This window comes from Tessaracoccus massiliensis, from assembly GCF_000826065.2.
In the GTDB taxonomy this organism is placed as follows: Bacteria; Actinomycetota; Actinomycetes; order Propionibacteriales; family Propionibacteriaceae; genus Arachnia; species Arachnia massiliensis_A.
In genome coordinates this window covers 115344-229813 of the sequence record NZ_LN623540.1, presented here as the reverse complement: position 1 = coordinate 229813, position 114470 = coordinate 115344, and the positions used below count along the sequence as shown (strand labels likewise).

Here is a 114470-nt window from a genome sequence, read left to right as displayed (position 1 = left end):
CCCCCCAGCCCTGACGACGGCGGGCCGGCCGGATTGGGTGGAGGTTGCACGTTCCATTTACTCTGGAATGTGCCGATCCTTCGCGGACCGGCCAACAGACGAGGGTGAGAAGGACGCATGGCCAAGACCAAGAAGAAGCCGCAGCGCACGCAGAAGTCGCGCGCCCGGAAGATCTGGGGCCGCATCGGCATCACGGCCCTGGTGCTGTTCATCATCGCCGGCCTGGGCGGCATCGGCGGGTTCCTGTACCTCTACAACACCACGGACCTGCCGGACCCGAACGCGGATTTCACCACCAACACGACGTTCCTCTACTACCAGGACGGCAACAACCAGTTGGGCTCGCTCGCGGTACAGAACCGCGTCACCATCCCCTACGACCAGATGCCGCAGGTGATGAAGGACGCGGCGATCGCAGCGGAGAACCGCAGCTTCTGGGAGGACCCGGGCTTCTCCGTGACCGGCATGCTGCGCGGCGCCTGGTCCATCCTGCGCGGCGGTGAGGTGCAGGGCGGCTCCACCATCACCCAGCAGTACATCAAGATCCTCTATCTCGATTCGTCGCGCACGATGCAGCGCAAGGTGCGCGAACTGTTCCTCGCCACGAAGATGGGCCGCGAGATGCCCAAGGAGGAGATCCTCGAGGGCTACCTCAACACCATCTACTTCGGCCGCGGCGCCTACGGCATCCAGGCCGCCGCCAAGTCCTACTTCCTGAAGGACTCGAAGGACCTCACCGTCGGCGAGGCCGCCGCCCTCGCAGCCATCCTCAACAACCCGGCCGGCTTCAACCCGTCCGGCGGGGAAGAGCACCGCCAGAGGCTGCTGGGCCGCTACCAGTACGTGCTTGACGGCATGCTCGAGATGGGCGCCATTTCGCAGGCCGAACACACCGCGGCCCGCCCCCAGCTACCGGAGTTCCCTGAGGTGCCCGTCAACAACCGCTACGGCGGGCCGAAGGGCTTCCTCATCAAGATGGTGGAGGACGAGCTGGCCGCCAAGGGCTTCTCCGAGGGTGAGATCCAAGGCGGCGGCCTGAAGATCGTCACCACGCTCAGCAAGCCCATGCAGGAGGCCGCCATCCAGGAGGCCCAGAAGTACACGGCCCAGGCGGCGGAGGATTCCGCTGAGGGCGCGGACCCGTCGCAGCTGCACGTGGCGATCACTTCGGTCGACACCGTCACCGGCGGCATCCTCTCCCTCTACGGCGGCGCGGATTTCGTGACCAACTCGCGCAACTGGGCAGACACGAAGCGCCCCGCCGCGTCCACGTTCAAGCCCTTCGCCACCATCGCGGGCCTGCGCAACGGCTTCTCGCTGCGCTCCGTGTTCAACGGCAACACGTTCACGCCCCGCGGCGACACTCAGACCGTCAACAACCAGGCCAACCAGCAGTACGGCCGTGTCACGCTCCGCAAGGCCACCGCGGATTCCATCAACACCGCCTTCGTGGACCTCACGCAGCAGATGGACAACGGCCGCGACGAGGTGATCAAGGCCGCCAACGACGCCGGCGCCCCCACCGGCCCCGCATGGGAGGAATCCGGCAACCGCGTCGCGCTCGGCTTCGGCGAGGTCACCCCGCTCGACATGGCCAACTCGTACGCCACCCTCGCCAACTCCGGCAAGCGCAACGAGACGCACATCGTCAAGCAGGTCCTCGACCGCGACGGCAACGTCGTCTACGAGGCGGAGCCGCCCAACGAGCAGACCATCGACGCCAACGTGGCCGCCAACGTGACCGATTCGCTGACCTCCGTGGTGCAGGAGGGCACCGGCCGCCGCGCGCAGGAGCTGGGCCGCCCCGTCGCGGGCAAGACCGGCACCAACGGCATCGACGAGTCGATCACCTCAGCCTGGTTCGTGGGCTACACCAAGCAGATCTCGACGGCGGTGCTCTACGTCGCCGGCGAGGGCGGCAACGCGGACCTGCGCCCCTACAAGCGGCCGCAGGACCGCACGTTCTACGGCTCCAGCTACCCGCTGATGACGTGGGTGGACTACATGATCCGCGCCAGCGAGGGCATGGAGGTGCTCGAGTTCGACGAGCCGGAGGAGATCAAGGCGGATAGGGGCGAGACCACCAACGTCTCGCAGCGTCCCGCGCGCGACGGCGACGAGCAGCCGGCCAGCGCCCCCACCGGGGCTCCCACCGAGACGCCGACGGTGCCCGGCCACTCAGGCACCCCCGCCGACGCAGGCCCCACCCACGCAGGCTCCGCCAGCCGAGGTGGAGCCGGCACCGCAGCCGCCCACTCAGGCGCCACCGCCGGACAATCCCGCTGAGCAGGACGGCGACACGACCCGATCCGTTCAGGGCTAACAGCTACAGTGAGCGCGTGAAGAACGCGCTGCTGCCAGGTCTCGGTGGCCCCATGGGTCGCCACGCCAACCCGCGCGGCATCTGGTTCAACCCGTTGCCGTGGGCCTTCCTGCTCGCCACCGTGGTGTTCCTGGTGCTGTTCGTACGCCACGTGCCGTGCGTGCAGACCACGCCGCACCAGGACATCGACATGTACCTGAGGGTGTGTTACTCGGACATCCAGACCACATTCCTGGGGCAGGGCTTCGGGCGGAGTGAGTCGCCGCTGGGCACGGACAAGATGCTGTTCGCCCCGCTGATCGCCGCGGCGATCATGGTTACCCGCAAGGCCTCCGTCGTGCTCTTCGACGCGCCCATCAGCCGCAGCGCCTCGGTGGCCAACGAGGTCGACGCCAGCGTCACCTTCTTCGCCATCACCGCCTTGGGCCTGTTCGTCTGCTTCCTGATCTGGGTGGCGTGCATGGCATGGATCGGTCGCCGTCGGCCCGGGCGCACATCGTGGGACGCGTTGCTGGTGGCCGCCTCCCCGGTGGTGCTGGCGGTGGGCCTGGTCAACTGGACGCTGGTGCCCATCGCGTTCACCGCGCTCGGCCTGGTGCAGGTGGCCCGCGGGCGGCTCCTGGAGGCCGGCATCGTGCTGGGCCTGGCGGCCTGCGCCGGCACCATGCCGATCGGTGTGGTGCTCGCGGTGGTGGTCGCCGTCGCGCTGAGGGCCGGCTGGCGCAAGGCGCTGCTGTTCATCGTGCCCGCCGTCGTCACGTTCTTCGCCGTGCACCTGCCGTTGCTGATGCGCAACTTCGACCTGGTGTACCGCTACTACCACGGCGAGATCAACACCGAGACCGGCTACGGCTCCCTCTGGTACGTGCTGCAGTTGATGTTCGGGCTGAAACTGCGAGCCACCGGCTCGATCATGTTCGTGGTGCTGCTGTTCGCGCTGGGCGTGTTCATCGCCTACCTGTTCGTCACGGGCAAGCGCCCCCGGGTGGGGTCGATGGTGGCCGTGGTGATCCTCGCGACGGTGGTGCTGGGCGCCGCCTACACGCCCCAGACGGCGCTGTGGGTGCTGTTCGCCGTGGTGCTCGCCCGCCCGTTCAAGCCCGAGATCATCGCCGTGTCGATCACCGGGCTGTTCTACTACGTCGCCATCTGGGGCTGGCTCGGCGGTTGGCTGACCACCACCCAGAACGGGCCGTACATGCTGTACTGGCTGGCGATCATCCTGCACGTGCTCGTGGAGTTGTGGCTCCTCACGGAGACGGTGGCCGACATCGTGCGCCCCGCCCGCGACGCAGTGCGCAGCCCCGCGATATCGGACCCCATCTGGGAAGGCTCCGACGACGGGGTCGCCGTTGCGCCCACCCCGTCGCGCGCGCTGCCGGAGGACGACCCGTCGCTGGCCGGCTACGAGCGACCCACCCCCGCTGCTCCCTGAGCTGAGGCGCCAGCTCAGGAGCCTTCGGGCCAGTCGTCGGGCGAGTCCTTGCCGCCCTCGATGACCTCGCCCTCGTCCTTCAGATCAGCCACGGAATCCTCGGGTCGGTAGCCCAGTTCCACCATCGTGTTGGTGAGGTCCCAGCGGCGGTTGGGGTTGTCCGAGATCGCGTAGTACAGCCCGTAGGTCACATCCTCGGCCTCGATGGCCCGGCGGAAGACGCGTTCGGTGTCGTCCTCGCTCAACCACATGGCGTGCAGCAGTTCCACGTCCGCCTCGAGCGGATCCTCCGTGGCCCAGCCGATGCGCAGGGAGATGAACTCGATGCCGAACTTGTCGTGGTAGTAGCGGCCCAGCGCCTCGCCGAAGACCTTCGAGACGCCGTACAGCGAATCGGGGCGGGGGAGATGGTGCGGGTAGACGGGCCACTGCTCGTCGCGGTCATACATGCCCATTGCGTGGTTGGAGGAGGCGAACACGAAGCGCTTGACGCCTGCGTCGCGGGCGGCCTCCAGCACGTTGCGCAAGCCGATGATGTTGGGGGTGAGCACGTCGTCCCACGTGGCCTCGGGGGACGCCTCGCCGGCCAGGTGGAGGACCACCTCGACGCCGTCCATGAGGGCACGCACCTCGTCGTAGTCTTCGAGGTCTGCCTTCTTCAGCCGCTTGGCCTGCTCGTCGTTGGCGGGCGTGCGGCCCTGGGAGACCACGTCGTAATCGTCCATCAGGCGCTCTTCGAGGAGCAGCCCGATGCCGCCGGTGGCGCCGGTGATCAGGATCTTTCGCTTCTTGTCAGCCATGACTCCATCGTGTCATGCCCGGTCCCTGAGCGTGCCCTTCGTCGCTCGCAGAGCTCGCGCTCAGGGACCAGTTACGTCCAGAACAGCTCGTCCGGGGTGACGGTGGTCATGCGGGTGGTGACGGGGATCTCGTCGCCCACCTTCGCCAGCGGGTACTCGCCGGGGACGAAGATCATCGACGAGTGCATGTGCGGCGGCTCCGCGAACGAGCGCTTCTTCCCACCGATCTGGTACGGCGACAGCGTGCGGCCGACGGCGTCAAGGAGCCCCTGCGCGACGGTGACCCCGCGCTGCTTCAGCGAGCGTTGCGGCACGGGCGCCGCCATCGCGACGCCGTGGGCGGTGCCGCCGGAGACCACCACGATCCAGCCGTCCTTCGGCGCGGGCACCCCGTGGTAGCCGAGCGGCGCGCCCTTCTCGATGCGGTGCACGTCCAGCACGCCGGCGGTGGTCCGGTAGGCCTGCTTGTCGCCCAGCCACAGCCGCGTGCCGGCCCGCAGGTACGTCGGCACCCCGACGGAGGCGGTGAAGGTGCGGTAGTCGTCCACGCTCAGGTGGGAGACCCACGCCGGCCCGGTGCGGGTGGCGATGCCAGCTTGTGCCAACGTCGTCGCCTCGGCGAGCGATCCGCTGGCGGGCAGGTGGATGGCCCAGCCCTCGAACCAGAGGTTGCCGAACGATTCGGCCGTCAACTGGCGGGGATCCAGGCCGTGGCGGTGCATCGAGGTTTCGATCTCGACGATGACCCGGGCCTCAGGGTGCGTCTGGGTGAGCGAACGGAGGTCCTCCGGGCGGGAGACGGTGGTGATCACCTTGGGATCGTTCAGCAGCGCGGTGGCCGCCGCGTCGAACGGGCGCCAGGGGTTGAGCACGACGATGTCGTCCTCCCAGCCGCCGGCGCGCACGACGGCGACCTCCTGCGCGATGCCGACGGCGAGCGTCTGCGCGTCGAGTCGCTGCGCCTCGGCTGCGAGGGTCTCCAGGCCGAAGCCGTAGCCGTTGCCCTTCGCGACGGGCACCAGCCCGGCGACCTGCCGGTTGAACGAATCCAGGTGGTCGCGCCACCGGTGGGCGTCGATGTGCAGCGTCAGCGTCATGTCATCGCCTCTTCAGGTACTGGTTGAACGCCCAGTGGATGGGCTTGTTGATCGCGTAATCCCACTCGCCGAGGTAGGCCACGGCCTCGCCGCCGGTGCCCACCTTGAACTGGATCAGCCCGATCTCCGGGTGGTCCGCGCCCACGCCCTCGACGATGCCGCGCATGTCGTAGATCGCGCAGCCCGCCTCGTTGGCGTCGCGGATCATCTGCCACTGCACCGCGTTGGAGCCGCGCACGTCGCGCTTCTGAGTGGTGGAGGCGCCGTAGGAGTACCAGGCGTGGTCGCCGACGGTGACCATGGTGGTGGCGGCCACCAGGTCCCCCTCGTGCTCGGCGAGGTACACCTTCATCCGGCCCTCATGCTCGGCGTTGAGCGCGTCCCACATGAGCTCGAAGTACTGCAGGTTGCGGCCGGTGAAGCCGTCGCGCTCAGCGGTCTCCAGGTAGATGCGGTGGAACGCCGCGAGATCCGCGCGGGTGCCGGTGCGCACCTCGACGCCCTCCTTGGCGGCCTTCTTGATGTTGCGGCGCCACTGTTGGTTCATGCCCTTGAGCAACTCGTCGTCGCTCTTCTGCGTGCCGTCCTCGTTGCGCAGCGGGAGGTGGAAGTTGAACTTCGGCTGCCCGGCGGCGAACCCCTCGCCCTTCTCGTCGGTGACCCAGCCACCATGGATCAGGGCGTTGCGCACCCGGGTGCCCACCAGCGTCGTCTCGTCGGGCGTCTGCTGGGACAGCAGCGTGACGTTCTCGTCGGCCACCGCGTCCTTGATGGTCTTGGCCTCCCAGCGACGGTGGGTCAGCCACGGCCCGATCCGTACCGCGAACGCCTTGCGTCGCTTCGCGTGGGCCGCCAGCGCCTTGAGGTGCTGGCCCACGTCGTCTCGCGCCCAATCCAGCACGGGACCCTCGGGCAGGTAGGCGAGGTACCGCTTCACCTTCGGCAACTGGCGGTACAGGATCAGCCCGACCCCCGTCAGTTCCCCGTCGGCGTAGAACCCGACGGATTCGGAGCGCCACTCCGGCTTCACCTTCCCCCAGGCGGGCGTTTGGAGGAACGACGCCGAACCTCGCGCCTCGATGAAGGCGAGGTGCTCCTCGGCTGAGATGTCACGACACTCGATGCTCACGCCTCTCAGGCTACCCAACCCCGCTGCCGGACGAGCCACCGACGGGCGGCGCAACCGTCTAGGATCGCGGGCATGCCCGACGTCCGTGCCCTGTTCGCGCGCGCCGTCGACGTGTATCTCGGGTCGAAGGTGGCGCGTGGCGTCGCGTTGCTGCTGCTGGGCGGCAGGGCGTTCCTCGACGGCGTCCCGCTGTACGACGGCACGTTTGAGGTGCTCATCGGGGAACGGTTCGCCTTCACCTACCCGCCCATCGCCGCGCCCATCTGTCGGTGGGACGCGTCCGGTGGCAGGGCTCGCTGATCGGGCCGGCGCATGGGTGGCGGCTCAGCGGCCCACTTCGAGCAGCGCCTGGGGGATCTCGCCGGGCAACTCCCGGGAGAGGAAGCCGTAGGGCCCGTACTTCGACGCGAGGCGGTCGCCGATCGAGCCGTGCAGGTAGGAGCCCCACACCGCCGCCTGCACCGGATCCGCCCCCCGGGCGCAGAGGCCCAGGATGATGCCGGCCTTGACGTCGCCGGAACCGCTGACGCCCAGGCCGGGGCCGCCACCCTCGCCGCGCCAGAGGTCGCCGTCGGGGGTGGCGATCCAGGTGGTGCTGGCGCCGGAGGTGACCACCACGCCGGTGGCTTTGGCGAGCTTGCGCACGTACTTGGCCTCGTCGGCCTCCACGGTCTCCTCGTCCTCGCCGAGGATGATGGACAACTCGGTGAGGTTGGGGGAGATCACGCAGCGGCCTGCGAAATCCTGCAGCCGCGACGGGTCCTGGGTCGCCCATGCGAGGGCCAGGGCGTCGAGCACCAGCACCGAGTCGACGTGCGGCACGCACGCGGCCACGAGCGACGCGGCGCCGTCGGGATCGAGGAGGCCGGGGCCGATCAGGGTCGCGTCCGCCTGCGGGCAGAACTCGGCTGCGTGGTTGGAGGCCGAGGCGTCAAGGTCGCCCTGGGCGGTCACGGGCCCGCCCTGCACGAGGGCTTCGGGGATCTCGATGGCGATGGGGACCGCCACCGGCTCCGGCGCCACCAGTTGCGCCTTGCCAGCGCCGGCGCGGAGGGCCGCCTCGGCCGAGAGCATGATCGCGCCGGGGTTCTGCACGCTGCCGCCCACGAGGACGGCGCGGCCGCGGGCCTCCTTGTTGCCGGCGATCTCGGGTAGCGGCCAGTCGCGCAGCACCGCGGGCGTGATGACGGTGCCGCCGGGCTCCGTGGCGGCCATCAGTTGTCCTCCTCCGCGTGGCTGTCCTCGTGGGTGACGCGGGCGTCGTCGGATTCCTCCACCGCGGAGGTGTCCTCGCTGCGCACCAGGGTGAGCGCGCCGTCGGTCATCCGGTAGCGGGTCATCGAGCAGTTCGCGACGGGCTCCTCCTTCTGCAGGGCGAGCACCCTCTCCTCGTTGAGGCCCTCGAGCACATAGCGGAACGCGAGGATGACGGCCTCGTGGCAGAACAGCCACACGCGCTCGCCGCGGAAGCGTTCCTGCAGTTCCAGCACGATGCTGCGCACGCGGAGGATCACGTCGGTCCAGCTCTCGCCGCCTGGCGGGCGGTAGTAGAACTTGCCGAGGCGGTCGCGTCGCGCGGACTCCTCCGGGTGGTCGGCGGCGATGCCGTACCAGGTGACGCCGTCGAAGATCCCCAGTTCGCGCTCGCGGATGCGCTCGTCGATGACCACCTCGAGATCAAGGGACTTCAGCGCGCGCTCCGCCGTCGACCTGGCGCGCCGGTACGGCGAGCTCACCACGACGGTGGGCCGCTCGTCGTCCGGCATCTGCGCGAGGTGCTCCCCGAGGGCGTCCGCCTGGCGTTGGCCCTCGTCGGACAGCTCGATGTCGGCGTCGCGGGTCTCCAGCTCCAGGCGGTGGGCCTTGGCGGCGATGGCCTCGCGGTCCGCGACGTTGCCCATGGATTCGCCGTGTCTGACCAGGACGAGTTCGGCGAGCCCACGGGGGTCGCCTTCGGTTGCCAGGGGTTGGTTGTTCACGGGGCCTCCTCTGCACGTTTTCCTCCGACGATAAGGGCAAACGCAAGCCGAGGGGCGGGTTCGCCGCGCCTCCACCCACCTGGCTCGCCGTCGATGCCGTGAGCAATTGGATAGGGTCACGTGCGCGACACGCCGACAAAACGCCTCATTCGGTCCGTGACCCTATCCAATTGCTCACGGTGGCATGGCCGGGCCGGGGCAAGTAGTGTCGTGGGCATGGCAAACATGAATGAGAAGCCCGAAGTCGACTTCCCCGGCGGCGACGCCCCCACCGACCTGGTCATCCAGGACATCACGGAGGGCACCGGCGCGGAGGCGGCAGCCGGCGACGTCGCGCACGTGCACTACGTGGGCGTGACCTTCAGCGGTGGCGAGGAGTTCGACTCCTCCTGGAACCGTGGCGAACCCCTGTCCTTCAAGCTCGGCGTCGGCCAGGTCATCCAGGGCTGGGACCAGGGCATCCAGGGCATGAAGATCGGCGGCCGCCGCCAGCTGGTCATCCCCGCGCACCTCGCCTACGGCGACCGCGGCGCCGGCGGCGTGATCGCCCCCGGCGAGACCCTGATCTTCGTCTGCGACCTCGTCGGCCTGAACTGAGGGCACCCTCTCTGAGATTTGGCGGGAGGATTCTCGCGTAAGCCCTCCATATAGCGGCTTGCGCCCGAATCCTCCCGCGAATTTATTCGGATGCCAGCGATAGGCTCGAGGCATGAAACCGCGCCCCGCCCCCTCGCAGGCCGAACGCATCATCGCCGAGGTGATGTTCCTCGTGGGCATCCTCGCCCTCTGTGAGATCCTGGTGCGCGGCCTCGGCTTCAACCGCCTGCTGATCACGGTGACGCTGCTGGTGGTGGCCTACCTCATCCGCGGCGGGATCACCCTCTTCAAACGGTGGGGCAGAGCCGACGACGTCCCGCCCGAGCCTGAAGGCTGAGCCTCAGTCCTCCACCAGCTCGCCGTCGCGGAAGACCTCCTTCGTCAGGATCTTCCCCGTGTCGATCTCGACGGCGAACTTGGCGATGTTGTCATCGCCGTCGTCCCACATCATGAACAGGTACGGCTCCGTGCGCACGAAATCATCCGGGAGGTTGGTGGTGCGCACGTCCACCCACTTGGCGTCCTCCGTGGGGAGTCCAGCCTCCTCGGACGCCACCTGCATGGCTGCGGCGAGGTTGCCGGCGTCGATCTTCTCGACCCGGAAGCGGATGTCCTGTGGCGCATCTGAGGAGGGCGGGTCGAAGCACAGCCCCAGCGAGACGTAGTTGGTGTCCAGCTCCCCGAGCTTCCGGCGGATGAAGCCTTCGCACTCGCCCTCGGCGCCCTCGCCAGTTCTGGTGTGGATGGTGACATCGCGCTCGGTGCTGTCATCCCACTTGAGGCCCGTCACAGAACCCCCGGTCAGGAGCACCGTCTCATCGAGCACGGTCTGGATGCCCTCTTCGCTGTCCCAGCGCTCGATGGGCCGGAACTCGTAGTCGCCGATCGTCGTCGACACGTGGCGGGCGGAGCAGGAGACCTCGACGAGGGTGTCGCGCCGGAGCGCGGTGGCCTTGATCCGCTTGCCGTCGCAACGCTCGGGATGGGCGTCCATGATGGCCTCCACGTCCCAGGAGCCCGGCACGCGGGGGTAGCCCATCGAATCCGCACTGATCATTGCCTGCCCGCGCGCATCGCGAACCTGGCCGTCGACGTACTCGTAGCCCCGCGTCGCGCCGCGGTGGAACACCCTCGCGGAGATCTCACGCTCGTCGTCGTAGCCGCCGATGGCTATCGCGATGATGTCATGCGACGAGGCCGCCGCGATCTCCTCCAACGCCTCCGTCACATCCGACGGCGACATGCTGCACGCCGACAACGCCAACGCCGCCGCCAGCGCTACGGGTGTGAACTTCAGCTTCATCCGGGCCTCCTACCCCGAGGGTAACGGAAGCGGAGACCACGAGATCCGGCCCCCAAGGAGGAGGGACCCGGATCTCTGCACGGGGGTTACGGGGCGTCGACCGCGACGGGCATCGGCGTGGTGCCGAGCTTCACGTCGTCAAGGCTCTCACCGATCCGCATGCCGTAGAAGGAGCGCCACACGAAGTACAGCGACACCAGGAAGAACACCGCTGCCAGTACCCAGGTGAGCACGTGGCCGCCCTGCGCGTTGAGGGAGACCGCGAGTTCCACCGCCAGCAGACCGAACAGGGTGGTGAACTTGATCACCGGGTTCAGCGCGACCGACGAGGTGTCCTTGTAGGGATCGCCGACGGTGTCGCCCACGATGGTGGCATCGTGCAGCGGGGTGCCCTTGGCGTCGAGGTCGACCTCCACCAGTTTCTTCGCGTTGTCCCAGGCGCCGCCTGCGTTGGCCATGAAGATGGCCTGGTACAGGCCGAAGAGGGCCATGGAGATGAGGTAGCCGATGAAGAAGAACGGCTCCGCGAACGCGAAGGCGAGGGTGGCGAAGAACACGCCGAGGAAGATGTTGAACATGCCCTTCTGTGCGTACTGCGTGCAGATCTGCACCACCTTCGACGAGTCCTCGTCGCTGGCGCGGGTCACGCCGTCGAGCTTGATGTTGTCGCCGATGTACTCCACCGCCCGGTAGGCGCCGGTGGTGACCGCCTGGATGGAGGCGCCGGTGAACCAGTAGATGACGGCGCCACCGACGAGCAGACCCAGCAGGAACGGGGCGTGCAGGAGCGACAGGTTGGCGATCGCCTCGGAGTTCTCCAGGCCGTCGGTGAGACCCATCATGATCGAGAAGATCATGGTGGTCGCGCCCACGACGGCGGTGCCGATGAGCACCGGCTTGGCTGTCGCCTTGAATGTGTTGCCCGCGCCGTCGTTGTCCTCGAGGAGGTGCTTGGCCCGCTCGAAGTCCGGCTTGTGGCCGAACTCGACGGCGAACTCCTCAGCGGCCTTCGGGTCCTCCTCGACGGTGGACAGTTCGAAGACGGACTGGGCGTTGTCGGTGACCGGGCCGTAGGAGTCGACGGCGATGGTCACCGGGCCCATACCCAGGAAGCCGAACGCCACCAGGCCGAAGGCGAACACTGCGGGGGCGAGCATGATGTCGCCGAGGCCCAGCGTGGAGATGCCGTAGGAGATGCCCATCAGCGCGGCGATGGCCAGGCCCAGCCAGTAGGCCGAGAAGTTGCCCGAGACCAGGCCGGAGAGGATGCCCAACGAGGGGCCGCCCTTGTTGGCGGAAATGACCACTTCCTGCGTGTGCTTGGCGCTGGTGGAGGTGAACACCTTGACCAGCTCAGGGATGAGCGCGCCGGCGAGCGTGCCGCAGCTGACGATGAGCGACAGCTTCCACCACAGCCCGCCGTCGAGCCCACCGATCAGCAGGAACGAGGTGACGAACGTGGTGGCGATGCACACGGCCGAGGTGATCCACACCAGGGTGGTGAGCGGGGCCTCGAAGTCCATGGCGTCGGCGTTGCCGTAGCGGGCCTTCGTTATGGCGTGGTTGACGTAGTAGGAGATGCCGGAGGCCACCACCATGACGGCGCGGATGACGAACAGCCACACCAGCAGCGTGACCTGCATGGACACCTCGGGCACGCCGATCAGGACGAACGTGATCAGCGCGACGCCGGTGACGCCGTAGGTTTCGAAACCGTCGGCGGAGGGGCCGACGGAGTCGCCGGCGTTGTCGCCCGTGCAATCTGCGATCACGCCGGGGTTGCGGGCGTCGTCTTCCTTGATCTTGAAGACGATCTTCATCAGGTCCGCGCCGATGTCGGCGATCTTGGTGAAGATGCCGCCGGCGATGCGTAGCGCGGAGGCGCCCAGGGACTCGCCGATGGCGAAGCCGATGAAGCAGGCGCCGGCGATCTCGCCCGGTAGGAACACCATGATGATCAGCATCATCGCCAGTTCGACGGAGATCAGCACCATGCCGATGCTCATGCCGGAGCGCAGCGGGATGTCGTGGCACGGGTACGGCTTCCCGCCGATGGCCGCGTGCGCGGTGCGGGCGTTGGAGAGCGTGTTGACGCGGATGCCGTACCAGGCCACGCCGTAGGAGCCGGCCATGCCGATCAACGAGAATGCGATGACGATGGCCGTCCTGCCCGCGCCGAAGCCGACGAGGAACAGGTAGTAGAAGATGATGATCGCCGCGATGAAGCCCCACAGCAGCAGGAGGAACTTGCCCTGCTGCTTCAGGTAGGCCTTGCACGTGGTGTAGATGAGTTCGGAGATCTCCCGCATCGCCGCGTGGGCGGGCATGCGCTTGAGCTGGGTGTAGGTCATCAGGCCGAAGCCGAGGCCCAGCGCGCACACGATGAGGCCGAGGCCAAGCAGCACGCTGCCGGGCATCCCCAGGAACTCGACGCTGCCGAGATCCGGTAGCTGCAGGTTCGCCTCGCCGCCGATGTGTGGCTCCTCGCCGGGCGGAGCCGTGTCGCCCGTACAGGCGGTGATGCCCAGCGCTGTGAGTCCTGCGATGCCCAGTGCGGCCCAACGGGCCCGCCTCATTCCCTTGCGGGAAAGTGTGGTTGTCATAGTGACCTTCTTCTGCCTTGAAACAGGTCGTGACGTTGTCGTCGGCAACATACTACTGACGGTAGTAAGAGGCATTGAGGTGACCCCGGGGGATCGCTCACCCAACCTGTTTACGCCCCTCGTCCGGGGGCCTCGCCGACCTCCGGTGAGGCAGAGGCAAGTTGTGCAGGAACTCCGCTGCACAACTTGCCCCTGCCTGGTGGGTGGAAGCCGCCGGGTGGCGGTCACCGATGACAACTGGTCAGTCGTCTTCTACCGCTGATTGGGTGCGGCGGCTCAATAATGTGTGGGGTGAGCGCCCGTATCTGGGCGCTCACCCCACACGTTGATGCTCAGGCCTGCTCGTCGAGCTGCTGGAGCGCCGCTTCCCAGCGCTCGGTCAGCGACTCGGGCGCGTAACCGTCCTCGGGCAGCTCGTGGGTGAGGTCGAGTTCGGTCTCGCCGCCGAGGTCTTTCATCTTCAGGTCGACGAGGGAGCGCGGGGCGCCGTCCTCTGCGTGCCACGAGAAGCGGATCTGTTCCTTGGGGTGGAAGGTTCGGGTGACGCCGCATGGCCCGTCGGTGAAGACCCAGTCATCCCCCTTCTGCCCCAGTCGGCCGCCCTTGCCCAGCAACGGCTCGGCGCCGCCCTGTTTCATGAGAGCGTCCCAGACTTTGTCGAGCGGTTTGGCGACCCTGCGGGTCACCCTCACGCTCTTGGTTTCCGCCGTGTCCTCCACAACAGCATCCATTGTGTGATGCACCTCCTGGGTACTACGGGCAACTTCTCTGGTGCCCTGGTAACCCAGCCTAGCCCCGTCCCCACACCGACGGGCGAAGGGGCCCGGAAACGGCGGATTCGGCGATCAACGCGCCCAGCGGACCGCACAGAACAGGGCTGCCACGACGATGAGCCCAGCGCTGATGAGGATCCCGATGCCGAGCGTCGACGTGAACAGTGCCCCGCTCTTCAGTTGCACCACCACTGGCACGAGCGCGGTGAGAAGGCCGAGGAGAATCGCGCCGCGTAGAGTGGGACCATGTCAGCAGAGCCGCTGGAGATCCACATCATCGCCGATTCGACGGGGGAGAGCGCCGCGCGCATCGCCCGGGCCGCCATCACCCAGTTCCCGTCGCGCCAGTTCCGCATGGTGCGCCACCGCAAGATGAACACGACGGCGTCGCTGCTGGGCGCGCTCGAAGAGGTGCGCGAGAGTGCCGTCGCGGGCCCGGTCGCTGTGTTGTTCACGCTGGTCAACGAGGAACTCTCCGACATGGTCAAGGCTTTCTGCAAGGACCTCGACGTGCCCTACGCGGATCTGATGACCCCTGCCATGCACGCCCTGGAGGTCATCACCGGCATCGCGGCGGACCAGGTACCCATGCGCCCGCCCGGCGTCGAGGCGGAGTACTTCGTCCGCATGTCCGCCATCGATTTCGCCGTGCGCAACGACGACGGCTCGCTGCCCGCGGCGCTGCGGGAATGCGACATCTGCCTCGTGGGGCCCTCCCGCTCCGGCAAGACGCCGCTGTCGATATACCTGGGCTACCTCGGCTACAAGGCGGTCAACGTGCCGCTCGTGCCGGGCATCGCGCCGCCGAAGGAGATCTGGGAGCTCGACACGTGGCGCATCGTCGGCCTCACCATGGATGCCGAGCGGCTCCTGAAGATCCGCGGCGAGCGCGTCCGCGGCATGGGCGGCTTCGGCACCAAGGACGGCTACGCGGATCTGGTCAAGATCTACGACGAGCTCGACGAGATCGCCAAGGTGCAGCGCAAGATGGGCTGCCCCATCATCGACACCACCGGCGTCGCCATCGAGGAGGCCGCCTCCCGCATCATCGAGCTGGTCGACGACCGCGCCCGCAAAGTGGGTCAGCGGCTGCGTCGCCCGCCCGGCGTCGTCCGCGCCTCGGGAGACTGGAGCCCATCGCACAGTTAGGTATCTGTACCCACCTCTAGTGGCACCCTCACTGTCTAATCTGCTCATTGAGGAGGCGACATGACGGATCCAGAGATCACCAAGCTGTTCAGCCGCATCGCCGATGCCGTCGGCGACACCGGCCCTGTCGACTGGGAGGCGCGCCCAGACCGGGAGGTCACCTACATCCAGCCGCCGGGCAATGTGGAGATCACGCTGCGCGGTTTCACGGCGACCGCCGTACACCTGGACACCGTGTGGTTCCGCGAGGCGACGCAGGATGAGGTCAGCGCCGAGGTGCGCAAGGCCATCACTGGTGCGTTGGCCGCGCTCGTCGACGCCGAGGTGGCCGCTGCGATGGACACCGATTACGAGGCTGGCGACGTCCACACCAAGCTCATCCACCTGTCCCAAGAGGCTGGTGATCTGTTCGACGGCCGCCTACGGTCGCTCGGAGGGATGGCATGAACGACATCGAGTTCAACCCCGACACTTGGGACAAGAGCGGAGCCGCCGTCAGTGAGGAGGCCGCAGCCTTCGCCACCTCGGCATCCGCCACGCTCGGCGGCATGAGCACCGATGCGCTCGGCTGCAACGGCAACGGCACTCTGATGGACGCCGCCTTTGCGATCCTGTTCCCCGCCGCGCTGGGCGCCTTCTCCGAGACGGCGCAGGGTCTCACGGCAGGCTTCGAGAACATCGGGCTCGCCATGCAGGACATGGGCGACGCCTACCGCGGCATCGAGACCCTCAACGAGGAAGACGCCAGGAAGGTGGGGTTCTGATGGCGATGATGCTGCCCGGCTGGCTGGGTGAGGCGCTCAACTACCTAGGCTTCAACTGGCCGCTGTCCAACGAGGACGTACTCACCCTCTGGGGCGGCGAGTTCCGCACCCTGGCCGCCGAGGGCCGCACGCTCGAGACCGAGATCTCTCAGGCTGTCACCCACATCACCAGCCACAACCACGGCCCCACCGCAGACGCGTTCGTCGGTTGTGTGCGCGACGGCGACTCCAACCTCGAGGCCCTGCGCAGCTTCATCCAGGCCTGCGACATTGCGGCAGGGGTGTGCGACGTGTGCTCGGGCATCGTGATCACGCTCAAGGGCGTCTTCATCGCCCAGCTCATCATCATGGCCGCGTCACTGGCCTCCGGCCCCGGGGCGTTGATCGTCCGTGAGATCGTGCGCCGGGCCATCAACGCCGGCATTGAGGTGGCCGCTGACCAGATCCTCGAGGAGGCACTCTGATGGCGAAGCGTCCAAGCAAGGCGGCCCAAGGGATCATGGCCAAGGCGATGCGCAAGCTGAAGTGGGTCGACGAGCCGTTCGAGCGGGTCGGCAACGTCCGGAAGTTGAAGAGCGACGCCATCTACGAGGCTGGCAAAAAGGGCACGAAGATCAAGTACGTCTATACCACCGACGCAGCCGGGCGCATCAAATCCGCCCACGCCCGCCCCCTGCAGCTTCCTCCCAAGACCCCCCGCGCCCATCACAACCCGAAGACCCCGGATAAACTGCCCGGCGATCACGCCGGCCACCTGTTCGCCGACATGTTCGGCGGATCCGGCAGGCTCGACAATCTCGTCTCCCAGTCCAGTGACGTCAACCTCAAGAAGATGGGCGCGCTGGAGAGAGACTGGAAAAAGAGGCTCGAGGCCGGCGAGAAGTTCGACGTCGACATCAAGATCAACTACGGCAAGGACGGCCGGCCCACGTCGTTCGTGGTTAATGAAACACTTGCTGACGGAACGATCGTCAAGCACCAGTTCCGCAACAGATAGAGGGAGACGATGTCGGATTTCAGAGAGGCCTTCGAGGCCGCCGCGCCTCAGTTCATCGCTGCGGCGTGGGACTACACGGACCGGTCAGAGGCCGTCGAGAAGCTGTGGGTCTATGTCACGGAGGAGGACGACGTGAGCGTCGCCGTCGCCTTCTACCGGGTGGCCGGTGAGGTGCACACCGCCCACGAGGTGGGACAGGCCATCCCCGCCGTCGATTCGTCCCCGGCCGGGCAGAATGAACTGCTCGACAACCTGCTCGACGTGCTCAACGAAATGTTCGACGCCGTCGAGGAGGACCAGTTCCCCACCCGGATGGTGCTCAGCTTCGACACGGGGACCCAGGAGATGAACGCCGAGTTCTCCTACGAGCCCCTCCAGCCAGGCGTGCCAGAGGACGAACTGGTCCCCGACGCGAAGCTCGCCGACCGCTGGCTTGAGCGACTCCGCTCCACCGGCGAGGACTCCGCAGAGCTCTGACCCGTGTGCGACCTCACCGCGCCACGGGCCTGGGCCGCCAAGGCGAGCAGCTCCGGGCCGCCGTCGCGTTCGCCGAGCGGGGCGGGCGCGGCGCATACGGGGCACCGGTCCTGGCCGCGGAGTGTAGCGCCGGCAATCCCCGGCTGTTGAGCCCGCAACCGCTCACCGCGGATTGACACTCGACCCCCTCGCCCACGCGCGGGTGGGGTGGCTACTACTCTTGGAGGCAGCGGGGGGCCAACGACGGTCCCCCAGGGTGTTGTCAAAGGAGATATCCCCACATGAGCGAGGATCGTTACATTTACGACCTGTCGGAGGGCGACGCGTCCATGCGCAGCCTGCTCGGCGGTAAGGGCGCCAATATCGCCGAGATGGCGAAGGCCGGCCTCCCTGTCCCAGACCTGTTCACCGTCACCACGACGGCGTGCGTCGAGGCGATGAACAACAACGGCGAGTGGCCCGCGTCGCTCGAGGGTGAGGTGGCCGAAGCCACGAAGCGGCTCGAGGAGCGCACCGGCCGCAAGCTGGGCGCCTCCGAGAAGCCGCTGTTGCTCTCGGTGCGGTCGGGTGCCGTGCACTCCATGCCGGGCATGATGGACACCGTCCTCAACCTGGGCATCTCCGACGACTCGGTCAAGGCACTCGCGGAGGAATCCGGCAACGAGCGCTTCGCGTGGGACTCCTACCGCCGCTTCATCCAGATGTACGGCGAGGTCGTCGAGGGCGTACCTGCCCACCTCTACGAGGACGCGCTGAGCGCGCTGAAGCACGAGCGGGGCGTCGAGGAGGACACCGACCTCACGGCCGAGGACCTCAAGGGCCTGGTGGCCACGTACAAGGAGATCTCCAACGAGGAACTCGGCGGCGAGTGGACCTCAGATCCGCACGAGCAGCTCAACCGCGCCATCAACGCGGTGTTCAAGTCCTGGGGCAACCCGCGCGCCGAGGTGTACCGCCGGGCGCACAACATCCCCGCGTCGCTGGGCACGGCCGTCAACATCCAGCAGATGGTCTTCGGCAACATGGGCGACACGTCGGCCACCGGCGTGTGCTTCACCCGCAACCCGTCCACCGGTGAGAACGCCGTCTACGGCGAGTTCCTGGTCAACGCGCAGGGCGAGGACGTCGTCGCGGGCATCCGCACCCCGCGGCCCCTCGACGAGATGAAGGACGTCCTGCCCGAGGCCTACCAGCAGCTCGTCGACACCATGCACGCCATGGAACTGCACTACAAGGACATGCAGGACATGGAGTTCACCGTCGAGAACGGCAAGCTCTACATGCTGCAGACCCGCAACGGTAAGCGCACCGCAGCCGCCGCGTTGAAGATCGCCTCGGATCAGGTCAAGGAGGGCGTGATCACGCAGGAGGAGGCGCTGATGCGCATCGAGCCGGGCCAGCTGGATCAGCTGCTCCACCCGGCCATCCCGCCGGACCACGGCAAGGAGGTCATCGCGCAGGGCCTGCCCGCCTCACCGGGCGCCGCCGTCGGTGGTGTGTGCTTCGACGCCGACACTGCCGCCCAGCTGGGCGGCAAGGGCGAGGCCGTGGTGCTGGTGCGCTACGAGACCACGCCCGATGACATCCACGGCGTGATCGTCGCCCAGGGCATCCTCACCGCCCACGGCGGCATGACCTCGCACGCCGCCGTCGTGGCGCGCGGCATGGGCAAACCGTGCGTGGCCGGCGCGCAGGGCATCAAGATCGACACCGAAAACAAGACCCTCACCATCGGCGAGCGCGTCATCAAGGAGGGCGAGGTCATCACCCTCGACGGCTCCGAGGGCAAGGTCTACGGCGAGGCGCTCGACCTCATCCCGCCGCAGATCAACGAGGACTTCCTCAACGTGGTGCAGTGGGCCGACGGGGTTCGCCGCCTCGGCGTGCGCGCCAACGCCGACAACTTCGAGGACGCCTCTAAGGCCCGCGAGCTGGGTGCCGAGGGCATCGGCCTGTGCCGCACCGAGCACATGTTCATGGCGCAGGACCGCCTCCCTGCCGTGCGCAAGATGATCCTCGCGGAGACCCCCGAGCAGCGCGCCGCCGCCCTCGAGGAGATCCTGCCCATGCAGCAGTCTGATTTCGAGGGGGTGTTCACCGCGATGAAGGGCCTGCCCGTCACGGTGCGCCTGCTCGATCCGCCACTGCACGAGTTCCTGCCCAACCTCACCGAGCAGTCGCTGCTGGTGCAGCGTCTGGAGCTGGAGGGCGGTAACGCCGAGGAGCTCGGCGAGGCCCGCGAGACGCTGGCGCAGGTCAAGCGACTGCACGAGCTGAACCCCATGCTCGGCACCCGCGGCTGCCGCCTGGCGATGCTGTACCCCGAGATCCCGGACATGCAGGCCCGCGCCATCATCCGCGCCGCGCTGGCGGTCAAGGAGCGCGAGGGTGAGACGGTGGGCGTGGAGATCATGATCCCGCTGGTGGCGCTCGAGCAGGAGATCGAGACGCAGCGCGGGATCGTCGTCGCGGCGGTCGAGGACGAGCTGGCCAAGGCCGGTGCGCAGCTCGACTACACCGTCGGCACCATGATCGAGCTGCCCCGCGCGGCGCTGATCGCCGACAGGATCGCTCAGCACGCGGACTTCTTCTCTTTCGGCACCAACGACCTCACGCAGACCGCCATCGGAATCTCGCGCGACGACGCGGAGAACGGCTTTCTCACGCAGTACGTCATGGACCGCGTGCTGGAGCGCAACCCGTTCGAGACCATCGACGTGGAGGGCGTGGGCCAGTTGGTGGAGATCGGCGTGGAGAAGGGTCGCGGCGCCAAGCCGAAGCTGAAGGTGGGCGTGTGCGGCGAGCACGGTGGCGACCCGGATTCGGTGGCGTTCTTCAACAAGGTGGGCCTCGACTACGTGAGCTGCTCGCCGTTCCGCGTGCCGATCGCCCGGTTCGCGGCCGCGAAGGCGGTGCTGCAGTAGAAGTAGCCGCTGGTTGAGCCCGCGAGCTCTGCGAGCGGTGTCGAAACCCCCAAGCGCACAGGTCACCCGATCCTGCGCTTGGGGGTTTCCCGTTCGCACCGGGGTCTGTGCGGCCGGGTACCTGAGTGCCATCCGCTCTGACTGGGCGTCGCCCTACACTGGAAGCCAACTTCAGGAGGTGGGTCGGTGACCAACGAGCAGAGCCCGGCGGCGGAGCCGCAGCCCCAGCCATACGTCGAGCCCAAGGGGCCCGAGTTCGGCGGGCCAGGCTACGAGGAGGACAACCTGCCCGTCCCTGAGCCGGAGCCTGATCCCGCGCCGGCCCCCGTCGCGCCCTACGAACCGCCCGCGGCCGCGCCGCTGCCGGTGGTGCCACCCACCCCGCAGCCCCTCGCCCAGGAGCCCCCTGCATATGGCTACGGGGGCCCCAACTACCACCCGATGCCCTACTACCAGGGCTATGGCCCTCAGATGCTGCAGCCGGAGCACCCGTCGTCGACGACGGTGGCGGTGCTCGGCATCATGGGCATCTTCCTCGGGGTGCTCTCCCCGGTGGCCTGGATCATGGGGCACAACGCCAAGAAATCCGTCGAGCGGGGCGCGCCCTACCGCTGGGGTGGTCTGGGCCAGACCGGGTACGTGCTGGGCATCGTCTTCACCGTGTTGCAGGCCGCGTTCTGGGCCTTGATCTTCTTCGTCGCGCTGGCCGGCTGAGGCGCCCCAGACCCGCCGACGCGTGGACCATCGACGGTTCTGACCCTCCGATGCCCCACAATGGCAGGTGCATCGTCACGTGAAAGGAACGAGCCCATGTCTCAGCCGGAGTACGGGTCCCCGCAGGGCCGCCCTGAACCGCAGCAGTCCCCGGCCTACGGCCAGTCGCCCGAGTACGGGCAGACCCCGCCGCCCCCGCCGCCCAGCTATGGCCAGGAGCAGGGGTACGGCCAGCCCGGCTACGGCCAGCAGCCCGGCTACGGCCAGCAGCCCGGTTACGGTCAGCCGGCCTACGGTCAGCCCGCCTATGGTTACGGCCAGCAGGAACACCCCCAGGCCCAGACCGTGTTCATCCTGGGCATCATCGGCATCGTCGCCGGCATCTGCGCGTTCATCGCGTGGTACCTCGGCGGCCAGGCCAAGAAGGAGATCGAGGCCGGCGCGCCGTACGCGTTCGACGGCAAGCTGAAGACCGGCTACACGCTGGGCAAGGTCTTCTCGATCATCTACATCGTGTTCACTGCGCTGTACGTCCTGCTCATGATCCTCGGCGTGTTCGCCGCTGTGGTGTCCGGCTAGTCCGCGCCCACAACCCCAGCGCACGACGACGGCGCGGCCACTGCGGTGGCCGCGCCGTCGTCGCATCTCAGCCTCGGATGGCGTGAGGCAGGTGCAAGTTGTGCATCAACTCCGCTGCACAACTTGCACCTGCTTGGCGAGGCGTCAGTCGTCGCCCTCGTCGACGACGACCTCGGGGGCGCGCTTGAGGTGCACGACGGCGGCGAGCAGCCCGCCCCAGAGCGTGAGGACGGAGACGGTGAGCATGGTGATGGCGATGGGTGTCATTTCTGCATGATCTCCTCGTACCTGGTGTCGAGCCCGTCCTCGTCGATGCTCTGGCGGGTACCGCGCCTCCACGGTGTGAAGGCCAGGAGGGCGGATACGACGATCAGGGAGCCGGCCATACCCCAGCCGAAGATGCCGAGCATGCCCAACGGGTAGCCCGCGTAGGGCGTGGTGATGTGCTTGATGAACTCGCTGACCAGGATGTACCCCAGCACCACCGGCACGACGGCGCCGACGAGCACCAGCCACGCCCGGCCGAACTTCAGCGTGGAGACCCTGTCGAGGTGGCGTTGGAGCAGTGGCAGCTTGCGCAGCACCCAGGCCACGGCGATGACCATCGCGAACGCGCCTAGCAGGATGCCGAACTTGTTGATGAACTCGTCGGTGATGTCCAGGAAGAACAGCCCCGTCGTGGTGGACAGCAGCACCATGGACGCCGTCGCCATCGGCAGACCGACGGCGAGAGTGGCCTTCCCGCGGGAGAGTCCCAGCTTCTCCTGGATGGCGGCGGTGCACACCTCCACGATGGAGATCATCGACGTGAAACCCGCGAAGACCAGGGACGCGAAGAACAGCGCGCCCAGCAGCGGGCCGACGGGGGTCGACGAAACGATGCTGGGGAAGGCGATGAACGCCAGGCCGATGCCGTCGGAAGCCACCTCGTCGATGGCCCTGCCGTTCGCGGCGGCCATGAAGCCCAGCACGGAGAACACGCCGATGCCGGCCAGCAGTTCGAACGACGAGTTCGCGAAGCCCACCACCAGGCCGGAGCCGGTCAGGTTGGTGCGTCGGCGCAGGTACGACGAGTAGGTGATCATGATGCCGAAGCCCACCGACAGCGAGAAGAAGATCTGGCCGTAGGCCGCGGCCCACACCCCCGGAGCCGCGAGCCTGCCCCAGTCGGGCGTGAAGAAGGCGTTGAGGCCGTCCACCGCGCCGGGCAGGGTCAGCGACTGCGCCACCAGAATCAGGAACATCACCAACAGCAGCGGGATCATCACGATGTTGGCGCGGGAGATGCCTTTGCGCACACCCAGCCCGATGACCACGAGCGTCAGGATCCAGACGATCAGCATGGGCACAGCCACCTGGGGCACGAAGTCGAACCCGATGTGTGGGGTCTCCGCGCGCTGCAGGAACTCGCCCATCAGGAAGGCCTCGGGGTCGTCGCCCCAGGCCTCGGTGAAGCTGAAGATGAAGTACATCGACGCCCACGCCAGGATGGCGGCGTAGTAGACGGCGATGACGAAGCACACCAGCACCTGCCACCAGCCGAGCATCTCGGTCCACTTCCTGCCGGCGCGGCGCAGCGCCAGCGGGGGAGAGGCGCGGTACCGGTGGCCCAGCGCGTAGTCGAGGAACAGCAGCGGGATGCCTGCACTGAGCAGCGCCACGAGGTAGGGGATGAGGAAGGCGCCGCCGCCGTTGGTGTAGGCGACGTAGGGGAAGCGCCAGATGTTGCCGAGGCCGACGGCGGAGCCGATGGCGGCCAGGATGAACACGTTGCGCGAGTTGAACAGTTCGCGGCGCGACACCGTCGGATCTGATGGCTGACTGTATCTGGAGTCGCTCATGGTTGCTCCTCGGGAGAGTGCTGTGCGCGTAGCGTATAAGCGACAACCACGAGCTGAGCCGGGTGTTCACGGAAACGCCGTGATGCCACGACGGCGGGTCCCTGTGCGTGGCACTGGGCGGGCGGCGTGACCGGGGAGCGTGAGACACTCGTAGGAGTCCCAGCCTGGAGGCCTGAATGACCGACGTCCCCCCGTACCGCCCCTACGACTTCGCCGATCCGTCGGCGCAGCAGCGCCCGCCGTCGTACGGGCAGCCGCAGTTCCAGCAGACCCCGTACGGGCAGCAGATGGCGCCCCAGCAGGGTCCGTACCAGCAGCCCTACGGCGCGCCGCGGCCCTACGGATACGGGCCGGTGGAGCATCCGCAGGCGCAGATGGTGTTCATCCTCGGCATCGTGGGCATCTTCACCGGCGTGGTGTCGTTCGTCGCCTGGTACATGGGCGGCCAGGCGAAGAAGGAGATCGAGGCCGGCGCGCCCTTCCCGTTCGAGGGGAACCTGAAGACCGGCTACACGCTGGGCAAGGTCTTCAGCATCATCTACATCGTGCTGTTCGGCCTGGGCATCGTGTTCTGGATCCTCTACGTGATCCTCATGCTCGGGATGTTCGCCACCCTCCGCTGACCTCAGTCAGCGGACGAAGACCGGCTGATCCTTCGTGGAGCGCTCCTCGTCGAGGGCGTAACCGTCGCCGTCGAATTCGAGGACCTTCGACGGCGTGCGCACCCGCTCCCTGACCAGCCAGGCCGCCATCGTGCCGCGGGCCCGCTTGGCGTAGAAGCTGACGACGCGGGGCTCGCCGTTCTTGTCGCGGTCCTCGAAGCGCGGCGAGATGATCCGCGCGCCCAGACGATCGCCGTCGAGCACCTTGAAGTACTCGTTGCTGGCGAGGTTGATCAGCACGTCGGCGCCGGGGGAGGCGTCGAGGTCGCGGCGGAGGAGATCTGTGACCTGCGTGCCCCACCAGTCGTACAGCGACCGTCCGCGGGCCGAGGCCAGTTTGGTGCCCATCTCGAGGCGGTGCGGCTGGATGAGGTCCAGCGGCCGCAACAGCCCGTAGAGACCCGACAGGATGCGCAGCGACTTCTGCGCCTCGGTGAAGTCGCGGGCGTCGAATGAGGCGGCGTCGAGGCCCTGGTACACGTCGCCGTTGAACGCGAGGATCGCCTGGCGGGAGTTCTCCGGGGTGTGTTCGCTGGTGAAATCGTGGTACCGGGTGGCGTTGAGATGGGCCAGTTCGTCGGAGATGTGCATGAGCTTGGCGACATCCGCCGGCGACTTGGTGCGCATGATCTCGATCAGCCCGTCGGATTGCCCCGCGAGGCGCGGCTCGGAGTGCTTCTTCGTGGGCAGCGGCGTTTCAAAGTCCAGCGACTTCGCCGGCGACAGGACAGACAGCATGCGCGCCAGTCTACGCCCGATCCCTGCGTGGGAGAGCCGGCGAACGCCCTTCGACCAGCCGTCGACGGTTGGTCGAAGGACTGTTACCCGACGCGGTCGGCGGAGTTGCTCGTGATGCCGGGGGCGCCGTCGTGGACGATCTTGCCGGGGTTCAGGTTGCGGCCCGGGTCCACGCCGTCGAACAGCTTGCGCTGGATGAACACGCCGGCCGGGGAGATGTCCTGCTCCATCCACGGGCTGTGCTCCTCGCCCACGCCGTGATGGTGCGAGACGGTGCCGTGGTTGTCCATGAACGCCTGCTGGATGGCGCGCTTGGCGATGTCGTAGGTGACCAGGTTGTTCTCGGAGTCGTCGTTGATGGCGAACGTGAAGTACTGGCACGCGCCCGAGTGGTACGAGTGGCTCAGGTGGCAGAACACCACGCCCTTGAGGCCCAACTCGTCCATCGCCTTGTAGAACGCGCCGGTGGCGTTGGCGTGGATCTGCTCGGCGTACTTCCACGGCGTGGTGGTCTCCGAGACGTCGCAGATGAGGCCGCGGTCGAGCATGAAGTCGCGCAGGTAGGGGGTGTCGTACTTCTTCTGGTCGTACAGCGCGCCGGGGCCCTTGCCGACGCCCATGCCGCCGTTGTCGCGCACGATCTTGCCGACGATGCCCTTCATGTAGCGCACGTGGCTGGGCGATCCCTCGAAGCCGACGAAGCTCATCGCGATCTGCTCCAGGTCCCAGCCCTTCTGCAGCATGATCTTCTGGATGCCCTTGCTGACCAGCGAGGAGATCTTGCTGCCCTGCTTGCCGTTGGCCATGATGTACTGCGTCTCCAGCGCATCCGAGACGCGGGCCATCATCACCTCGGCGTCGGATTCGATGATCTGGCGGCAGGCGTTGAGGCCGGCGGCGTAGTTGGGGTAGAAGTACGCCTGGATCTCCCGCACCTCGGGCATGCGGTGCACGTTGACCCATGCCGAGGTGATGATGCCCAGGCGCCCCTCGGAACCCAGCACCATCTCGCGCACGGACGGGCCGGACGACGTCGACGGCAGCGGGCGCAGTTCCAGCACCTGCCCGGGCATGACCATGGTGAGGCCGCGGGTGATGTCGGCGATGTCGCCGTACTTGTCGGACTGCATGCCCGACGAACGGGTGGCGATCCAACCGCCGAGCGTGGACCACACGAACGAATCCGGGTGGTGTCCCATCGTCCAACCGCGGGCCTGCAACTGATCCTCCATGTCGGGCCCGAAGACGCCGGCCTGGATGTGGGCGAGGCCGGAGACCTCGTCGATCTCGAGAACCTTGTTCATCCGCCCCAGGTTCATGGAGATCACCTGCCGGGTCTCTCCCGGCTCCGCCTCGAGCGCAGCCACGATGTTGGAGCCGCCGCCGAACGGGATGAGCACCGCGTCGGCCTCGACAACGGCGTCGACGATGCGTTCCACGTCACGCTGGGTGCCGGGATAGAGCACCACGTCGGGTACGCGGCCCAGGTCGCCGCGACGCACGCGCACCAGGTCACGCACGCCCTTGCCGAAGGCGTGCACGACGCGGGTCTCGTCGTCGCTCTGCACGTAGTGCTCGCCGAGGATCTGCACCAGCTTGGTGCGCAGCGCGTCGCTCAGCTGGGAGGCCGGCACCTGCAGGGTGGAGAAATCCTGGATGTGCTTGACAGGTTCGGTGATGTCGACGCCGACATTGTTCTGCACGAAGGGGGCGAACTTGGGCTTGTCCTTGTAGCCGTACTCGTGGCCCTCTTCACCCCAGCCCCACCACTTCTGCTGCTTGACGCCCTCGATCATTGTGGGTCCTCCTGCTTGTCGGCCTGCTCCCTGGCGTGCTCTGCCAGGGCTGCGATTTCTGTCTCGTGTGCGCGGTCCAGCGCCACCTTACGCTCATACTCGGCCAGCGTCTTCTTGCCGTAGGCGCGGGCGGTGGTGTCGTGGAGCTGCAGCACCTGGCGGCGCATCCGCTCGTTGAATTCGTGGGCGATCTCGCCCGGTAGCGGGGTCATGGGGCGGCCGAACACCACGTGCACCTCTGGGCGGCCCTTCGGCAGGTGCTTCTGCTTCGACGGCCACGCCTCGTAGGCGCCGACGAGGGCCACGGGCAGCGCGGGCACCCCGCGCGAGATGCACAACGACGCAACCCCGGGCACGAACGGCCCCATCGCCCCGGTGCGGGACCGCGTGCCCTCGGGGAACAGCAGCAGCGGCACGCCGTCGGACAGGAGCTGGCCGGACATGCCGCGCTTGCCCTTGCCGCCCTTACCGCGGTCGATGGGGAAGCCGTTCATGAACAGCGCCATCGACGCGGACTTGAGCCAGTTGCCGAAGAAGAAGTCGCCGGCCGCGCCGGTGGCGACGCGCTTGGCCATCCGGCTGGGCAGCGAACACAGGATCAGCGGTGCGTCGAGGTGGGAGGAGTGGTTGCCGAAGACGATGAACGCGCCCTCCACGCCGTCGATGTTGTTGGCGCCGTGCACGTGCACCCGCAGCATCCGCATCAGTGCGGGCTTCAGGAGCAGCAACTGCGCCGTCTGGCGCGTGGTCGCCTGGATCTTCGACGTGTAGCGGGTGTTGCCGGCCTCGATCTCCGCCGCCACGTCAGTGCTTCCTCGACGCTGTCAGCTTCTTGGAGAACCAGCGGGTCAGGGCGCGGGGGCCGTGGTCGCCCACGAACAGGGCGATCTTCCACTTCCAGTCCGGCACGGACTCGAAGCGGCCCTTCGCCGAATCGTCGAGGGCGGTGCGCACCAGCTTGACCTGGTCGATCCAGACGAAGCCCGGCAGCTTGGAGGCGTTGATGCCGGCGCGCTCGTGGAACTCCGTCTTGACCCAACCGGGCAGGAGCGCGGTGGCGGTGACGCCGGTGCCACTCAACTCCAGAGCCAGGGAGTTGGAGAAGGTGCGGGCCCAGGCCTTGATGGCCGAGTAGTTGCCCGAGAAGATCGACGACGACGACGAGGCCACCGTGAGGATCTGCCCGTGGCCGCGGGTCTTCATCGCGCGGGCGGCGGCGCCGCTGAGAATGAACACCGCCACGCACATCACCTCGATGGCGCTGGCGTTGAGCTCGATCTCGTCAGGGTTGAGCGCCGTGGAGTGGAGCCCGAACCCCGCGTTGTTGATCAGCAGGTCGACGGGGCGGCTGAGGTCTTCGAGCCGCTCCGCGATGCGCATCATGTCCGCCCGGTCCGAGAGGTCCGCGGTGATGACCTCGACCTCGATGCCGTGGGTCTCGTGGAGATCCGCGGCGACCTTCTCGAGGCGGGCGGTGTCGCGGGCGACGAGCACGAGGTCTCTGCCCCTGGCAGCCAGTTCCTGCGCGAACGCAAAACCGATGCCAGAGGTGCCGCCCGTGATCAACGCTGTAGCCATGAACTCTAAGGTACGCCAAACGGTGAGTGCCCCGCGACGTGCACCCCCCGTCGGTCACCGCCTTTGGTGGTGTCTCGACAGCTGGCGGGAAAATTGCTTGTGCAAGGCCCACAAACACGTCCACAGAATGCTGGTTGAGCCGCTGCCCCCGATCAACGAGCGGCGCAGCGGGTCGAAACCAGCGAGGTGGGGGGTGAGGGTGATGGGAATGCTGCGGGGCCCTTCGTCGTTCGCGGGGCGCTCACGCTCAGGGACCAAGCTGCGGGGGTCCTTCGTCGTTCGCGCGGGGACCACCTACTTGGAGATGACCGCCAGGGTCTCCTGGGCCATGGCGAGCTCCTCGTTCGTGGGGATCACCAGCACGCGGACCTTCGACTCCGGGGTGGAGATCTCACGCGCCTGCTTCGCGCGGGTGGCGTTGGCGTCCTCGTCGAGTTCGAAGCCCAGAGCTTTCAGCTTGCGGATCACCGGACCGCGGACATGGGCCGCGTTCTCCCCGATGCCTGCGGTGAACACGAGCGCGTCCACGCCGCCCAGGTGGGCGATGTAGGAGCCGATGTAGCCCACGAGACGATGCACGTAGACGTCGAGGGCCAACTGCGTCTGCTCGTCGCCCTCATCGATGGCGGTCTTCACGTCACGCATGTCGGTGTGGCCGCAGAGGCCGGCCATACCGGACTTCTTGTTGAGCAGGGTGTCGACCTCGTCGATCGTCATTCCGGCAGCACCCACCAGGTACTTGTGGAGGCCCGGATCGACGTCGCCCGAGCGGGTGCCCATCACCAGACCCTGCAGCGGGGTGAGGCCCATGGAGGTCTCGATGGCCACACCGCCGTCGACCGCGGAGATCGAGGCACCGTTGCCGAGGTGGCACACGATGATCTTCGTCTCCTCGATGGGGCGGTCCAGGAACTTCGCCGCCTCCTTCGAGACGTAGCTGTGGCTGGTGCCGTGGAAGCCGTACTTGCGGATGCCCAGACGCTTGGCCACCTCCTGATCGATCGCGTAGGTGTAGGCCTCCGCCGGCAGGGTGGAGAAGAACGCCGTGTCGAAGATGGCCACGTGTGGCACATCGGGCAGCACCTCCTGGGCGGCACGGATGCCAGCCAGGCCCGGCGGGTTGTGCAGCGGAGCCAGATCCGAGAGCTCCTCAAGCTTGGCGATGACACCGGCGTCGACGAGCGTCGACTCGACGAACGTGGAGCCCCCGTGCACCGTGCGGTGACCGACGGCGACCACGTCGTCGAGGCTGGGGCCGTGGTCCTGGAACATCTTCACGACGGCGGCCACGCCCTCGGTGTGGTCCGCGAAGGGCCGCGACTCCCGGAACTCGTTGTCGCCCACTTCGTGGGTGATGGTGCCCACCTCGAGCCCGATCCGCTCGACCAGGCCCACCGCTTCAGGCGCACCCACCTCCGGATCCAGCAGCTGGTACTTGATCGAGGATGACCCGCAGTTGAGGAGGAGGATGTGGCTCATGAAGCGTTCTTTCAGTTGGTCTGGGCCTGGATGGCCGTGATGGTGATGGTGGAGACGATGTCGTCGACGAGGGCGCCGCGAGACAGGTCGTTGACCGGCTTGCGGAGGCCCTGCAGGACGGGGCCGATGGCGACGGCACCGGAGGTGCGCTGCACGGCCTTGTAGGTGTTGTTGCCCGTGTTGAGGTCCGGGAAGATGAACACCGTGGCGCGGCCGGCGACCTCCGAGCCAGGCATCTTCTTGGCGGCCACCACCTCGTCGACGGCGGCATCGAACTGGATGGGACCCTCCACCTTGAGCTCAGGCGCGCGCTCGCGCACCAGCTGGGTGGCGGCGCGCACCTTGTCGACATCCGCGCCGGAGCCCGAGTCGCCCGTCGAGTAGGACAGCATCGCGATGCGGGGCTCGATGCCGAAGTTCTCGGCGGTGGCGGCCGAGGAGATGGCGATGTCCGCCAACTGCTCGGCGGTGGGATCAGGATTGACCGCGCAGTCCGCGTAGACCAGCACGCGGTTGCTCATGCACATCAGGAACGAGCCGGACACCACGGAGACGCCGGGCTTGGTCTTGATGAACTCCAGCGACGGGCGGATGGTGTTGGCGGTGGTGTTGATGGCGCCGGAGACCATGCCGTCGGCCATGTCCATGTGCACCATCATGGTGCCGAAGTACGACGGGTCCTTGACCTTCTCGCGCGCCTGCTCCAGCGTGACGCCCTTGTGGGCGCGCAGCTGGGCGTACTCGGCGGCGAACTTCTCGACGAGCTCTGGGTCTTCTGGGTTCACGACGGTGGCGTCGGACAGGTTCAGGCCCAGCTCCGAGGCGCGCTGGCTGATGCGGGCGAGGTCGCCCAACAGGATCAGCTCTGCCACGGAACGCTGCAGCACCACATCGGCCGCCTCGAGGACGCGGTCATCCGAGGCCTCCGGCAGCACGATACGCTGCTTGTGGGAGCGCGCCTGCTGCATGATCTGGTACTCGAACATCGTGGGGGTACGGATCTCGGTGGTGGTCAGATCGATGGCCTCCAGCAGCGCCGCCTCGTCGACGTACTGCGAGAACAGGGCGCGGGAGACCTCGATCTTGCGGGCCGAGCTGGTGGAGGTGCCCCGCACGCCCTGCAGCTTCACCGCGGTGGAGAACGTGTCGCCCTTCGTGACCGCGATGGGCAGGTCGATCGTCGCGTCGGTGAACAGTTTGGCCACCGATTCCGGGATCTCGAAGCCGCCGGTGAGTACCAGTGCCGACAGCGGCCCGTAGTGCGGCGAACGGTGCGCCATCAACAGGCCGGGCAGCAGATCCGTGCGGTCCGCCGGCACAATCAGCGTGGACTCGCGCTTCAGGTAGGGCAGCAGGTTGGGCAGCGTCATGCCGCCCACGATGGTGTGCAGGGACTCGTGGGCGAGGAACTCGCTCTGCCCCAGCCACTGGGTGGCGCCGACGGCCGCGAACTGGGCGCCCACCGACGGGGCACGGAGCACCGGGTTGTCCGGGAGGACGGCGACCACCGCGTCACGCACGTTGTGCAGCGCCTTGGCGACCTCGTCGGTCCGGTCCTCGTCCGCATGCGTGGCGACCAACGCGATGACGGTGTTGTGCCGCGCCTCGAACGCGTCGACGGCGGATTCCGTCATGCGCTGGATCTGCTCCTCGGAGCGGCCCTTGGCGCGCGCCACGAAGATCACCGGCGAGTTCAGGTTGGCCGCGATGAGAGCGTTGTGATCCAGTTCCAGGGCCGATTCGAAATCGTCGTAATCCGAGCCGACGATGACCACCGCATCGCGCGACTCCGCCAGCTGGCTGTACTTGGCCACGATCGTGTCGATCGCCTGATCGGGATCAGCCGCGTACTCCGCGTACGTCACGCCGACGGCGGACTCCAGCGATTGGTTAACCCCCTTCGGTGAGAGGAGGGCCTGGGTCACGGCATCAGACTCGAGGGAGTGCACGAGCGGGCGGAACACGCCCACCGAACGCACCTGGCGAGCGAACAGGTCGATCACGCCGAGGGCGATGGAGGACTTGCTTACCAGCCGCTCCGACGAGGCAATGTAAACACTTTTGGTCACGTGGACCAGCTTATCCCGAATCGTCGGCCGGTTGAGCGGGGGTCAGTTGCGGACCTTTTCCGCGAGCTGGACCACGGCGTCGAACACGTCGCCCAGTTCCACGGCGCGGCGTTCGTTGGGGGTGACGCCCTCGTCGTCGAACTCCGTGAACAGGTTCAACGCCACCTGGGCGCGCACGTCCAGCATTGAGAAGTTGGCCACGATGGTGCGCCAGTGCTCGACGGCGCGGATGCCGCCCACGGAGCCGTAGGAGACGAAGCCGATGGGCTTGTGCAGGAACTCCGGGGCCAGGTGGTCGACGGCGTTCTTGAACCCGCCGGGAACCGAATGGTTGTACTCCGCGGTGACGAAGACGAAGCCGTCGCAGGAGGCGATCGTGTCGCCCCACCGCTGGACGTTCTGATTGTCGTACTTCCCGCCCCTGGAAGCCGGGTGCTGCTCGTCGGTCAGGACGGGCAGGTTGAACTGGGCGACGTCGATGAGTTCGTAGTGCGCGTCAGTGCGCTCGTTGGCGATGCTCATCACCCAGTCCGCCACGGACTTGCCCTTGCGCCCCTCGCGGACGGAACCCAGCACGATGCCGATCTTCATGGTGCATCCTTTCGACGTAGACAGCCCCAGGTTAGTTGAAGCATCAACGGGAGGTGGAGTCGCGGCAGGCTGTCGGGTGGTGCCGATACGGCCTGGGGGTAGGGTTCAGCGGAACCCAGCCTCTGGAGGAAACGATGACCACCCCGCCGCAAGGCCCGCCCTGGCAAGGGCCGCCACCGCAGGGACCGCCGCCCGGCTACCCCCAAGGGCCGCCTCAGCCGCAGCCTGGACATCCCTACGGTTCCCCGCAGCGGCCGCCGCAAGGCCCGCCCTCCGGCCCACCGCCCTATCAGGGGCCTCAGTTCCCGGGCCCGCAGTACCCGGGCCAGTTCCAGCAGGGGACGGCCCCCAGGAGGAAGCTGTGGCCCTGGCTGCTGGGCGGGGGAGCGCTTCTGCTGGCGGTGGTTCTGGTGCTGTTGTTCATGGTGCGCGGCGGCTCGCAGGCGAGCGCATTAGGCTCCACGGAGCTGACCACGTACGAGGGTGAACGGATCAACTTCCAGGTGCTCGAACGCTGGCGCTACGACCCGCAGGACAACGTGACCACCCTGCGCCCCGGATACACCACCTTCGACTCTGAGGTCTGGACCGGGTGGGACCCGGCCTCAGACGCGGAGGCCCGCGAGGTGCTGAGCTACTACTACTTCGGCCAGATGGGGGAGCCGAACACCCAGGAGATACCGCCGGAGCGCATCGACGACGCACTCAACCAGGGGGTCAGCTCGATGGCAGGCCTGGGGGAGGCGGAGCTGCTGTCCTGGCTGCGCACCGTGGGGCACGGTTGCGTGCAGGATCCGTACTACCTGGGCGAACCTGAGCGGTTCGACCCCAACGGCCTCAAGGGCGTCCTGGTCGAGTTCGAGTGCGCGGGCGGGATCAGCGGCCAGCTCGCGCTGCGCGGCCGGCAGTTGCTGGTGCTCGATCCCTACGGTGACCGGCACGAGATCTCCTTCACCACGGACCGCGAGAACGCCGATGACCTCGATCAGGCACTCGACGAGATTTTCGGCTCGGTGACGCTCGGCTGAGGCCTGCACATTTCTCTACCAGATCGGGGGGTCGGTGTGGATAATCCACACCGACCCCCCGAATCGGTAGAGATCAATGTCAATCGCCGAGTAGCTGCTCGGCGAGCAGCTCGAAGCCGCGCACCTTGGCGGGCCAGGAATCCGCCGGGTCGTCCTCGTAGGCGCCCTGCACAGGATGGATCATGACCTCGTCCACCCCGAACTCGGCGGCGGTCTCGCGGAGCTGGTGCGCCACCTGCTCCGGGTCACCCACCGCCCACGTGGCCACGGACTGCTGGCTGGCGGCGCGCAGATCGTCGGTGAAGAGCCGCTTGACGTCATCGCCCACGAACGGCGCCGGATCCAAACCGCCGCCCGTCATGAACTTCGTCATCGTGTACAGGTGCGGCTCCACCAACTCCCACGCCTCGTCCGAGGTCTTCGCCACGCACACGTTGACCGACAGGAAGGTGCGAGGCGAGCTGCCGTGCTCGCTGGGCTCGAAGCTGCCGCGGTACAGGTCCAGCGCCTGCCGGGTGCCGCGGCCGCTGAAGTGGTGGGCGAACACGTAGGGCAGCCCCAGCGCGGCGGCGAGCTGCGCAGAGTAGTCGCTGGAGCCCAGCAGCCACACCTGAGGCGAGTGCTGGATGTCCGGCGCAGCCCGCAGTTGGTAGGTTTGCCCGCGGGGGAGGCGGATCTCCGCGCCGTGCGGGCTCAGCAGCGTGAGGATGTCGGTGACGTTGCGGGGGAACTCGCGCACCGGATCCACCGGGCGGCCGTCCGCATCGACGAAGTGCCCGCCTCCCAGGTGCCCGCGGATCGCGGCCGACGTGACCGGGTCTGTGCCGGGGGCGCGCCCGATGCCCAGGTCGATGCGGTCGCCGTACACCGCGGTCAGCAGCGCGAACTGCTCGGCCACGGCAAGCGGAGCGTGGTTGGGGAGCATCACGCCACCTGAACCGAGCCGGATCTGCTCGGTGTTCTGCCCGAGGTACATGAGTTCCACCGCGGGCGAGGTGGAGGCGACAGAATCCGCGTTGTGGTGCTCGGCCACCCAGTAGCGGGTGAAGCCCAGCCTGTCGGCCGCCTCTGCCATCTGTCTGCTGGCGCGGAGGCTCTCACCGGTGGTCTGGCCCCGGCGGACGTTGATGAGGTCGAGTACCGAAAGTCGCATGCCTTCGACCGTACCCGCTCCCAGCCCTGCAGGGGTTGAAGTCAGTCGCGGTGGGTGAAGCCCGCGCCCTCGAGGTCCTCGGCCAGGTGGTTGACCAGCAGGCTCGACTCGTCGGCCAGACCGCTGCGGTACGCCGAGCGCGACACCAGGCTGGCCGAGATCGGCGCCGTCAGCAGTTGCAGCGCGATGATCAGCGCGCACAGCCCGATCGACCACCAGGTGCGCAGGCTGATCGCGATGCCCATCGACACGAAGATCAGGCCCAGCACCTGCGGCTTGGTGATGGCGTGCATCTTGCCCAGCACATCCGGGAAACGCACCAACGACACCGCGGCGCCGAAGCACAGCACGGCACCCACGAGCACGAAGATGGAACTGATGAAGTCGAACACGACGTCGGTCATGAGGCACGCTCCCTACGAAGCTTGTTGTAGCTGCTGCGCAGGTTGATCCGGTCTGAGACCATCCGCGCCACGGACACGGCGCTGGTGAAGCCCAGCATGGACAGCAGCACGAGCACCATCAGTTCGGTGGACATGTCCGTCCACACCACCCACAGCCCGAGCGAGCCCACGACGATGGCGACGATGAGGTCCGCCGCGACGGAGCGGTCGAGCTGGGAGGGGCCCGCGGCGATCCGGTTGACGCCGATGAACGCCGAGACGGCCAGCAGCAGCGCGGCGAGCGACAGGATGAGGTTGGTGGCGGTGATCATTCCTCGACCTCCAGGTCTTCAGCTTCGGGAGCGGGGTGGTGCTCGAGGGCGTCGTTGAAGTCGTTGATCTCCTGCCGGGAGCCGAAGGCCCGCACCACGCGCGACTCCACATCGACGGCCATCTTCTGCACCCGCCCGACGGGGTCGTCGCCGTGCAGGTCGATGGCGTGGAGGTACAGGCGGCGCGGGTTGCGCACCACCTCGACGACGACGGTGCCGGGCACCAGCGAGATCATCTCGGCCACCTGCACCTGGTAGAGGTCGTTGTCCGTGATGAGGTCGATCCGGACGATGCCGGCGCGCAGATCCACCTTGCGCTGGAACGCCAGCATGAACACCCGCACCGACGAGACCAGCAGGTCGAAGATCAGGTGCGCGATGAGCCGCACCACACCCCAGGGGCGCACCCGGCCCTCCCAGAAGATGGGCGGCAGCGGCAGCACGACGCCGATGAGGTAGCCGACGAGGATGCCGCCGACGATCGACATGGGCGTGAAGCTGCCCCACAGCAGCACCCAGACCAACGCCAAGGTCAGGGCCGACAGGGGGCGGAACTTCAGCCGCTCGCCCCAGGGGGTGCGGGTCCTTCTGATGTTCATCGCAACCCCTCCGGCAGGACGGCCTGGATGTAGGACCCGTCGCGCAGGGTGGCGGCCGCAGCGTTGGTGTACTCGTACAGCGGGCCGGCGAAGATCGTCAGCGCCAGGCCGAAGGCGACCAGGCCCATGGTGGCGCCCACCTGCAGCGGGGGCATGGGGCGGGTGTCTTCGTCGGCGATCTCGTCCGGGTCGAGATCCTGCGCGATGGCGTCCTCGCGGCGCTGCTCGGCCGGGGTGACGCCCCAGAACGCTCGGTTCCAGACCTTCGCCATCGCCATCAGGGTCAGCAGGCTGGTCAGCACGCCGCCGGCCAGCACCACCCAGGCGAGCGGTGTACCCACCTCGGCGGCGGCCTGCAACAGGCCGATCTTGCCGATGAAGCCGGACAGCGGTGGGATGCCACCCAGGTTCATGGCGGGGATGAAGAACAGCGCCGCCAGCAGCGGGGCCACCTTCAGCAGGCCGCCCAACCCGTCGAGCGACGACGTGCCGCCGCGCCGCTCTATCAGCCCGGTCACGAGGAACAAGGTGGCTTGGATGGTGATGTGGTGCGCGGTGTAGAAGATGGTGGCGGCCAGGCCCGCGTCGGTGCCCAGCGCGATGCCGAAGATCATGTAGCCGATGTGGCTGATCAGCGTGAACGACAGCATTCGCTTGATCTCCACCTGGGCGATGGCGCCCAGGATGCCCAGCACCATCGTCAGCAGCGAGGCCACCAGCAGCACGTTGTAGATGGTGTGCGCCGGGAAGAGGAGGGTCTCGGTGCGGATGATCGCGTAGACGCCCACCTTGGTGAGCAGGCCCGCGAACACGGCCGTGACGGGGGCGGGCGCCGTCGGATAGGAGTCCGGCAGCCACGACGACAACGGGAACACCGCGGCTTTGATGGAGAACGTGACGATCAGCAGCACCTCGAGGAGGAGCTGGACCGGCTCGGTGAGATCCCGCAGCCGCACCGCGAGGTGGGCCATGTTGACCGTGCCCGTGGCCGCGTAGATGGCCGCGATGGAGATCAGGAACAGCGACGAACTCAGCAGTGAAACCACCACGTAGGTGGTGCCCGCCCGGATGCGGTCCGACGTGCCGCCCAGCGTCAACAGCACGTAGGAGGCGAACAGCAGCATCTCGAAGCCGACGAACAGGTTGAACAGGTCGCCCGCCAGGAAGGCGTTGGACACGCCCGCCATCAGCAGCAGGAACGTGGGGTGGAAGATCGACACCGGCGTTTCCCGCCGCACCTCGTCGCGGTCCTGCCCGGTGGCGAACAGGAGGACGCCCAGGGCGATGACGGAGGCCACCAGCAGCATCAAGGCGCTCAGCCTGTCGACCACCAGGGCGATGCCCAGCGGCGCGTCCCAGCCGGCGATCCACAGGGCCATGGGGCCGTGCTGGTGCGTGAACCACATGAACACCGCGGCGATCGCGACGATGCCGCTGAGGCTGACGATCGACACGAGGCGCTGCAGCCTGGGCCGACGCGGCAGCGCCAGGGCGATGGCGGCGCCGCCGATGGCCAGCAGCACCGGCAGGGGGATCAGGTTGTAGAGCATCATTCGCTGACCACATCCGCTCCGGTGTCGGAGAACGAGGTGTCCTCATAGGATTCCGAGACCACATCCGCGTCGGCGAGTTCGCGGATGCGCGCGTCCTCGACGTCGTCGGCGACCTCGTCGTGGCCGTGCAGCTGGAAGCTGCGGTAGGCCATGGTCAGCACGAAGGCCGCCACTGCCATGGTGATGACGATGGCGGTGAGCACCATCGCCTGCGGGAGCGGATCCGAGACGTCGTCGGCCCCGTCGCCGAACCCGACGATGGGCGGTAGGCCGGGGCGACCCGCAGCCACGAGGAACATCAGGTTCACGCCGTTGCTGGCCAGCAGGATGCCCAACAGGATCCTGGTCAGCGAGCGTTCGAGCAGCAGGTAGACACCCGCGGCGACGAGGACGCCGGCCGCGATGGCGAGGATCAGGTTCGCGCTCATCGGCGACCCCCGTACCCCGGAATGGCCTTGGTTGAATCCGGGATCGGCACCGGTGCGATCTCCTCGGTTGCGTGTTGGTCGATGCCCGAGCCGAGGCTGCGGGCCACGTCGAGCAGCATGCCGATCACGACGAGGTACACGCCGATGTCGAAGACTGTCGAGGAGACCAGGTGCAGCTCGCCCAGCAGCGGGATGGTCAGGTAGACGTCGTAGCTCTGCAGCACGGTGCCGCCGAAGAACAGCGGCACGACGGCTGCGGCCAGCGCGAGCAGGAGGCCGCCGCCGAGGAGGCGGCCCGCGTCGAAGGGGGCGGCCTCGTCGAGCTCGTGGCGGCCGGCGGCCAGGTAGCGGATCATCAGCGCCATGCCGGCGACCAGGCCGCCGGCGAAGCCGCCGCCCGGCCAGTTGTGGCCCGCGAGCAGCAGGTACAGCGACACCACGATCATGACGCTGAACAGGATGCGGGTCATCACCTCGAAGACGAGCGAGCGCACCGTCGGCGACAGGGTCTGGCCCGCGCGCAGCCACACGCCGGGGGCCTCGTCCGCCTGCGGCTCATCCTCGCGGGACTCGAACGCCTGCGCCGTCGACGAGATGCCCACCACGCGGGAGCGGAGGAAGATCAGCGACGCGACTCCGGTGGCCGCGATGACGAGCACGGAGATCTCGCCGAAGGTGTCCCAGGCACGGGTGTCGACCAGCGCGACGTTGACGATGTTCTTGCCGAAGCCGAAGTCGTAGGCCGCCTCGTACCAGTCCTTCGAGACGGGCTCGGCGACCCTGGCGCCCACGGCCACCAGGGAGATCAGGGTCACGGTGAGGCCGGTGGCGAGCGCGATGAGTACGCGCCACCACCGTGTCGAGCTCAGCGGGCGGTTGGTGAAGTAGCGCGGCAGTTTGCGCACCACGAGGATGAACACCACTAGCGTGACGGTCTCGACGAGCACCTGTGTGAGCGCCAGGTCTGGGGCGCCGCCCATCGCGAAGAGCAGCGCCAGGCCGTAGCCGGTCACGCCCACCAGGAGGACGGCGCGGATGCGCCCGCGGGAGGTGGCGGCGAGCACCGCTGCCGTTGCGATGACGGCGGCGACGAGGAGTTGGGGCCAGTGGTCGAACAGGCGGTAGGCGGGCCAGATGCGGATACGGAGCATGGCGTAGGTGGACAGCGCGACCAGCACGGTGAGGATGGTGCCCAGGTAGATCGACAGCGAGCCGCGCTGCACGCGGGCGGTGACCTCCACCGAGATGCGGTCAAGCTCGTGCATCGACTTGTGGAACATGTCCTCGGCGGTGGTCGTCGTCGGGAAGGTGGCCTGGATCTCCGTGATCCGCTCGCGGAAGACGAACAGCAGGACGCCAGCGGTCAATGCGACCACGGACATGGCCAGGGGCCAGGACAGCCCGTGCCACAGGGCGAAGCCGTGGCTGGGCTGCCCGTGCGAGACGTGCTCCGCGTAGGGGGAGAGCAGCTCGGTGAGCTGCGGGCCGAGGAAGCCCAGCACCAGGCTGAGGGAGCCGAGGAACATCGGCACGAACGCCATGCCGAACGCGGGGCGGTGCCAGCTGAGGGCCGGGGCGCCGTTCTTCGACGCGAACGCACCCCACCAGAACCGCAGCGAGTAGCCGACGGTGATCGCGGAGCCGAACACCAGCGCGGCGGCGAGCGCGGCGGCCGCGAGGGGGGTGATGGCCTGGATGTCGCCGACGACGAGGTAGACCAACGATTCGAAGGCGGCCTCCTTGGTGAGGAAGCCCACCAGTGGGGGCATGCCCGCCATGGACAGTGCGGCCAGGCCGGCGAGGACGGCCAGCCACGGCACGCGGTAGCCGACGCCGCTGAGTTCGCGGATGTCGCGGGTGCCGGCCGAGTGGTCGATGAGGCCCACGCACATGAACAGCGTGGACTTGAACAGGGCGTGCGAGATGACGGTGCCCATGCCGGCCAGCGCGGCGGCCTCGGTGCCGATACCCACCAGCAGCACCATGAAGCCCAGCTGGGAGACGGTGCCGTAGGCGAGCAGGAGCTTGAGGTCCGTCTGCCGAAGGGCGCGCCAGCCGCCGATGATCATGGTGAGGGTGCCCAGCAGCATGACGGCGGGCCGCCAGAACGGCACCGTCGCGAAGGCGGGGGCCAGCACGGCGACGAGGTAGACGCCGGCCTTCACCATGGCCGCGGCGTGCAGGTAGGCGGAGATGGGGGTGGGGGCGGCCATGGCGCCCGGCAGCCAGAAGTGGAACGGGACGAGCGCGGATTTCGACAGCGCACCCACCAGCATCAGAAGCGCACCCGCCGTGGCCAGGGTCCCCGTCGGCGGATCCGCGACGATGCGCTCCAGCGAGAGGGTGCCCGTGACGCTCCACAACGCCACGATGCCCACCAGCATCGTCAGGCCGCCGGTGGTGGTGACCACCAGCGCGGTGTGGGCGGCGCCCCGGTTGGCGCGGCGGGTGGGGTCGTGGCCGATGAGCAGGTAAGAGAAGACGGTGGTGAGCTCCCAGAAGACGAACAACACCATGAGGTTGTCTGCCGTGACAAGGCCCAACATCGTGCCGGCGAAGAGGGTGAGCACCGCCGCGGATCTGCCGGAGTGGAGGCCCTCGAAGTACCACCTGGAGTAGATCAGCACCGCCACGCCGATCCAGCTGACGATCATCGCCAGCACCCATTGGATCAGCCCCATGCGCAGGGTGAGGTCCACGTCGAGTGCCGGTATCCAGCCGTAGACCTCGAGATAGGTCTGCCCGGCCAGGATGACGGGGGCCTTCGTGGCGAGCCAGATGCCGGCCGCCAGCGGTGCGAGTGCGAGCACGAAGTAGACGCGGGCACCCATCCGCTTTACCAGCAGAGGGGTCAACGCGCCCAGGATCGCATGGACGGCGATCAGGGCATAGAGCACGCCAAGACTCCCCTCGGGGTTGGATTCGTGGTGGCGAAGGTTAGCTTATCGGTTCGGTCAAAGCGTTATCCAACCTTGTGGACGCCCCCCGGCCGGGCAGGTGCACGTTGTGCACCACGTCCGCCGCACAACGTGCACCTGCTTCGGAGACGGGCCGCGTCAGAGGCGTTCGCTCAGCCAGGCTAGGTCCTGGAGGTGTTCGAGGGCCCCGCCGGGGGTCTCGAGGACGGTGGGGGCGGCGGCGTCGCGGACGACGGCGACCAGCGCGTCGGCGTCGGCGAAGCCCTGGCCGAGGTTGGCGTGCCGGTCCGCCCCGCTGCCCGCCGCGTCGCGGGAATCGTTGCAGTGCACCACGTCGATGCGGCCCGTGATGGCCTTGATGCGGCCGACGAGGCCGTCGAGCTCCAGGCCGCCGGCGTGCGCGTGGCAGGTGTCGAGGCAGAAGCCCACTTGACCGAAGTTCTCCGAGGTGGAGATGGCGGTCCAGAGCCGCTCGATGGCCTCCTCGTGCCGGGCCATCGCGTGCCCGCCGCCCGCGGTGTTCTCGATGAAGATCGGCACCGGCAGTTTCAGCCCGTCCACGCACTTGCGCCAGTTGTCGAACCCGACGGCGGGGTCGTCCTTGGCGGTGACGTCCCCGCCATGCACCACCACGCCGAGGGCGCCGACGGCGGCCGCCTCGTCGACGGTCTGCTGCAGCAGCTTCCGGCTGGGGATCCGCACGCGGTTGTTCAACGATGCGACGTTGAGCACGTAGGGGGCGTGGATGACCAGCTGCACCCGGGCCGCCTGCGCCGCCTGCTCCAGCGCCTCCGCGCCCTCCGGATAGAGGGTGGCGGGTTTCTTCCAGCTCTGCGGGTCGCCGAGGAAGATCTGCACGACGCCGGCTCCGATCGCCTCAGCCTCGGCCAGAGGGTTGACGGAGTCGACGTGCGCACCGAGAGGAAAGACCATGCGGCCACCCTACCGATCCCGCTTGGTCCCTGAGCCTGGGTCGCCGCGGGGGCAGGCGTTCAGGGGCCAGATCAGCGGGCGTGCTGGCGCGCGTCCATCACGCTCAGCGCGAACGCCAGGACCAGGCACACCGCGATGCCGACGAACGCGCCCATGAAGGCGCCCGTCCAGGAGCCCGACGCGGCCACCGCGAAGAACACGCCCGTGATCACAGCGTTGCCCAGCGCGGTGGTGACGCGCTCGACGGTCTGCTTCAGGCCGCTGGCCGTGCCGCCGTGCTGCACGGGGACGTCCTGCATCGCGAGGGTCTGGTTGGCGGAGGCGAACGCGCCCATCGCGGCGCCGTTGAGCGCCAGGGTGGCCGCGAGCCACCAGAAGGAGATGCCGAACTCGCCGATCGCCCACACCACGGCGATGCTCAGCCCGGTACCGGCGAGCAGCAGGAGCAGCGCCAGCGACACCAGGCGTCGGCCGTGCGTCATCACGAAGCGCACGGTGTAGATGGAGCTGATGGCGCTGAGGACAGCGTTCGGCAGGCCGATCAGGCCGCTGCGTAGCGCGTCGACCCCCAGGCCGCTCTGCAGGAAGATCGCCACGACGGCGAACGTGGAGGTCAACCCCATGAACGCGGCGCCGGCCACGAGCAGGCCGTTGCGGAAGGAGCGGTAGCGGAAGAGTTCAAGGTCGACGAGGGGTTCGCGCCCGGCGTTCTTGTAGCGACGTTCCCACATCCACCAGCCGGCGATCAGGGCGCCGGCGGCGGGCAGCAGCCACCAGGCCCAGGCCTGGCGGGCCATGAAGGGGTACATCACGGCCAGCACCGCGACGGTGATGAGGAGCGAGCCGACGGGGTCGAGGTCGACCTTCACCGCCGTCGGATTCATGCCCAGGCGTCGCTTGCGTTCCTTCGCGAACGGGAACCACAGCAGGCCCAGCACCACGCAGGCCAGGCCCAGCGGGAGGTAGACGAGAAACGCCCACCGCCAGCCCGTCTCCGGCCCGGCGGCCTCGATGATGGCGCCGGAAAGCACGGGGCCGGCCGCGACCGAGGCGGAGATCGTCACGCCCAGCAGCGCGAACGCCTTGGCGCGGCCACCGCCGCTGAAGTACTGCTGGATCATGCCGGTGACCTGCGGCGAGAACAGCCCGGCGCCGACGCCCTGGATGAGCCTCGCGCCGTTGAGGACCAGAGCGTTGGGGGCCAGGCCGCAGATGAGGGAGGCCACCGTGAAGATCGCGGCGCCGACGACGAACAGCGAGCCGCGACCCAGCACGTCGCCCGCGCGCCCGGCGGGGATCAGGGTCACCCCGAGGGCCAGCGCGTAGCCGGCGAGCACCCATTGCAGGTCCTGGTCCGTAGTGCGGAGGCCCTCCTGGATGGTGGGCAGCGCTACGTTGACCGAGGAGATCGCCACCAGCGACATGCTCATCGAGAGCAGCACGACGGCCAGGATCTTCATCCGGTGGAAGGTCCTGGCCGTACCTGGTGCGGTGATGAGGTTACGGTCGGTCACCCGGGCGAGTATGCCACCGAAGTGGGTGAACCGGCACCGGCCCCCGCGTCGCGCCGGCGGCTGCCCTCACGGTCTGCGAGACGGTCATCACCAGGTCGGTTGACAGCCGTATCGCTGGATATTCAGATGGCTCTGCACAGCCGGCGTCACGGAAGAAGATGCTGGCCAGCACCCGTGCGCCCAGCGTAAAGGCGAGGAACAGCAGGGTCACGCCCAGGAACGGCCACAGCGCCAGCTGTGGCAGCAACATCGGGCCGCCGTCGCGCGTGAGAAGGTAGAGGCCGCCCATGCCCTGCGCGACGGCGGTCTTTCAGTTGTTCGCTGATTCGGGAGATGCGTCGGGGGAGCCGGGCGAGGATAGGCAACAGCGTGGCCATCTGGTGCTCCGCCTGATGGCGGACGGCCTCGCGCCCGGTCAGTTCGCCGGCGACCTCGGCGCCCTGGGCCTTGGCGGGGTACGAATGCGACTACTACCGCAAAGGTTAAGAGCTGCGAGGAGCTAGCGGTCGGCAGTGAGTAGCTTTGGCGCCATTTCGCCGTAACGGGCTGGGGTTGCGATGCCTGCGGCGAGCAGGGCATTCGTGGCAAGGATTGGCTCGACTCGGTTGGCGAGCCAATCCTTCTGGAGTCCCGTCTTGGTGGCGACTTGGTCAAGCGCTACGAAGATCTTGTAGATCGAGTGATCGCTGAACTGGCGGTGGTCTCGTTTGGCTCGTCGGGCGATGTTGGAGAGGAGTCCTGGACGGTCGAGAACAGCGTGGTTCCACAGCTTTGCGCAGTGGGCGTTGCGGTTGCGTAAGTAGACGAATGACCGGACTTGGCTTGGCAGTGTGGTTGGAGAAACGTTCATCGACGCTGCCATGACGTGCAGGACGCCGGACTTGCTTGAAGCCTCGATGAGCCTGGACAGGCTGCCGAACGAGAAGGCCTCAACTGCTACCCAGATGGGCATACGTGCGTAGGCTTTGATGCTGTAAGCGCTGCCCGTCTTGATTTCATCGCGGTAGTGAGACACAAAGGTCTCCTGGCTGCGACCCAGATTCGACAGTGCATGTTCTTCGACACGTTCGTCATTAGGATCAGGCGATTGCGTGAACCCGTCACCACGGGCGAACTCTCCGATCGCTCCGACACGTTGGGCGTAGTAGTAGGCGAACCGGGTTCTGAGGAGAACCTCGATCGGGTGGAGGACTTCGTCGCACACCGCAACCAGGTCTTGTTCGGCTTCGTAGAGTCGCTGGATCACTTCGAAGGATGAACCGTCGAGGAAGTGATTGTTGCCCGCCATTGGGTCAGCTTGCCAGTAACGGAAATATCCCGAGAACCGGTAGTAGTTCACGCGAGATAGGAACTCGGCTGCTGATGCGGTGTCAGTGACGGTCAAACCGCGTGCTTGAAGCAGTTTGACTTGTTCGTCGTAACTGAGCCAGCGCTTGACCATGAGCTCCCTAGAAAATGAAAGGCCCCGGTCATTTGTGCATTGCCCTTGCGGGACTAGAGGCCTGACCGGGGATCTATCACCTCCTACGGTACGTCAACGTGGCCGTCTGGTCAACGTCACGTGCCGAAGTCGACGTCTCCACACCAGAGATCCAACCAACTCTCGACCGGGGTCGGGGCGAGCTGAACGACCATCCCCAAGCTAGTCAGGTTCATGCCCGAACTCCAGCGGCGTGGATCGTGTCAAGGCTGCCGCAGCGCTTCTCCTGGTGCCCTGTCCGGATTCGCCGGTGCTCAAGGGCGTACGGGCGAGAGCCTTCCTCACGCCGTGTCCGGTTTCGGTGCTTGCCGTGCCTGACAGGTGAGAGCCTGGCGCATCCCGCGCCCGCGATTGTCTATCCGGCTCTCAGAGTAGGAGCCGGTCATGACCGCGCTACAAGCGTTCACCAACCACGAGTTCGGCACGATCCGAACCATCACCTCGGGCGGGCAGATGGGTCTGCTGAAGGTTTGGTTGAGCCTGGGGTTTATGCCGCCAGTGTAGTGGCGGGGGTCATGACTGCCTCGTACTCGACGGGGGTCAGTTTGCCTAGGCGTCGTTGTCGTCGTTTGCGGTGGTAGATCCCTTCGATCCATGCGACGATCGCCAGTCGTAGCTCCTGGCGGGTGGTCCAGCGTTGCCGGTCGAGGACGTTCTTCTGCAGGAGCGCGAAGAATGACTCCATAGCGGCGTTGTCACCACACGCGCCAACACGTCCCATGGAGCCGCGCAGGCCGAACTTCTTGAGGGCTTTGGTACTTCTTCGACCGGAATTGCGAGCCGCGATCCGAGTGCACGATCACGTCTTTCGGGAAGCCACGGTGATCGACGGCCATCGTCAACGCACCGACAGCGATCCGGGCTTTCATCCTGGGCTGGATAAAGTAGCCGACGATCTTGTTGTGCCACAGGTCCTTGATCGCACAGCAGTACAATTTCCCCTCGTCAGTCCAGTGTTCGGTGATGTCGGTGACCCACACCTGGGCAGGACCACCAGCGACGAACAGCCGCTGCACGAGGTCATCATGGACCGGCGCGCCGGCCTTGCGGTACTTGCGTTTGCGGCTGGTGATCCTCGAGGAGATCCCCGCAACGTGGCACAGCCGCCACACGCGACGCTCCGAGATCTGGTAGCCCAGATCGTGGAGGTCGTCAGCCAGCACACGGTAGCCGCCCTCGGGATCGTCCTCGTGGAGTTCGTGCAACACCTCGATAAAGTGTTCCTCTTCCTGCTGGCGAGCAGAAATCGGCTGTTTGCGCCACTGGTAGTAACCCTGCTCGGAGAAACCCAGTACCCGGTACGCCACCGGCACCCGTAGCGGGGCGTTCGGGGCGGCCATCTCGCGGACGAGCGGGTACATCATTTTGGGGTCCGCAGATTCGCTGCGAGAGATACGCCGCCGCGCGACGCAGCACCTCGTTTTCCATCTCCAACTCGCGGATCCGCTGCATCGCGGCCGTCATCTCGCGACGTTCCTCGACGTCACTGGTCGGCGTGAACCCGAGAGCCCGGAACCGGTCGTCCTTGACCCACGTCTGCAACGCGGACTTCGAGACTCCAAGGTCTTTACACACTTGCTTCTGCGACAAGCCGCTGTTCACCAGCGCGACTGCGTCACGCTTGAACTCGTCCGAATAGATTCTTGACACGATCGCCATCCTTTCAGCACGACCCTTCCAAAGTCATGCGGTCTTGGACTCAATCGAACCTTCAGCAGACCCCCGATTGATCTGGAGGTAGGTCTCCCCCCACCGCTATAGCACCTGCGCGTGTGACCCCAAAAAACCGGATGTTGTAGGTCATTCAAAACCCGGCTCGTCCGCATCGGTCACGAGGGCGCGCTCTTCGGCAACGACGAGCACCTCAGCTCCTTCGAGAACTTCACCGAGAACCTCGTTAACCGCCCATTCGAGGGAATCGAGCGCGTCCTCTCCCCCGCTAATAGCTTCAGCTTCCCGGTCGTTTACCCGTATGAGCGCCGCGCCACCGATCGGTACAACACCGGCTTCGTCAGCGCCGTGTTCATCAACGATTCGTGCCCATGCGGCGTCCAATGCACCTGGCGTCATGACCCGCACCCGGACGCGATAGGTGAGATCTTGGGTTGTGTGTCGATCGAACCAGTCGTTCGATAACGTCCAAAATGTCACATCTCCAGTATCAGGCTACGTCGCTGACGCCGCAAACGGTACGCGACACATTATTGTGGCGCTGGGCGCAGACCCCCAACGGCACGAGCTTGAGCGCGACCGCTGAGGCGACTTCGAACGGTTTGATCGTGGCAACCTGTTGACGTGGCGCACGACGACTACGCCTAACCCCTCGATGAAGTGGACCATCAGGAAACCTCTGCAGCGGGGTCAGGAGAACAGCACGCGTTGACCGTCAGCGTCGGGGTAGCGGCACGAGAAGCTGGTGGCGGCCATCGACGTCAGCGTGCGGCGGCGCCCACACTCTCAACCCGCCCGCGGACGGGCCGGGAACGGGTACGTTGGCTGGCACGCAAATTGAAGGAGCACCATGGCCTATTCCGAGGGTTACGAGTACCACATCCACCTGAAGCAGGGCGACATCGGCCGCTACGTCTTCCTCCCCGGAGACCCCGGCCGCTGCGAGACGATCGCCCAGCACTTCGACAACCCCCATTTCGTGGCGTCGCACCGCGAGCACACCACGTGGGCCGGCGAGCTCGACGGTGTGCCCGTCGCCGTGACGTCCACCGGCATGGGCGGTCCGTCCACCGCGATCGCCGTCGAGGAACTCATCCACGTGGGCGCCGATACGTTCATGCGGGTGGGCACCTCCGGCGCCATGCAGCCCGAGACGCAGCCGGGCGACATCGCCGTGATCAACTCCGCCATCCGCGACGAGGGCACCGGCCTGCACTACCTGCCGATGGAATTCCCCGCCGTCGCGCACCAGGACCTCATCAACGGTTTGGTCGACGCGGCGAAGGACCACGGGAAGCGTTACCACGTGGGCGTGTCCCAGTCGAAGGACTCGTTCTACGGCCAGCACTCGCCTGAATCCATGCCGGTGGCGGGTCGCCTGAAGGAACGCTGGGACGCCTGGGTGAAGGGCGGCTGCCTCGTCTCCGAGATGGAGTGCGCCACGCTGTTCCTGGTGGGGGCCACCCGCCGGGTGCGGACCGGTGGCGTGATGATGATCATGGGCCACCACGATTTCGCCCCCATGACCGAGGAGGAGAAGGACGCCTCGCAGATCGGAAACCTGATCCCGACGGCGATCGAGGGCATGCGCCGCATCATCGCCGCAGACAAGGCCCGGGCGTCGGCTGGCTGAGCCCACCGCGCCCACCACATTCGAAGGCGCCAGCCTCCCCGTGGAAGGTTGGCGCCGACGGTGGCTGGAGGAGAGCGGCAGCACGCTCAACTGCCGTTCGACTACGCTTAGCGAAGCCGCAACGAAGGGGAGCCAGATGAACAACCACGTAGTCGCACGTGTCCGCGAGGTCATCGACCAGCACGGTGATCGCATCGCCACCCGCATCCGCGACGGTGAGAACTGGCGCACGCAGACCTACGCCCAGTTCGGTGAGCGCGTCAAGCGCGTGGCCCAGGGACTGCTCAACCTCGACGTGGAGGCGGGCGGGCGCGTCGGCATCTTCCTCGGCAACTGCCCGGAATGGTCCGAGTTCGACCTGGGTGCCTGCACCGTCCGCGCCGTCCCCGTCCCCCTCTACGCGACCTCCACGCCGGAGCAGATCCAGCACATCGCCGGCGACTCCGGGCTGACGGTCATGTTCGTCGGCAACCAGTCTGAGGCGCAGCGGGTCCTCGAGGCGTCCGAGCACCTGCCGGAGCTCCAGCACATCATCGTCCTGAAGCCCTACGACGGGATGCCCGAGCACCTCATCTCGTACGGCGACTTCCTCGCCGAGCCCACCCCCGCCGTCGAAGAGCGGTTCGCGGAGGCCGACGGCGACGACCTGGCGTCGATCATCTACACCTCCGGCACCACCGGCAACCCCAAGGGCGTCATGCTGCAGCACAAGGCATTCGTGCTGCAGTCCGACGCGCTCGACGAGTTCTTCGACATCTCCGAAGAGGACGACTCGCTGTCCTTCCTCCCCCTGTCCCACGCGCTGGAGCGGGCCTGGACCTACGTGGTGCTCATGCACGGCTCGATGAACACCTACGTGGAGAACGCGCGCACCGTCGCGGAGCAGATGGTGTTGGCCGAGCCCAGCATGATGGTCTCGGTGCCCAGGCTGTTCGAGACGGTCTACACGACGGCGCACCGCAAGGCCGCGGGGTCGCCGGTGAAGCGCGCGATCTTCGCGTGGGCGCTGAAGATCGGTCGCCACAACCAGTACGCGCGCCGCGCCGGCCGCACGCCAAGCCCCGCGCTGCAGGCGAAGCTGAAGATCGCCGACAAGCTCGTGCTCAAGAACGTGCGCCACGCCATGGGCGGCCCCAAGACCGTCCTGGCCTGCGGAGGCGCGCCGCTGAGGTTGGAGATCGAGGAGTTCTTCGCGTCTGTCGGCATGCCGGTGCAGGTGGGCTACGGGCTGACGGAGGCCTCGCCGCTGGTGTCGTTCAACGCGCCCGACGACTTCAAGGAGAGCACCGCCGGCAAGGTGCTGGTGGGCGCCGAGGTGAAGATCGGCGAATTCGGCGAGATCCTCTACAAGGGCCCCAACGTGATGCAGGGCTACTGGAACGACCAGGCCGCCACGGACGAGGTCATCAAGGACGGGTGGCTGCACACCGGCGACGTCGGCTACGTCGACACCGACGACTTCCTCATCATCACCGACAGGCTCAAGGACATCATCGTGACGCAGGGCGGCAAGAACGTCGCCCCGCAGCCCATCGAGGGCCTCATCCTGGCGGACCCGCTGTTCGAGCACGCCGTGCTGCTGGGCGACAACCGCCCGTTCGTCACGCTGCTGGTCAAGCCGTCGCTGCCCGCCGTCGAGGAGTTGGCGAAAAAGTTCAACTGGAGCGGCGACGCGAAGGACTGGATGGCCTCCAGCGAGCTGGCGCAGGAGTTGAAGCGCCGCGTCGAGGAACTCACCGCGAAGTTGCCGTCGCAGGAACGCCCGAAGGAGACCACCGTCCTGGACGAGGAGTTCACGATGGACAACGGGTTGCTGACGCCCACGTTGAAGGTGCGTCGCCGCGAGGTGGAGAAGCGGTTCCGCGAGAAGGTCGACGAGGTGTACGCGCGTCTGGAGAAGGCGTGGGAGGAGCGCAAGGCCGACCGCTGACTCCCTCGAGCCTGCCGCGCGGCGAGGGGCGTCGCCTTTGTGCCTTCACCAGACCTTCTGCGCCGGATCCGCCGAGGCCGGGAGAAGAAGGACGCGAGTGTTGCCCCTGCGCTGGACGTGCGACGTGGAGGTGCTGGGGCCCGGTGTGGACTCGAAACTCGCGTCCTTCATCTCCCGCCCTCGGCTTCATCGTTGAACTCGTTGGTGGTTGGCGCCGCCCCAGCTGACGTCGGCGCGTACGGAGATCGTCGAGACGATGATCAGGCCGACGGCCACCAGCATGAGGTCGCGCAGCAGCACCTTGTCGAGCCAGACGCAGAGCCCCAGGCGACGGCGAGCGTGAGGTAGCCGACGGGCTTGAGTTCGAGGGCGACCGGCCGCGCCGGCAGCGTCAGTCCTTCTTGTCCTTGTCCTTGTCCGTCGAGCGGCCGCCGGTCAGGCGCAACTCGCGGGCCTCCTGGAAGGCCTTGCGCTCCTTCTCCTCCTTCTTGATGGCGGCCTTGTCGTCGCGCAGCGGGAGCTGGAGCTCCTCCTCCGCCCGGATGCCGCCCTGAAGCTGGCGGCCCCGCTCGAGCTCGGCGTCGATCTCAGCGCCGAACAGCAGCACCATGTTGATGATGTTGATCCAGAACAGGAAGATGATCACGCCGGCGAGGGTGCCGTAGGTCTGGTCGTAGCTGCCGAAGTTCGCCACGTAGAAGCCGAAGCCGACCGAGGCGATGGCTGCGCCGATGATGGCGACGACGGCGCCGATGCTGATCCACCGGAACTTCGGCTGCTGCACGTTGGGGGTGCCCCAGTAGAGCAGCGCGACGATCACTATCACGATGATGAGCAGCAGCGGCCATTTGGCGATCTCGAAGACGGTCACGGCGGTGTCGCCCAGGCCGATGAGGTCGCCGACGGAGCGGGCCACCGGACCGGAGACCGTCACGAGCACCAGGGAGACGGCCACCAGCACCAGGATGAGCGCGGTGAGGCCGTACTGGCTGAGGTTGAGCTTGATGGGGCCGCGACCCTCGGGCACCTCGTAGATGCGGTTCATCGCGCGGCCGAACGCCTTGACGTAGTTCGAGGCCGTCCACAGCGCCACGGCGATACCCGTGATCAGGCCGATCCCCGGGGCGGGGGTGGACAGCAGCGAGTCCATGACGGGTTCGATCGTCTCGAACGCGTCGACGGGGATCGCACCGCGGTCCTGCAGGTCCTGCAGGAGGTTGCGGATGAGGTCGCCGCCCTGGCCGAGGAGGCTGAGGATCGACACCAGCGCGATCACGGCGGGGAAGATCGACAACACCGTGTAGTAGGTGAGGCCGGCCGCGGCGTCGGACATCTGGTCGTCGGTGAACTCGCGCACCGCGTTCTTCGCCACGAACTTCCAGCTCGGGGCCTTGATGTCGGTGGGGTTGTCGGGTTTGCGCGCGTCCTCGGGGTGCGGGGCGCCCTGCTTGGTGCCGCTGTCCTGCTCGAGTTCGTTGGCCATCAAAACTCCTCCTCGTCGATCTGTCCCCACCACCGTAGGGGGTCAGGCGGACCGTGCGGGTCATCCCAAGGGGCGACAATGGCTGAAATGTGCAGGGAAAAGACGCGACGATGCCGCCGATATAGCCTCATCGGGTCGATTCCTCCCGGCAAATCTGGGGCAACCGGCATCGTGGACCCACACCCGCGCTGATGGGGCACGGGGATAACATCGCCTGCATGGCCAAGTTCTCGATCAACCGTACGACCACCCCCACCGCAGACGCCGCCCGCAAGGCCGCGCTGGCTGACCCAGGGTTCGGGCGCTACTACGTGGACCACATGGCTGTGGTCGATTACATCGGCGGCGACGGCTGGCAGGAGCCCCGCATCGTGCCCACCACCGAGTGGGCGCTGCACCCTGCCTCCGCCGTGCTGCACTACGGCCAAGAGATCTTCGAGGGGATGAAGGCCTACCGCCACGACGACAACTCCATCTGGCTGTTCCGGCCCGAGCGCAACGCCGCCCGGTTCGTGAACTCCGCCCGCCGGATGGGCATGGCCGTGCTCCCTGAGGACCTGTTCCTCGCCTCCGTGGAGGAGCTCGTCAAGATGGAGCAGGACTGGGTGCCGGTCAGCGAGAACGAGCAGAGCCTGTACATCCGCCCGTTCATGATCGCCTCCGAGCCGTACCTGGGCGTCCGCGAGGCCAACACCTACCGCTACGCCGTGATCGCCACGCCCGCTGGCGCCTACTACGCCGAGCCCGTGAAGCTGTGGATCACCCCCAACTACGCCCGCTCCGCGCCGGGCGGCACCGGCAGCGTCAAGTGCGGCGGCAACTATGCCGCAAGCCTCATCGCCGCGGAGGAGGCCGCCGCCAACGGCTGCGGGCAGGTCCTCTGGCTCGACGGCGCCGAGCGCAAGTGGGTGGAGGAGTGCGGCACGATGAACATCATGTTCGTCACCGACGACGGTGAACTCCTCACCCCGGAGCTTGGCACCATCCTCCCCGGCGTCACCCGCGAGTCCATCCTGCGTCTGGCCGATGAGCACGACCTCAAGCCGGTGGAGCGCATGATCTCCATCGACGAAGTGCTCGACGGCGTGGAGAGCGGCAGGATCGCCGAGGTGTTCGCCTGCGGCACCGCAGCGGTGGTCACCCCCATCACCGGCTTCAATTCGCCGGGTCGCGGCCCTCAGGAGATCGGCGACGGCACCCCGGGCGTCAAGACCCGCGAGATCCGGCAGCACCTCGTCGACATCCAGTACGGCCGCGCCGAGGACAAGCACGCCTGGATGCGGCGCGTCGTCTGATGCGGGAGAGCGACGCCACCGCTCGGCACACGGCGCGTGGCTGGTCGGCATCGTCCTGGTGGTGGGCGGTGCGGCCCTGGTGAGCCAGGAGCAGCACGTCCGGGAGAGGGAAGCGCGGCGGAGGATGCGCTGGCGCTGAGTCCGGCCCTGACCGCCGGGGCAATGCGGCGTTGGCCGACCAGGTTTCTGGCCAACTGCCCCTAGTGGGCTGGCAGAGTGGGGCCTGCAACCGATCCTGAGGAGAGTCCCCATGAGCCAGCCCCCCGGCCCGCAACACCCCCGGCCAGCCGAACCCCGGTCAGTGGGGCTCAGCCCCCCACGGCGCCCCTCAGCATGGCGGGCCGCCGCAGCAGGGCCAGCCCATTGCGCCCGGCCAGTACGGGCAGCCCGGTGCGCAGTACCCGCAGTACGGCGCCGGCCCGCAGCAGCAGTGGGGCCAGCCCCCACAGCCCGCGAAGCCCCGCAAGGCGCCGAAGATCCTGATAATCACCGGCGGCGTCATGATGGTGATCGGCATCGCGCTTGCCATCCTGCTGGGCAGCGGGATCGCCTCCAGCATCCCGGACGACTCCGAGATCACCCGGATCGGTTCGGGAGCCACAGTTGATGTCCGGGAGCACACGCTGCTCTACCGGCCCGATGGCGCAGCAGTGAACTGCCGGATCAATGGCCCCGCCGGCGTGGAGCCTGACCTGAATTACACGGGCCGGGGGATGTCGTTCACCCACGGTGGCCGGCTGTACGAGGCGTTCGGTCAGCTCGGCGGCGACGACGGCCCCTGGGGCCAGTACCGCGTCACCTGCGACAACAGCGACGTCATCGCCGCCCCGCCGCTGGACGCCGGCGCCCTCGGCGGCGGCGTGCTCGGCATCGTCGGCGGCGCGTTCCTGGGCGGTATCGGCCTGATCCTGCTGATCGTCGGGCTGATCATGCACTTCGTGGGACGCAACAAGAACTGAGACACGACGAAGGGCGCGGCCGTGTGATCCACGGCCGCGCCCTTTCGCATGCGTCGGCGCTCAGCCCACCGTCGTGCTTCGCGCCACGCCCAAGCAGGTGCACGTTGTGCAGCGGAGTTCCTGCACAACGTGCACCTGCCCGGCCGAAGGCCTGACGGTGGCGCCAGCCGAAGGGGAGCGGCAACATCGGAATAGTTGAAATGTAAATCATGTTGTACACTGGTGGACGCAACTTCGTGAAAGGCACAACATGCAGTTCGGCATCTTCACCATCGGTGATGTCACCACCGACCCCACCACGGGCAAGACGCCCACGGAGAACGCCCGCATCAAGGCCACCGTCGAACTGGCGATGAAGGCCGAAGAGGTGGGCCTGGATGTGTTCGCCACGGGTGAGCACCACAACCGGCCGTTCATCGCGCCGGCCAACCCGCCCATCCTGATGGCGCACCTGGCGGCGAAGACCGAGAAGATCCTCCTCTCGACGGCCACCACGCTGATCACCACGAACGACCCCGTCCGCCTCGCCGAGGACTATGCCTACGCGCAGCACCTGGCCGACGGCCGCGTGGACCTCATGATGGGCCGCGGCAACACCGGCCCGGTCTACCCCTGGTTCGGCAAGGACATCCGCGAGGGCATCAGCCTCGCCGTCGAGAACTACTCCCTGCTGCACGCGCTGTGGCGCGAAGAGGTGGTCAACTTCGAGGGCAAGTACCGCACCCCGCTGCACGGCTTCACCTCCACCCCGCGCCCGCTCGACGGCATCCCGCCGTTCGTGTGGCACGGCTCCATCCGCTCGCCGGAGATCGCTGAGCAGGCCGCCTACTACGGTGATGGCTTCTTCCACAACAACATCTTCTGGCCCTCCTCCCACACCCGACGCATGGTTGACCTGTACCGCAAGCGCTATGAGCACTACGGGCACGGCAAGTACGACCAGGCGATCGTCGGCCTCGGCGGCCAGGTGTTCATGCGTGAGAACTCACAGGACGCCATCCGGGAGTTCCGCCCCTACTTCGACAACGCCCCGGTCTACGGAGGCGGCCCGTCACTGGAGGACTTCATGCGCGAGACGCCGCTGACGGTCGGCTCCCCGCAGCAGATCATCGAGCGCACCCTCAGCTTCCGCGAGTACGCCGGCGACTACCAGCGCCAGTTGTGGCTCATGGACCACGCCGGCCTGCCGCAGAAGACGGTGCTCGAGCAGCTCGACCTGCTCGGCGAAGAGGTGGTGCCGGTGCTGCGCCAGGAGTTCGCCAAGCTGAAGCCCGCCCATGTCCCCGACGCCCCGACGCACGCCAGCATGCTGGCAGCCGCCGGTGGCCCCGCGGAGCAGGCTGAACCCACCGAGCCGCAGGTAGACCGCTGGACAGGCACCCGCGCCGAGGACGACAACAAGCTCTGACCCTGCCCTGCCCGGGCCCGGGCCACGGCCTCACATCTAGATTTGAGGCCCCAGACGACACCAGATCTAGATTTGGGGCATCCCCCCGCCCCAGGAGGCTACACACATGAAGAAGATCGTCGTGATTTCCGGCGGCCTCGGGTCGCCGTCGTCCACCCGCGTGCTGAGCGACGACATCGTCGCCCGGCTGCGCGACTCCCTCACCGAGAAAGGCGAGGAGCTCGAGGTCACCGTTGCGGAGCTCCGCGAGCTGGCCCATCCCATCGTCGACGCGATGCTCACCGGGTTCGCTACGGGCGAGCTCGCGCGGATCACCGAGGCGGTGGCCGACGCCGACGGTCTGGTGGTGGTCAGCCCCACGTTCTCCGCCTCGATGTCCGGACTGTTCAAGAGCTTCTTCGACATCCTCGAGATGGACACCCTCAAGGGCACGCACATCCTCATGGCCGCTACCGGAGGCACCGAACGCCACTCGCTGATGCTGGAGTTCGCGATGCGGCCGCTGTTCAGCTACCTCGGCGCGCTGCCGGTGCGCACCGCGATCTTCGCCGCCACGTCGGACTTCGGCGGGCCGGGCGTCGGCTCCCTCGACCGACGGGTCCGCGCCGGCGCCGCGGAACTCGCCGACGCCCTGGTGGGCTCACAGCCGACCGCGAAGACGGAGGAGTTCGTCGAGTTCGCCACCCTGCTGGGGAACTGACCGGACGTATGCTGAACGACGTGCTTCCCGATCGCCGACTCCTCCTCGTCCACGCCCATCCCGACGACGAGTCCAGCCAATCTGCCGCCACCATGGCCCGCTATCTCGCCGAGGGGGCGCAGGTCACGCTGGTGACGTGCACGCTGGGCGAGCTCGGGCAGATCCTGGTGCCGGAGTGGCAGCACTTCACCCCGCAGGAGTTGGGGGCGCACCGCCAGCAGGAGATCGCCGAGGCTATGGAGATCATCGGCGTCACGGACCACGTGTTCCTGGGCGGGCCGGGCCGCTACCACGATTCCGGCATGGTGGACACCGACCTCGGCAAGGCGGGCATCCCCGACGAGATGCCCGACAACGCGTTCTGGCTCTCGGACCTGCTGGAGGCCGCCGATTACCTGGTTGAGATCATCCGCAGCCGCAAGCCCCAGGTGGCCGTGACCTACGACCCGCACGGCAACTACGGCCACCCGGATCACATCAAGGCGCACCGCACGCTCATGTACGCCGTCCAGCTGGCCGCGACCCCGTCGCACCGCCCGGACCTCGGCGCACCCTGGCAGGTGCAGCGCATCCTGTGGAACACCCACAACACGTCGCGCTGGGCGGAGGCCTACGCCATCGCCCGCGAGCGCGGGCTCAAGCTGTGGGGCGAAGGCGACCACGACCACGCCGACGAGGACATGACGCAGCGCTTCGGGCCGGACCCGGAGCAGATCGTCGCGGTCGTCGAACTGCAGCCGTACCTCGACATCTGCCGCAGGGCGCTGCTCACACACCGCAGCCAGGTCAAGGGCGACGACCCGTTCTGGCAGTTCTTCTCCATCATGCAGGAGCTTCCGGGCTCCGGGGAGGCCTATCTGCTGGGCGCGGGAACGCCGTTCCCGCAAGGGGATGGGCCGGCCTCGGACCTCTTCGAGGGCCTTGATGTGGCGGACGCATAGAATTGCGTGCATGAAGACCAGACTCGCCGCAGTTGCCGTCGCCGTCGTCGCCGCCCTGTCGCTGGCCGCATGCACCGACGACACCGAGCCGACGACGCCGCCGCAGGAGACCGCCGTCGCGCCCCAGCCGGGCGACACCGCTCCCGCGGTGGGTGAAACCCAGCCGGGTCTCCCGCAGGAACCCCAGGAGGGTTTCGAGGGTGAGATCCAGACGGAGTCCATCAAGGTCGGCCCCATGGACGTCACCGTGCCCAAGGGCATGAAGTTGCCTGAGAGCACCATCGTGACGGACTCGCAGGAGTCCTACGTCATGATGATCGACGAGGACCCGCAGCCCGTCATCGACGCGGTGTTCAGCAGCGCCGAGGAGGCCGGCTACGAGGTGTACGCGGAGCTCGACAACGGCTCCACCGTGTTCGTCGGCAACGGCAACGCCGTCCTGTTCGACGCGTATCCCAACGCGCAGATCCTGACCTGGGGCCCGGAGGCCATGAAGGACGCGCTCGCCCAGGGCTGACGCCCGTTGGTTGAGCCGACCACCCGCGAGGAATGCTGGTTGAGCCGACCACCCGCGAGGAACGAGCGGCGTGGTCGTGTCGAAACCCGGTGAGGTGCCCGGCGACCTGTCCCGCCCCGCCGCAGATGCCTACGGCTAGGCTCTCTGCATGACGGAGAGTCTCCAGCCAGCGCCCGGACAGGTCCTCGACGGGCGGTACCTCCTGGAGGAGCGGCTCGGCCGCGGCGGCATGTCCACCGTGTGGCGTGCCCTCGATCAGGTGCTGAACCGCCGGGTGGCGGTGAAGATCGTCGCGGAGATGGAGGACGCGGAGGTCACGGCGGAACGCTTCCGCCGGGAAGCCCGGGCCACCGCGGCGCTGAACCACCCCAACATCGTCACCGTCTTCGACGCCGGTGTCGACCATGACCGCCCCTACCTCGTCATGGAACTGCTCCCCGGCCGGACCCTCTCTGAGGATCTGCGGGAGCGCGGCGCGTTCCCCGCCGACGAGGTGCGCAGCATCGCGCTCCAGGTGGCGGCAGCCCTCGGGGCCGCCCACGAGTCGGGGCTGGTGCACCGCGACATCAAGCCCGGCAACATCGCCCGCACCGCCGACGGCGGGGTGAAGGTGGTGGACTTCGGCATCACCCATATCATCGACGAGGCCGTCTCCGAGGGGCATGCCCCGCTGACCGCCACGGGCGCTGTCATCGGCACGGCCGCCTACCTCGCGCCCGAGCAGGCGCGGGCCGAACGTGTCGACGGCCGCGCGGATCTCTATGCCCTGGGTTGCGTGCTCTACGCGTTGCTCACCGGAAAGCCCCCGTTCCAGGGCCCGACGGCGGTCTCCACGATGATGGCCCACGCCACCGAGCCGGTGCCCGACATCCGCGAGGCGCGGCCGGACGTGCCGCCGCAACTGGCCGCCGTCGTCACCGCGCTGCTGGCGAAGGATCCCGAGGCGCGCCCGGCGAGCGCCGAGGCGGTGGCCGCGGCCCTGCAGGCCGACACCGCGCAGGAGGCGACCCAGCTGCTGCCGCCCCCGGTCGTGGGCGAAGAGACGATGACGGTGGTGCCGGCCAGCGACCTCCCCGCGCCCACGCGGGCCCACCCTGCGGACCCGGCTGGCCCGGCCGTCGGGGCGCCGGTGTCGCCCACCCGGGCCGTGCCCGTGGAGGAGCCGGAGGAACTGCCCCCGCCGCGGGATGAGGAGCCGGACGGACGCAAGGGCATCCTGGTGGGGATCGTCGCGCTCGCAGTGCTGGTGGCCGCCGGCTTCGGCTGGTGGCTGCTCACGCGCGACGCGGATCTCACCACCACGCCGGATCCGACGGCCGCGGCCCCGGCCACCGAATCGCCTGAGGCCACCATCGAGCCGGCCTTCGCACCCACCGAATCCGTGCCGGCGGAGGAGCCCACCGTCGAGCCCACGACGGTGGAGCCCCTGCCGGAGCCGACGACGACGCACCCTGAACCCGTGCCCACGGCGCCCCCGCCTGTGGTGGAGGAGCCCGCCACTCAGGAACCGCCGGCCGAGGAGCCGCCCGCGGAGGAACCCCCGGCGGAGGAGCCGCCCGCTGAGGAACCCCCGGCGGAGGAGCCGCCGGCCGACGACGGCGCCGACACCGCGGCAGCGGCCGAGGCCGCGCAATCTGCAGCCGACGACCTGAGCAACGCGGTGAGGGACCTCACCACGGGCGGCGGGCCGATGGACAACGAGGACCGAAAGCGGGTCGACGAGGGCCTGCGTGACCTGGCCGCCGCGCTGCGTGACGGCAACGACCAACAGGCCAGCGACGCCCTCAGCGCCGTCGACCAGGCGCTGAGCGACTCGGGGCACAAGGACCAGTTCACCGGCCTCTACGACAACCTCAAGAACCTCGTCGACGCCTGGAAGGCGGCCCTCTGACCCAGGGCAGTCTCATTCCCTTCGACCCGGGCGCCGGGCGCGCGGCTCAGGAGGCGGGGAGCTGAGCAGCGTGCCCGTAGAAGAGGATGGCGAACATCAGGAGCATCGCGAGCACTGACACCAGCACGAATCCGGTGACGGCGAGGACGCCGATGATGAGGAGCTTGCCCGCGTGGCTCTGGGGCACGTGGCCCATGTGTCCCTCGAACTGCCGCGAACCGCTCGCACCAGATGCGGTTGGGAGGGCTCCCGCAGGTGCGGGTGCATCGCGGCCTATGCGTCCGGGAGGCCCAGCAGGGGGCGCAGTTCGTCGACCGTCGCCACGGAGTGCTCGGCCGGGTCGTCGACGGGGGCCTCGGGCGACTCGATGGTCGCGGCCGTGATCCCCGCCGCCATGGCCGCCTCCGCGTCGATGGGGCGGTCGCCGACGGCGAGGCAGCGCGCCGCGTCGAGGCCGTGGCGCTCCAGCATCGTGCGGTACATCTCCGGGTCCGGCTTGCGCGGGTGCCCCTCGGAGGTGGAGATGAGGTCGTCGACCGCCAGGCCGAGCCCCTCGAGCAGCGACTCGGCAGAGCCCCGGTCACGGTGCGTCACCACGAGGTTGAGGCCGCCGGCGGCCGAGACGTCGCGCAGCAGTTCCCGGGCTCCCGCCATCACCGGCGGCGGCCAGGACGTCCAGTCGTGCTTCAATGCGCGGTTGGCCTCCTCGAACTCCGCCTCCGGGATGCCGAACCGTGTGCTGAGCGTGGCGATTGCCTCGCCCGTGGAGCGGCGGGTCAGCACCGCAACCTCCGCGTCCTGCAGCTCGTGCCCGTGGCGGCGCACCACGTCGGCCAGCGCGGCGTCGAGTGCGGGGTAGGTGTCGACCAGCGTGCCGCCGAGGTCCCAGAAGACGAAGCTGTACATGCCAAAAGACTAGGCCACGTCCCTGGTCGGCCATGTGCTGCAGTGCGAGCAATTCGACGTACAGGTGGCGACGGTCGGCCGCTCCGTGCCGCCGCTGTTTCTTCTCGCCTGTGATGTGTCGTCGGCGCCGAGCAGCAACTCAGGCGAAGGAATCTGCGTTGGCGAGGACGCACCGAACGTTGGCGAGGTCCCCGGCGAGATGCTCTGGAGAGATCGTTAAAACAGCTCTGACCAGGTCGATTAACGCCGTGGAGCGTGGCCCTGAGACAATGAGGGCATGATCATCGCACTCGACGAAGCCAACTGGCAGACCGCGGAATGGCCCCTGGGGGCGCATCCTTCGGCCGAAGGCATCACGTTTGCGGTCTACGCGCCGGCCGCCACGCGCGTCCAGTTGGAGATCTACCCGGAGGCGCTGGGCGCCGACGCGTCGCACACGTTCCTCCCCGCCCAGGGTGAGGATGGCGTGTGGCGCGCCAACGTGCAGGGGCTGCCGCTCGGCGCGCTGTACGGCTACCGCGTGTGGGGCCCCAACTGGCCTTACATCGAGACGTGGGAGCCCGGCACCGAGGAGGGCTTCGAGGCGGATCTCGATGAAGACGGCAACCGCTTCAACCCCAACAAGGTGCTGTTCGACCCGTACGCCCGCGAGATCACCCACAACGTCTACTCCGACGGCATCCTCGACCACGGCACCGACGCGATGTTCGGCACCGGCGGTGACGACATTGACGGCGTCACTCGGCGCTCCATTGACACCGCCCGCCAGGCGCCCAAGGGCATCGTGATCACCGATTTCACGCCGGTGGCGGACAAGCCCCGCATCCCGACGGAGTCCGCGGCCATCTACGAGGTTTCCGTTCCGCAGTTGACCGGCCACCCGTCGGCCTGCCGCCTCGGCGACCTCCTGAAGGCCGAACCCGGCTTCGAGGGCGTGGAGAACATCCCCGACGAGTACCGCGGCACCTACAAGGGCGCGGGCATGATGGCGCCGTACCTCAAGGCGCTGGGCATGACCACCGTCGAACTGCTGCCGCTGCACCAGACCAACGCCTCAGAATCCGCCCGCCAGGGCTACACCAACTCCTGGGGCTACATGACGCTGAGCTTCTTCGCGCCGCACCGCGACTACGCCGTCGACAAGAGCTGGGGTGGGCCCACCCGCGAGTTCAAGGAGATGGTCTCCGCCTTCCACGCCGAGGGCATGGAGGTCTACCTCGACGTGGTCTACAACCACACCGCCGAGGGCGGCAACTGGCACGGCGACGTCAACACCACCGGCTTCACGTCGCTGGGCGGGTTCGCCACCTCGGAGTACTACCAGATGACCGGCGACTTCCTGCTGGTCGACGGCGCCACCGGCTCCACGAACCAGCTCAACTTCTCCTCGCCCGCCGCCTGCCAGTTGGTGCTCGACTCGCTGCACTACTGGACCCATGACATGGCGGTCGACGGGTTCCGCTTCGACCTGGCCACCGTGCTGGGCCGCAAGCCGGACGAGGCGCACCCCGACGACTGGGCCAGGCAGAAGCGCTTCTTCACCGACCACCCGCTGCTGGTCTCGATCGCCGAGTTCGCCGAGCGGGAGCACATCGACGTCATCGCCGAGGCCTGGGACCTGTGGGGCTACGAGGTGGGTAACTTCCCGCGCGGGTGGGGCGAGTGGAACGGCCGCTACCGCGACGCCGTGCGACGCTTCACCAAGGGCGACGGCAACACCGTCGACTTCCTCGACATGATCAACGGCGACTACCACCACTTCCACGATTCCGGCGGCGCGCAGAAGTCGATCAACTTCGTCGACGCGCATGACGGCTTCAACATGGTGGACCTGGTGAGCTACCAGGAGAAGAACAACGGCATGCCGTTCCCGTTCGGCCCCTCCGACGGCGGCTCCGACAACAACCTGTCCTGGGATTCGGGCGGCTCGCAGGACCTGCGCCGCCAGCGCGTGCGTAACTTGTGGACGCTGCTGTTCTTCTCCCGCGGCGTGCCCATGGTGGTGGCCGGCGACGAGTTCGGCCGCACCCAGAACGGCAACAACAACCCGTGGGCGCTGGATTCGGTGGCGATGCTCAACAACTACGCCATGATCCCCACCGCCAGCCCGCACACGGTCGACGTCGGCGCAGGCGTGGACGCGCTCTACCACGACAACTTCGGCACGTTCGACAACCAGGACGACGCCAACGGCCTGTTCCGCTTCGTCACGTTCCTGGCGAACCTGCGCCAGCGTCACGAGTCGCTGCAGCAGAGCAACTGGGGAGATCTCATCCCCGACAACGAGGACGTGTCCTACCTCTTCCACACGCCGTCGAACGTGGGCTACCCGGAGGAGGGTGACCGCGCAGTGGCGATCTGCATCAACAACCCCGACGCCGACTTCTGGGTGCTGGTCAACATGGCCGACGTGCCCGTCGAGTTCACCGTGCCCGCGCCGGCCGAGGGCAGCGTGCACCGTCGCCTCATCGACACCGCGTCGTGGGCCGAGCCGGCGCACAATTTCTGGCCCGAGGGCGAAGGCATGATCGTGGAGGAGACCACGACGGTGGAGCCGTGGTCGATCGTCGTGTGGCAGGAAGTGCCCCATGAGCCCCGCGACGTCCCCGTCTGGCGCGACTGACCGCTACCCGCGCCGGGGCGGCGGTTACAGGACCGCCTCCCGGCTTCGCCTGAACTCACGTCGCCTCCAGAGGCCGTAGGTGAGCACGAGGCCGAAGATCAGGCTGATGCCGCCGAGGATGGTGCTCGCCAACCACTTGTCGGCCCAGGTGACGATGCGCACCATGCCCTGGTTGCCGGGGATGTACTGCACCTCCACCGTGGAGCCGATCTCGTGCGGATGCGAACTGGCGAATTTCGACGGGGTGCGCACGGTGTCGCCGTGCTCGTCGGTCCATTCGACGATGATTTTCCACCCGTCGTCCCCGTCGTCGAACACGAAGTGCTCGTGCTCGACGACCGTGCCCTCCGTGGTGGGCGCGCCCCGGTAGCGCACGTTGTCCCACCCGGCCGCCACCGCGCCGATGAGCAGCCCCAGCGTGACCAGGGACAGCAGTACCAGCGCCACCGGTGACGAGGGGTCCATCCGTATGCCAACTCTCATGGCGTACAGCTTCCCACCCCGGGCGTGGTTCCGCGACGGTTTGCACAGGGGTTGTGGTGACAAGCCACACTGGAGACATGTGCACCCTCGCCGTTGTCTACAACCCCACGAAGATCGAACGAGCCGAGCTCGAGAAGATCGTCGAGCCCGCTCAGCAGGACGCCGGCTGGGAGGACACCCTCTGGCTGGAGACCGCGGAGGACGACCCCGGCACGGGCATGGCCCGCGAGGCCGTCGAGAAGGGCGCCGACGTGGTGCTCGCCGTCGGCGGGGACGGCACCATCCGCTCGGTGGCGGAGGGGCTGCGCGGTAGCGGCACGCCGCTGGCGCTCGCCCCGCAAGGCACCGGCAACCTCCTCGCCCGCAACCTGGAGTTGACGCTCGACAACCTCCCCGAATCCGTCGACGCGGCCTTCAACGGCGTGACGCGGGCGGTGGATCTGGGGGTGGCGCAGTGGTCGCGGCCCGGCGGTGAGCAGGGGGAGCGGGCCTTCGTCGTCGCGGCCGGCGTGGGCCTGGACGCGAAGATCATGTCCACCACCGATGAGGAGCTCAAGAAGAAGGTGGGCATGCTCGCCTACGTGAAGGCAGGCCTCGAGGCGCTCCTCTCGAACCACCGGATGCAGATCAGCTACCGCCTCGACGGCGAGCAGCCGCGCCAGGGGAAGCTGCACACTATCCTGATAGGCAACTGCGGCTCCATCGGCGGCAACGTGCTGTTGCTGCCTGATGCCGCCGTCGACGACGGGGTGCTCGACGTCGTCGGCATCCTGCCCAAGGGCATCTTCGGCTGGCCGCGCGTGGCGTGGAAGGTGCTGGTGGACAACTGGCTGCTGCGCCGCACGCGCAGCAAGTTCGTGCGCGAGCAGCGCGACCGCAGCCGCGAGTTGAACTACGAGCAGTGCCGCGAGATCGAGATCCACTTCCGCAACCCCGAGGAGGTTGAGCTCGACGGCGACCACTTCGGCGAGATCCTCACCCTGCGCGTGCACGTGGAGGAGGGCGGGCTGCTGGTGCAGATGCCCGCCGATTGGTCGCCCGCCGACGCGTCCTGACCCCGCGCCCCCCGATCACTCACATCTTGATGTGGTGTTGCTGACGGCCTCACATCTAGATGTGAGCGGCGGGGAGGGTGAGGCGGGGCCCTGAATCCACCCTGGGAACGCCGGCTGGAGGTGTCGTCGACGGCGGGCTGCCTCCATACTTTGACGCATGGAACTGCTTCCCATGACGTTCGCCTCGGGCTGGGCCTCCGGCATCAACGCGTACGCGACGGTTTTCGTGCTCGGCATTCTGGGCCGCTTCCTCGACACCGGCGGGGTGCCGGAGGGGTTCCAGCGCACCGACGTGCTCATCATCATGGGCATCCTGGCGCTGGTGGAGCTCGTGGCAGACAAGGTGCCGGTGGTCGACTCCGTCTGGGACGTCCCCTCGACGGTGATCCGGCCCATCGCGGGCGCCGTCATCGGCGCGCTTATCGCGGGGGCGCAGGGCGATCTCCTGACGATCACGCTGGCGGCCGTGGGCGGGGTGACCGCGCTGCTGAGCCACCTGTCGAAGGCGGGCATCCGGCTGGCGGTCAACACCTCGCCTGAGCCGGTCTCGAACGTGGGCGCCTCCGTGGCGGGCGACGTCGGCGTGGTGGGCGTGACCACCCTCGCCGTGCTGTTCCCGGTGGCCGCGGCCGTGGTCGCCGCCGTCCTGTTGGCGCTGACGATCTGGCTGGCCCTGGCGATGATGGCCAGGATCCGCAAGGGTTGGCGCTGGTTGAAGCAGCGGTGGACGGCGCCGCCGGCGACTACCTGAGGCGCTGGCGGGACGAGCCACGCCAGCGACACGGTGCCCAGCGCCAGCGCGCAGGCCAGCAGAAGGCGGATCAGTTGCATCAGTTGCTCCGCAGGACGACGCCAAGAAGGATCAGGGCGGCGGTGGTGGGTGGCGGCAGCAGATTGACGGCGGGCAGCAGCAGCTGGTCGACGGAGGGCAGCACGACCGCCTCCGGACCCACCTCGCGCGGCGGACCGTACTCGTCGACGAGCAGCGAGATCGCGTTGTCCGCGTCCCGCGGGAGGGTGCACCACGAACTCGAGTAGCTGCCGTCGGCGCCGTGGCCCCACACCCGCACCTTTTCTCCGATCGGCATCCGGCCCAGCCCGCAGGCCGTCGTCTGCTCGTGGGTGGTGAAAACGATGGCCGGGCGCTCCTCGCCCTTCCAGACCCGGTGCACCGTCGCGTCGTAGCTCGTCTCTCCGTACTCACCGGGGAGGAGGTGACGGCGGGTGAGGGTGATCTCTGCGACGAGGTCCACCTCCTCAACGACCTGCTCGTCCGTCATGTCCATGCAGCTGCACGCGAAGGCGGGCTGCACGTCGTCGGCCCAGAACGCGACGCCGCCGATCAGCGCCAGGGTGAGGGCGAGGATGAGTCTCAGCGGTTTCATGGGCGTGCTCCGTTCGTGATGCCCTCCAGTCTGGCGCGGGAAGGGGTCACGGGTGCCTCGAGGGGCGTTCCCGGAGCCGATTCGTTACCTGTCCGCTACCGCGGCTCCGGGGCCGCTGCCGTTCAGTGGGCGGCGAGCACGTCGTCGACGGGGGTGAACTCCCGCCCGAACGCCTCGGCGACCGGCTGGGACGTGAGCATCCCGGCGTGCGTGGCCAGGCCCTTGGCGAGCGGGTCGTCGAGCCGCATCGCCTCGCGCCAACCGTGTTCGGCGATGCGCTGGACGTAGGGCAGCGTGGCGTTGGTCAATGCCCAGGTGGAGGTGTTGGGCACCAGCGCGGGCATGTTGGCCACGCAGTAGAAGATCGAATCGTGCACCCGGTAGATGGGGTCGTCGTGGGTGGTGGGGCGCGAATCCTCGAAGCAGCCGCCCTGATCGATCGCGACGTCCACCAGCACAGAGCCGGGCTTCATCGTGGCCACCATCTCGTTGGTCACCAGTTTCGGGGCGCGGCTGCCGGGGATCAGGACGGTGCCGATCACCAGATCCGCCTCAGGCAGGAGCTCTCGCAGCGCCATCTCGGAAGAGCGCAGCCCGCGGACGCGGTTCTCCCAGCGCCAGTAGGCCTGGCGCAGCTTGTCGATGTCCGTGTCCAGCACCGTCACGTCGGCGTTCATACCCAGCGCGGTGTTGACCGCGTTCTGGCCTGCGGTGCCGCCGCCGAGCACCAGCACGTTGGCGTTGGGCACGCCCGCCACGCCGCCCATCAGCACGCCGCGGCCACCCTGCCTCTTCATCAGGTGGTAGGCGCCCAGCTGGGGCGCGAGGCAGCCGGCCACCTCGCTCATCGGGTACAGCAGCGGCAACATCCCGCTGGGCCGCTGCACCGTCTCGTAGGCGATCGACGTGCAGCCGGACGTGAGCAGCGCGTCAACGAGCGGCTCATCCGCGGCCAGGTGCAGGTAGGTGAACAGCGCGAGCCCCTCGCGGAGGTGGCGGTACTCCTCCTCGATGGGCTCCTTGACCTTCAGCACCAGCTCGGCGTCGCCCCACACCTGGTCCACGTCGTCGACGACGGCGGCGCCGGCCTCGCGGAGCGCGTCGTCGGTGAAGCTGGACGCCACCCCCGCGCCGGCTTCGACGGTGACCTCGTGCCCGCTCTGCGTGAGCTCCAGCACACCGACGGGGGTGATGGCGACACGGTTCTCGTTGTTCTTGACCTCGCGGGGGACGCTGATGCGCATAGGGGATCCTTCCGGTTTCACGCCAGGCTAGCCCTCCGTGGCGCGGGAAGGGGAGAGTCGCCGCTGAGGTCGCCCCCGGCTGGGATGTCGCGACGGGTCGCAAGGCTGAGAGTTCTCAGTCGACGGCGCCAGGTGTGAGCACCTAAAGTGCTTGTCAGGGTCGGTGGCAGGGGAATCCTGAACGAAATCCTGAGAGATTCTTTGGAAATCCGCATGCCGGGTGTTACCGTTTCCACGCCACATCGAAAGGAACACCCATGCTGAAGCGCCTCCTCGCCGCCGCCTCCGCGGCAGTCGTCGGTCTCGGACTGGCCATCGCCGCCCCGCAGGCCGCGCACGCCGTCGACGTGGATCAGTACACGACGCCGGGCGACCACCTGGTCAACGGGCGGTACTGGAAGACCGAGTGCGAGTTGTACTCCTCGACGGTGGTGCGCTGCAGCACCGACATCTGGGCCCCCAAGGTGGTCACCGTGCAGGGCCAGCACGTGCTGCACGAGGGCTGGGTGTTCAACAACATGACCTACCTCCCGTCCGCCCGCGGCGCGTGGAAGGGCAACCCGCTCGCCACCAACCGCACCTGGACGGCCGAGGACGGCCGCCAGTGGCGCACCGAGTGCGACACCGCGGCCACCGGCCGCAACGGCTGCCGCACCTACGCGCTCACCACGGTCGTCGCCCACGACGACGGCAAGTTCGTCTCCGAGAACCAGTGGCAGTTCAACAACATCGTCCAGTTCACCGCCGCGAGCACCCCGGCCGTGACGTCGATCCCCGCCGCCGCGCCCCCGCTGGCCAACGTCCCGGTTGAGAAGCCGGCCGTGCTGCCCGTCAAGAGCCAGCTCAACCTGGCCCGCGCTGCCACCTGGGACAGGATCGCCCGCTGCGAGTCCGGCAACCGCTGGAACATCAACACCGGCAACGGCTACTACGGCGGCCTGCAGTTCAACCTCGCCACCTGGCGTTCCGTGGGCGGCACTGATTTCGCCGCCTACCCGCACCACGCCACCCGCGAGGAGCAGATCACCGTGGCCAACCGCCTCCACGCCAAGCGCGGCTTCCAGCCCTGGAGCTGCAAGCCCTGACGTGGCTGCATGACAGCACGCGAAACCCCGGGCCCATGCCCGGGGTTTCGTCGTGTCGCCGGTCCTCGTTCCTCGGACGCGACACGCTCAGGGACGCAGCACCCCGAGGGTTTCGAGCCAGGCGCGGGTATCGGCGTCGCTGACCCACAGGTGCGCGTGCCAGCCGACGGCGAGGGCGCCGTCAACGTTGGCCTGCTTGTCGTCGATGAACGCGATCTCCCCAGGCTCCAGCTCCAGATCCGCCATCACGCGTTCGTAGATGGCCGCGTCCGGTTTGATGGCGCCCAGCGTGGCGGAGACGTACAGGTGGTCCACATCCGCGCGCCAGTTGGCCTTGTCCACCGCCTTCTGCATGGCGTGCGGCGAGTTCGACAGCACCGCCACCACCCTGCCCGCCTGGCGACACTCGCGCAGCAGCTGCCACGCGGCGGGGCGCAGGTTCGCCCAGGTGTCGGCGTCGAGGTAGGCCAGCTCGTCGATGAGCTCGTCATCCGCCTCCGCGCCGACGGCGGCCAGCAGCGGGCCCCAGTAGCCGCGGTTGGGTGCGCCGGCGTCGTACTCCACGCGGCCCTTCCAGTAGTGCTCGGCGAGCACTTGAGGCGTGGTGCCCATGTGCTGCGCGAGCAGCGGCAGGAGGGACGGCGGGGAGGAGAGCACCTCACCCAGGTCGAAGACGACAGCCTTGATCATGCCCCCACCATAGGCGTCCCCTCCGACGGGCTGGAGGGGGCGCCGACGGCGGGCCCGGGCAGGTGCGAGTTGTGCAGCGGAGTTGGTGCACAACTTGCACCTGCCTCACGCGAGAGAGCCCGGGCAGGCTACCTCACTGCGGGAGCAGCAACGCGCCGTCTGCTTCGACGGCGAGGCCGTCGTCGACGAGCGACCTGACGCACCGCTCCAACTGGGCGCCATCGGGCCACGCGAGGTCTGACAGCGGCACCGGTGCGTGGGTGCCGCGGAGGGCGGCCATGATGCGGCCGCGGCACTGCCGGTCCGTTCCCTCCCAGGGCTGCGCCACCCGCTCCGGCCCGTCCCAAGCCGGTTTCCCCGCCGCGAGCCAGGCGCAGTGCCTGGCCACGGGGCAGCGGCTACAGGCCGGGTTGCGGGCCGTACAGATGGTGGCGCCCAATTCCATGGCGGCCGCGGACCAGGTGGCGGCCTCGGCGTCGCCGTCGGGCACGAACTCCCAGGCGCGGCGGCGCTCGGCGGCGGTCTCCGAGCGGTTGGGGTGCTCCACCCCGGCGCCGAGGCGGGCCAGCACCCGGCGCACGTTGACGTCGAGCACCAGGGAGCGGCGGCCGAACGCGAAGGCCAGCACCGCGGCGGCGGTGTAGCTGCCCACGCCGGGGAGGGCGAGCAGCAGCGTCTCGTCGCGGGGGAGTTCGCCGTCGTGGCGCTCGACGACGGCCTGCGCCGCAGCCTGCAGGCGCAGCGCGCGGCGAGGGTAGCCGAGGCGGCCCCAGGCGCGCAGCACGTCTGCCGTTGACGCGTCCGCCAGAGCTGAGGGGGTGGGCCAGCGCTCCATCCACGCCGCCCACGGCCCGGCGACCCGGGCTGCGGGAGTCTGCTGCAGCATGATCTCGCTGACGAGGATGCCCCACGGGCTCACCCCCGCGGCGCGCCAGGGCAGCGGGCGGGCGTTAGCGGCGAACCAGGCCGTCAGTTCGTGCTGGAGGCCCGTGATGTCTGGCGTCATCAGGCCTCGAGCGCGGATTCGAGGCGCGCCCGCGCCTTCGGGTGTCGCCGCGCCGCCTCGCGCAGTTCATTCGCGCCGTGCGGGGCGACCGCCTCGAGGTAGCCGTGCACGAGCAGCCCGATGAGGCGTTCGTCGAGGCCGGCGTCGAGGATGAGCGCGGCGGCCTTGGCCACGTCGGTGGCGGCCTTCTCTCGGACCTGGGCGCCGGTGAGTCGCTTGAGTCGCATCAGAGTGGAGGAGTAGGACGAGTCCTCCAGACCGGAGGCGAAATAGACGCGTGCGGCGTCTGCCAGTTCGGCGTCGACCACGTCGGTGCCGGCTTCGTCGACGGCCGCGCGGACGTCGCGGCCGGTGAGGAACTTCTCGGCGTGCCGGGCGGCGCCGCGCACGCTGGGGCGGATCTGCTGCGCCTCGACGAGCAGCGCCAGCCAGAAGCCCACGAACAGGTCCGCCGTGCGTCGTTTCCCGAACCGGGCCAGCGCGAGCGCCGGATGCATGTCTGCGGGATCCACGCGGTGGTACTCGGTCAGGGCCATGGCGCTACGCTACCCGCCGCTGCTGGCAGCGCCATGTGTGAGGGGGCTACCGGATCAGCGCTTCGAGCGTCGGCAGCCCGAAGAGCAACAGCCGTCTGGTAGGCCGGGTAACCGATACAGCACCGTTGCCGTCTGCAGCAGAAGGTGAGGTGCTGGCGGCGATCACATGGGGGCGTTGGTGAAGCGACTGTAATGACCCTGGAACAGGGCGTCGATCTTGCCGGTCTCGCCGTTTCGGTGCTTCGGGATGTGGAAGGCCGCGAGGCCGCGCTCCTCGTCGGAGGGGTTCTGCGAGTACATCTCCGGGCGGTGCAGCATGAGCACGATATCTGCATCCTGCTCCAGCGAGCCGGACTCTCGCAGGTCTGACAACTGGGGGATGCCGTCCTTGCGCTGCTCCGTGTTACGCGACAGCTGCGACAGGGCGATGACCGGGATCTCCAACTCCTTGGCGAGGAGCTTGATCTGGCGGGAGAACTCGGAGACCTCCAACTGGCGCGACTCCACCTTCTTGCCCGATGTCATCAGCTGGATGTAGTCGATGGCGACGAGCTGCAGATCGTGGCGCTGCTTCAGGCGGCGCGCCTTCGCGCGGATCTCCATCATGGTGAGGTTGGGCGAATCGTCGATGAAGAAGTTCTTCTCCGCGAGGATGGCCGATTTGTCTGTGACGCGCTGCCAGTCGTTCTCGTCCATCTTGCCGCCGCGGATACGCCCCAGGGGTACCGAGGCTTCGGCGGAGAGGATCTTCATCACGATCTCCGTGCGGCTCATCTCGAGCGAGAAGAACGCGGCGGGCAGGTTGTGGTGGATGGCGGCGGAGCGGCACACGTCCAGCGCGAACGTCGACTTTCCGACGCCGGGGCGCGCCGCGACGATGATCATCTGCCCGGCATGCAGGCCGTTGGTGATCCGGTCCAGTTCTGTGAAGCCGGTGGGCACGCCGGAGAGCGCGTCTCCGGAGTTGGCGATGGCCTCCATCTCGTCGAACGTGGGCTCCAGCAACTCGCGCAGTGACTTGTAATCCTCCGACGAGTTGCGATCCGTCACCTCGAAGAGGGTCTGCTGCGCCTCGTCGACGATCTTGTCCACCTCGCCCTGGCCGCCGTAGCCGAGCTGGGCGATGCGGATTGAGGCATTGACCAGGCGACGCAGCACGGCCTTGTCACGCACGATCTCCGCGTAGTACGGGGCGTTGGCGGCGATGGAGACGCTGGAGAGCAGATCGTGCAGGTAGACCGCACCGCCCACCTTCGACAGTAGGCCCGTCTTGCCGAGTTCACCGGCCACCGTGATGGGATCAGCAGGCTCGCCGCGGCCGTAGAGGTTGATGATGGCCTCGAAGATCGACTCGTGGTTGGGGCGGTAGAAATCCGCGCCGCGCACCACCTCCACCACGTCGGAGATGGCGTCCTTCGACATCATCATGGCGCCCAGCACGCTCTGCTCGGCGGCCAAATCCTGCGGGGGAGTGCGATCGAGCTCGCGGTCGTCGTAGACCGCCGGCTGTGTCTGCGCCGTCATCTGATGCACCCCTTTCCAAACCTCGACCCAAGGCTAAGCCACGCCTCAGACAGTTTCCTCCGACTTCCTCCGACGACGGCGCGGGGCCTGTGCGCAACCCTGGGGACAGCCTGTGGACGGGGTGTGGACAACCTGCGTCGCACGGCGTAGGGGCTGTGGAACACCCTGTTGTTGAGCATGAAAGGCCCGTTATCAAATCGTTATAAACCTGTTGCCCTGGGGAATTCTCCACAGTTTGTCCACACTGGACCCCGGTGACGGCTTCACTTTGTCGTCGTGTCGCCCCTCCGGACCTGGGGCGTGCTGGACAAAGCACGGTTGACTATGGGTGATGCTCCTTTGGTGGGCCGGTTTGAGCGCAGGGCGCGGGTCGTGGTATGAGGGCCAGTTCGCCCCCTGTTCACGAGAAACCGGCGAAGTTATCCACAACCCCTGTGGGTTGTTTGTGGACATCGCCTGCTCACTGTGGGCGGCGCCCGCGCCGCGCGAGCCGCCGGGGCTAGCGCACCCCGGCCGCACCGTCGTGACTGGCGAGTGGAATGATGGATGAAGATTGGATTTCATTACCCCCGGGGGGTATAGTCGGTCACAGAGGAGGTGCCATGACAACAACAGAGACCTGCCACTCCCACGGCTACACGCCGGAGAAGGCCGCCTACCTGCGCCGGCTGAAGCTGGTGGAGGGACAGGTGCGGGGCCTCGCCCGCATGGTGGACGAGGACCAGTACTGCATCGACATCCTGACCCAGGTCACCGCGGTGACCTCGGCGCTCAAGGCCGTGTCGCTCGGGCTGCTCGAGGACCACCTCACCCACTGCGTCGCTGATGCCGCCCGCAAGGGCGGGCCGGAGGGCGCAGAGAAGATCGACGAAGCGATGCAGGCGATCAAGCGCCTCACCCGCTAGCCACCACGAAAGGATCCAGCAATGATCACGAACTACACCGTCTCGGGCATGACCTGCGGCAACTGCGTCAACCACGTCACCGAAGAGGTCTCGGACATCGACGGCGTCAAGAGCGTCAACATCGTCCTCGACGGCGGCGCCATGTCGGTGGAATCCGACGAGCGCATCCCCTTCGACACCATCCTCGAAGCGGTCAAGGAAGCCGGCGACTACACCGTCGTCGAAGCCTGAACCACTGATCACACCCGCCCCGCCGCTGGGCGGCGGGGCTCTATTCGGCACGCCTGAAAACGGAGGACCCGTGTCCACCACAACCACCCCCGGCGCTGAGAAATACCAGAGCGCCAACAAGATCCAACTCGATATCCAGGGCATGACCTGCGCCTCCTGCGCGGCCCGGATCGAGAAGAAGCTCAACAAGGTAGACGGTGTGACCGCCTCGGTGAACTACTCCACGGAGAAGGCCACCGTCGAGGCCCCTTCCACCCTCACCGCGGAAGACCTCATCGCCGTCGTCGAGAAGTCCGGTTACGGCGCCACGCTCCCGGTGCCCATCGAGCAGAAGAGCGACGAGGCCGCCGCGCTCAAGCCGCGCGTCATCTGGTCCTTCGCGCTCAGCATCCCCGTGGTGCTGGTCTCAATGATCCCGGCCTTGCAGTTCCCGGGCTGGCAGTGGGCGGCGCTGGCGCTCTCGAGCGTCGTGGTGTTGTGGTTGGGCCGCTCCTTCCACAAGGCCACCTTCACCAACCTGCGCCACGGCGCCACCACGATGGACACCCTGGTGACGCTGGGCACGCTCACCGCGTTCGCCTGGTCGCTCTACGCGATGATCTTCGGCCACGCCGGCGAGATCGGCATGAAGCACGGCTTCGAGTTCAACCTGTCGCAGCAGGACGCGATGGGGTTCATCTACTTCGAGGCCGCCGTCGTCATCATCTCGTTCCTGCTGCTGGGCCGCTACATCGAGGCCCGCGCCAAGACCGAATCCGGCGCCGCCCTGCGCGCGCTGCTCGAGGTGGGCGCCAAGCAGGCGACTGTGGTGCGCGACGGCACCGAGAGCCGCGTCGACGTGGAGGATCTCGAGGTCGGCGACCTCATCGTCATCCGCCCCGGCGAGAAGGTGTCCGCTGACGGCGAGATCGTGGAGGGCCGCTCCGCCGTCGACGCCTCGATCATCACCGGCGAGTCGCTGCCGGTCGAGGTGGAACCGGGGGCGACGGTGGTGGGCGGCAGCCTCAACACCACCGGCCGCCTCGTGGTGCGCACCACCGCCGTCGGCTCCGGTTCGCAGCTGGCGCGCATCGCCAAGATGGTGGAGGAGGCCCAGGAGGGCAAGGCCGACGTGCAGCGCCTGGCAGATAAGGTCTCCGGCATCTTCGTGCCCGTGGTGTTGATCATCGCCGCCATCACCCTGGTGGCACACCTCGTGGCGGACCACGGCTGGACCATGGCCTTGTCCGCCGCCATCTCCGTGCTGATCATCGCCTGCCCCTGTGCGCTGGGCCTGGCCACGCCGTCGGCGCTCATGGTGGGCACCGGCCGCGGCGCCCAGTTGGGCACCGTGATCCGTGGGCCGCAGGCGCTGGAGCGGGCCCGCGCCGTCGAGACCATCGTCTTCGACAAGACCGGCACGCTGACCACCGGCCAGATGTCGGTGGTGGACGTGGAACCTGTGGAGGGGGTCAGCCGCGACGAACTGCTGGCGCTGGCCGCCGCCGTCGAGGCCGCCTCCGAGCACCCCATCGCCGCCGCGCTGGTGGCGGAGGTGGATCGCCCGCTGCCGGTGACCGATTTCGAGAACGTGCCCGGCCGTGGCGTGCAGGGCGTGGTGGAAGGTCGCAGGATCTTCGCCGGGTCGCCCGCATTCATGGCGGACCTCGGCCACGGTAGGGCCGCGTGGAGGCGTGAGGTGATCGGCTCCGTGGTGGAGGTGGCCGACGAGGAGCGCATTCTGGGCCGCGTGGTGGTGGCCGACACCATCAAGGAATCGGCCGCGGCCGCCGTCGAGCAGCTCAAGAAGCTGGGCCTCACCCCGGTGCTGCTCAGCGGCGACAACGAGGCCACCGCCCGCGCCGTCGCCGCCGAACTCGGCATCGACGACGTGCGCGCCGGCGTCACCCCCGAGGGCAAGGTGGAGGCCATCAAGGAGTTGCAGGCCAAGGGCCAGCAGGTGGCGATGGTGGGCGACGGCGTCAACGACGCCGCCGCGATCGCGCAGGCCGATCTGGGCATCGCCATGGGCTCGGGCACCGACGCGGCCATCGCCGCTGGCGACATCACGCTGATGCGTCACGACCTCAGCGCCGCCGTCGACGCGGTGCGCCTCTCGCGCGCCACGCTGCGCACGATCAAGGGCAATCTGGTGTGGGCGTTCGGCTACAACTCGGCCGCGATCCCGCTGGCCGCCTTCGGGATGCTGACCCCGATGATCGCGGGCGCGGCGATGGCGTTCTCCAGTGTGTTCGTGGTCCTGAACAGTCTCAGGTTGAAGGGTTTCCGCTCGATCTCCCAGCGTTGAAGCGGCGCCTGACTCGCGAAGCGGCGTCTGTAAACCTGTTGTGAGAGATTCTCAGAAAAAAGTTCGGATTATGGTGTTACTGGTTTGTAGTGACCTCGCCGCAGGACTACAGTTACATCCATCGCCCGGGAAACCGGGAGATCCAAGAGCCCCCGGCCCGCTGCCGCCCCCCAAGGGCAGCGGGCCGGGCCTTTTTGTGTCCGCTGCTTTCGCCCGTGGGGTAGCGTCGAGTCATGGCACGTATTGAATCTGATTCGATGGGCAACATTGAGGTTGCAGAAGACCGCTACTGGGGTGCGCAGACCGAACGCAGTCTCCACAACTTCGACATCGGCCGCAACGCCTTCGTGTGGGGTCGCCCCATGATCCGGGCGCTGGGCGTCCTCAAGAAGGCCGCCGCGCAGGCCAACGGCGAACTGGGCGAACTGCCCGCCGACGTGGCCGAGCTGATCGTCAAGGCCGCAGACGACGTCATCGCCGGCGAACTCGACGACCACTTCCCGCTCGTGGTGTTCCAGACGGGCTCCGGCACGCAGTCCAACATGAACTCCAACGAGGTCATCTCCAACCGCGCCATCGAGTTGGCCGGCGGCGAGATGGGCTCCAAGAAGCCCGTCCACCCCAACGACCACGTCAACCGCGGCCAGTCCTCCAACGACACGTTCCCCACCGCCATGCACATCGCCGTGGTCAGCGAACTCAACTCGCTGCTCTACCCGGCCATCGCGGAGCTGCGCGAGGTCCTCGACCGCAAGGCCAAGGAGTACGACGACGTGGTGATGGTGGGTCGCACCCACCTGCAGGACGCCACCCCCGTGCGCCTAGGGCAGGTGTTCGGCGGCTGGGTCGCCCAGCTGGACTTCGCGGCCGAGGGCATCAGGTTCGCGGATTCGCGCGCCAGGGATCTCGCCATCGGCGGCACCGCCGTTGGCACCGGCCTCAACGCGCACCCCGATTTCGGACCCCTGGCGGCGCGGAAGATCAGCGACGAGACGGGGCTGGAATTCCGGCAGGCGGACAACCTGTTCGCGTCGCTGTCGGCGCACGACTCCCTGGTGGAGGTCAGCGGCTCGCTGCGCGTGCTGGCGGATGCGCTGATGAAGCTCGCCAACGACGTGCGCTGGTACGCGTCCGGCCCGCGTAACGGCATCGGTGAACTGCTCATTCCGGAGAACGAGCCCGGCTCGTCGATCATGCCCGGCAAGGTCAACCCCACCCAGTCGGAGGCGTTGACGATGGTGGTGGCGCGCGTGATCGGCAACGACGCCACCGTCGGCTTCAGCGGCTCGCAGGGCAACTTCCAGCTCAACGTGTTCAAGCCCGTCATGGCCCACGCGGTGCTCGAGTCGATCCGCCTGCTGGCAGACGGCATGCGCTCGTTCACGGACCACTGCGCCGTCGGCATCGAGCCCAACCACGAGCGGATCCAGGCGAACCTCGAATCCAACCTGATGCTCGTCACCGCGCTGAACCGGCACATCGGCTACGACAAGGCCGCCAAGATCGCCAAGCAGGCGCACAAGGAGGGCACGTCGCTGAAGGAGTCGGCGCTGGCCAACGGTGTCGACGGCGACGACTTCGACAAGTGGGTCGTCCCCCGCGACATGACCGGCAAGTAGCTGTTGGTTGAGCCGCTGCCTGCGAGGAACGAGCGGCGCAGCGTGTCGAAACCCGCGCAGCGTGTCCAGCGCCTCGACCCAGTGGTTGAGGTGCAGGTCAGCTGCGGGCGCCCCTCGTCGTCGCCCTGCTCGCGAGCTCGCGGTCCGCACCCGGGGACCAGTCCCGGTGACTACTTCAGCTTCGCGTGGCCCGGGCCCGTCTCGGCGACCTCGGCGTAGATCGACAGCATCTCAGCGGCCTGCGACTCGATGCTCCACTGCGAGCCCAACTCCACGGAACGTGCGCGGGCCCGCTCGCGCCAGGCGTCGTCGGGCAGCTTGTCCAGCACCCGCATGATGCCGGCGGCCAGCGACGCCGCCGTCGGGCGGGTGATCTCGCCGTTGACGCTGGGTTCGATGACCAGCTGCAGCTCGTGGTCGACCGAGACGATGGGCAGGCCGGCGAGGGCGGCCTCGTGGAGGACGAGGGCCTGGGTGTCGGTGAGGCTGGGGAAGGCGAAGAGGTCCGCCATGCCGTAGTAGGCGCCCAGGTCGTCGCGCTTCTGCTCGCCGGGCAGGATGACGCGACCCGCGTCGCGCCCGGCCGAGAGGATGCGCTTGATGGTGGAGTAGCGCTGCCAGTCGCCGACGATGCAGAGCCGCGCGTCGGGCCGTTGCGCGTGCACCAATGTGAACGCCTCGGCGAGCAGCGGGATGCCCTTCTCCGGCGCGATCCGGCCGGCGTACAGCACCAGCGGGCCGTCGGGGTGGTCGAACGGTGGGGGGCCGGGCGGGAGTGGGTCGACGCCGTTGGGCACCACCCGCAGGTCGAACGGTGGGGGGCCGGGCGGGAGTGGGTCGACGCCGTTGGGCACCACCCGCACGTTGATCTTGTCGGTCATCTGCAGGCAGCGGGTGGCCGTCTTCGGCGACGGCGTGGTCACCAGGGTGGCCGTCTCGAGCATCTTCTGGCACACCGCCAGCAGCGATGCGGTGGAGCGGCCCCGGTCTTCGTAGCGCACCTCGGCTTGGCGGATGTCGCGCTGGCTGACGAGTTCCCCGCGGGTGATGGTCGCCCATGCCCGCACCACTCCCGTCAACAGTGGCAACACCGTCGAGTAGTGGTCTGCGTAGGCGTCGAAATCCGTGTGCCACGTCAGCAACATGGGGATGCCCAGGCGTTGCGCTGCCCAGGTGCCCAGCACGCCGACGGTGCCGAAGCCGTGCACGTGCAGTACATCCGGTTTGAGTTTGCCGATCTGTTCGATGGTGCGCTCGAAGTGTCGACCGTTGGCGACCCGGGTGGGCATCTTCGGCACCCGAACCGACGGGAGGCGGATCTCGCTGCGGCCCTCGCGGCCGTGATGCGGGTTGGGGCCCTTCGCGGCCGGGGCGACGACGATGACCTCGTGCCCCGCGTCGAGCAGGTTGCCCTCGAGTTGCTGCACGGCGAACATGAGCCCGTTCGAGCCTGGGCCATAGTTGTCGATGAACTGCGCCACGCGGAGGCGGCGCCCATCGGCATTCACCGCTGAAGTCACCCCGACACTCTAGCCGTCTGCCCGCCCACGGAGTGCACCGGCTCGGCGGTGGGGCGGGTGGCGCCGTGAGCAATTGGATGGGGTCACAGGCAAAAACAGGCGTTCTCCCGGCGTGTCGCGCCGTGACCCTATCCAATTGCTCACGGGGTGTTCGCCCGGGCCGGATCCGGGTTAGCGTGGGGCATGCGTGTGGTGATAGCACCGGATTCCTTCAAGTCGACGATGAGCGCGGCCATCGCGGCCCGGGCGATCGCCGAGGGCTGGGCGCAGGTCCGCCCCGGCGACGACCTCATCCTCCGCCCCATGGCCGACGGCGGGGAGGGCACGCTTGACGCCTTCGCCGCGCTCCCCGGGGCCCAGCGGATCCCCGTCGACGTGGTGGACGCCCTCGGCTCCCCGCGGCGCGCCTCCTGGGTGCGGCTGGCCGACGGCGCCGCCGTCGTGGAACTGGCCGAGTGCTGCGGGCTGACCACCGTCAACCACCTGGCACCCCGCGAAGCGCACACCTTGGGCTTCGGCCTGGCCATCCGGGCGGCGCTGGAGGCGGGGGCGCCCCGGTTGCTGCTGGCGATCGGCGGCAGCGCCTCCACCGACGGCGGTCTGGGCCTGCTCGTCGCGCTGGGGGCGCGCCCTCACGGAGAGGGGATATCCGGGGACCTGGAAATATCTCTACCTGAGGAGGGGGTCGGTGTGGATTATCCACACCGAGGGCCCGAATCGGAAGAGTTATCGCAGGCACCTCGACATCCCGCCCTCGGCAACGCCGCCTTGGAGGGCATCAGCCGGGTGGACTGGGCCGACGTCCTGCCGCTGCCGCCGGGCGGGGCGCTCATCTTGTCGGACGTGACCAACCCGCTGCTGGGCCCAGAGGGTGCCGCGGCGGTGTTCGGCCCGCAGAAGGGCGGGGCCTCGCTCGTCGCTGAAATGGACCGGAACCTGGGGGCGTGGACGTCGGTTCTCGGCGGCGACCCCGGCGCGCCCGGCGCCGGAGCCGCAGGCGGCGCGGGGTTCGCGCTGCAGCGTTGGGGTGCGGTCACCACCTCCGGCGCCGGCACGGTGGCCGAGGCCATCGGCTTGCCCGAGGCCCTCCGCGAGGCCGACCTCGTGATCACCGGAGAGGGCTCCTTCGACGCGCAGACCGTCAGCGGCAAGGTGGTCGACGTGGTGCGTCGTCTCGCCGCCGACACCGCGGCCGAGCGTGGGCGTGGCCTCCCCGTGGCGCTGGTCGCCGGGCGGTTGGAGGCCGGGTTCAAAGGCCCCGCCGTCGCCCTCTGGGACATCGCGGGGGAGCGGGCACTGGGCGACGCGGCCGGGGTGGCCCGTGAGGCCGCCGCGGAACTTGCCCGTCAGTTGTCGTGACAGGAATCCGCGTTCCCTGAGCGTTGCCCTGCGAGGTTGTGAGCCAGGCGACGACGAGGGGCGCCCGCAGCTTTCGTGGCACTGTAACCACCGTTGCCCAGGTGTCAGATCGGCTGCGGTGGCACTTCGTCGTTCCCGGGCTCGTTTACTTCGCCCAATCGTTCGTTCCTCACGATTGGGTCAGCATGGCGCCTCGCCGGGGCACCCTCAGGGACGAGGCGGACGACGCGGGTGCAGCGCTCCACCACGTCCGGATCGTGCGTGATCACCAGCACCGGATGGTCCTCGAACGCGGCCCACACATCTTCCATCAGGGCGGTGGCGGTCTCGCGGTCGAGGTGTTCGGTGGGCTCGTCGAGGATGATCAGATCACGCTGTCCCACGAGCAGCCGGGCCAGGGCCAACCGGCGACGCTCGCCGCCGCTCAACGTGGTGCCCGACTCACCGATCCGCCGCTCGGGGTCCATCGGCAACCCGGCCTTGGCCAGCGCGACGGTCACGTCGTCGTCGGTGGCGTCCTTGTCGCCGATCTTCACGTTCTCCGCGACCGTGGTGGCGAAGATGTGCGCGTCCTGTTCCAGGTAGCCGACGCGCCCGCCGCGCTCCACGTGCCCCGCCAGCGGCGGAATGAGCCCCATGGCGGTGGCGGCGACGGTGGTCTTGCCGACGCCGGACTGCCCCACCAGGGCGACCCTCTCCCCAGGGGCGACCGTCAGCGACACATCCTCCTGCACCACCGCCGCATCGCCGCCGGGGACGGGCCAGCCGATGGTGACGCCGTCGAAGACCAGGCCGGGGTCGCCGTCGCCTGGGATGACGTCGCCGGTGCCCACCGGCTCGGCCTCGAGTACCTCGGAGATCCGGTCCAGCGAGGAGCGGGCGCGGGTGTAGGTTTGCGCGGCCTGCGCGAACGTGCCGAGCACCTCGTGCAGCGCCAGCGGGGTGAGCACCAGCACGGCCAGCATCCGCTGATCCAACGCGCCGGCCCCCAGCGCCCGCGTGCCGAAGTACAGCGCCGCCAGTACCGCGATTCCTGCGGCCACGAGCTGCCCGGCCGTCGCGATCCCGCGGATCCACGCGCCGCGCGCCTCCTGCTCGCGCAGTTCGTCGTCCACCGCCAGAAGCTTCTGCAGCGCGGCGTCGTCGGCTCCATAGGCCACGAGGTCGGTGGAGGTGCGGGCCAGTTCGCGCACGCCGTCGGCCAGGCGACCCCGCGTGGGCACCGCAGCCTCGTCGACGGCGAGGCTGGCGCGCTGCGTCCACAGCGGCAGCACCACGCCGGCCAGCACGGCGCTCAGCAGCAGCGCGATGGCGGTGGGCCAGTTCAGGACGGCGAACATCACCGTCGTGGCGACGACGACCAGCCCGGCGGAGAGGAAGGGGATCACCACGCGCACGACCAGGTCGTTGATGGCTTCGACGTCTGCGACGACGCGGGTCAGCAGGTCGCCGCGGCGTCGGCCGATGAGGGTGGTGGCGGAGAGCTTGTCGTAGACGCGGAGGCGCAGGGCGCTCTGCATGCGCAGGGCGAGGTCGTGGCCGACGATGCGCTCCACGTAGCGGAACACGCCGCGCGAGATCGCGAACGCGCGCACGCCGACGGCGGCCGGCTGCAGGTACAGCACCGGCGGCGCCATGGCGGCGAACGACAGCAGCCAGGCGGACACGCCCATCAGCGCCACCGAGGAGCTCGACGCGAGCGTGGCGAGCAGGACGGCGTAGATGAACAGCTTGCGGCCCTTCGGCACCGAATCCATCAGCGTGCGGGCGAGCGCGAGGGTTCTTCTCATCGGTCGCCCCTCTCGTTGGTTGAGCCGGCCGCATCCGAGCTTGCGATTGCGGTCGTGTCGAAACGGCCAAGCGTGGCATCGGCCTGCAGCACAGCTTGCGGGGTTTCGACACTGCTCGCAGAACGCGCAGGCTCAACCAGCGCGACGACGCGGTCGGCCGCCGCGAGGACGGCGGGGCGGTGGCTGACGATCAGCGCGCCCGCGCCGGTGGCGCGCACGGCGTCGATGACGCGGGCCTCCGTGAGGGCATCGAGGCCCGCCGTCGGCTCGTCCAGAATCAGCAGGCGGGCGCCGCCCAGCCGGATCCGCACCAGTGCGCGGGCCAACGCGACGCGCCGGCGTTCGCCGGCGGAGAGGCCCTCGCCGTCGTCGCCCACGTGCTTGTCAGGCTCGAAGTCTGCGCCGGCGTCGGCCAGCGCCGCGGCCACGTCGGCCGCGGTGGCGGAGGGGTGGCCGAGGGCGACGTTGTCGCCGACGGTGCCGTTCAGCATCCCCGGCTCCTGTGCCACCCATGCCACCTGGGAGCGCCAGGAGGTGAGATCGATGTCGGTCAGCGGCAAGCCGCCCACGGTCACCCGGCCGTCGTCCGGGGTGAGGTAGCCCATCGCCATCGCCAGCGCCGTGGACTTGCCGCCGCCGGAGGAGCCGCTCATGGCGACCACCTCGCCGGGCCCCACCCGCAAACTGAGCCTCTCGACGGCGGGCGCACCCGAGCCGGGGTAGGTGTAGGTGACGTCCTCCAAGGCGAGGTCCCCCGCGGGTGCCGGCTGGGTGCCGGTGTGGGTGGCCGCGTCGTCGATCATCTCGAAGGCGGCATCCGCGGCGGCCACGCCGTCGGCCGAATCGTGGAAGTGGACGCCCACCTGCCGTACGGGCAGAAACGCCTCCGGGGCGAGGATGAGGACGAAGAGGGCGGTGGTGAAGTCGACGTGACCGTAGACCAGCCGGAAGCCCACGGTCACCGCGACGATGGCCACAGACAACGACGCCAGCAGTTCCAACGCGAAGGCGGAGAGGAAGGAGATGTAGAGCACCTTCATGGTGGCGCTGCGGTACTGCTCCTCGTTGAGGTCGACGCCGCGTTTCTGCGCGCGGGCACGTGCGAAGGCTTGGAGGGTGGGGAGGCCGGCGATGAGGTCGCCGAAGTGGTTGGCCAGGCGGTCCATGACGGAGTAGGAGTGCCGGGTCGCCTTCTCCGTGGTCCAGCCGATCAGCGCCATGAACACCGGAATGAGCGGCAGTGTGAACGCGATGATGATGGCCGATTGCCAGTCGGTCAGCAGGATCGTGCCGCCCACCAGCAGCGGCACGGTGGCCGCGAGCCCCAGTTGGGGGAGGTACTTGCTGAAGTAGCCGTCGAGCGCGTCAAGCCCCTGCGTGACCGTCCTCACCAGCGACGACGACGACGCGGCACCCACCGGTGTCTTGAGCCTGGCCGCGAGGACGTCGCGACGCAGGGTGGACTTCACCTCGGCCGCGCTGCGGTGCGCCAGCCAGGAGTTCACCCACGCGAGCAGGCCTCGACCGAGGAACACGAGCACGAGGAGCAGCAGCGCGGTGCCCCAGCCCGGTGGGAAGGTCTTGATGTCGAAGGCGAGGGTCACCCATTCGGCGATGAGCCGGGCCTGCGCGATGAGCAGCGCGGCCGTCAGGACGCCGACGACGACCGTGGCCACCAGGAACCTGCGGGTCGCCTTCGCGCGCTTCAGGAGTCTGGGATGAATCGGTCCGGCCACGCCTGTCATCCTCCCACAACACCCACGGTGACAGTTCGCTGTGCAGGTCGAGCCCCTGCCTACGAGCGGGCCGGTGTTGTGCATGGCAGTCAGTACAAGCTGGCTTGGCCGCCCGGTGTGCCGGGCAAGCGTGGACCCACGAGACCCTATTCTTGCCGCATGACCGTGAAGTGGCTTGGACACGTGGCGTTGGCGGTGACGACTGGCTTGGGCCTCGCGGCGTGCTCGCAAGCAGACGGAGGGCTGGCACCCTCTCTCGAGGTGGCCGATGAACTGCTCACTGAGGCGTTGGTGGATGCCGAGCGTGTCTCGGAGGTGGAGATCAACACCTTGCAGGTGGCCGCAGTGCTCCAGCCCACAGGAGGCGAGATGGTGGCGCGTAAGCTCCACCACTCCGTCGTGGAGACTCCCAGCAGCGACATCGAGGTCGGCAGCCGGAGCGTGTCAATGACCTCGGCGGATTTCCCGCTGCAGGAGTTCCTCGACCTCGCCCACGGGCAGGAGTGTGACGAGGGCTGGGCGTCGGCCAAGGCGATGGTGCTGTCTGAGACGGCGGTGGCCTACGCGCTGGAGTGCGGGGAGAAGCCGACGGAGGCCGAGCCGGTCTACCACTTGGGAGGGGAGCCGCTACCCGAGGTGCTGAGCGATGACATGCCGGGGGCGCTGAGCACGTTGTGGAGCGAGACGCGGCAGATCACAGACGAGGCGTACACGTTGCTGGTCCAGAACAAGGCGGCCGGTTCCGAGCTTGAACTCGACTATCCGCACGGCGAACGCGCCGCCCGGTGGAAACGCTCCTTCGATGCCGAAGAGGTGCTCGTGATGCCGTGGGTTCGCGAGCCGGGGACCCATCCGTTCAGCCTCGCCGAGGTCACCCCCGACCAGGTGCTCGCGGCCGTCGAGGATGAGCTTCAGGGGCAATGGCGCGGCCTGACGTCGGTCGCGGTCCGCGGTACTGCCGAAGGTGGGGCTGAGGTGGTGCTGGAGCCCGGCGCCCGGGTGTTCCCCATCGAAGGCTGAACTCGGCCCCCATGCCTCACATCTAGGGAGACGCTGATGAGTGCGATCCCTGAGCCAGCCGCCCGCGGCTGGTCGAAGGGCGCTAGGCGCAACTGGGGGCTTGAATCGACACCCGCGCGTCCTGCGCTTCGACGAGTCGCTCGTGTCTCGAGACTGGCTCAGCACAAGCGACAGGGCGCAGGGCACCCGGTTCAGGAAGCGGAGGATTACTCAGCGCTTTCCTTGATTCAGGGTGGTGGACCACCCCAAATCTAGATGTGGGACCCAGCCCCAGCCCGGGGGAAGACGGCAGACACAGACATGGGGCCCGCTTCCGGAGAAGCGGGCCCCATGCGTGGACCTGTGTCAGTTCACCTTCGGATTTCGTCCCGATCGTGCGTATATGACGACATCGGGGCGTTTTCTCAAGGTGAGTTTCGTCACGCCGCGACCTCGACCTCGTCGGGGATGTTCTTCGTCGAGATGCGCTTGCTGAAGACGTAGTAGCTCCAGCTCTGGTAGGCGATCACGATGGGCACGAAGATCACAGCCGCCCAGGTCATGATGGTCAGCGTCGTCGGCGACGACGCGGCGGTGATCACGTTCAGGCGCTCGGCGATGGCCACCGATTCATCCTGCGCGAAGCCCAGGTTGCCGTACATCTTCAGGAAGATGCCGGCGAAGAGCGTCACGACGGTGAGGCCGGTGAAGATGAACGCCCACCCGTCGCGACCCTTGCCGCTCATGACCGTCGACACCGCGATCGCCACGATGGCGATGATGCCGGCGATCCATGCGTAGATCGACAGGTTGCCGAACTCCGAGTTGGCGGGCCAGAAGATGTTCTGGCAGATCACGAACAGTGCGACCAGCGCGGTGGCGACCCAGCCGACCTTGGCGGCGAACGCCTCAGCACGCTCGTGGATGATGCCGCTGGTCTTCAGCGCCAGGAACGTGGAGCCGTGCACCAGGAACAGCACCACGAGCATCACGCCGCCCAGCAGGGCGAACGGCATGAACAGGCCGAAGAAGGTGCCGTCGAACAGCGGCGCCGGGCCGGCGGGGGTGTCGATGGTGCGCTGCGGCAGGCCCATCACGAAGTTGGCGAATCCGACACCCAGCACCAGCGTGACGATGAACGATCCGCCGGTGGCGAACCAGTCCAGCATCTTGCGGTAGCTGGAGTGCGGGTGCTTCGAGCGGTACTCGAACGCCACACCACGCAGGATGAGGCCGATCAGCACCAGCAGCAGTGGCAGATACAACGCCGAGAACGTCGTGGCGTACCAACCCGGGAAGGCGGCGAACATGGCGCCGCCGGCGGTCAGCAGCCACACCTCGTTGCCGTCCCACAGAGGGCCGATGGTGTTGACGACGGTGCGCTTCTCCTTCTCGTTCTTGCCGAACACGGGGATCAGCATGGCCACGCCGAAGTCGAAGCCCTCGAGGAAGAAGAAGCCGATCCACAGGACGGCGACGAGCAGGAACCAGACCGTGGCGAGCACGGGGGTCTGGGCGGTGGTTTCAAGCAGATTCAACATGTCTCATTCCACCTGTCAGTAAGCGAAGCTGAACGGAGCATCGGGATCCTTCTGAACCTCGACGGGGGCAACCTCTGGGAGGCCGGCCTTCGCGTACTTGAGGAACAGCCACACCTCCAGGACGGCGAGGCCGCCGTAGATGAGGGTGTAGGCGATCATGGAGAAGAGCACCTCGCCTGCGGTCACCGTCGGCGACACCGCTGCCTGGGTGGGCAGCACGCCGGCGACGATCCAGGGCTGGCGGCCCATCTCGGTGAAGATCCAGCCGAACGAGTTGGCGAACAGCGGGGTCAGCGGCATCGCGAACATCAGCGTGGTCCACACCGTGCCGTACTTCGGCAGGCGATCCTTACGCAGCGTCCACAGCGTGAACGCGGCCAGGGCGATGCCGACGAAGCCGAGCCCGATCATCAGGCGGAACGTCCAGTAGGAGATGGGGATGTTCGGCATGGGGTCAACCTCATAGTTGGCCTGCAACTCTTCCGCGTACTCCTGCTGGAGGAGCGTCTTGGTGTCGTCGTAGCGGAGGAAGCCCTCGGAGTCGTACTCCTCGCGGAGGTCGTTGATGCCCTTGACCGTCTCGTGGCCGGACAGCCAGGAGAGGAGGCCGGGGATCTTCAGCGCGAAGATCTCCTCGGTGCCGTCGAGGCTGCCGATGGTGAAGATGGAGAAGCTCGCGTTGTCCTCGGTCTGGAACACGCCCTCGGCGGCGGCCATCTTCATGGGCTGCACCTCGGTCATGATCTTCGACTGGAGGTCGCCGGTGACGATGACACCCACGGAGGCGACCAGGAGCACCCAGGCGCCGAACTTGGCGCCGAAGCGGTAGGCCTGCGTGTCGCCGTCCTTGGCCTCGCCGTCGCGGTTGATCTTGGCGAGGTGCCAGCCGCAGACGGCAGCCATGAGGCCGCCGGCCACCATGTAGGCGCCGAAGATGACGTGCGGGAACGTGACGAGGAACACAGGGTTGGTGAGCACCTCGAGGAAACCCTCCACGCCGTTGAGTTCCGCGCGGCCGTTGTTGAACGTGGTGCCGACGGGGTGCTGCATCCAGGAGTTCGCGGCGAGGATGAAGATGGCCGAGACCATCGTGCCGATCGCCGCCATGTAGATCGACAGCAGGTGGAGCTTCTTGGGGAGCTTGTCCCAGCCGAAGATCCACAGGCCGATGAACGTCGACTCGAGGAAGAACGCCAGAAGTGCTTCGAGTGCCAGCGGCGCGCCGAACACGTCGCCCACGAAGCGGGAGTACTCCGACCAGTTCATGCCGAACTGGAACTCCTGCACGATGCCGGTGACGACACCCAGTGCGAAGTTGATCAGAAACAGCTTGCCGAAGAACTTGGTGAGCCGCAGGTAGGCATCCTTGCCAGTGCGCACCCACATGGTCTGCAGGATCGCCACCAGCATCGACATGGCGATGGTGATGGGTACAAAGAGGTAGTGGTAAACGGTGGTGATCCCGAACTGCCACCGTGCCAGAATCACAGGATCCATGAGCGCACCGTACTACTTCGCGTCGTATTGCGACAACATGTCGCTAAAACTGGGATTGGTTACGCCTATGCTTAGGCCATGTCTTCCAGGGGTGAACTCGAACAGCGTGTGATGGAGCTGCTGTGGGCTTCGCCCGCGGCGATGAGTGTCGCCGATGTGCACGCCAAGCTCTCCGAGGAGCGCGAGCTCGCCTACACCACCGTGATGACGGTGCTGGACCGCCTGGCGAAGAAGGAACTGGCAGACCGCGAACTCGTCAACCGGGCGTGGCAGTACACCGCGCGAGGCACGCAGGCTGAGGTCATCTCCCGCGACATCGCCCGCCTCCTCGACGGCGTGCCCACTGAGGCCCGCGTCGATGCGTTGCGTCTGGTCGCCGCCGGCCTGCCCTCGGCCGAGCGCGACGCACTCGTCGCTCCCTGAGCGTCGCCGGGTCGCTGGTTGAGCCTGCGAGCGCAGCGAGCAGTGTCGAAACCCGGTGACTTTCCAGGCGGCCCATCTGTCGGTCCCTGAAGTTGGCTCCTTCGTCGTCGGCGAACGCTCAGGAAGCGACAGGCTCAACCAGCGTTCATCTCGCCGAGCAGCTCCTGCTTGTGGGCGAGGGTCTCGGTGAGGTCCGACAGCAGCTCGATGCGCTTGGCCTGCACCTCCTGCACCGCGGCGACCCGTTCAGCGTCCGGCCTGTCCGCCGTGCGCTTCACCGCCGCGTCCTCAGAGGCGTCGAGGCCGCTGTCGATGGCCTTCATCACCGTGGCCTCGGTGTCGGCGTAGCTCTCCTCGAACGCCTCGCGTGACATCGTCGCCGCCAAACGCTCCCTCTCCTCCCGCGGGGTCCAGCCCTCGTCGGGCTCGGGCCAGCGCAGGTCCAGGTCGATGAGCGTGCGCAGCAGCACCTCGGTCACCGCCAGCCGGGAGTACCACTTGCGGTCGGCCGGCAGCACCATCCACGGCGCGTGATCCGTGTTCGTGAGGCGGAAGACGTCGGCGTAGGCCTCCTGGTAGTCGTCCCACTTGGCGCGGGTGTCGACGTCGCTGGGGTTGTACTTCCACCGCTTGTCAGGGCGGTCGAGGCGCTCCATCAGACGGATGGCCTGCTCGTCCTTGGAGACCATCATCGCGAACTTCAGCACCACGGTGTCGTCGTCGACGAGCTTCTTCTCCCACTCGTTGATCTCGTCGTAGCGCTTGGACCAGACGTCCTCGTCGACGAGGTTGTCGACGCGGGCCACGAGCACGTCCTCGTAGTGGGAGCGGTCGAACAGGCCGATCCGGCCGGGCTGGGGGAGGGCCTTCTCGATGCGCCACAGGTAGTGGTGGCTGCGCTCCTCCTCGGTGGGCACGCCGAAGCTGCGCAGTTGGATGCCCTGGGGATCGAACAGGCCGAAGACGTGGCGGGCGATCCCTCCCTTGCCTGCGGTGTCGAGGCCCTGCACGACGACGAGGATCTTCTTGGTGCCGCCGGAGCGACCATGCGCGAAGAGTCGCTCCTGCAGCTCGTCGAGGAGGCCCTCCTGCGCGGCGATGTGCTTCTCGGCGTCCTTCTTCTTGCCGTCCCAGCCGGGGGTTGAGTTGCGGTCGAAGGTGGCGAGGTCGAAGTCGTCGGTGACGCGCAGTGCCTGCCGCGGGTCCTGGCTCCAGAGATCAGTCATGAGGGTCCTTTCGGGTCGCCCTCCATTGTTGCGCGACCTGTTGATCTCGGGGCGGGAACTTTATCTCTACCGATGCGAGGCCTCGGTGTGGATAATCCACAGCGACCCCCCCCGAATCGGTAGAGATAATTCAGGCCTGCCGGATAGATGGCTTCAGTCAGCGGCGGGGGAGAGGCGGATCTCGTTGCGCCATGGGTCCAGCACGGTGAGCGTGCGACCGTCGTGCGCGGGGCGGAACCCGGCGGAGCGCAGGCGCTCGTCCGCGGCGGCGATCTCGTCGGCGGTGGGCACCACGATGTCCACCACGCCCATGCCCAGCGCGCTGGTGCGGGGGCCGGCGCCGGCGGAGTTCCACACGTTCATCGCCATGTGATGGTGGTAGCCACCGGCGGAGACGAACAGGGCCGTCGGCATGGCGAAGGTCTGGTCGAAGCCCAGGGCGTCGACGTAGAACTGTTGCGCCGAGGCGATGTCGCCCACCTGGAGGTGCACGTGCCCCAGCGACCCGGCCTGCGACGCCGGCTGCTCGGTGAGGTGCGTGCGGATGAACTGCTCGGGGTCGATGTGGAGGGTGTCCATCTGCACCTGGCCGTTGGTCCACTGCCACTGGTCCCGCGGACGGTCGTGGTAGAGCTCAACGCCGTTGCCCTCCGGGTCGGTGAAGTAGAAGGCCTGCGAGACCAGGTGGTCGCCCGTGCCCGCGAACGTCTCGGGATACTTTGTGTACATCGACACCAGCGTGCGCGCCAGATCCGGCAGGTCGTCGAACACGACGGCGGTGTGGAACAGGCCGGCCGCGCTGCGGGGGGCGGCCCTGAGTTCCTTGGCTTCGCTGAGCCGCACGACGGGGGTGTCGCCGAGGCCCAGCACTGCCGCGCCGGGCTCGTCGGAGAGCGGCACGAGACCGATGCCGTCGGTGTAGTAGCTGAGCATGGTGCCCATGTCGCGGACGCGTAGTTCCAGGGTGCCCATGTGGGTCTCGGGTGCCAAACTCATGCCTCCATCCTACGGTTGAACTTTCAACTACGCAAGTGACCCCCTTGTTCCCTACGCTTCCCCCATGGGAGACATCGACATCACACCGGAAGGGGTGCGGGAACAGGGCCGACGGCTGGCCGAGCTCGCCGACGCCGTTGCCGCGAAGAGCAGGAAGGGTCGCTCGGAGGGCAATCCGGCCTTCAGGACCACCGACGCGATCCGGCAGTTGCAGGGCCATTTCGCGGACGGAGACAGGGCCCTGGGCCAGCGGCTGCGCGACCTGAGTGACGCGGTCATCGCCTCGGCCCTCAGCTATGAGCGCGTGGAGGATCACAACGCTGCCGAGTCCCGCGGCTTCTTCAGGCAGGCGGAGCTGTGAAGGTTGATGATCTGAAGTCCTTCAATGAGGGCGATTGGATGGAAGCCGCCGCCGGTTTCGAGGAGGATGCCTCCGACAAGGCGACGTATGCCGACAAGTTGGACGGCACGGCCGGTGTGATCGAGAGCCAGTGGCGCGACGAGGTGGGCGACATGAGTGCGGCGCGGCACCGCGAACATGCCGAGGCCGTTCGCGACGTCATCCCGATCTACGAGGGTGCCGCCCAGACCGTGCGCGACGCCGCCAGCGAGATGGTGGCGCGGCGCGGCAACCTCGAGGATCTGCTGGCGTTCGCCCAGAAACACGACATCGTCGTCACCAATGGCGGGACCACGTTCCCAAGTCCGCGTGCTCTCGTCGATCACGCCCATGAACTCCCGAAGCTGTTCGCCCTGAACCGTGCTGTGGGGGCGCGGATCCGCCTCGTGTTGCAGATGGCAGCTGCAGCCGATGGCCGGGCTGCGCTCGCGTTGCTGGCGGTCCTCCGCATCGACCTGCCGTACTTCGACGGTGGTCCCCTCGACATGAGTGACGAGGGGATCCGCGAGCAGATCGCCCTCAGCGCGCAGGGCGATTACGGTTTCTGCGCGTTCCTGTCGCCACTGATGGCGCTGGGCGAGGCCAATCCTGATGTCATCCGCGACAACGTGCGCTGGGATCCCGGCACCGACAGCTATGTGGTGACCCTGCATGATCCGGAAACCGGTGAACGCATCGAGGTCAACGTCGATCCGCGCGACATCCCGCGCAACGCGGCTGGCGAACTGGAGGGTGCCGACAACACTTACACGGGCGAGCCGAACTTCCTCTCGATCTACGAGCAGGCTGTGCGCCAGCAGTTCCCGGAGCGTAAAAGCTACGACTTCCCCACCTCGGTGAAGATCATCACCGGTCGCGACGTCGACGAGGTGCGCGCGGAGCACACCAGCCTTGACGAGATCCGCCAGGTGCGTGAGGCCAACCCTCCCGGCGCAGTGATGGTGGCGACGACGGGTGCCGTCGAGACGCAGAACTACGAGACGGTGCCACCCGAGAAGTTCGTGGTGCCGGGGCATGCGTACACCGTCGATCACGTGACGGAGGACGGCATGATCGTGCTCAACAACACATGGGGGCCGGAAGGCGGTAGCTTCGAGTACCCCAAGGACAGCGGAAATTTCCACCACGGCCCCGGTCAGATCACGCTCACCGAGGAGGAATACCAGCGGTGGATGAATGGCACGATGATGGTGGAGAACCCGTGAGGAGTTCAGAATGAGTGACAGCATGCGGGTGAGTTCGCAGCGGTACGGTCCGCTGCTGGATGCGTGGCAGAAGTTCGTGGAACGCCAACTTGGTCCGCTCCTGTGGGAGCCCCGTGCCGATAGCGAGATCGTCGACGGAGGCGCGGTGCGTGTGGGCCCTGTGGCGGGTAGCGGTGTCGCCATGGGAGGCGTGGACGTCGACGAGTTCCGCGAGGAGCTCAACGCGTTCCTCGAGCGCTACGGCTTCGCGCCGGGCAAGTTCCAGGCGACTCCGGGCGGCTACCTCGAACTGGCGACTTCTGATCGCAGCGGGGCAGAGTTCACGATGCGCGCCCGGGGACGGATCCTGGCCTGGGTTCTGGTCCGCCCATGAAGCGTGGCGCGGCGGCGTTGATGGTGGGCCTCTTGTCGGTCACCGCCTGCACTCCGACGGTGGAGCCCGGCCCGCCGTCGACCCCGGCGCAGACGTCGTTCCCCGCGGTGTCGCCGGAGCCGTGGCGCCCGGAGCCAGCTGCCAGCCCGGTCGCCACCGAAGCGCCCGAGTACGCCCAAATCCTCGCCGACGCTCAGACCGCCGCTGAGCCCGAGGTGGGCCCCGTCGAGTGGGAGCCCGTTTCCAGAACTGGCGCCCACGATGCGTGCGGCGTCGTGCTCAGCACCATCGGCCCCATCGGGCGGGACCTGGCAGACGTCAGCCTCGAAGGTCTGCTCGACGCCCTGGAGGTTGCGCTCGCCGAGCATGGCTTCGACGGGTTTGACGCCTCCACCGCCACAGCCGGCGGCGAGTTCATCGCCACCGCGGACCGCGCCGATAGCGTCCGGTTCCAGCTGGGCCTCAAGGGCAGGGTGACCCTGTCGGTGTACGTGCCCCTCGCCGTGGAGCAGTGCCCGGACGGCGCCTCGGCCTGATCGGGATCGACGCCCCGGGTCGCACAGGAGCCGAAATGTGGCGGGAGGAATCGGCGATAAGTTCTGCGTCGCGCAGATATTGACCAGAAGGAGGCGAGCCGCGGGCCCATCCTCCTGCCGAACAGGACGCCGTCAGGTGGGCTCGAGATCGGCGATCAGATCCTCCAAGATTTCTTCCTCGTAGCCGACGCTCCCCTCCGGCATGCGCCATGGTTGCGCCTCCGGGTATCGGCCTAGCAGGCCTCGGAGTATTCCCCAGCCTGTTGCGTCGGCGTCGGCGCGTACGAACAGCTTCGCGGGCAGCGCCGACAGCAGACGGTGGGTGGCCAGTGACGGCACCCCGAACGTGCAGACCAGCGGCTTCGAGCCCCGGCCAAGCCGGTCAGCAGCCTCCTCGACGACCACGATGAAGCGGTACTGCTTGGCGTTGGGGCCGGAGAGGTAGGAGGCGGCTTTGAGTTCGCCCGGCGAGTTGACGTTGAGCCAGGCGAAGCTGATCGTGGGCTCGGTCACGTTCACCTCCTTGTCGCGTCGAGGCCAACCTATCGGAGGGCACCGACAGTCTTCTCCGGTGGCCGATTCTCACCCGTGTGCCATCGAATCGACCACCTGAGACGGAGCCGCAACCCGGCCCGGCTACTCGATGGCCGCGGCGAACTGCGACTGGTACAGGTCGAAGTACGCCCCCTCAGCGGCGATGAGCTCCTCGTGGTTGCCCTTCTCGACGATGGCGCCGTCCTCCATGACCAGGATGAGGTCCGCGTCGCGGATGGTGGACAGGCGGTGGGCGATCACGAACGACGTGCGGCCGGTGCGCAGCGCGGCCATGGCCTGCTGGAGCAGCAGCTCGGTGCGGGTGTCCACCGAGCTGGTGGCCTCGTCGAGGATCAACAACGCCGGGTCGGCCAGGAAGGCCCGCGCGATGGTGATGAGCTGCTTCTCGCCCGCGGAGACGTTGCTGCCCTCCTCGTCGATGACCGTCTCGTAGCCGGCCGGGAGGCTGCGCACGAAACGATCGACGAACGTGGCCCGGGCGGCCTCAAGGATCTCCTCATCCGTGGCGTCGAGGCGGCCGTAGGCGATGTTGTCCCAGATCGTGCCGCCGAACAGCCAGGTGTCCTGCAGCACCATGCCGATCTTGCTGCGCACCTGGCCGCGGGAGAGGGTAGCGATGTCGACGCCGTCGATGGAGATGGTGCCGCTGTTGATGTCGTAGAACCGCATGATGAGGTTGACCAGCGTGGTCTTGCCGGCGCCGGTGGGGCCGACGATGGCGACGGTCTGGCCGGGCTCGGCGACCAGGTTGAGGTCGCGGATGAGCTCCGTGTCGGGGGAGTAGGAGAAGTCGACGTGCTCGAACTCGATCCGCCCGTTGGTTGAGCCGACCGCCTCTTCGCTGGTTGAGCCGACCGCCTCTTCGCTGGTTGAGCCGACCGCCTCCGAGGAACGAGGAGCTGCGGTCGTGTCGAAACCCGGTGAGTTGTCCTGCAACCTGTCTCCACGCTTGGCGGTTTCGACACCGCTCGCAGAGCTCGCGGGCTCAACCAACCCGGTCATCTCCTCGGCGTCGAGCAGCTCGAAGACCCGCTCCGCCGAAGCAACACCCGACTGCATGAGGTTCGCCATCGAGGCGACCTGGGTCAGCGGCTGCGTGAACTGGCGCGAGTACTGGATGAACGCCTGCACGTCGCCGATGTTCATCGTGCCCGACGCGACGCGCAGCCCGCCGAGCACCGCGATGACCACGTAGTTGAGGTTCCCGACGAAGAACATCAGCGGCATGATGATGCCGGAGATGAACTGCGCGCCGAAGCCGGCCCGGTACAGCTCCTCGTTGCGTTCGGCGAAGACGGCCTCAACCTCCTTCTGGCGGCCGAAGACCTTCACCAGCGCATGCCCGGTGAACGCCTCCTCAATGTGCGAGTTGAGCTCACCCGTCGATTTCCAGTTCTGCGCGAACAGCTTCTGCGAGCGCTTGCCGATGATGCCGGTGATGAGCATGGCGACGGGGATGGTCAGCAGGGCGACCAGCGCCAGCGTCGGCGAGATCCAGAACATCATCACCAGCACGCCGATGACCATCAGCAGCGAGTTGAGCAACTGGGAGAGGGTCTGCTGCAGGGTCTGGGAGACGTTGTCGATGTCGTTGGTGACGCGGCTGAGCACCTCGCCCCGGGGCTGCTTGTCGAAGTAGCTCAGCGGCAGCCGGTCCAGCTTCGCGGAGACGCGTTGGCGCATCTGGTAGATGGTGCGCTGCACGGCGCCGTTGAGGATCCATCCCTGGCCGTAGCTGAACGCGAACGACACCACGTACAGCCCCAGCACGATGAGCAGGATGGTGCCGATGGCGCCGAAGTCGATGCCCTGGCCGGGCACGAAATCGAGGTTGCGCAGCAGGTCGACGAAGTCGGTGTTGCCCTCCGCCTCGGCGCCCTGGATGACCTGCTCCTTGGTGACGCCTGCGGGGAACTGCTTGCCGATGATGCCTTCGAGCATCTTGTCGGTGGCCATGCCCAGGATCTTGGGGCCGACAACGGCCAGCGCCACCGACAGCGTGCCCAGCACGATGGCGATGGTGATCCAGAACCGTTCGGGGCGCAGGTTGCGCACGAGTCGCTTGGCGGAGGCGCCGAAGTTGGCGGCCTTCTCTCCGGTGCCGCCCATGCCGTGCCCGTGGCCGCGGCCGGTGGGGCCGTGCTCGGGGCGTTCGTTGGCCTTGACCACCACCTCCGCGTCGGGGGAGGGATTGGCGCTGGTGTTCTCGGTGTTGTCGGTCATCAGGCCGCCTCCTCCGCGCTGAGCTGGGATTCGACGATCTCCTGATACGTCTCATTGGATGCGAGCAGTTGCTCGTGGGTGCCGCGGCCGACGATCTCGCCGTCGTCGACGACGAGGATCTCGTCGGCTCCGGTGATGGTGGAGATGCGCTGGGCCACGACGAGGACCGCGGCGTCGCGCGTGACGGGACGCAGCGCGGCGCGGAGTTTGGCGTCGGTGGTGACGTCGAGGGCGGAGAAGGAATCGTCGAAGATGTAGACGCCGGGCTTCTTCACCAGGGCCCGCGCGATGGCGAGGCGCTGGCGTTGGCCGCCGGAGACGTTGGTGCCGCCCTGCGCGATCGGCGACTCGAGCCCGCCGTCGCGTTCGCGGACGAAATCCGCGGCCTGGGCGACGGTGAGTGCCTCCCACAGTTCGTCGTCGGTGGCATCGGGCTTGCCGTAGCGCAGGTTGCTGGCCACGGTGCCGCTGAACAGGTACGGCTTCTGGGGGACGAGGCCGACGCGGGCCCAGAGGTCCTCGGGGTCGAAGTTACGCACGTCCACGCCGTCGACGAGGACGCGGCCGCCCGTGACGTCGAACAGGCGGGGGATGAGGTTGATGAGGGTGGATTTGCCGGAGCCGGTGGAGCCGATGATGGCGGTGGTCTTGCCGGGGGCGAGGGTGAAGTTGATGTCCTTGAGGACGGGGGCCTCGGCGCCCGGGTAGGCGAAGGTCACGCCGTCGAACTCGACGACGCCGCGGCCCGTCGCCGACTGCGGGTTGGTGGGCGGCGCCACGGAGGATTCGGTGCCGAGCACCTCCATGATGCGGTCTGCGGAGACGGCGGCGCGGGGCGCCATGACCAGCAGCATGGTGGTCATCATCACGGAGATGAGGATCTGCATGAGGTAGGCGATGAAGGCGGTGAGCTGGCCGATCTGGAGGTTGCCGGATTCGATGCGCTGGGCGCCGAACCACATCACGGCCACCGTCGAGATGTTCATGATGAAGCCGACGAAGGGGAAGAGGAAGGCCATGAGGCGGCCGACTCGGGTGGTGACGTCCACCAGTTCGGCGTTGGTGCGTTCGAAGCGCTGGGCCTCGTGGGGTTCGCGGACGAAGGCGCGGATGACGCGGATGCCGGTGATCTGTTCGCGCAGGACGCGGTTGAGGGCGTCGATGCGTTTCTGCATGGCCTCGAACAGCGGGCCCATCCTGGTGATGAGGATGACGATGCCGATGCCCAGGAGGACGACGGCGGCCAGGATGATCCAGGACAGGCCAGCGTCTTCGCGCAGGGCCATGAACACGCCGCCCACCATGGTGATGGGGGCCGAGACGAGCATGACGGCGGTCATGAGGACGAGCATCTGCACCTGCTGCACGTCGTTGGTGTTGCGGGTGATCAGCGACGGGGCGCCGAACGTGTTGAGCTCCTGCGCGGAGAACTCGAGGGCGCGCTTGAAGATGGCGGTGCGGACGTCGCGCCCGAACTGCATGGCGGCGTTCGCGCCGGCCCACACGGCGCCGATCTGCGCGGCGCCCTGGACGGCCGACAGGATGAGCATGATGCCGCCGGTGGACCAGATGAAGCCGGTGTCGCCGACGACGACGCCCTCGTCGATGATGCGCGCGTTGAGGGTGGGGAGGTAGAGGCTCATGATCGTGGCGATGGTCTGCAGCACGATCACGATGGTGAGGAGGCCCCAGTAGGGGCGGATGAAGCGGTTGATGAGCCGCGCGAGGCGGGAGAGCATTAGCTGGCCTTTCCGGCGCCGTGGAGCGCGAGCTGGGCAAGGGTTTCGACGGTGAGCGCGGCGTCGTGGTTCAAGACGTGGCCGAGTGCGAGGGTGCGCAGGAGTTCAATGTACTCCTGAGGTGTGGCAGCCAGTTCGTCGATGTGGGGCTCGAGTTGCTCGAGGAGCCAGGCGTCGAGTTCCTGTCGCCGGGCGTCCAACTCATCACGCAGGCAACCCCCACGCTGGTCGACCACGTTCCGCTGGTTGAGCCCGCGAGTTCTACGAGCGGTGTCGAAACCCGGTGAGTCCCCAGCCAAGCCCGACCCATGATGAACTGTGTGCAGCAGATTGCGGATCTCGCCCATGCGTTGCATCAGGACGGTGAGCGCGGTCTCGGTCTTCTTCAAGAGACTGTCGCCTGGGGCGATGGCCGTGATCTCCGCGCGGAGTCGTTCTGCGGAGAAGGCTTCGCGCGTGGTCGCGTCGATGAGGTCGCCCAAGGAGGGGAACGCCCGGAAGATGGTGCCTTCTGCCACGCCTGCGGCCTCGGCCACCTGCTTGGTGGTGAGCGAGGGGCCGTGGGTGAGGAGGAGCGGCAGGGTGGCCTCGATGAGTGAGGCGCGTCGCTCTTCTGGGGGCATGGGGGTAGCTCGGGTCACGAGTCGAGTGTAGTGAGTGAGCACTCACTCATCAAGCCGTGATGCAGGAAGGACTTCGAGGGGCGGTTCCAGAGATGTCCGCAGGGGAGTCCGGCAAGGGGGCATCTGCTGCCCTGCGCCGCGCTGTCATCGGCGACCGAGCTGGATTCGCGGCCGCCGCACCCCGGCGGGCACTGAACTGAGTGGTTCTGGCCGTGACTCTGTGGGGCTGCTGGGCGGCGAGCACTGGTGGAGATTCGTTGGCTATCCTGGCCGGGTTGAAAGGCGCGTACGTGGACAGGCAGATCAATGTTGTGGGGGCCGTCATCCTGGATGAGGGTCGGGTGATGTGTGCCCAGCGCGGACCAGACGGATCGCTTCCGGGCATGTGGGAGTTCCCAGGCGGCAAGATCGAACCAGGGGAGTCGCCGCAAGAGGCTTTGAAGCGCGAGATCCTCGAAGAGCTTGGATGCAACATCGTCGTCGGCGACCTAATCAACACAGCCAGTCACCGTTACGACTTCGGCACCGTGAACCTCACCACGTACTACTGCACGTTGGAGAGCGGTGAGCCTCTCGCCACCGAACACTCTGCCCTGGATTGGCGCCTGCCGGCAGAGCTGCCAGAGCTGCAGTGGGCCCCGGCCGATCTCCCCGCCGTTGCGCAGATCGTTGTCGACCGGACATGACGATGGACATCGCGTGGGCAGGCAACCTTGAGCTTGATGTCCGCTTCGGTTACCTCCGGGGTACGACTCCAGGACCACGACGATTCCATCCGCGGGTTGTCCTCAACGATGAATCCACCACCACGCTGCGAGTCCTCCGCGAGGAGCTGACACGATGCTCCGACTTCACCTTCTCGGTCGCGTTCGTCTCAGCCCGGGGCATCGCCCTCCTGAAGCAGGAACTGCTCGACTTCAGTGGCACCGGCAGGATCATCACCTCCGACTATCTGGCCTTCAACTCACCTGCCGCTTTCGCGGAACTGCTCAACCTCCGGAACTTCGGCATCGACGTCCGCATTCACGAGGCAGCCGCCTTCCATCCCAAGGGCTACATCTTCCAGAGTGACGACACAGTCTCGGTGATGATGGGCAGCTCCAACCTCACCGAGAGCGCGCTCGTCAGTAACCACGAGTGGAATCTCAAAGTCTCAGCCGCCCAAGACAGCGACCTGGGAGGACAGTTGAGCGACCTGGTCCAGCAGCAGGTGGAGCGTTCGGCTCCGCTCTCGCAGGAATGGATCGACGACTACGCGGCCGGATACGTCCCTCCCCCACCACGTCCGCGTGCGCGCCCCGCCAGTCCCGAGGTCGCGGTCAGGGATCTTCCCGAGGGCGTGGCGTTTCTTCCCAATGCGATGCAGCGGGACGCCTTGATCGAGATTGCCGGTGCTCGGCAGAGCGGTGCTCGACGAGCTTTGATCGTCTCCGCTACCGGTACTGGCAAGACGGTGTTGTCTGCACTCGATGTCCGAGCCGTCGCGCCCAAGCGGTTCCTCTTCGTCGTCCATCGAGAGCAGATTCTCGACCGAACCATCAGCGAGTATCGAAAGGTCCTCGGTGGCCCGCGTTCGGACTTTGGGAAGTTGGCAGGGACCACCCGCCAGACGGACGCGAAGTACCTGTTCGCCACGGTGCAGACGCTGTCTCGACCAGACGTCTTGAACTCCTTCGCACCCGATACGTTCGACTACATCACCTTCGATGAGGCCCACCGCTGTGGTGCTGAGTCGCACCGCAGGGTGATCAACCACTTCACTCCAGATTTCCTCCTGGGGATGACGGCTACCCCAGAGCGGATGGACGGGTTCAACGTCTTCGAACTGTTCGACTTCATCACGCCCTACGAGATCAGGCTCAACGCTGCGCTCGAAAACGACATGCTCGCCCCCTTTCACTACTATGGCGTAGCTGACGTCACGTTCGAGGACGGCACGACCACCAGCGACGTGACGCACTTCAGTAAGCTGGTCTCTAACGAGCGTGTTGATCACGTGATTGCAGCTCTCGAAGCCTACGGTCAGGCTGGCGTGCCGCCGCGTGGGCTGATCTTCTGCAGTCGGGTGGACGAGTCGAGGGTGCTCGCTGCTGAGCTGAGTGAGCGAAGCTTGCGCGGAAAGCGTCTGCGCGTTGTGAGCCTTAACGGCGAGGACAGCGTGGCGCATCGCGAAGAGGTGGTGCGGGAACTCGAGGCCGGCGACATCGATTACATCACCACCGTTGACGTGTTCAACGAGGGAATCGACATTCCCACGCTCAACCAGATCATCATGCTGCGCCAGACGCAGTCGTCCATCGTGTTCGTCCAGCAGCTTGGGCGGGGCCTACGAAAGGCGCCTGACAAGGACTATCTCGTGGTGATCGACTTCATCGGCAACTACGCCAACAACTTCATGATCCCGATCGCGCTATTCGGCGACCAGTCGCTGAACAAGGAATCGCTGCGCCGGAACCTGATCTCGTCGGAGGAGTCCGGCGTCATCGCCGGGCTGTCTAGCGTTCGCTTCGATCGCATCGCCCAGGCGCGCGTGCTGAAGGCGATCACGGAGGTGAATCTCGGTAGCAAGGCTCGGCTCAAGGCAGCCGTCGTCGCTATGCGCAATCGCGTTGGCCGGACTCCACGGCTGATGGACTTCCTGCACTTCGAATCAGCGGATCCCGTGGTCTTGGCTCTTGGGGACCGGCACTTCCCGGAATTGGCGGCGAGTGCCCTGAAGCAGAAGCTCTCGTTCTCCGACGAGGAGAATCTGTGGCTGCACCAGATCTCGTGGGAACTACTGCCTGCCAAGCGCAGGCACGAGTTCGTCTTGCTGCGCGAGTTGGTGGCCCACTCCGAGATGAGCCGGACGGAGGTAGCCGCTGCTTTGGCGGCAGAAGGCCTGGACGCTCACGACGATCTGGTCCAGAGCACGATGGACTCCCTCACGCTGGTGCGGCACGGGCAGGTCGACCGCACTCGGCATTCGTCACCGATCGCTGTGCACACCACGGGGGGCATCAGGCTGGTGGACGGCTTTTTGCGCTCGTATCGCGATTCCGCAGATTTTCGAGAGGCTGTGGACGACGTCGTGGAGACCGGCTGGCGGCTGGTTGGGGAACGCTACGCCCTGGATGCTCCCTTCACCAGGGGCGCGCAGTATTCCCGTAAGGAGACCACCCGGCAGTTGGGCCAGCCTCGTAGCTGGGCGCCGACTCTGTACGGCTACAAGGTGGACATGGAGAGGGGCGTGTGCGCGATCTTCATCACGCTCCATAAGGCCGACGATGTCACTGCGAGCGTGGCCTACGAGGATGCGCTTCTGGACTCCACGACCATTCGGTACTTCACCAAGAGCCGCCGCACACTGAACTCGGCTGCTGAGCGGGCGATGGCGGAGAACCGGGTCACCCTGCACGTCTTCGTGAAGAAGGATGACAGCGAGGGTAGCGACTTCTTCTACTTGGGTGTGGCGCGCGCATCAGAAGCGCGGGACGCGACCATGCCCGACGGCAAGGGCTCCACGCTGCCTGTGGTGACGATGCTGCTGAGGTTCGAGGAACCAATCCCGGCCGCTCTGTTCGATTACTTCCACCCAGTTGTTACGTGATGAACCGGACCACGTCGCACTGGTTGCGCTGCGGCTGGGAGGGCAGTCATTGGGTCGGAGCTAGATGTGGAGCGGGGAGCACCTCTGTCCGACCGGAGTGATCGGTTATTTCTCGCCCCAGTGGGGCTGCAGGCACCACGGCAGAATGTCGGTATGGGGACCCATGAGGCCGCCTTTGGAAGTGGCTGAGTGGGCGCTAGGTTACTTTTCTTGCCATGGTTGACTCAGGATCTCCAAGGCGGTCGCCACCGCTGCTTCGAGGTTCGCGGCAGCGTTGGTGAGGGCTTGTTGGAGATCGCACACGTCTCGGACGATGGGGACGACGGAGATCACGCCTTCTGGGTGAGCATCGGTGTCGGATGGGCCCACGCGCCCGGCGAAGATCAGCGCAGGCACGCCCTTGGAGGCAGCCCGAGCGGCCACCGCGGCAGGGGCCTTCCCCGCCGCAGATTGGGCATCCCAGCTTCCTTCGCCGGTGAGCACCAGCGAAGCGTTGGAGAGCCGTTCATTTATCCCGAGCTGATCCATCACGAACTCCGCACCGGGTTGGATGATGGCGTCCGTGAATGCCAGGAAGGCCGCACCAAGGCCGCCGGCCGCGCCCGCACCCGGGAGCTCTCGAACGCTCCGACCGGTGGCGCCCTCAGCGATGTCAGCCCATCGCGACAGTGCCTCGTCGAGCGCGGCCACCGCATGGACGTCAGCGCCCTTCTGGGGTCCGAAGACATGGCTCGCGCCCGAGGTTCCCAGAAGGGGGTTGGTCACGTCGCTGGCGATGATCACCCGCGCAGTTCGGAGCCGCTCGTCAAGGGATTCCAGACCGATGTGAGCCAGTCGCGCGAGGGCCAAGCCGCCCGGCTCCAGCTCCTGGCCCTTCTCGTCGAGGAAGCGGGCCCCGAGCACCGTCAGCATGCCGGCACCGGCATCATTCGTGGCACTGCCGCCCAATCCAACAAGGATCTCTTCCGCCCCGCGGTCAAGAGCGGCGCGGATCAGTTCTCCGACCCCGGTCGTGCTCGTGATGGACGCATCACGCTCGTGCGGTGCGAGAAGCTCGATTCCAGCAGCCTCCGCGATCTCCACGACTGCGAGTGCCCGGTCGGGCACGTACAGGAACTCCGCCTGGATGCTCCAGGCCCAAGGCGTCCTGGCTCGGGACGGAGACCATCTCGCCGCCTAGCGAGGCCTGAAGAGCCTCACACGTCCCTTCGCCCCCGTCGGTCATCGGGAGTAGAGCAACTTCGGTGTCAGGGAACAACCGCCGGATGCCACGCTCCATCGCCGAAGCGGCCTCGGCCGCAGTCATGGACTCCTTGAACGAATCCGGAGCGCAGATGATCACTAGCTGTACTGACCACGGAGGTTGAGTAGGTCAAGTCCAGCGGAGTGGTGTAGCGGTTCCTTCGTCTAGGCGGTTAGGGCGGGGGGGTTCGGTCACCTCCTCTTCGGGGTTGGGGATGGTGGTGAGTTGGCAGCGTGCGAGGATGTCGAGGCCGAGGTAGCGGCGGCCTTCTGCCCATTCGTCGGTTTGTTCGGCTAGGAATGCGCCGACGAGGCGGATGATGGCTTCACGGTTCGGGAAGATCCCGACCGCGTCGGTGCGGCGCCGGATCTCCCGGTTGAGGCGTTCGGCGGGGTTGTTCGTCCAGATCTGGGTCCACACGTCCTTGGGAAATGTGGTGAAGGCGAGCACGTCGGCTCTGGCCTGCTCAAGGTGCTCCGCGACTTCGGGGAGCTTCTCTGCGGTGTAGTCCAGCAGCCGGTCGAACTGCGCCTCGACGGAGGCCGCGTCGGGCTGGTCGTAGACGGAGTGGAGCATCGCTTTGACCGCTGGCCACATGCTCTTCGGCGTGACGGCCATGAGGTTGGCGGCGTAGTGGGTTCGGCAGCGCTGCCCAGGACGCGCCGGGCAGGTTCGCCGCGATCGCCTCCACCAGCCCGGCGTCGGCATCAGAGGTCACCAGCCGTACTCCGGCCAGGCCGCGGGCCACCAGGTCAGCGAAGAACGTGTTCCACGCCGGTTTGGTCTCTGAGGTTGCCACTTGCAGACCGAGGACTTCGCGGTGACCATCGCCGTTGACACCGGTCGCGACGAGGACCGCGGCGTTGATCACCCTGCCGCCTTCTCGGACCTTCATCGTCAACGCGTCGGCGGCGACGAAGGTGAACGGGCCCGCCTCGCCCAAGGGGCGGTGGCGGAACTGCGCAACGTGCTCGTCGAGGTCGGCGGCCATCCGCGACACCTGTGACTTCGACAGGCCGTCGATCCCGAGGGTCTTGACGAGTTTGTCCATCCGACGGGTCGACACTCCGGCGAGGTAGCAGTCGGCGATCACCGTGATCAGCGCCGCTTCGGCACGTTTGCGGCGCTCCAAGAGCCACTCGGGGAAGTAGGTTCAGGAGCGCAGTTTGGGGACGGCAACATCAACGGTGCCGACACGGGTATCCAGAGGGCGGTGGCGGTAGCCGTTGCGCTGCGCCACCCGCCCCGCGGAAGGCTGTCCCCACTCGGCGCCGCACACCAGATCGGCGTCAGCCGAGAGGAGAGCGTTGATCATGTTCTGCAGGAGCTGGCGCATCATGTCCGGGGATGCTTCGGTCAGCAGGTTGCCCAGCACGCGGGCGGGGTCGACAATATGAGGAGCGGTCATCGTGGTTGATTTCCTTTGAGAGAGCTTTGGTAGGTGAACTCGAAGGATCCCACGGTGACCGCCCTGCCGTCATCGACGGCCACGGCCACTGCGGGAGCTACACCACTCTAGGGGGCTCTACTCCGTCGAGTTCAAGTTTGCGAATGTGAGCGCGGCGCTGCGAGACATTCATGCGCCATACATTGATGGGTACAAGCCCTATGCCAACTACCAGGCGGACTTGGCGCAGGTTCTCGACGAAGCGTTGGCGTCCCGGCCATTCCTGGCCGAGCTCATGAGGAGTGAAGTCTTAGACGAAGCGTTGCCGCGAGTGGACTTCCAGTGGGCGGTTTCCGAGCCGCCTGTTACCGAGTTCTCGGAACAGCGAAGGCGGCCAAGTCCGCTGCATACGGATTTCGTAGCGCTCGAGGCTGCGAATCGTAAGCTCGGACTCGCCGGTGAGCTCCTAGTGCTATCCCGTGAACGAGAACACCTGCGTGAGCGTGGCCGTGCCGACCTCGCTGAGCGGGTAAGGCATGTAAGTGTCGAAGACGGCGACGGAGCCGGCTTTGACATCGAGTCCTGGACTGAAGATGGCCAGCCGAGACACATCGAGGTTAAGACCACCAGACGCGGAATCGGTTGGCCGATGATCGTGAGCCGGAACGAAGTAGAGGTGAGCAAGGATCTAAGCGAGTCTTACGTCTTGGCGAGAGTCTTCCGCTTCCGGCACCCGCGCGTCGGGTTGTACGAGCTGAACGGCGCCATCAGTGACACGTGCGCTCTCGAACCAGACACGTGGCGCGCCCTTCCCAAAGTGGGCTGAGCTGGGGAGTTCGACCCGAAACTCCGCCAACACTCACCTTAGGATCGGGATTAGAAGATGGAGTCAGATGGCTGGGACGGCTCCATCACTACGGTCCGGCCGCGCCCCTTATAGCTGCCGGCAATCCGCTCATGCAGCATCTGCGCTGCCAACCGGCCCATCTCGGCAGGATGCAGGGGCGCCATGACCACGTTTGCGGGAGAACTCGTTGCATAAGGGAGTTCGCCCACGACGCCGACGAGGATCTCTTCTGATTGCCCATCAATGGCACGGAGTGTGCCGACTGCGACAAGATTGTTTGTCGCCAGGATGGCGTCTGGGCGGATCCCATGGTGGAGCAGTTGGTTGGCCGCTCTAACACCTCCCGAGATCCGGAAGTCTGTGTAGACCAAGTAGTCGTCTGGCACATCGACACCAGCCTCGGCTAAGGCCGAGGCCCAGCCCTTGCCTCTGTCAACCGCCGTTTGTGTTGATGCCGGCCCTGTGATGCAGGCGATGCGGCGCGCACCCTTGCGCAACAGTTCCCGGGTTGTCTCGCGAGCGATCCTCTCGTTGTCGAGCAGCACGTGGTCGAGATCATCTCGCAGAGCGCGGTCGGCCACGACCGCAGAGATGTCCTGCTGCGCCAAATCACGCAGGCTCAACGCCGGGTCAGCAGGGCAGACGATCACGCCAGCCATGCGCTCAGCTACCGCGACCTGTAGATACCGCGCCTCCTTGCGAGGGCTCTCGTCGCTATTGCACAGCACGACGCTGAAGTTGTTCTGCTGGCTGACGTCTTCGACGCCCCGAGCGAAGGCTGTGAAGAACGGGTTCTCGATGTCTGCCACGATCAGCCCGATGACCTCCGCCGACTGCTTACGGAGAGTTCGGCCAGCTTTGTTAGGCGAATACTCCAGCTTCTTGATCGCAGCTTGGACGGCCACGGCTAGATCGGGCCGCACCGTCTTGCCGTTCAGCACCCGGCTCACTGTGGCGATCGAGACGCCAGCCTCTTTGGCGACTTCGATCATCTTTGCGGCCATGGTCTCCTCCTCGTCCCAAACTGATCTTAGATTGCCTCTTGAAACTGTAATCGTTTTCTGCCACGCTGTACACGTGCTTCCGTTACACAGTGGAAGAGGCACCGGGCAACGAAGCCCAGATGAAAGGAGTGGACATGTTCCCGATTCGCAAAGGCCTCGCGGGCCTTGGCGTTGCGGCCCTAACGTTGACGGCATGCGCAGGGCAGGCGCAAACCCCGCCAGAGGAAACTGGCGGCGAGGGCTCCTCAGGCGGTGCCATCACCTTCCGGTCGTGGAGCCCCATCGCGCAGACCACTGACGCGATGGTGGATGCGACAGAAGCCAAGTTCGACGGCGTGAGTATCAACAGCGAGATCTTCAACTACCCGGAGTACCTCGTCGATCTCAACACCCGAGCGTCGTCAGACACGATGCCCGACGTCGTCGGACTGCAGCCGGGGGCGCTCACGCAGCAATATCGCAGCAAGTTGATGCCGCTGAATGAGTGCGCAGAAGACACGTGGGGCGCGGATTGGGAGAGCAAGTTCTTCCCGATCGGGCTCGAGCAGTCAAGGCTGGGTAACCCTGAGGGGGACGAGAATTACTACACCCTGCCTCTGTTGGTCCAGACAGTGAACCTCTGGCAGAACCATCAACTGATGGAGGAATCGGGCCAAGAGACGCCGGAGACCTGGGACGAACTGGTGTCCGTCTCCAAGTCCTTTGAAGGCTCTGGAAAGGCAGGTTTCATGTTGCCGGCGAAGGACGGCTGGGTCCGCAACGTCGTCTTCCTGCAGATTGCCAACAACATCCAGCCCGGTATTCCCTATGAGGCAGAGCTCGGCGACGCCAAGTGGACCGATGCCAGCGTCGTTGAGGCGCTGGGCTACTGGCAGAAGCTTTTCGATGACGATGTTGCTCAGCAGGGTGCCATGGCACTGGACGCTTACCCGAACGGCGCGAATCAGTTCGAGGCCGGCGACGCAGCGATCATCCCCCTTGGCGCTTGGTGGATCCAGCAGTCTGACCCGGCGAAGGCCGATGCGCCTCCTCTGTCAAAGGGTCTCGAAGGCTTCACCCCCTTCCTTTTCCCGACTATTCCTGGCGGAGAGGCTGAGCCTCAGCTTGTAGGAGGCATTGACGTGGGCCTCGGCATCGCTGCGGACACCGACAACCCTGAAGCTGCCTGCCAGGTGCTCACTGACTGGATCGCGGGCGATGGTGCTCAGGTGCTGATCAACACCTTCAATGACCTCCCTGCCGTCGAGGGGCTCGATCCCGAGGAATTCACCTCGGACCATCAGAAAGAAGTCTGGGAACTCATGACCCAGGAGTGGATGCCGAACGTGAAGTTCTCTCGCTACATGCGCACCCCCGACATGGACACGGCCTTGTCCGATGCTCTTGCCGGCCTCGCGACCGGTCAATACACACCCGAGCAGGCCGCAGAGGTTCTGCAGGAGAAGCAGGACCAGGTCCTCAACAGGTGATCGTCACCGGTGGGTCCGGGTGACCGGGCCCACCGGAAGGAGTTCTGAATGAACAAGAAGCGAAGAGCCATCCAGTGGGAGGCGTATCTATTCCTCCTGCCGGCGGCGGTCCTGTTCGGGGTGTTTGTTGCCTACCCCATCATCTACAACTTCCAGGCATCGCTGCTGAGATGGGATGGGATCAACGAAGCCACCCCCGTGGGCTTCTCCAACTATCCGGCCCTCTTTTCAGATCCCACCTTCCACCTGACCCTCAAGAACACGGGCCTCTGGATCCTCCTCACGATCCTCCCGCAGTCCGCCATCGGCTTCCTGATGGCACTGCTCCTCAACACCAAGCTCCGTGGGCGGGTCGTGTACCGCACGTTGTTCTTCGTGCCAGTAGTCATCTCACCGATCGTCATCGGGATTGTCTGGCAGCGCCTCCTTGACCCTTTTCGGGGCGTGACGGGTGCCCTGGCCCAAGCGACAGGGATCGAATGGTTCGGTCAGAATTTCCTTGGCATGCCCAACAGCGCGCTCTTTACGGTCATCTTCATCAACGTCTGGCAGTGGTCCGGCTACTCGATGCTGTTCTACCTCGCTGGCTTGCAGCAAATTGACCTCTCCGTCCTGGAAGCGGCCCGCATTGATGGAGCTTCATACTGGCGGACCGTCTGGTCCGTGATCCTGCCGATGCTCAAACCAACGCATCTCTCGCTGATCCTGTTGTCCGTCATCGGATCCCTTAAGACCTTCGAGTTGATCTATGCCACCACCAAGGGTGGTCCGAACCATGCCTCCGAAATGATTCCGACCTACACCTTCCAACAGGCCTTCGAACTTCAGAGCGTCGGGTACGCGTCAACCCTCTCGATGGTCTTGCTGGTGCTTGCAGTTGCCGCGGCTTTGATCTTGGTGGTGGTGTTCGGGGCTAGCTTCATCTCAGGTCGGGAATCTGACGACTCGATACTCAACCGGTTCCGCAAGGGAAGGGGCGCTCGTGTTTGACGCAGCTGCACTCAACGCCAGGCGGCCGAGTAGACGTGTGGAATGGCTCCATCTACTTGCAGCGCCTTTTGGGCTGCTCTGGGTGCTGCCCATCCTGGCCGTGGTCAGTCTGTCTCTGCTGCCGACCAACGATCCGACCACCACGGGATGGGGCCTAGTGCCCAATTCGCCATCGGTGAGTAACTATTCGCTGATCTTTGAGCAGAACCCCATCCTGCAACACCTGCTTAACTCGCTTGCCGTAACGGTCCCATCCGTGATTCTGACGGTGCTGTTCGGCTCTATGGTGGCCTTCGCTCTGGTTCGCCTAAAGTTTGTGGGCAAGACAGTGACGTTCTCTCTGATGATCATCACGATGGTCCTACCAATGGCTTCGATTGTTGTTGCTGTTTACAAGATCCTCCAGTTCTTAAACCTTTACAACAACCTGGCTGGCCTCGTCCTCGTATATACCGCTCTCGGTATCCCCTTCGCAGTGATTATGATCCGCAACGCCTTTGCCGCAATCCCCGACGAGACGTATGAAGCTGCTCTCGTCGACGGCGCCAGCAAGTGGAGGATCTTCTTCCAGTTGTACCTGCCGCTCGCCAAGGCGTCCATAGCCGTCGTGGTGGTCTGGCAGTCGATGATGACGTGGAATGACTTCCTCCTGCCACTTGTGTCGATTGCTGACAATGCACTGAAACCGCTGGTGCTCGTCCCGCTCGCTTACCAGGGCATCTACCTCTCGCAACCGGGCGCACTGTTTGCGGTTCTGGTGCTCATCTCGATCCCCATGGTTGTGGTGTTCCTGCTGGTTCAGCGTAATCTAGTCAATGGTCTGGCAGGAGCAATCAAGTGATCGTCACGATAGATCTCGGGACCTCTGGTGTCCGTGTGGCTCTCATCGGTAGAGACATGGAGATCCGAGACTTGATACGGCGCGACATCGCGGTTCAGTTCGATGGGCGGGGCGGTGCTCGCGTCATCCTCAACGACGTCGTCCAAGCCGTGACTTACAGCGTCCGAGAAATCCTCCTACGAAATGAGGCTTCCGACGTCTCGGCGGTGAGTTTCTCCTCGCAGGGAGAGGTGCTGTTCCCGCTGAATCCAGATGGAAGTCCGCCCCTCGACTTCCCGGTCACGATGGACGTCAGTGGCGTCGCCAGCCAACATGCTCTCGCACGGACGATGACTGGTGAGGAGTTCCAACAGATTACTGGCGAACCCCTCCATGCCATGTTCCCCATCTTCAAGATCCATGCCCAGCACCAAACGGAACCAAGTGGCGGCCGGATCGTGGCTCTCGACGCCTACATCCGGGAACTTCTTGGAGGGACGCCCGTAGTCGATTGGACCATGGCATCAAGATCCGGGCTGTTCGATGTTGGCAAGCTTGAGTGGTGCGAGGACCTTTGCTCTTGGGCTGGGGTCAGAACAGAGATGATGCCGCCCGTGTCGCCGGCTGCATCCTTAGCTGGAGCGGTTTCTGCCGCAGGTCATGAGCTCACTGGCCTGCCCGTCGGGGTGCCGCTCGTCGTCGGCTCCCACGACCAGGCATGTGCGTACTGGGGTGGCGGTGGCGTCCCGCAAGAGATCGCGATCTTCTCCGCAGGTTCGTCCGAGTGCTTTACCCAGGGCAGCTTTGGGCGTCCATCGGTGTCGTCCGATCCCATCCCCACATATCCCGTACGCGAGAATCTGTGGTTGTCGCTGGTCGGGATCCCGGCTGGTGGGTGGGGGCTCGATTGGCTCGCACGCCTCGGTGCCCGCCCCGTAGCGTCACTAGTGGCTGAGGCAGCGGCTAGACCAGTTTCACCGGCGACAGTCTTCCCGTTCTTTGGAGGGGCACCGACGTTCCGGAACGATCCGACGGCAACGGCCAGTATGACGCACCTCAGCCTCGATATGGACGTTGCAGACCTGGCGCGCGCCATGCTTGAGGCGTCAGGGTTCGAGCTGTACGACAGTATCGAGAGGACCGCCAGCATCCTTGGCGCAGCGGAACAGATCCATTGCTCTGGGTTGGGTGCTTCATTCGATGCAACCGCCATTCGGGCAGATGCTAGCCGACGAACTCTCTCCATCATCTCGGCCCAGGCTGCTCTGCAAGGCGCGGCTCTTCAAGCCTGGGTAGCACTAGGCGCCATCGAATCTCTCGTGGGTAGCTATCAGCCGCCCGTCAGAGCAAGACTCACGCCCACCCCCGACGACCAACTCGCTGCCAAGCGGGCTTCCTATCTCTCTTGGTAACAGAAAATGAAAGGAACCCTCGTGTTCGACCGCAAGTACCTTCCCATTGCCCGGGACATCCTCTATTACTCCATGAAATCAATGGAGTATGGGCTCAACTTCAACACCCAGGGCAACATCTCGGTTCGCCTTCCCGACAGCGACCTCTTCATGATCACGCCGTCTGACCTTGAGTATGACCAGATGTCAGCGACTGACATGGTTATAGTTGACGCGGACAGCAACCTGGTTGCGGGATCGCATAACCCTTCGTCTGAGGTTACTGTGCACATGGCCGTTTACCGGCGCCGCCCTGATGTCCAGGCGCTCGTCCATACTGAGCCGATCTACGCCAACGCGTTCGGCGTTGCGGGCCGTCCCATCACCGGGTCTATGGTCAACATGGTCATCTATACCAAGGGTGATGTGCCGATCATGCCGTTTCATCTCTCCAACTCGACGGAATTCGGCGACCTGATGTGTGACGTCATGGGTGATCTGAACGCCGTGGTGTGGGCTAATCACGGAGTTCTGACCGCAGGCCCAGATCTTCGTACCGCCTTCAAGACTAGCGTGGCAGTCGAGTCCGCTGCCAAGGTCCTATGGGCGGCCAACTCGCTCTCATCCGAGCTCAACGTGCTCGAGTACGACAAGCTCGGTATCGACCGTGCCCTCTGAGCAACTGTTGCTCCCGATGGCTTCCCTCCTTAGTGCTGCTGAGGAGGGAAGCTACGCAGTGGGAGCCTTCAACTGCTCGTCCGTCGATCAGGTGGCTTGTGTGGTCCAAACAGCAAACGAACTCCGCAGCCCGGTGATTGTGCAGGCGATCGCAGGGATGGCTCCGACTGCTGATTCGACCTTCTGGGCTTTGGCGCGAAAGTTGATTGAGCTAGAAGCCGAGGTTCCAGTCGCTCTGCACCTTGATCACGGACGCACGTTCGAGGACTGCCAAGCAGCTGTTGATGCAGGCTTCACAAGCGTGATGCGCGATGCTTCTCGCGACAGCACTACAGGCGAACCACTCTCGTTGGAGGCCAATATCGCGGAGACCCTCCGTGTCGTCGAGCTGGCGAAGGCCGCAGGTGTAACCGTCGAAGGAGAGATCGGCACTGTGGGCGGCGGAGGAGAGGGAACCACTGGTGAGTTCGGTGCCTTCGACTATGCAGTCACGACCGTGGCCGACGCTCTCCGGTTCGCGCAAGAGACGAAGGTTGATGCCATGGCATTGGCAGTCGGTACAAGTCACGGCGCGGTGAAGTTCCCACCTGGCCAGCAGCCGGAGCTGCACTTCGAGCTGATTGAGGAAGTCCATGGCTCGCTGCCACATGTCGCTCTGGTGCTGCACGGGAGTTCTTCTGTTCCTCCCCAGTTGGTTGAGCGGATCAACGCTACCGGCGGGGTGGTCGCTTCATCTGTTGGGATCACGGTGGAGGATAAGAAGCGAGCTATCCAGCTTGGCGTGCGGAAGATCAACCAGGGTACTGACTCGCATTTGGGGTGGACCGCCAGCGCACGTGAGCACCTCTCGGATCGACGGGGGGAAGTCGACCCTGTCGGATGCCTGCAAGCGGGAATGCGCGGTATGTCGGAGGCCGTGGCTGCAGCTATGCGAGTCTTTGGTTCTGCCGGACGGGTCTGAGCCCATACCTCTCAACGAGGGCTTGTGGTTCTACACTCAACCAGCGGTGCCTCCTCATGGGCAAGGCGTCCTGTGGAACTCGTCGGATGCATCAGTAGGCAGTTGGCATGCTCACCAAGGGAGGTTCACGATGCATGAGGATCAGCACCCAGCCGGGCCGCTTTCGTTAGCAGGACTCGGCGCTCTCGTGACAGGTGCAGCTGGCGGGATCGGACGCGCGATCGCAGACCGGCTTTTCGGCCTTGGAGCCCGGGTGTACGGGCACGAGCCGGAACCCGCAGACTGCGGCAGCCTTGGCTCAGCGGTATGGGACTTCAGCCATGGTCCTAGCTAGCGGTCTCGACCCTCCCGAAGCTGGATGAGCGTGAGATTGGCGGTGAGTGAAGTCCGCGGCCCCTGGCGGAACTGGGATGTCTACACTTGCGCCGTGGCTCATCAGGTCTGGACTCGTGAAGAGAATGAAGCCGTCGTTGATGAGTATCTCTCCATGCTTGAGCAGGAGTTGAGCCGAGAGGCCAGCCAAAGTACATCGAGGTGAAGACCGCCAGACGGGAGTCGGCTGGCCGATGATTGTGAGCCGGAACAAAGTAGAGGTGGGCAAAGATCTAAGCGAGTCTTGCGTCTTGGCGAGAGTCTTTGGCTTCCGCCACCTCGCGTCGGGTTGTACGAGCTGAACGGTGCGATCAGCGACACGTGCGCTCTCGAACCAGACAAGTGGCGGGCTCTTCCGAAGGCTGGCTGAGATCGGGTCCGCGTGCTTGAGGGCCGGAGCCGTGGCGTCAGCTGTGGCTTTCGGCGGGACGCAAGCGTGGCAAGAGTTCACTGTGTGGTGATGCTCGAGCCAAGTCCTGCCCGGGAGACTACCCTCGTGGATGGGTGCCGAAGCGGCGCCGTCGGGCAAGGGATGTAACCGTGACGAATGACGACGACAGGCGGCGGCAGGTCGACGAACTGGCCGAGCAGCTCATCGCCGAATCCGGCGGGATCGACGGGCTGCTGGCTCGCCTCGGGGTCGGGCCGAGCTTTGAGATGCCAGAGTTGAAACAGCCCACGCTGCTCGAGCCCCGTGCCGAGCGGGCCGCCTACGTGCTGTGGATCAAATTGAACGACATCGAGCCGCCCATCTGGCGGCAGGTGGTGGTGCCCAGCGACCTCACCCTGCCCGCCCTCCACGATGTGATGCAGGCAGTGATGGGCTGGACCGATTCCCATCTCCACGCCTTCCGGATGGGGCCCGGCGAGCTGGACCGGGACGTCGCACCCTTCCTCACCCCGTTCGACATCGAGGAGGGCGACGAGGGCACGCCCGAGGCGGAGGTGCGCCTCGACGAGGTGCTCGCCGCCGTCGGAGACCGCCTCTACTACGAGTACGACTTCGGCGACGGCTGGGAGCACACCATCACCCTCGAGTCCGTCCAGGAGTGGGAGGGGAGATTCGCGGAGATGCGGTGCCTGGCCGGCGCCCGCGCGTGTCCCCCCGAGGATGTGGGTGGGATTCCCGGGTACGAGACGCTGCTGGCGGTGCTCGCCGGGCGCGCGCACGACGTCGACCCTGAGTGGGCGTCGATGCTCTGCGAATGGATGCCCCCGGGGTATGACCCTGAACACTTCGACGCGGAGGAGGTCAACGATGCGCTGGAGAGCCTCGAATGGCCGACGATGGAGGGCTGGCGCCCCGAGATGCTGGGGCTCATCGTGCGGATGTCGGCCGAGCATCCGACGCTTGTGCGGCAGTTGGCCGCCGCCGTCGAGCGGCAGGAACTCGCCGGCGACGAGGAGTTGCGGGAGGCCAGCGGCGACCTCCAACTCCTGCTTGAGACAGTGGGGGCCGACGGGATCAAGCTGACCCAGGCCGGCTATCTGCCGCCGAAGATCGTCAAGGAACTCTTTGCCGGCCTCAGGCCGGCGGCGCAGCGGGCGTATCCGATCGAGCCGACCACCGAGGTCAACACCTTGCCCATCCTGAACCTGCGCATGACGGCCATGGAGCTTGGCCTGGTGCGGAAGCTCAAGGGCTCGTTGGTGCTGACGCTGAAGGGCCGCAAGGTGCTGGGCAACCCCGAACGGCTATGGCAATCCGTCGCCGAGGCCGTCCCGTTGGGCAAGTACGACTTTGAAGTCGACGCCGGGCTGATCGCCATCTTCGGCGTGGCAGCCGGGTTGGACCCGTGGACGGATGTCGACATCTTCACCGAGCTGTTCGCAGATGCGGGGTGGCACTCAGACGGGCCGCTGCAGCAGGCCTTTCGGGAGGCCTCATCCGACACGAGAATCTTGCTGCGGATGTTGGGAGGCGCCAGGGTCGCCGCCCGCCTCATCCGTGGAGTGGCACCGGGTGCCAGGTGAGGGTTGCTGGCGTAGAGCAGCGAAGAACCTGACGTGAACGCCGCGCCCAGGGAGTCTGCCGCTACTACGCCGGGAAATGGTCCTCCGACGACGCTACGACCTATTGATCGACACCTCTGATCTGAGATGTCGCAGGCGGAGACCAAGCCGATCGTCGACGCGGCCCAGGTGTGGTAGGGCATCAAGGAGGGCTCGAAGGTGACCGACGTCGAGGTGGCCGGCTGTTGCTGCAGACGATCGAGGATCGCTTCGCGCGGGAGACTGTCCGAGGGGTGCAAA

101 protein-coding genes and 5 pseudogenes (1 of these 106 only partly in view) are annotated in these 114470 nt (G+C 66.9%); 51 read left to right on the top strand and 55 right to left on the bottom strand.

Annotation, left to right across the window (positions count from 1 at the left end; genetic code table 11):
• The 3 genes from BN1186_RS03910 to BN1186_RS03900 form a co-directional block, all read left to right on the top strand.
• Positions 1-14: the final stretch of a mechanosensitive ion channel family protein gene (locus BN1186_RS03910; protein WP_040282654.1), read on the top strand. The gene continues 874 nt to the left of window position 1, outside the view; 14 of the gene's 888 nt are visible here — the last part of the coding sequence; the start codon falls outside the window, past its left edge; its stop codon occupies positions 12-14.
• Between the two features lie 103 nt (positions 15-117).
• On the top strand, positions 118-2286 hold the full coding sequence (locus BN1186_RS03905) for a transglycosylase domain-containing protein (protein ID WP_052459747.1): 2169 nt from the start codon (positions 118-120) through the stop codon (positions 2284-2286).
• A gap of 53 nt (positions 2287-2339) precedes the next feature.
• Entirely contained in the window at positions 2340-3758 is a 1419-nt protein-coding gene (locus BN1186_RS03900) for a hypothetical protein (protein WP_139650812.1), read from the top strand.
• A 14-nt stretch (positions 3759-3772) separates the two neighbouring features.
• On the opposite strand, the gene BN1186_RS03895 is transcribed toward BN1186_RS03900, so the two are convergent.
• From BN1186_RS03895 to BN1186_RS03885, 3 genes are all read right to left on the bottom strand, one after another.
• Entirely contained in the window at positions 3773-4558 is a 786-nt protein-coding gene (locus tag BN1186_RS03895; RefSeq protein WP_040282651.1) for an NAD-dependent epimerase/dehydratase family protein, read from the bottom strand.
• A gap of 71 nt (positions 4559-4629) precedes the next feature.
• Positions 4630-5655, bottom strand: a complete 1026-nt coding sequence (locus BN1186_RS03890; protein WP_040282650.1) for an alanine racemase — start codon at positions 5653-5655, stop codon at positions 4630-4632.
• A 1-nt stretch (position 5656) separates the two neighbouring features.
• A complete protein-coding gene (locus BN1186_RS03885) occupies positions 5657-6784 on the bottom strand; it encodes a lipid II:glycine glycyltransferase FemX (protein ID WP_082031100.1) in 1128 nt (375 codons plus the stop codon).
• Between the two features lie 72 nt (positions 6785-6856).
• Between BN1186_RS03885 and BN1186_RS03880 the strand changes: the two genes are divergently transcribed.
• Positions 6857-7084 carry a hypothetical protein gene (locus tag BN1186_RS03880; RefSeq protein WP_040282649.1) on the top strand — a complete coding sequence of 76 codons (228 nt, stop codon included), beginning with the start codon at positions 6857-6859 and terminating at the stop codon, positions 7082-7084.
• Positions 7085-7108: 24 nt separating this feature from the next.
• On the opposite strand, the gene BN1186_RS03875 is transcribed toward BN1186_RS03880, so the two are convergent.
• Both BN1186_RS03875 and BN1186_RS03870 read right to left on the bottom strand, forming a co-directional pair.
• Positions 7109-7999: an NAD(P)H-hydrate dehydratase gene (locus BN1186_RS03875; RefSeq protein ID WP_040282647.1), complete on the bottom strand. Its 891-nt coding sequence runs from the start codon at positions 7997-7999 to the stop codon at positions 7109-7111.
• Positions 7999-8763 carry a histidine phosphatase family protein gene (locus BN1186_RS03870; RefSeq protein ID WP_218975393.1) on the bottom strand — a complete coding sequence of 255 codons (765 nt, stop codon included), beginning with the start codon at positions 8761-8763 and terminating at the stop codon, positions 7999-8001. The genes BN1186_RS03875 and BN1186_RS03870 overlap by 1 nt, the downstream gene beginning before the upstream one ends.
• Before the next feature lie 225 nt (positions 8764-8988).
• Here BN1186_RS03870 and BN1186_RS03865 point away from each other — a divergent pair, with 225 nt between their 5' ends.
• Together BN1186_RS03865 and BN1186_RS03860 are read left to right on the top strand one after the other, a co-directional pair.
• On the top strand, positions 8989-9360 hold the full coding sequence (locus BN1186_RS03865; protein ID WP_040282646.1) for an FKBP-type peptidyl-prolyl cis-trans isomerase: 372 nt from the start codon (positions 8989-8991) through the stop codon (positions 9358-9360).
• Positions 9361-9472: 112 nt separating this feature from the next.
• On the top strand, positions 9473-9697 hold the full coding sequence (locus tag BN1186_RS03860) for a hypothetical protein (protein WP_040282644.1): 225 nt from the start codon (positions 9473-9475) through the stop codon (positions 9695-9697).
• 3 nt (positions 9698-9700) lie between these two features.
• On the opposite strand, the gene BN1186_RS03855 is transcribed toward BN1186_RS03860, so the two are convergent.
• The 3 genes from BN1186_RS03855 to BN1186_RS03845 form a co-directional block, all read right to left on the bottom strand.
• On the bottom strand, positions 9701-10663 hold the full coding sequence (locus tag BN1186_RS03855; protein ID WP_040282642.1) for a hypothetical protein: 963 nt from the start codon (positions 10661-10663) through the stop codon (positions 9701-9703).
• Positions 10664-10749: 86 nt separating this feature from the next.
• The gene (locus tag BN1186_RS03850) at positions 10750-13239 is read right to left on the bottom strand and encodes a sodium-translocating pyrophosphatase (RefSeq protein ID WP_082031099.1); all 2490 of its coding nucleotides are present in this window, start codon (positions 13237-13239) and stop codon (positions 10750-10752) included.
• A 359-nt stretch (positions 13240-13598) separates the two neighbouring features.
• Positions 13599-13904, bottom strand: coding sequence for an SRPBCC family protein (locus BN1186_RS03845; protein ID WP_246043232.1), 306 nt, complete (start codon positions 13902-13904; stop codon positions 13599-13601).
• Positions 13905-14285: 381 nt separating this feature from the next.
• Between BN1186_RS03845 and BN1186_RS03840 the strand changes: the two genes are divergently transcribed.
• From BN1186_RS03840 to BN1186_RS15380, 9 genes are all read left to right on the top strand, one after another.
• Positions 14286-15188: a pyruvate, water dikinase regulatory protein gene (locus BN1186_RS03840; protein WP_040282638.1), complete on the top strand. Its 903-nt coding sequence runs from the start codon at positions 14286-14288 to the stop codon at positions 15186-15188.
• Between the two features lie 60 nt (positions 15189-15248).
• On the top strand, positions 15249-15635 hold the full coding sequence (locus BN1186_RS03835) for a hypothetical protein (RefSeq protein ID WP_040282636.1): 387 nt from the start codon (positions 15249-15251) through the stop codon (positions 15633-15635).
• Positions 15632-15952: a hypothetical protein gene (locus tag BN1186_RS03830; protein WP_040282635.1), complete on the top strand. Its 321-nt coding sequence runs from the start codon at positions 15632-15634 to the stop codon at positions 15950-15952. The genes BN1186_RS03835 and BN1186_RS03830 overlap by 4 nt, the downstream gene beginning before the upstream one ends.
• Positions 15952-16416: a WXG100-like domain-containing protein gene (locus BN1186_RS03825; RefSeq protein WP_040282633.1), complete on the top strand. Its 465-nt coding sequence runs from the start codon at positions 15952-15954 to the stop codon at positions 16414-16416. The genes BN1186_RS03830 and BN1186_RS03825 overlap by 1 nt, the downstream gene beginning before the upstream one ends.
• Entirely contained in the window at positions 16416-16949 is a 534-nt protein-coding gene (locus BN1186_RS03820) for a DNA/RNA non-specific endonuclease (protein WP_082031098.1), read from the top strand. Before BN1186_RS03825 ends, BN1186_RS03820 begins: the two co-directional genes overlap by 1 nt.
• A 9-nt stretch (positions 16950-16958) precedes the next feature.
• On the top strand, positions 16959-17426 hold the full coding sequence (locus BN1186_RS03815; protein WP_040282631.1) for a hypothetical protein: 468 nt from the start codon (positions 16959-16961) through the stop codon (positions 17424-17426).
• Between the two features lie 281 nt (positions 17427-17707).
• Positions 17708-20350: a pyruvate, phosphate dikinase gene (gene ppdK, locus BN1186_RS03810; RefSeq protein ID WP_040282629.1), complete on the top strand. Its 2643-nt coding sequence runs from the start codon at positions 17708-17710 to the stop codon at positions 20348-20350.
• A gap of 186 nt (positions 20351-20536) precedes the next feature.
• Positions 20537-21064, top strand: a complete 528-nt coding sequence (locus BN1186_RS03805) for a DUF4190 domain-containing protein (RefSeq protein WP_052459745.1) — start codon at positions 20537-20539, stop codon at positions 21062-21064.
• Positions 21065-21160: 96 nt separating this feature from the next.
• Positions 21161-21643 carry a hypothetical protein gene (locus BN1186_RS15380; RefSeq protein ID WP_052459744.1) on the top strand — a complete coding sequence of 161 codons (483 nt, stop codon included), beginning with the start codon at positions 21161-21163 and terminating at the stop codon, positions 21641-21643.
• Positions 21644-21787: 144 nt separating this feature from the next.
• Here BN1186_RS15380 and BN1186_RS03795 read toward each other — a convergent pair whose 3' ends face one another.
• Together BN1186_RS03795 and BN1186_RS03790 are read right to left on the bottom strand one after the other, a co-directional pair.
• On the bottom strand, positions 21788-21910 hold the full coding sequence (locus tag BN1186_RS03795; protein WP_139650810.1) for a MetS family NSS transporter small subunit: 123 nt from the start codon (positions 21908-21910) through the stop codon (positions 21788-21790).
• Complete coding sequence (locus tag BN1186_RS03790; protein WP_040282627.1) at positions 21907-23484, bottom strand: sodium-dependent transporter; 1578 nt, start codon at positions 23482-23484, stop codon at positions 21907-21909. Before BN1186_RS03790 ends, BN1186_RS03795 begins: the two co-directional genes overlap by 4 nt.
• A 176-nt stretch (positions 23485-23660) precedes the next feature.
• Between BN1186_RS03790 and BN1186_RS03785 the strand changes: the two genes are divergently transcribed.
• Entirely contained in the window at positions 23661-24107 is a 447-nt protein-coding gene (locus tag BN1186_RS03785; RefSeq protein WP_052459743.1) for a hypothetical protein, read from the top strand.
• 6 nt (positions 24108-24113) lie between these two features.
• On the opposite strand, the gene yaaA is transcribed toward BN1186_RS03785, so the two are convergent.
• The 7 genes from yaaA to BN1186_RS03750 form a co-directional block, all read right to left on the bottom strand.
• On the bottom strand, positions 24114-24884 hold the full coding sequence (gene yaaA / locus BN1186_RS03780; RefSeq protein ID WP_040282625.1) for a peroxide stress protein YaaA: 771 nt from the start codon (positions 24882-24884) through the stop codon (positions 24114-24116).
• Between the two features lie 83 nt (positions 24885-24967).
• Complete coding sequence (locus tag BN1186_RS03775; RefSeq protein WP_052459742.1) at positions 24968-26680, bottom strand: FAD-binding oxidoreductase; 1713 nt, start codon at positions 26678-26680, stop codon at positions 24968-24970.
• Complete coding sequence (locus BN1186_RS03770; protein WP_040282624.1) at positions 26677-27483, bottom strand: lysophospholipid acyltransferase family protein; 807 nt, start codon at positions 27481-27483, stop codon at positions 26677-26679. The genes BN1186_RS03775 and BN1186_RS03770 overlap by 4 nt, the downstream gene beginning before the upstream one ends.
• A 1-nt stretch (position 27484) precedes the next feature.
• A complete protein-coding gene (locus BN1186_RS03765; RefSeq protein WP_040282623.1) occupies positions 27485-28258 on the bottom strand; it encodes an SDR family NAD(P)-dependent oxidoreductase in 774 nt (257 codons plus the stop codon).
• Between the two features lie 294 nt (positions 28259-28552).
• The gene (locus BN1186_RS03760) at positions 28553-29737 is read right to left on the bottom strand and encodes an acetate/propionate family kinase (protein WP_040282620.1); all 1185 of its coding nucleotides are present in this window, start codon (positions 29735-29737) and stop codon (positions 28553-28555) included.
• An 11-nt stretch (positions 29738-29748) separates the two neighbouring features.
• The gene (gene pta / locus BN1186_RS03755; RefSeq protein ID WP_040282619.1) at positions 29749-31806 is read right to left on the bottom strand and encodes a phosphate acetyltransferase; all 2058 of its coding nucleotides are present in this window, start codon (positions 31804-31806) and stop codon (positions 29749-29751) included.
• Positions 31807-31848: 42 nt separating this feature from the next.
• Positions 31849-32397 carry an NADPH-dependent FMN reductase gene (locus tag BN1186_RS03750; protein ID WP_040282617.1) on the bottom strand — a complete coding sequence of 183 codons (549 nt, stop codon included), beginning with the start codon at positions 32395-32397 and terminating at the stop codon, positions 31849-31851.
• Between the two features lie 410 nt (positions 32398-32807).
• Here BN1186_RS03750 and BN1186_RS03745 point away from each other — a divergent pair, with 410 nt between their 5' ends.
• Positions 32808-33425, top strand: a complete 618-nt coding sequence (locus BN1186_RS03745) for a hypothetical protein (protein ID WP_180349012.1) — start codon at positions 32808-32810, stop codon at positions 33423-33425.
• 79 nt (positions 33426-33504) lie between these two features.
• Here BN1186_RS03745 and BN1186_RS03740 read toward each other — a convergent pair whose 3' ends face one another.
• From BN1186_RS03740 to BN1186_RS03680, 13 genes and pseudogenes are all read right to left on the bottom strand, one after another.
• A complete protein-coding gene (locus BN1186_RS03740) occupies positions 33505-34578 on the bottom strand; it encodes an LLM class flavin-dependent oxidoreductase (RefSeq protein ID WP_040282614.1) in 1074 nt (357 codons plus the stop codon).
• Positions 34579-34619: 41 nt separating this feature from the next.
• Entirely contained in the window at positions 34620-34982 is a 363-nt protein-coding gene (mnhG, locus tag BN1186_RS03735) for a monovalent cation/H(+) antiporter subunit G (protein ID WP_040282613.1), read from the bottom strand.
• A complete protein-coding gene (locus tag BN1186_RS03730; protein WP_052459741.1) occupies positions 34979-35293 on the bottom strand; it encodes a monovalent cation/H+ antiporter complex subunit F in 315 nt (104 codons plus the stop codon). Before BN1186_RS03730 ends, mnhG begins: the two co-directional genes overlap by 4 nt.
• Positions 35290-35892, bottom strand: a complete 603-nt coding sequence (locus tag BN1186_RS03725) for a Na+/H+ antiporter subunit E (protein WP_052459740.1) — start codon at positions 35890-35892, stop codon at positions 35290-35292. The genes BN1186_RS03730 and BN1186_RS03725 overlap by 4 nt, the downstream gene beginning before the upstream one ends.
• Positions 35889-37445 carry a Na+/H+ antiporter subunit D gene (locus tag BN1186_RS03720; RefSeq protein ID WP_040282612.1) on the bottom strand — a complete coding sequence of 519 codons (1557 nt, stop codon included), beginning with the start codon at positions 37443-37445 and terminating at the stop codon, positions 35889-35891. Before BN1186_RS03720 ends, BN1186_RS03725 begins: the two co-directional genes overlap by 4 nt.
• Positions 37442-37873: a Na(+)/H(+) antiporter subunit C gene (locus BN1186_RS03715; protein WP_040282610.1), complete on the bottom strand. Its 432-nt coding sequence runs from the start codon at positions 37871-37873 to the stop codon at positions 37442-37444. The genes BN1186_RS03720 and BN1186_RS03715 overlap by 4 nt, the downstream gene beginning before the upstream one ends.
• Positions 37870-40770: a Na+/H+ antiporter subunit A gene (locus BN1186_RS03710; protein ID WP_040282608.1), complete on the bottom strand. Its 2901-nt coding sequence runs from the start codon at positions 40768-40770 to the stop codon at positions 37870-37872. The genes BN1186_RS03715 and BN1186_RS03710 overlap by 4 nt, the downstream gene beginning before the upstream one ends.
• A gap of 159 nt (positions 40771-40929) precedes the next feature.
• A complete protein-coding gene (locus BN1186_RS03705) occupies positions 40930-41724 on the bottom strand; it encodes a deoxyribonuclease IV (RefSeq protein ID WP_040282606.1) in 795 nt (264 codons plus the stop codon).
• A 71-nt stretch (positions 41725-41795) separates the two neighbouring features.
• Positions 41796-43238: an MFS transporter gene (locus tag BN1186_RS03700; RefSeq protein WP_082031097.1), complete on the bottom strand. Its 1443-nt coding sequence runs from the start codon at positions 43236-43238 to the stop codon at positions 41796-41798.
• Positions 43225-43527, bottom strand: coding sequence for a hypothetical protein (locus BN1186_RS03695; RefSeq protein WP_040282604.1), 303 nt, complete (start codon positions 43525-43527; stop codon positions 43225-43227). The genes BN1186_RS03700 and BN1186_RS03695 overlap by 14 nt, the downstream gene beginning before the upstream one ends.
• A gap of 210 nt (positions 43528-43737) precedes the next feature.
• A complete protein-coding gene (locus tag BN1186_RS03690; RefSeq protein ID WP_040282601.1) occupies positions 43738-44679 on the bottom strand; it encodes an Abi family protein in 942 nt (313 codons plus the stop codon).
• Between the two features lie 526 nt (positions 44680-45205).
• Positions 45206-46368: pseudogene (locus BN1186_RS03685) on the bottom strand (IS3 family transposase).
• 150 nt (positions 46369-46518) lie between these two features.
• Positions 46519-46869, bottom strand: a complete 351-nt coding sequence (locus tag BN1186_RS03680) for a hypothetical protein (RefSeq protein WP_040282595.1) — start codon at positions 46867-46869, stop codon at positions 46519-46521.
• A 370-nt stretch (positions 46870-47239) separates the two neighbouring features.
• Here BN1186_RS03680 and udp point away from each other — a divergent pair, with 370 nt between their 5' ends.
• Both udp and BN1186_RS03670 read left to right on the top strand, forming a co-directional pair.
• A complete protein-coding gene (gene udp / locus BN1186_RS03675; protein ID WP_040282594.1) occupies positions 47240-48022 on the top strand; it encodes a uridine phosphorylase in 783 nt (260 codons plus the stop codon).
• A 136-nt stretch (positions 48023-48158) separates the two neighbouring features.
• Positions 48159-49952 carry an AMP-dependent synthetase/ligase gene (locus BN1186_RS03670; protein WP_040282593.1) on the top strand — a complete coding sequence of 598 codons (1794 nt, stop codon included), beginning with the start codon at positions 48159-48161 and terminating at the stop codon, positions 49950-49952.
• A 391-nt stretch (positions 49953-50343) separates the two neighbouring features.
• On the opposite strand, the gene BN1186_RS03665 is transcribed toward BN1186_RS03670, so the two are convergent.
• Entirely contained in the window at positions 50344-51435 is a 1092-nt protein-coding gene (locus BN1186_RS03665; RefSeq protein ID WP_040282591.1) for a YihY/virulence factor BrkB family protein, read from the bottom strand.
• Positions 51436-51653: 218 nt separating this feature from the next.
• On the opposite strand from BN1186_RS03665, the gene BN1186_RS03660 reads away from it, so the two are divergent.
• The 7 genes from BN1186_RS03660 (at position 51654) to BN1186_RS03630 (ending at position 59146) form a co-directional block, all read left to right on the top strand.
• Positions 51654-52730, top strand: a complete 1077-nt coding sequence (locus tag BN1186_RS03660) for a branched-chain amino acid aminotransferase (RefSeq protein WP_040282590.1) — start codon at positions 51654-51656, stop codon at positions 52728-52730.
• A gap of 503 nt (positions 52731-53233) precedes the next feature.
• The gene (locus tag BN1186_RS03655; protein ID WP_139650806.1) at positions 53234-53689 is read left to right on the top strand and encodes a hypothetical protein; all 456 of its coding nucleotides are present in this window, start codon (positions 53234-53236) and stop codon (positions 53687-53689) included.
• A 250-nt stretch (positions 53690-53939) separates the two neighbouring features.
• A complete protein-coding gene (locus tag BN1186_RS03650; RefSeq protein ID WP_040282587.1) occupies positions 53940-55097 on the top strand; it encodes an LLM class flavin-dependent oxidoreductase in 1158 nt (385 codons plus the stop codon).
• Between the two features lie 106 nt (positions 55098-55203).
• Entirely contained in the window at positions 55204-55797 is a 594-nt protein-coding gene (locus tag BN1186_RS03645) for a CE1759 family FMN reductase (RefSeq protein ID WP_040282586.1), read from the top strand.
• Positions 55798-55817: 20 nt separating this feature from the next.
• The gene (gene mshB, locus BN1186_RS03640) at positions 55818-56738 is read left to right on the top strand and encodes an N-acetyl-1-D-myo-inositol-2-amino-2-deoxy-alpha-D-glucopyranoside deacetylase (protein WP_246043231.1); all 921 of its coding nucleotides are present in this window, start codon (positions 55818-55820) and stop codon (positions 56736-56738) included.
• Positions 56739-56748: 10 nt separating this feature from the next.
• Entirely contained in the window at positions 56749-57255 is a 507-nt protein-coding gene (locus BN1186_RS03635) for a hypothetical protein (RefSeq protein ID WP_040282584.1), read from the top strand.
• A 148-nt stretch (positions 57256-57403) separates the two neighbouring features.
• On the top strand, positions 57404-59146 hold the full coding sequence (locus tag BN1186_RS03630) for a protein kinase domain-containing protein (protein WP_052459738.1): 1743 nt from the start codon (positions 57404-57406) through the stop codon (positions 59144-59146).
• A gap of 46 nt (positions 59147-59192) precedes the next feature.
• On the opposite strand, the gene BN1186_RS15375 is transcribed toward BN1186_RS03630, so the two are convergent.
• Both BN1186_RS15375 and BN1186_RS03620 read right to left on the bottom strand, forming a co-directional pair.
• Complete coding sequence (locus BN1186_RS15375) at positions 59193-59342, bottom strand: hypothetical protein (RefSeq protein WP_180349011.1); 150 nt, start codon at positions 59340-59342, stop codon at positions 59193-59195.
• 77 nt (positions 59343-59419) lie between these two features.
• The gene (locus BN1186_RS03620; protein WP_040282583.1) at positions 59420-60052 is read right to left on the bottom strand and encodes an HAD-IA family hydrolase; all 633 of its coding nucleotides are present in this window, start codon (positions 60050-60052) and stop codon (positions 59420-59422) included.
• A gap of 277 nt (positions 60053-60329) precedes the next feature.
• Here BN1186_RS03620 and BN1186_RS03615 point away from each other — a divergent pair, with 277 nt between their 5' ends.
• Entirely contained in the window at positions 60330-62675 is a 2346-nt protein-coding gene (locus BN1186_RS03615) for an alpha-amylase family glycosyl hydrolase (protein WP_052459737.1), read from the top strand.
• 24 nt (positions 62676-62699) lie between these two features.
• Here BN1186_RS03615 and BN1186_RS03610 read toward each other — a convergent pair whose 3' ends face one another.
• On the bottom strand, positions 62700-63158 hold the full coding sequence (locus BN1186_RS03610; protein ID WP_139650801.1) for a DUF3592 domain-containing protein: 459 nt from the start codon (positions 63156-63158) through the stop codon (positions 62700-62702).
• A 77-nt stretch (positions 63159-63235) separates the two neighbouring features.
• Here BN1186_RS03610 and BN1186_RS03605 point away from each other — a divergent pair, with 77 nt between their 5' ends.
• Complete coding sequence (locus BN1186_RS03605) at positions 63236-64213, top strand: diacylglycerol/lipid kinase family protein (RefSeq protein WP_040282581.1); 978 nt, start codon at positions 63236-63238, stop codon at positions 64211-64213.
• Between the two features lie 157 nt (positions 64214-64370).
• Positions 64371-64964: a DUF4126 domain-containing protein gene (locus BN1186_RS03600; protein ID WP_052459736.1), complete on the top strand. Its 594-nt coding sequence runs from the start codon at positions 64371-64373 to the stop codon at positions 64962-64964.
• A 79-nt stretch (positions 64965-65043) separates the two neighbouring features.
• Here BN1186_RS03600 and BN1186_RS03595 read toward each other — a convergent pair whose 3' ends face one another.
• Both BN1186_RS03595 and ald read right to left on the bottom strand, forming a co-directional pair.
• Positions 65044-65598, bottom strand: a complete 555-nt coding sequence (locus BN1186_RS03595; protein WP_040282579.1) for a hypothetical protein — start codon at positions 65596-65598, stop codon at positions 65044-65046.
• 122 nt (positions 65599-65720) lie between these two features.
• A complete protein-coding gene (ald, locus tag BN1186_RS03590; RefSeq protein ID WP_040282577.1) occupies positions 65721-66842 on the bottom strand; it encodes an alanine dehydrogenase in 1122 nt (373 codons plus the stop codon).
• 257 nt (positions 66843-67099) lie between these two features.
• Between ald and BN1186_RS16215 the strand changes: the two genes are divergently transcribed.
• Positions 67100-67927 carry a transglycosylase family protein gene (locus BN1186_RS16215; RefSeq protein WP_052459735.1) on the top strand — a complete coding sequence of 276 codons (828 nt, stop codon included), beginning with the start codon at positions 67100-67102 and terminating at the stop codon, positions 67925-67927.
• An 87-nt stretch (positions 67928-68014) separates the two neighbouring features.
• On the opposite strand, the gene BN1186_RS03580 is transcribed toward BN1186_RS16215, so the two are convergent.
• From BN1186_RS03580 to dnaB, 4 genes are all read right to left on the bottom strand, one after another.
• Positions 68015-68617, bottom strand: coding sequence for an HAD-IA family hydrolase (locus tag BN1186_RS03580; protein ID WP_040282575.1), 603 nt, complete (start codon positions 68615-68617; stop codon positions 68015-68017).
• A 133-nt stretch (positions 68618-68750) separates the two neighbouring features.
• Positions 68751-69623: an HhH-GPD family protein gene (locus tag BN1186_RS03575; protein ID WP_040282572.1), complete on the bottom strand. Its 873-nt coding sequence runs from the start codon at positions 69621-69623 to the stop codon at positions 68751-68753.
• Positions 69623-70159: a DUF6553 family protein gene (locus BN1186_RS03570; RefSeq protein ID WP_040282570.1), complete on the bottom strand. Its 537-nt coding sequence runs from the start codon at positions 70157-70159 to the stop codon at positions 69623-69625. The genes BN1186_RS03575 and BN1186_RS03570 overlap by 1 nt, the downstream gene beginning before the upstream one ends.
• Positions 70160-70321: 162 nt before the next feature.
• The gene (dnaB, locus tag BN1186_RS03565) at positions 70322-71683 is read right to left on the bottom strand and encodes a replicative DNA helicase (protein WP_040282568.1); all 1362 of its coding nucleotides are present in this window, start codon (positions 71681-71683) and stop codon (positions 70322-70324) included.
• A gap of 602 nt (positions 71684-72285) precedes the next feature.
• Here dnaB and BN1186_RS03560 point away from each other — a divergent pair.
• From BN1186_RS03560 to fumC, 4 genes are all read left to right on the top strand, one after another.
• Positions 72286-72588 (top strand): metal-sensitive transcriptional regulator, encoded by a 303-nt coding sequence (locus BN1186_RS03560; protein WP_040282566.1) that lies wholly within the window; start codon positions 72286-72288, stop codon positions 72586-72588.
• Positions 72589-72609: 21 nt separating this feature from the next.
• Positions 72610-72819, top strand: a complete 210-nt coding sequence (locus BN1186_RS03555; protein ID WP_040282564.1) for a heavy-metal-associated domain-containing protein — start codon at positions 72610-72612, stop codon at positions 72817-72819.
• Positions 72820-72889: 70 nt separating this feature from the next.
• On the top strand, positions 72890-75106 hold the full coding sequence (locus BN1186_RS03550) for a heavy metal translocating P-type ATPase (protein WP_281278434.1): 2217 nt from the start codon (positions 72890-72892) through the stop codon (positions 75104-75106).
• A gap of 233 nt (positions 75107-75339) precedes the next feature.
• Positions 75340-76725, top strand: a complete 1386-nt coding sequence (gene fumC / locus BN1186_RS03545; RefSeq protein ID WP_040282562.1) for a class II fumarate hydratase — start codon at positions 75340-75342, stop codon at positions 76723-76725.
• A 170-nt stretch (positions 76726-76895) separates the two neighbouring features.
• Here fumC and BN1186_RS03540 read toward each other — a convergent pair whose 3' ends face one another.
• Positions 76896-78245 (bottom strand): glycosyltransferase, encoded by a 1350-nt coding sequence (locus BN1186_RS03540; RefSeq protein WP_139650800.1) that lies wholly within the window; start codon positions 78243-78245, stop codon positions 76896-76898.
• 183 nt (positions 78246-78428) lie between these two features.
• Between BN1186_RS03540 and BN1186_RS03535 the strand changes: the two genes are divergently transcribed.
• Positions 78429-79604, top strand: a complete 1176-nt coding sequence (locus BN1186_RS03535) for a glycerate kinase family protein (protein ID WP_040282558.1) — start codon at positions 78429-78431, stop codon at positions 79602-79604.
• A gap of 224 nt (positions 79605-79828) precedes the next feature.
• On the opposite strand, the pseudogene cydC reads toward BN1186_RS03535, so the two are convergent.
• Positions 79829-81394 (bottom strand): annotated as a pseudogene (cydC, locus tag BN1186_RS03530) (thiol reductant ABC exporter subunit CydC); the annotation flags it as partial.
• Positions 81391-83130: a thiol reductant ABC exporter subunit CydD gene (cydD, locus tag BN1186_RS03525; RefSeq protein ID WP_074436917.1), complete on the bottom strand. Its 1740-nt coding sequence runs from the start codon at positions 83128-83130 to the stop codon at positions 81391-81393. The pseudogene cydC and the gene cydD, both read right to left, overlap by 4 nt.
• A 159-nt stretch (positions 83131-83289) precedes the next feature.
• Between cydD and BN1186_RS03520 the strand changes: the two genes are divergently transcribed.
• Complete coding sequence (locus BN1186_RS03520; RefSeq protein ID WP_040282556.1) at positions 83290-84150, top strand: hypothetical protein; 861 nt, start codon at positions 83290-83292, stop codon at positions 84148-84150.
• A 419-nt stretch (positions 84151-84569) separates the two neighbouring features.
• Here BN1186_RS03520 and cydB read toward each other — a convergent pair whose 3' ends face one another.
• A complete protein-coding gene (gene cydB, locus BN1186_RS03515) occupies positions 84570-85670 on the bottom strand; it encodes a cytochrome d ubiquinol oxidase subunit II (protein ID WP_040282554.1) in 1101 nt (366 codons plus the stop codon).
• 15 nt (positions 85671-85685) lie between these two features.
• A complete protein-coding gene (locus BN1186_RS03510) occupies positions 85686-87167 on the bottom strand; it encodes a cytochrome ubiquinol oxidase subunit I (protein WP_040282552.1) in 1482 nt (493 codons plus the stop codon).
• A 78-nt stretch (positions 87168-87245) separates the two neighbouring features.
• Between BN1186_RS03510 and BN1186_RS03505 the strand changes: the two genes are divergently transcribed.
• On the top strand, positions 87246-87590 hold the full coding sequence (locus BN1186_RS03505; protein ID WP_040282550.1) for a BlaI/MecI/CopY family transcriptional regulator: 345 nt from the start codon (positions 87246-87248) through the stop codon (positions 87588-87590).
• Between the two features lie 134 nt (positions 87591-87724).
• On the opposite strand, the gene BN1186_RS03500 is transcribed toward BN1186_RS03505, so the two are convergent.
• Together BN1186_RS03500 and BN1186_RS03495 are read right to left on the bottom strand one after the other, a co-directional pair.
• Entirely contained in the window at positions 87725-88816 is a 1092-nt protein-coding gene (locus BN1186_RS03500; RefSeq protein ID WP_074436916.1) for a PPK2 family polyphosphate kinase, read from the bottom strand.
• Between the two features lie 153 nt (positions 88817-88969).
• Positions 88970-89812: a VOC family protein gene (locus BN1186_RS03495; protein ID WP_040282548.1), complete on the bottom strand. Its 843-nt coding sequence runs from the start codon at positions 89810-89812 to the stop codon at positions 88970-88972.
• Positions 89813-89876: 64 nt separating this feature from the next.
• Here BN1186_RS03495 and BN1186_RS03490 point away from each other — a divergent pair, with 64 nt between their 5' ends.
• Genes BN1186_RS03490 through BN1186_RS03475 form a run of 4 tightly spaced genes read left to right on the top strand, consistent with a single transcriptional unit; the run spans position 89877 to position 92326 of the window.
• Positions 89877-90173, top strand: coding sequence for a hypothetical protein (locus BN1186_RS03490; RefSeq protein WP_040282546.1), 297 nt, complete (start codon positions 89877-89879; stop codon positions 90171-90173).
• Positions 90170-91417, top strand: coding sequence for a hypothetical protein (locus tag BN1186_RS03485; protein WP_040282544.1), 1248 nt, complete (start codon positions 90170-90172; stop codon positions 91415-91417). The genes BN1186_RS03490 and BN1186_RS03485 overlap by 4 nt, the downstream gene beginning before the upstream one ends.
• A 10-nt stretch (positions 91418-91427) precedes the next feature.
• On the top strand, positions 91428-91790 hold the full coding sequence (locus BN1186_RS03480) for a hypothetical protein (protein WP_139650798.1): 363 nt from the start codon (positions 91428-91430) through the stop codon (positions 91788-91790).
• A complete protein-coding gene (locus tag BN1186_RS03475; protein ID WP_040282540.1) occupies positions 91787-92326 on the top strand; it encodes a hypothetical protein in 540 nt (179 codons plus the stop codon). Before BN1186_RS03480 ends, BN1186_RS03475 begins: the two co-directional genes overlap by 4 nt.
• A 132-nt stretch (positions 92327-92458) precedes the next feature.
• Here BN1186_RS03475 and BN1186_RS03470 read toward each other — a convergent pair whose 3' ends face one another.
• The 4 genes from BN1186_RS03470 to BN1186_RS15370 form a co-directional block, all read right to left on the bottom strand.
• Positions 92459-92839: a DUF2399 domain-containing protein gene (locus tag BN1186_RS03470; protein ID WP_040282538.1), complete on the bottom strand. Its 381-nt coding sequence runs from the start codon at positions 92837-92839 to the stop codon at positions 92459-92461.
• A gap of 123 nt (positions 92840-92962) precedes the next feature.
• Positions 92963-95104, bottom strand: coding sequence for an ABC transporter ATP-binding protein (locus BN1186_RS03465; protein WP_425471467.1), 2142 nt, complete (start codon positions 95102-95104; stop codon positions 92963-92965).
• Complete coding sequence (locus BN1186_RS03460; protein ID WP_040282536.1) at positions 95104-96843, bottom strand: ABC transporter ATP-binding protein; 1740 nt, start codon at positions 96841-96843, stop codon at positions 95104-95106. Before BN1186_RS03460 ends, BN1186_RS03465 begins: the two co-directional genes overlap by 1 nt.
• The gene (locus BN1186_RS15370; protein WP_246043230.1) at positions 96843-97484 is read right to left on the bottom strand and encodes a TetR/AcrR family transcriptional regulator; all 642 of its coding nucleotides are present in this window, start codon (positions 97482-97484) and stop codon (positions 96843-96845) included. Before BN1186_RS15370 ends, BN1186_RS03460 begins: the two co-directional genes overlap by 1 nt.
• A 272-nt stretch (positions 97485-97756) precedes the next feature.
• Between BN1186_RS15370 and BN1186_RS03450 the strand changes: the two genes are divergently transcribed.
• Both BN1186_RS03450 and BN1186_RS03445 read left to right on the top strand, forming a co-directional pair.
• Complete coding sequence (locus tag BN1186_RS03450; protein ID WP_040282751.1) at positions 97757-98152, top strand: (deoxy)nucleoside triphosphate pyrophosphohydrolase; 396 nt, start codon at positions 97757-97759, stop codon at positions 98150-98152.
• A complete protein-coding gene (locus BN1186_RS03445; RefSeq protein ID WP_052459733.1) occupies positions 98149-101055 on the top strand; it encodes a DEAD/DEAH box helicase in 2907 nt (968 codons plus the stop codon). The genes BN1186_RS03450 and BN1186_RS03445 overlap by 4 nt, the downstream gene beginning before the upstream one ends.
• 201 nt (positions 101056-101256) lie before the next feature.
• On the opposite strand, the pseudogene BN1186_RS03440 reads toward BN1186_RS03445, so the two are convergent.
• The 3 pseudogenes from BN1186_RS03440 to BN1186_RS03435 form a co-directional block, all read right to left on the bottom strand.
• A pseudogene (locus tag BN1186_RS03440) lies at positions 101257-102207 on the bottom strand (glycerate kinase); the annotation flags it as partial.
• Between the two features lie 10 nt (positions 102208-102217).
• Positions 102218-102397 (bottom strand): annotated as a pseudogene (locus BN1186_RS16440) (glycerate kinase); the annotation flags it as partial.
• A gap of 30 nt (positions 102398-102427) precedes the next feature.
• A pseudogene (locus BN1186_RS03435) lies at positions 102428-103706 on the bottom strand (IS256 family transposase).
• 145 nt (positions 103707-103851) lie between these two features.
• Between BN1186_RS03435 and BN1186_RS03430 the strand changes: the two are divergent.
• A complete protein-coding gene (locus BN1186_RS03430) occupies positions 103852-104511 on the top strand; it encodes a protein NO VEIN domain-containing protein (RefSeq protein ID WP_052459731.1) in 660 nt (219 codons plus the stop codon).
• A gap of 50 nt (positions 104512-104561) precedes the next feature.
• Here the strand turns inward: BN1186_RS03430 and BN1186_RS03425 are convergent, their stop codons facing one another.
• Positions 104562-105536 (bottom strand): LacI family DNA-binding transcriptional regulator, encoded by a 975-nt coding sequence (locus tag BN1186_RS03425; RefSeq protein ID WP_040282534.1) that lies wholly within the window; start codon positions 105534-105536, stop codon positions 104562-104564.
• Positions 105537-105670: 134 nt separating this feature from the next.
• Here BN1186_RS03425 and BN1186_RS03420 point away from each other — a divergent pair, with 134 nt between their 5' ends.
• From BN1186_RS03420 to BN1186_RS03385, 7 genes are all read left to right on the top strand, one after another.
• The gene (locus BN1186_RS03420) at positions 105671-107005 is read left to right on the top strand and encodes an ABC transporter substrate-binding protein (RefSeq protein WP_180349010.1); all 1335 of its coding nucleotides are present in this window, start codon (positions 105671-105673) and stop codon (positions 107003-107005) included.
• A gap of 48 nt (positions 107006-107053) precedes the next feature.
• On the top strand, positions 107054-107995 hold the full coding sequence (locus tag BN1186_RS03415; protein WP_052459729.1) for a carbohydrate ABC transporter permease: 942 nt from the start codon (positions 107054-107056) through the stop codon (positions 107993-107995).
• Positions 107996-108032: 37 nt separating this feature from the next.
• Positions 108033-108836 carry a carbohydrate ABC transporter permease gene (locus BN1186_RS03410; protein WP_040282532.1) on the top strand — a complete coding sequence of 268 codons (804 nt, stop codon included), beginning with the start codon at positions 108033-108035 and terminating at the stop codon, positions 108834-108836.
• Positions 108833-110227 carry an FGGY-family carbohydrate kinase gene (locus BN1186_RS03405; RefSeq protein ID WP_040282531.1) on the top strand — a complete coding sequence of 465 codons (1395 nt, stop codon included), beginning with the start codon at positions 108833-108835 and terminating at the stop codon, positions 110225-110227. The genes BN1186_RS03410 and BN1186_RS03405 overlap by 4 nt, the downstream gene beginning before the upstream one ends.
• A gap of 21 nt (positions 110228-110248) precedes the next feature.
• On the top strand, positions 110249-110884 hold the full coding sequence (locus tag BN1186_RS03400) for a class II aldolase/adducin family protein (RefSeq protein ID WP_040282529.1): 636 nt from the start codon (positions 110249-110251) through the stop codon (positions 110882-110884).
• Between the two features lie 16 nt (positions 110885-110900).
• A complete protein-coding gene (locus BN1186_RS03395) occupies positions 110901-111845 on the top strand; it encodes a class II fructose-bisphosphate aldolase (RefSeq protein ID WP_074436923.1) in 945 nt (314 codons plus the stop codon).
• 912 nt (positions 111846-112757) lie between these two features.
• Complete coding sequence (locus BN1186_RS03385) at positions 112758-114191, top strand: plasmid pRiA4b ORF-3 family protein (RefSeq protein ID WP_052459727.1); 1434 nt, start codon at positions 112758-112760, stop codon at positions 114189-114191.
• Positions 114192-114470: the final 279 nt, after the last annotated feature.

What these genes read in the sequence shown, in the direction of transcription:
- BN1186_RS16215 (WP_052459735.1), top strand. Translation starts at nt 67,100, where the DNA reads ATGCTGAAGCGCCTCCTCGCCGCCGCCTCCGCGGCAGTCGTCGGTCTC.
- BN1186_RS03510 (WP_040282552.1), bottom strand. Translation starts at nt 87,167, where the DNA reads ATGGATCCTGTGATTCTGGCACGGTGGCAGTTCGGGATCACCACCGTT.
- BN1186_RS03580 (WP_040282575.1), bottom strand. Translation starts at nt 68,617, where the DNA reads ATGATCAAGGCTGTCGTCTTCGACCTGGGTGAGGTGCTCTCCTCCCCG.
- BN1186_RS03775 (WP_052459742.1), bottom strand. Translation starts at nt 26,680, where the DNA reads ATGATCGAGGGCGTCAAGCAGCAGAAGTGGTGGGGCTGGGGTGAAGAG.
- BN1186_RS03855 (WP_040282642.1), bottom strand. Translation starts at nt 10,663, where the DNA reads ATGAAGCTGAAGTTCACACCCGTAGCGCTGGCGGCGGCGTTGGCGTTG.
- BN1186_RS03670 (WP_040282593.1), top strand. Translation starts at nt 48,159, where the DNA reads ATGAACAACCACGTAGTCGCACGTGTCCGCGAGGTCATCGACCAGCAC.
- BN1186_RS03880 (WP_040282649.1), top strand. Translation starts at nt 6,857, where the DNA reads ATGCCCGACGTCCGTGCCCTGTTCGCGCGCGCCGTCGACGTGTATCTC.
- BN1186_RS03730 (WP_052459741.1), bottom strand. Translation starts at nt 35,293, where the DNA reads ATGATCACCGCCACCAACCTCATCCTGTCGCTCGCCGCGCTGCTGCTG.
- BN1186_RS03610 (WP_139650801.1), bottom strand. Translation starts at nt 63,158, where the DNA reads ATGAGAGTTGGCATACGGATGGACCCCTCGTCACCGGTGGCGCTGGTA.
- BN1186_RS03785 (WP_052459743.1), top strand. Translation starts at nt 23,661, where the DNA reads ATGACCGACGTCCCCCCGTACCGCCCCTACGACTTCGCCGATCCGTCG.
- BN1186_RS03480 (WP_139650798.1), top strand. Translation starts at nt 91,428, where the DNA reads ATGAGTGACAGCATGCGGGTGAGTTCGCAGCGGTACGGTCCGCTGCTG.
- mnhG (WP_040282613.1), bottom strand. Translation starts at nt 34,982, where the DNA reads ATGACCGACGTCGTGTTCGACTTCATCAGTTCCATCTTCGTGCTCGTG.
- BN1186_RS03765 (WP_040282623.1), bottom strand. Translation starts at nt 28,258, where the DNA reads ATGGCTACAGCGTTGATCACGGGCGGCACCTCTGGCATCGGTTTTGCG.
- yaaA (WP_040282625.1), bottom strand. Translation starts at nt 24,884, where the DNA reads ATGCTGTCTGTCCTGTCGCCGGCGAAGTCGCTGGACTTTGAAACGCCG.
- BN1186_RS03560 (WP_040282566.1), top strand. Translation starts at nt 72,286, where the DNA reads ATGACAACAACAGAGACCTGCCACTCCCACGGCTACACGCCGGAGAAG.
- BN1186_RS03835 (WP_040282636.1), top strand. Translation starts at nt 15,249, where the DNA reads ATGACGGATCCAGAGATCACCAAGCTGTTCAGCCGCATCGCCGATGCC.
- BN1186_RS03720 (WP_040282612.1), bottom strand. Translation starts at nt 37,445, where the DNA reads ATGATGCTCTACAACCTGATCCCCCTGCCGGTGCTGCTGGCCATCGGC.
- BN1186_RS03865 (WP_040282646.1), top strand. Translation starts at nt 8,989, where the DNA reads ATGAATGAGAAGCCCGAAGTCGACTTCCCCGGCGGCGACGCCCCCACC.
- BN1186_RS15375 (WP_180349011.1), bottom strand. Translation starts at nt 59,342, where the DNA reads ATGGGCCACGTGCCCCAGAGCCACGCGGGCAAGCTCCTCATCATCGGC.
- BN1186_RS03445 (WP_052459733.1), top strand. Translation starts at nt 98,149, where the DNA reads ATGACGATGGACATCGCGTGGGCAGGCAACCTTGAGCTTGATGTCCGC.
- BN1186_RS03845 (WP_246043232.1), bottom strand. Translation starts at nt 13,904, where the DNA reads ATGAAACAGGGCGGCGCCGAGCCGTTGCTGGGCAAGGGCGGCCGACTG.
- BN1186_RS03850 (WP_082031099.1), bottom strand. Translation starts at nt 13,239, where the DNA reads ATGAGGCGGGCCCGTTGGGCCGCACTGGGCATCGCAGGACTCACAGCG.
- BN1186_RS03420 (WP_180349010.1), top strand. Translation starts at nt 105,671, where the DNA reads ATGTTCCCGATTCGCAAAGGCCTCGCGGGCCTTGGCGTTGCGGCCCTA.
- BN1186_RS03605 (WP_040282581.1), top strand. Translation starts at nt 63,236, where the DNA reads ATGTGCACCCTCGCCGTTGTCTACAACCCCACGAAGATCGAACGAGCC.
- BN1186_RS03520 (WP_040282556.1), top strand. Translation starts at nt 83,290, where the DNA reads ATGACCGTGAAGTGGCTTGGACACGTGGCGTTGGCGGTGACGACTGGC.
- BN1186_RS03460 (WP_040282536.1), bottom strand. Translation starts at nt 96,843, where the DNA reads ATGCTCTCCCGCCTCGCGCGGCTCATCAACCGCTTCATCCGCCCCTAC.
- udp (WP_040282594.1), top strand. Translation starts at nt 47,240, where the DNA reads ATGGCCTATTCCGAGGGTTACGAGTACCACATCCACCTGAAGCAGGGC.
- BN1186_RS03725 (WP_052459740.1), bottom strand. Translation starts at nt 35,892, where the DNA reads ATGAACATCAGAAGGACCCGCACCCCCTGGGGCGAGCGGCTGAAGTTC.
- BN1186_RS03750 (WP_040282617.1), bottom strand. Translation starts at nt 32,397, where the DNA reads ATGAAGATCGGCATCGTGCTGGGTTCCGTCCGCGAGGGGCGCAAGGGC.
- BN1186_RS03465 (WP_425471467.1), bottom strand. Translation starts at nt 95,104, where the DNA reads ATGACCGACAACACCGAGAACACCAGCGCCAATCCCTCCCCCGACGCG.
- BN1186_RS03600 (WP_052459736.1), top strand. Translation starts at nt 64,371, where the DNA reads ATGGAACTGCTTCCCATGACGTTCGCCTCGGGCTGGGCCTCCGGCATC.
- BN1186_RS03575 (WP_040282572.1), bottom strand. Translation starts at nt 69,623, where the DNA reads ATGACGCCAGACATCACGGGCCTCCAGCACGAACTGACGGCCTGGTTC.
- cydB (WP_040282554.1), bottom strand. Translation starts at nt 85,670, where the DNA reads ATGTTGAATCTGCTTGAAACCACCGCCCAGACCCCCGTGCTCGCCACG.
- BN1186_RS03495 (WP_040282548.1), bottom strand. Translation starts at nt 89,812, where the DNA reads ATGAGTTTGGCACCCGAGACCCACATGGGCACCCTGGAACTACGCGTC.
- BN1186_RS03505 (WP_040282550.1), top strand. Translation starts at nt 87,246, where the DNA reads ATGTCTTCCAGGGGTGAACTCGAACAGCGTGTGATGGAGCTGCTGTGG.
- fumC (WP_040282562.1), top strand. Translation starts at nt 75,340, where the DNA reads ATGGCACGTATTGAATCTGATTCGATGGGCAACATTGAGGTTGCAGAA.
- BN1186_RS03615 (WP_052459737.1), top strand. Translation starts at nt 60,330, where the DNA reads ATGATCATCGCACTCGACGAAGCCAACTGGCAGACCGCGGAATGGCCC.
- BN1186_RS03815 (WP_040282631.1), top strand. Translation starts at nt 16,959, where the DNA reads ATGTCGGATTTCAGAGAGGCCTTCGAGGCCGCCGCGCCTCAGTTCATC.
- BN1186_RS03790 (WP_040282627.1), bottom strand. Translation starts at nt 23,484, where the DNA reads ATGAGCGACTCCAGATACAGTCAGCCATCAGATCCGACGGTGTCGCGC.
- BN1186_RS03695 (WP_040282604.1), bottom strand. Translation starts at nt 43,527, where the DNA reads ATGGGCGGCCTCTACCTTCTCACGCGCGACGGCGGCCCGATGTTGCTG.
- BN1186_RS03890 (WP_040282650.1), bottom strand. Translation starts at nt 5,655, where the DNA reads ATGACGCTGACGCTGCACATCGACGCCCACCGGTGGCGCGACCACCTG.
- BN1186_RS03635 (WP_040282584.1), top strand. Translation starts at nt 56,749, where the DNA reads ATGAAGACCAGACTCGCCGCAGTTGCCGTCGCCGTCGTCGCCGCCCTG.
- BN1186_RS03690 (WP_040282601.1), bottom strand. Translation starts at nt 44,679, where the DNA reads ATGGTCAAGCGCTGGCTCAGTTACGACGAACAAGTCAAACTGCTTCAA.
- BN1186_RS03905 (WP_052459747.1), top strand. Translation starts at nt 118, where the DNA reads ATGGCCAAGACCAAGAAGAAGCCGCAGCGCACGCAGAAGTCGCGCGCC.
- dnaB (WP_040282568.1), bottom strand. Translation starts at nt 71,683, where the DNA reads ATGACGGCGCAGACACAGCCGGCGGTCTACGACGACCGCGAGCTCGAT.
- BN1186_RS03475 (WP_040282540.1), top strand. Translation starts at nt 91,787, where the DNA reads ATGAAGCGTGGCGCGGCGGCGTTGATGGTGGGCCTCTTGTCGGTCACC.
- ald (WP_040282577.1), bottom strand. Translation starts at nt 66,842, where the DNA reads ATGCGCATCAGCGTCCCCCGCGAGGTCAAGAACAACGAGAACCGTGTC.
- BN1186_RS03760 (WP_040282620.1), bottom strand. Translation starts at nt 29,737, where the DNA reads ATGAGCCACATCCTCCTCCTCAACTGCGGGTCATCCTCGATCAAGTAC.
- BN1186_RS03595 (WP_040282579.1), bottom strand. Translation starts at nt 65,598, where the DNA reads ATGAAACCGCTGAGACTCATCCTCGCCCTCACCCTGGCGCTGATCGGC.
- BN1186_RS03820 (WP_082031098.1), top strand. Translation starts at nt 16,416, where the DNA reads ATGGCGAAGCGTCCAAGCAAGGCGGCCCAAGGGATCATGGCCAAGGCG.
- BN1186_RS03425 (WP_040282534.1), bottom strand. Translation starts at nt 105,536, where the DNA reads ATGGCCGCAAAGATGATCGAAGTCGCCAAAGAGGCTGGCGTCTCGATC.
- BN1186_RS15380 (WP_052459744.1), top strand. Translation starts at nt 21,161, where the DNA reads ATGTCTCAGCCGGAGTACGGGTCCCCGCAGGGCCGCCCTGAACCGCAG.
- BN1186_RS03705 (WP_040282606.1), bottom strand. Translation starts at nt 41,724, where the DNA reads ATGGTCTTTCCTCTCGGTGCGCACGTCGACTCCGTCAACCCTCTGGCC.
- BN1186_RS03840 (WP_040282638.1), top strand. Translation starts at nt 14,286, where the DNA reads ATGTCAGCAGAGCCGCTGGAGATCCACATCATCGCCGATTCGACGGGG.
- BN1186_RS03655 (WP_139650806.1), top strand. Translation starts at nt 53,234, where the DNA reads ATGGTGATCGGCATCGCGCTTGCCATCCTGCTGGGCAGCGGGATCGCC.
- BN1186_RS03830 (WP_040282635.1), top strand. Translation starts at nt 15,632, where the DNA reads ATGAACGACATCGAGTTCAACCCCGACACTTGGGACAAGAGCGGAGCC.
- BN1186_RS03620 (WP_040282583.1), bottom strand. Translation starts at nt 60,052, where the DNA reads ATGTACAGCTTCGTCTTCTGGGACCTCGGCGGCACGCTGGTCGACACC.
- BN1186_RS03660 (WP_040282590.1), top strand. Translation starts at nt 51,654, where the DNA reads ATGGCCAAGTTCTCGATCAACCGTACGACCACCCCCACCGCAGACGCC.
- BN1186_RS03795 (WP_139650810.1), bottom strand. Translation starts at nt 21,910, where the DNA reads ATGACACCCATCGCCATCACCATGCTCACCGTCTCCGTCCTCACGCTC.
- BN1186_RS03740 (WP_040282614.1), bottom strand. Translation starts at nt 34,578, where the DNA reads ATGCGACTTTCGGTACTCGACCTCATCAACGTCCGCCGGGGCCAGACC.
- BN1186_RS03555 (WP_040282564.1), top strand. Translation starts at nt 72,610, where the DNA reads ATGATCACGAACTACACCGTCTCGGGCATGACCTGCGGCAACTGCGTC.
- BN1186_RS03535 (WP_040282558.1), top strand. Translation starts at nt 78,429, where the DNA reads ATGCGTGTGGTGATAGCACCGGATTCCTTCAAGTCGACGATGAGCGCG.
- BN1186_RS03825 (WP_040282633.1), top strand. Translation starts at nt 15,952, where the DNA reads ATGGCGATGATGCTGCCCGGCTGGCTGGGTGAGGCGCTCAACTACCTA.
- BN1186_RS03415 (WP_052459729.1), top strand. Translation starts at nt 107,054, where the DNA reads ATGAACAAGAAGCGAAGAGCCATCCAGTGGGAGGCGTATCTATTCCTC.
- BN1186_RS03570 (WP_040282570.1), bottom strand. Translation starts at nt 70,159, where the DNA reads ATGGCCCTGACCGAGTACCACCGCGTGGATCCCGCAGACATGCATCCG.
- BN1186_RS03895 (WP_040282651.1), bottom strand. Translation starts at nt 4,558, where the DNA reads ATGGCTGACAAGAAGCGAAAGATCCTGATCACCGGCGCCACCGGCGGC.
- ppdK (WP_040282629.1), top strand. Translation starts at nt 17,708, where the DNA reads ATGAGCGAGGATCGTTACATTTACGACCTGTCGGAGGGCGACGCGTCC.
- BN1186_RS03860 (WP_040282644.1), top strand. Translation starts at nt 9,473, where the DNA reads ATGAAACCGCGCCCCGCCCCCTCGCAGGCCGAACGCATCATCGCCGAG.
- BN1186_RS03490 (WP_040282546.1), top strand. Translation starts at nt 89,877, where the DNA reads ATGGGAGACATCGACATCACACCGGAAGGGGTGCGGGAACAGGGCCGA.
- BN1186_RS03500 (WP_074436916.1), bottom strand. Translation starts at nt 88,816, where the DNA reads ATGACTGATCTCTGGAGCCAGGACCCGCGGCAGGCACTGCGCGTCACC.
- BN1186_RS03875 (WP_040282647.1), bottom strand. Translation starts at nt 7,999, where the DNA reads ATGGCCGCCACGGAGCCCGGCGGCACCGTCATCACGCCCGCGGTGCTG.
- BN1186_RS03650 (WP_040282587.1), top strand. Translation starts at nt 53,940, where the DNA reads ATGCAGTTCGGCATCTTCACCATCGGTGATGTCACCACCGACCCCACC.
- BN1186_RS03645 (WP_040282586.1), top strand. Translation starts at nt 55,204, where the DNA reads ATGAAGAAGATCGTCGTGATTTCCGGCGGCCTCGGGTCGCCGTCGTCC.
- BN1186_RS03630 (WP_052459738.1), top strand. Translation starts at nt 57,404, where the DNA reads ATGACGGAGAGTCTCCAGCCAGCGCCCGGACAGGTCCTCGACGGGCGG.
- BN1186_RS03665 (WP_040282591.1), bottom strand. Translation starts at nt 51,435, where the DNA reads ATGGCCAACGAACTCGAGCAGGACAGCGGCACCAAGCAGGGCGCCCCG.
- BN1186_RS03715 (WP_040282610.1), bottom strand. Translation starts at nt 37,873, where the DNA reads ATGAGCGCGAACCTGATCCTCGCCATCGCGGCCGGCGTCCTCGTCGCC.
- BN1186_RS03395 (WP_074436923.1), top strand. Translation starts at nt 110,901, where the DNA reads ATGGCTTCCCTCCTTAGTGCTGCTGAGGAGGGAAGCTACGCAGTGGGA.